General features: G+C 57.4%; 101 protein-coding genes (1 of these 101 only partly in view). 50 read left to right on the top strand and 51 right to left on the bottom strand.

The window, feature by feature from the left end:
- Positions 1–93: 93 nt before the first annotated feature.
- The 4 genes from pheA to mtnA form a co-directional block, all read right to left on the bottom strand.
- A complete protein-coding gene (gene pheA, locus CHB79_RS03610; RefSeq protein WP_010483282.1) occupies positions 94–1,200 on the bottom strand; it encodes a prephenate dehydratase in 1,107 nt (368 codons plus the stop codon).
- A complete protein-coding gene (serC, locus tag CHB79_RS03605; protein ID WP_010483281.1) occupies positions 1,200–2,285 on the bottom strand; it encodes a 3-phosphoserine/phosphohydroxythreonine transaminase in 1,086 nt (361 codons plus the stop codon). The genes pheA and serC overlap by 1 nt, the downstream gene beginning before the upstream one ends.
- Before the next feature lie 95 nt (positions 2,286–2,380).
- Positions 2,381–5,047, bottom strand: coding sequence for a DNA gyrase subunit A (gene gyrA / locus CHB79_RS03600; RefSeq protein WP_010483280.1), 2,667 nt, complete (start codon positions 5,045–5,047; stop codon positions 2,381–2,383).
- A gap of 426 nt (positions 5,048–5,473) precedes the next feature.
- Positions 5,474–6,550: an S-methyl-5-thioribose-1-phosphate isomerase gene (gene mtnA, locus CHB79_RS03595; protein ID WP_089358907.1), complete on the bottom strand. Its 1,077-nt coding sequence runs from the start codon at positions 6,548–6,550 to the stop codon at positions 5,474–5,476.
- A 224-nt stretch (positions 6,551–6,774) separates the two neighbouring features.
- Here mtnA and CHB79_RS03590 point away from each other — a divergent pair, with 224 nt between their 5' ends.
- From CHB79_RS03590 to CHB79_RS03570, 5 genes are all read left to right on the top strand, one after another.
- Positions 6,775–8,097 (top strand): TRZ/ATZ family hydrolase, encoded by a 1,323-nt coding sequence (locus CHB79_RS03590; protein WP_089358906.1) that lies wholly within the window; start codon positions 6,775–6,777, stop codon positions 8,095–8,097.
- Between the two features lie 180 nt (positions 8,098–8,277).
- Positions 8,278–8,976 (top strand): bifunctional 2-polyprenyl-6-hydroxyphenol methylase/3-demethylubiquinol 3-O-methyltransferase UbiG, encoded by a 699-nt coding sequence (ubiG, locus tag CHB79_RS03585; RefSeq protein WP_089358905.1) that lies wholly within the window; start codon positions 8,278–8,280, stop codon positions 8,974–8,976.
- Positions 8,976–9,647: an N-acetylmuramic acid 6-phosphate phosphatase MupP gene (mupP, locus tag CHB79_RS03580; RefSeq protein WP_010483272.1), complete on the top strand. Its 672-nt coding sequence runs from the start codon at positions 8,976–8,978 to the stop codon at positions 9,645–9,647. Before ubiG ends, mupP begins: the two co-directional genes overlap by 1 nt.
- A 97-nt stretch (positions 9,648–9,744) precedes the next feature.
- Positions 9,745–10,485 carry a YciK family oxidoreductase gene (locus CHB79_RS03575; protein WP_089358904.1) on the top strand — a complete coding sequence of 247 codons (741 nt, stop codon included), beginning with the start codon at positions 9,745–9,747 and terminating at the stop codon, positions 10,483–10,485.
- 215 nt (positions 10,486–10,700) lie between these two features.
- Positions 10,701–11,627, top strand: a complete 927-nt coding sequence (locus CHB79_RS03570) for a GGDEF domain-containing protein (protein WP_010483268.1) — start codon at positions 10,701–10,703, stop codon at positions 11,625–11,627.
- Between the two features lie 78 nt (positions 11,628–11,705).
- Here CHB79_RS03570 and rluB read toward each other — a convergent pair whose 3' ends face one another.
- The 6 genes from rluB to CHB79_RS03540 form a co-directional block, all read right to left on the bottom strand.
- A complete protein-coding gene (gene rluB, locus CHB79_RS03565) occupies positions 11,706–12,869 on the bottom strand; it encodes a 23S rRNA pseudouridine(2605) synthase RluB (RefSeq protein ID WP_089358903.1) in 1,164 nt (387 codons plus the stop codon).
- Positions 12,870–13,504: 635 nt separating this feature from the next.
- Positions 13,505–14,494 (bottom strand): SMC-Scp complex subunit ScpB, encoded by a 990-nt coding sequence (gene scpB / locus CHB79_RS03560; protein ID WP_089358902.1) that lies wholly within the window; start codon positions 14,492–14,494, stop codon positions 13,505–13,507.
- Positions 14,481–15,197 carry a segregation and condensation protein A gene (locus CHB79_RS03555; RefSeq protein ID WP_176443136.1) on the bottom strand — a complete coding sequence of 239 codons (717 nt, stop codon included), beginning with the start codon at positions 15,195–15,197 and terminating at the stop codon, positions 14,481–14,483. The genes scpB and CHB79_RS03555 overlap by 14 nt, the downstream gene beginning before the upstream one ends.
- A gap of 127 nt (positions 15,198–15,324) precedes the next feature.
- Positions 15,325–16,539, bottom strand: coding sequence for a tryptophan--tRNA ligase (locus tag CHB79_RS03550; protein WP_089358901.1), 1,215 nt, complete (start codon positions 16,537–16,539; stop codon positions 15,325–15,327).
- A gap of 110 nt (positions 16,540–16,649) precedes the next feature.
- The gene (locus tag CHB79_RS03545) at positions 16,650–17,276 is read right to left on the bottom strand and encodes an L-threonylcarbamoyladenylate synthase (RefSeq protein WP_089358900.1); all 627 of its coding nucleotides are present in this window, start codon (positions 17,274–17,276) and stop codon (positions 16,650–16,652) included.
- Position 17,277: 1 nt separating this feature from the next.
- Positions 17,278–18,153 carry a PHP domain-containing protein gene (locus tag CHB79_RS03540; protein ID WP_010483259.1) on the bottom strand — a complete coding sequence of 292 codons (876 nt, stop codon included), beginning with the start codon at positions 18,151–18,153 and terminating at the stop codon, positions 17,278–17,280.
- Between the two features lie 417 nt (positions 18,154–18,570).
- On the opposite strand from CHB79_RS03540, the gene CHB79_RS03535 reads away from it, so the two are divergent.
- The 5 genes from CHB79_RS03535 to CHB79_RS03515 all read left to right on the top strand — a co-directional run bounded on the left by CHB79_RS03535 (position 18,571) and on the right by CHB79_RS03515 (position 22,091).
- Positions 18,571–18,870 carry a YciI family protein gene (locus CHB79_RS03535; protein ID WP_010483258.1) on the top strand — a complete coding sequence of 100 codons (300 nt, stop codon included), beginning with the start codon at positions 18,571–18,573 and terminating at the stop codon, positions 18,868–18,870.
- A gap of 47 nt (positions 18,871–18,917) precedes the next feature.
- Complete coding sequence (locus CHB79_RS03530; protein ID WP_089358899.1) at positions 18,918–19,310, top strand: SH3 domain-containing protein; 393 nt, start codon at positions 18,918–18,920, stop codon at positions 19,308–19,310.
- Between the two features lie 5 nt (positions 19,311–19,315).
- Entirely contained in the window at positions 19,316–19,999 is a 684-nt protein-coding gene (locus CHB79_RS03525) for a response regulator transcription factor (RefSeq protein WP_089359193.1), read from the top strand.
- A 124-nt stretch (positions 20,000–20,123) separates the two neighbouring features.
- A complete protein-coding gene (locus CHB79_RS03520; RefSeq protein ID WP_089358898.1) occupies positions 20,124–20,513 on the top strand; it encodes a Spy/CpxP family protein refolding chaperone in 390 nt (129 codons plus the stop codon).
- 252 nt (positions 20,514–20,765) lie between these two features.
- Positions 20,766–22,091 (top strand): HAMP domain-containing sensor histidine kinase, encoded by a 1,326-nt coding sequence (locus CHB79_RS03515; protein WP_089358897.1) that lies wholly within the window; start codon positions 20,766–20,768, stop codon positions 22,089–22,091.
- A gap of 24 nt (positions 22,092–22,115) precedes the next feature.
- Here the strand turns inward: CHB79_RS03515 and CHB79_RS03510 are convergent, their stop codons facing one another.
- Together CHB79_RS03510 and CHB79_RS03505 are read right to left on the bottom strand one after the other, a co-directional pair.
- Positions 22,116–22,676: a nitroreductase family protein gene (locus CHB79_RS03510; RefSeq protein ID WP_089358896.1), complete on the bottom strand. Its 561-nt coding sequence runs from the start codon at positions 22,674–22,676 to the stop codon at positions 22,116–22,118.
- Positions 22,677–22,846: 170 nt separating this feature from the next.
- Positions 22,847–23,218 carry a YkgJ family cysteine cluster protein gene (locus CHB79_RS03505; RefSeq protein WP_010483250.1) on the bottom strand — a complete coding sequence of 124 codons (372 nt, stop codon included), beginning with the start codon at positions 23,216–23,218 and terminating at the stop codon, positions 22,847–22,849.
- Between the two features lie 307 nt (positions 23,219–23,525).
- Here CHB79_RS03505 and CHB79_RS03495 point away from each other — a divergent pair, with 307 nt between their 5' ends.
- Both CHB79_RS03495 and CHB79_RS03490 read left to right on the top strand, forming a co-directional pair.
- Positions 23,526–24,980 carry a TrkH family potassium uptake protein gene (locus tag CHB79_RS03495; protein ID WP_010483249.1) on the top strand — a complete coding sequence of 485 codons (1,455 nt, stop codon included), beginning with the start codon at positions 23,526–23,528 and terminating at the stop codon, positions 24,978–24,980.
- 86 nt (positions 24,981–25,066) lie between these two features.
- Entirely contained in the window at positions 25,067–26,527 is a 1,461-nt protein-coding gene (locus CHB79_RS03490) for a TrkH family potassium uptake protein (protein ID WP_010483246.1), read from the top strand.
- A 112-nt stretch (positions 26,528–26,639) separates the two neighbouring features.
- On the opposite strand, the gene CHB79_RS03485 is transcribed toward CHB79_RS03490, so the two are convergent.
- Entirely contained in the window at positions 26,640–27,641 is a 1,002-nt protein-coding gene (locus CHB79_RS03485) for an AraC family transcriptional regulator (RefSeq protein ID WP_089358894.1), read from the bottom strand.
- A gap of 310 nt (positions 27,642–27,951) precedes the next feature.
- On the opposite strand from CHB79_RS03485, the gene CHB79_RS03480 reads away from it, so the two are divergent.
- The 3 genes from CHB79_RS03480 (at position 27,952) to CHB79_RS03470 (ending at position 30,407) form a co-directional block, all read left to right on the top strand.
- The gene (locus tag CHB79_RS03480) at positions 27,952–28,269 is read left to right on the top strand and encodes an Mpo1-like protein (protein ID WP_010483242.1); all 318 of its coding nucleotides are present in this window, start codon (positions 27,952–27,954) and stop codon (positions 28,267–28,269) included.
- A gap of 13 nt (positions 28,270–28,282) precedes the next feature.
- The gene (locus CHB79_RS03475; RefSeq protein WP_010483241.1) at positions 28,283–28,855 is read left to right on the top strand and encodes an HD domain-containing protein; all 573 of its coding nucleotides are present in this window, start codon (positions 28,283–28,285) and stop codon (positions 28,853–28,855) included.
- Positions 28,856–29,066: 211 nt separating this feature from the next.
- Positions 29,067–30,407 (top strand): adenylate/guanylate cyclase domain-containing protein, encoded by a 1,341-nt coding sequence (locus CHB79_RS03470; protein ID WP_010483239.1) that lies wholly within the window; start codon positions 29,067–29,069, stop codon positions 30,405–30,407.
- Positions 30,408–30,466: 59 nt separating this feature from the next.
- On the opposite strand, the gene CHB79_RS03465 is transcribed toward CHB79_RS03470, so the two are convergent.
- Positions 30,467–31,486, bottom strand: a complete 1,020-nt coding sequence (locus CHB79_RS03465) for a glycosyltransferase family 4 protein (RefSeq protein ID WP_010483237.1) — start codon at positions 31,484–31,486, stop codon at positions 30,467–30,469.
- Positions 31,483–32,298 (bottom strand): UDP-2,3-diacylglucosamine diphosphatase, encoded by an 816-nt coding sequence (locus CHB79_RS03460; RefSeq protein WP_010483235.1) that lies wholly within the window; start codon positions 32,296–32,298, stop codon positions 31,483–31,485. The genes CHB79_RS03465 and CHB79_RS03460 overlap by 4 nt, the downstream gene beginning before the upstream one ends.
- A gap of 164 nt (positions 32,299–32,462) precedes the next feature.
- On the opposite strand from CHB79_RS03460, the gene CHB79_RS03455 reads away from it, so the two are divergent.
- The 3 genes from CHB79_RS03455 (at position 32,463) to CHB79_RS03445 (ending at position 34,483) form a co-directional block, all read left to right on the top strand.
- Complete coding sequence (locus CHB79_RS03455) at positions 32,463–33,218, top strand: AraC family transcriptional regulator (protein WP_089358893.1); 756 nt, start codon at positions 32,463–32,465, stop codon at positions 33,216–33,218.
- An 81-nt stretch (positions 33,219–33,299) separates the two neighbouring features.
- Positions 33,300–33,635, top strand: a complete 336-nt coding sequence (locus CHB79_RS03450; protein ID WP_089358892.1) for a tRNA-binding protein — start codon at positions 33,300–33,302, stop codon at positions 33,633–33,635.
- A complete protein-coding gene (locus tag CHB79_RS03445) occupies positions 33,632–34,483 on the top strand; it encodes a DMT family transporter (RefSeq protein ID WP_010483228.1) in 852 nt (283 codons plus the stop codon). Before CHB79_RS03450 ends, CHB79_RS03445 begins: the two co-directional genes overlap by 4 nt.
- Before the next feature lie 29 nt (positions 34,484–34,512).
- Here the strand turns inward: CHB79_RS03445 and CHB79_RS03440 are convergent, their stop codons facing one another.
- The 4 genes from CHB79_RS03440 to recQ all read right to left on the bottom strand — a co-directional run bounded on the left by CHB79_RS03440 (position 34,513) and on the right by recQ (position 39,991).
- Positions 34,513–34,806, bottom strand: a complete 294-nt coding sequence (locus CHB79_RS03440; RefSeq protein WP_010483227.1) for an Rdx family protein — start codon at positions 34,804–34,806, stop codon at positions 34,513–34,515.
- 66 nt (positions 34,807–34,872) lie between these two features.
- Positions 34,873–36,969: a motility hub landmark protein FimV gene (locus tag CHB79_RS03435; RefSeq protein WP_089358891.1), complete on the bottom strand. Its 2,097-nt coding sequence runs from the start codon at positions 36,967–36,969 to the stop codon at positions 34,873–34,875.
- Between the two features lie 309 nt (positions 36,970–37,278).
- Positions 37,279–37,713: a MarR family transcriptional regulator gene (locus tag CHB79_RS03425; RefSeq protein ID WP_010483221.1), complete on the bottom strand. Its 435-nt coding sequence runs from the start codon at positions 37,711–37,713 to the stop codon at positions 37,279–37,281.
- 142 nt (positions 37,714–37,855) lie between these two features.
- Positions 37,856–39,991, bottom strand: coding sequence for a DNA helicase RecQ (gene recQ / locus CHB79_RS03420; protein WP_010483219.1), 2,136 nt, complete (start codon positions 39,989–39,991; stop codon positions 37,856–37,858).
- A gap of 286 nt (positions 39,992–40,277) precedes the next feature.
- On the opposite strand from recQ, the gene CHB79_RS03415 reads away from it, so the two are divergent.
- The 4 genes from CHB79_RS03415 (at position 40,278) to lapD (ending at position 44,261) form a co-directional block, all read left to right on the top strand.
- The gene (locus tag CHB79_RS03415; protein ID WP_010483216.1) at positions 40,278–40,865 is read left to right on the top strand and encodes a UPF0149 family protein; all 588 of its coding nucleotides are present in this window, start codon (positions 40,278–40,280) and stop codon (positions 40,863–40,865) included.
- Positions 40,866–40,880: 15 nt separating this feature from the next.
- The gene (locus CHB79_RS03410) at positions 40,881–41,288 is read left to right on the top strand and encodes a YbaN family protein (RefSeq protein ID WP_089358890.1); all 408 of its coding nucleotides are present in this window, start codon (positions 40,881–40,883) and stop codon (positions 41,286–41,288) included.
- 321 nt (positions 41,289–41,609) lie between these two features.
- Positions 41,610–42,299, top strand: coding sequence for a cysteine protease LapG (lapG, locus tag CHB79_RS03405; protein ID WP_089358889.1), 690 nt, complete (start codon positions 41,610–41,612; stop codon positions 42,297–42,299).
- 9 nt (positions 42,300–42,308) lie between these two features.
- Positions 42,309–44,261 (top strand): cyclic di-GMP receptor LapD, encoded by a 1,953-nt coding sequence (gene lapD / locus CHB79_RS03400; protein ID WP_089358888.1) that lies wholly within the window; start codon positions 42,309–42,311, stop codon positions 44,259–44,261.
- A gap of 284 nt (positions 44,262–44,545) precedes the next feature.
- On the opposite strand, the gene CHB79_RS03395 is transcribed toward lapD, so the two are convergent.
- Together CHB79_RS03395 and CHB79_RS03390 are read right to left on the bottom strand one after the other, a co-directional pair.
- Positions 44,546–44,884, bottom strand: a complete 339-nt coding sequence (locus CHB79_RS03395; RefSeq protein WP_089358887.1) for a tryptophan synthase subunit beta — start codon at positions 44,882–44,884, stop codon at positions 44,546–44,548.
- A gap of 106 nt (positions 44,885–44,990) precedes the next feature.
- Positions 44,991–52,271, bottom strand: a complete 7,281-nt coding sequence (locus tag CHB79_RS03390; protein ID WP_089358886.1) for a retention module-containing protein — start codon at positions 52,269–52,271, stop codon at positions 44,991–44,993.
- A gap of 457 nt (positions 52,272–52,728) precedes the next feature.
- Between CHB79_RS03390 and CHB79_RS03385 the strand changes: the two genes are divergently transcribed.
- Genes CHB79_RS03385 through CHB79_RS03375 form a run of 3 tightly spaced genes read left to right on the top strand, consistent with a single transcriptional unit; the run spans position 52,729 to position 57,621 of the window.
- Positions 52,729–54,084 carry a TolC family outer membrane protein gene (locus CHB79_RS03385; protein ID WP_089358885.1) on the top strand — a complete coding sequence of 452 codons (1,356 nt, stop codon included), beginning with the start codon at positions 52,729–52,731 and terminating at the stop codon, positions 54,082–54,084.
- A gap of 30 nt (positions 54,085–54,114) precedes the next feature.
- A complete protein-coding gene (locus CHB79_RS03380; RefSeq protein ID WP_089358884.1) occupies positions 54,115–56,265 on the top strand; it encodes a type I secretion system permease/ATPase in 2,151 nt (716 codons plus the stop codon).
- 9 nt (positions 56,266–56,274) lie between these two features.
- The gene (locus CHB79_RS03375) at positions 56,275–57,621 is read left to right on the top strand and encodes an HlyD family type I secretion periplasmic adaptor subunit (RefSeq protein ID WP_089358883.1); all 1,347 of its coding nucleotides are present in this window, start codon (positions 56,275–56,277) and stop codon (positions 57,619–57,621) included.
- Between the two features lie 277 nt (positions 57,622–57,898).
- Here CHB79_RS03375 and CHB79_RS03370 read toward each other — a convergent pair whose 3' ends face one another.
- Positions 57,899–58,504, bottom strand: coding sequence for a tRNA-uridine aminocarboxypropyltransferase (locus CHB79_RS03370; protein WP_089358882.1), 606 nt, complete (start codon positions 58,502–58,504; stop codon positions 57,899–57,901).
- 12 nt (positions 58,505–58,516) lie between these two features.
- Positions 58,517–59,428, bottom strand: a complete 912-nt coding sequence (locus CHB79_RS03365) for a LysR family transcriptional regulator (RefSeq protein ID WP_010483199.1) — start codon at positions 59,426–59,428, stop codon at positions 58,517–58,519.
- A gap of 166 nt (positions 59,429–59,594) precedes the next feature.
- Between CHB79_RS03365 and speB the strand changes: the two genes are divergently transcribed.
- Complete coding sequence (gene speB, locus CHB79_RS03360) at positions 59,595–60,554, top strand: agmatinase (RefSeq protein WP_089358881.1); 960 nt, start codon at positions 59,595–59,597, stop codon at positions 60,552–60,554.
- A gap of 124 nt (positions 60,555–60,678) precedes the next feature.
- Positions 60,679–62,073, top strand: a complete 1,395-nt coding sequence (locus tag CHB79_RS03355; RefSeq protein ID WP_089358880.1) for a sodium:solute symporter family protein — start codon at positions 60,679–60,681, stop codon at positions 62,071–62,073.
- A gap of 238 nt (positions 62,074–62,311) precedes the next feature.
- Here the strand turns inward: CHB79_RS03355 and CHB79_RS22280 are convergent, their stop codons facing one another.
- From CHB79_RS22280 to CHB79_RS03340, 4 genes are all read right to left on the bottom strand, one after another.
- Positions 62,312–62,446, bottom strand: coding sequence for a PA1414 family protein (locus tag CHB79_RS22280; RefSeq protein WP_010483193.1), 135 nt, complete (start codon positions 62,444–62,446; stop codon positions 62,312–62,314).
- A 119-nt stretch (positions 62,447–62,565) separates the two neighbouring features.
- A complete protein-coding gene (locus CHB79_RS03350) occupies positions 62,566–64,602 on the bottom strand; it encodes a TonB-dependent receptor family protein (RefSeq protein WP_245851325.1) in 2,037 nt (678 codons plus the stop codon).
- Between the two features lie 49 nt (positions 64,603–64,651).
- Positions 64,652–66,382, bottom strand: a complete 1,731-nt coding sequence (gene aceK, locus CHB79_RS03345; RefSeq protein WP_089358878.1) for a bifunctional isocitrate dehydrogenase kinase/phosphatase — start codon at positions 66,380–66,382, stop codon at positions 64,652–64,654.
- Positions 66,383–66,490: 108 nt separating this feature from the next.
- Positions 66,491–67,369 carry a LysR family transcriptional regulator gene (locus CHB79_RS03340; RefSeq protein WP_089358877.1) on the bottom strand — a complete coding sequence of 293 codons (879 nt, stop codon included), beginning with the start codon at positions 67,367–67,369 and terminating at the stop codon, positions 66,491–66,493.
- Between the two features lie 105 nt (positions 67,370–67,474).
- Between CHB79_RS03340 and CHB79_RS03335 the strand changes: the two genes are divergently transcribed.
- The 6 genes from CHB79_RS03335 to CHB79_RS03310 all read left to right on the top strand — a co-directional run bounded on the left by CHB79_RS03335 (position 67,475) and on the right by CHB79_RS03310 (position 74,760).
- Positions 67,475–68,827 carry an acyclic terpene utilization AtuA family protein gene (locus CHB79_RS03335; RefSeq protein ID WP_089358876.1) on the top strand — a complete coding sequence of 451 codons (1,353 nt, stop codon included), beginning with the start codon at positions 67,475–67,477 and terminating at the stop codon, positions 68,825–68,827.
- Positions 68,827–69,150: an AtuA-related protein gene (locus tag CHB79_RS03330; protein ID WP_010483186.1), complete on the top strand. Its 324-nt coding sequence runs from the start codon at positions 68,827–68,829 to the stop codon at positions 69,148–69,150. Before CHB79_RS03335 ends, CHB79_RS03330 begins: the two co-directional genes overlap by 1 nt.
- Before the next feature lie 86 nt (positions 69,151–69,236).
- The gene (locus CHB79_RS03325) at positions 69,237–70,550 is read left to right on the top strand and encodes a CitMHS family transporter (protein WP_089358875.1); all 1,314 of its coding nucleotides are present in this window, start codon (positions 69,237–69,239) and stop codon (positions 70,548–70,550) included.
- Positions 70,551–70,717: 167 nt separating this feature from the next.
- The gene (locus CHB79_RS03320) at positions 70,718–71,638 is read left to right on the top strand and encodes a DMT family transporter (protein ID WP_089358874.1); all 921 of its coding nucleotides are present in this window, start codon (positions 70,718–70,720) and stop codon (positions 71,636–71,638) included.
- Positions 71,639–72,022: 384 nt separating this feature from the next.
- Positions 72,023–73,171 carry a M20 metallopeptidase family protein gene (locus CHB79_RS03315; RefSeq protein ID WP_089358873.1) on the top strand — a complete coding sequence of 383 codons (1,149 nt, stop codon included), beginning with the start codon at positions 72,023–72,025 and terminating at the stop codon, positions 73,169–73,171.
- Between the two features lie 32 nt (positions 73,172–73,203).
- Positions 73,204–74,760, top strand: a complete 1,557-nt coding sequence (locus CHB79_RS03310; RefSeq protein WP_176443121.1) for an AbgT family transporter — start codon at positions 73,204–73,206, stop codon at positions 74,758–74,760.
- A gap of 227 nt (positions 74,761–74,987) precedes the next feature.
- Here the strand turns inward: CHB79_RS03310 and cysK are convergent, their stop codons facing one another.
- Positions 74,988–75,962, bottom strand: coding sequence for a cysteine synthase A (gene cysK / locus CHB79_RS03305; protein WP_089358872.1), 975 nt, complete (start codon positions 75,960–75,962; stop codon positions 74,988–74,990).
- A 196-nt stretch (positions 75,963–76,158) separates the two neighbouring features.
- Here cysK and CHB79_RS03300 point away from each other — a divergent pair, with 196 nt between their 5' ends.
- The 3 genes from CHB79_RS03300 (at position 76,159) to CHB79_RS03290 (ending at position 79,538) form a co-directional block, all read left to right on the top strand.
- On the top strand, positions 76,159–77,223 hold the full coding sequence (locus CHB79_RS03300) for a DUF748 domain-containing protein (RefSeq protein WP_176443120.1): 1,065 nt from the start codon (positions 76,159–76,161) through the stop codon (positions 77,221–77,223).
- A 150-nt stretch (positions 77,224–77,373) separates the two neighbouring features.
- Positions 77,374–78,219, top strand: a complete 846-nt coding sequence (locus CHB79_RS03295; RefSeq protein ID WP_010483153.1) for an AAA family ATPase — start codon at positions 77,374–77,376, stop codon at positions 78,217–78,219.
- 140 nt (positions 78,220–78,359) lie between these two features.
- Entirely contained in the window at positions 78,360–79,538 is a 1,179-nt protein-coding gene (locus CHB79_RS03290; protein WP_010483151.1) for a vWA domain-containing protein, read from the top strand.
- A gap of 41 nt (positions 79,539–79,579) precedes the next feature.
- Here the strand turns inward: CHB79_RS03290 and CHB79_RS03285 are convergent, their stop codons facing one another.
- The 3 genes from CHB79_RS03285 to CHB79_RS03275 all read right to left on the bottom strand — a co-directional run bounded on the left by CHB79_RS03285 (position 79,580) and on the right by CHB79_RS03275 (position 81,627).
- On the bottom strand, positions 79,580–80,104 hold the full coding sequence (locus CHB79_RS03285; protein ID WP_089358871.1) for a DUF2937 family protein: 525 nt from the start codon (positions 80,102–80,104) through the stop codon (positions 79,580–79,582).
- A 24-nt stretch (positions 80,105–80,128) separates the two neighbouring features.
- On the bottom strand, positions 80,129–80,905 hold the full coding sequence (locus CHB79_RS03280; protein WP_089358870.1) for a class II glutamine amidotransferase: 777 nt from the start codon (positions 80,903–80,905) through the stop codon (positions 80,129–80,131).
- A gap of 248 nt (positions 80,906–81,153) precedes the next feature.
- On the bottom strand, positions 81,154–81,627 hold the full coding sequence (locus tag CHB79_RS03275; protein ID WP_010483148.1) for a hypothetical protein: 474 nt from the start codon (positions 81,625–81,627) through the stop codon (positions 81,154–81,156).
- A gap of 113 nt (positions 81,628–81,740) precedes the next feature.
- Here CHB79_RS03275 and CHB79_RS03270 point away from each other — a divergent pair, with 113 nt between their 5' ends.
- Both CHB79_RS03270 and CHB79_RS03265 read left to right on the top strand, forming a co-directional pair.
- Positions 81,741–83,771, top strand: a complete 2,031-nt coding sequence (locus CHB79_RS03270) for a S9 family peptidase (protein ID WP_089358869.1) — start codon at positions 81,741–81,743, stop codon at positions 83,769–83,771.
- Between the two features lie 104 nt (positions 83,772–83,875).
- Positions 83,876–84,349, top strand: a complete 474-nt coding sequence (locus tag CHB79_RS03265; RefSeq protein WP_010483146.1) for a cyclic nucleotide-binding domain-containing protein — start codon at positions 83,876–83,878, stop codon at positions 84,347–84,349.
- A gap of 99 nt (positions 84,350–84,448) precedes the next feature.
- Here CHB79_RS03265 and CHB79_RS03260 read toward each other — a convergent pair whose 3' ends face one another.
- On the bottom strand, positions 84,449–84,796 hold the full coding sequence (locus tag CHB79_RS03260; RefSeq protein WP_010483145.1) for a hypothetical protein: 348 nt from the start codon (positions 84,794–84,796) through the stop codon (positions 84,449–84,451).
- 133 nt (positions 84,797–84,929) lie between these two features.
- On the opposite strand from CHB79_RS03260, the gene CHB79_RS03255 reads away from it, so the two are divergent.
- The gene (locus tag CHB79_RS03255; protein ID WP_089358868.1) at positions 84,930–85,301 is read left to right on the top strand and encodes a YajD family HNH nuclease; all 372 of its coding nucleotides are present in this window, start codon (positions 84,930–84,932) and stop codon (positions 85,299–85,301) included.
- 56 nt (positions 85,302–85,357) lie between these two features.
- Positions 85,358–85,825, top strand: coding sequence for an RNA methyltransferase (locus CHB79_RS03250; RefSeq protein ID WP_010483143.1), 468 nt, complete (start codon positions 85,358–85,360; stop codon positions 85,823–85,825).
- Positions 85,826–85,916: 91 nt separating this feature from the next.
- Here the strand turns inward: CHB79_RS03250 and CHB79_RS03245 are convergent, their stop codons facing one another.
- From CHB79_RS03245 to CHB79_RS03230, 4 genes are all read right to left on the bottom strand, one after another.
- Complete coding sequence (locus CHB79_RS03245) at positions 85,917–86,654, bottom strand: S-methyl-5'-thioinosine phosphorylase (RefSeq protein ID WP_089358867.1); 738 nt, start codon at positions 86,652–86,654, stop codon at positions 85,917–85,919.
- 10 nt (positions 86,655–86,664) lie between these two features.
- A complete protein-coding gene (gene nagZ, locus CHB79_RS03240) occupies positions 86,665–87,663 on the bottom strand; it encodes a beta-N-acetylhexosaminidase (RefSeq protein WP_176443135.1) in 999 nt (332 codons plus the stop codon).
- Positions 87,664–87,684: 21 nt separating this feature from the next.
- Positions 87,685–88,209: a L,D-transpeptidase gene (locus CHB79_RS03235; RefSeq protein WP_089358865.1), complete on the bottom strand. Its 525-nt coding sequence runs from the start codon at positions 88,207–88,209 to the stop codon at positions 87,685–87,687.
- Positions 88,210–88,519: 310 nt separating this feature from the next.
- Positions 88,520–89,227 carry a TetR/AcrR family transcriptional regulator gene (locus CHB79_RS03230; protein WP_010483139.1) on the bottom strand — a complete coding sequence of 236 codons (708 nt, stop codon included), beginning with the start codon at positions 89,225–89,227 and terminating at the stop codon, positions 88,520–88,522.
- Between the two features lie 258 nt (positions 89,228–89,485).
- Between CHB79_RS03230 and lexA the strand changes: the two genes are divergently transcribed.
- Together lexA and sulA are read left to right on the top strand one after the other, a co-directional pair.
- Positions 89,486–90,094 carry a transcriptional repressor LexA gene (gene lexA / locus CHB79_RS03225; RefSeq protein WP_089358864.1) on the top strand — a complete coding sequence of 203 codons (609 nt, stop codon included), beginning with the start codon at positions 89,486–89,488 and terminating at the stop codon, positions 90,092–90,094.
- A 10-nt stretch (positions 90,095–90,104) separates the two neighbouring features.
- Positions 90,105–90,578 carry an SOS-induced cell division inhibitor SulA gene (gene sulA / locus CHB79_RS03220; protein WP_089358863.1) on the top strand — a complete coding sequence of 158 codons (474 nt, stop codon included), beginning with the start codon at positions 90,105–90,107 and terminating at the stop codon, positions 90,576–90,578.
- A 153-nt stretch (positions 90,579–90,731) separates the two neighbouring features.
- On the opposite strand, the gene CHB79_RS03215 is transcribed toward sulA, so the two are convergent.
- The 6 genes from CHB79_RS03215 to fadB form a co-directional block, all read right to left on the bottom strand.
- Complete coding sequence (locus CHB79_RS03215; protein ID WP_010483133.1) at positions 90,732–90,965, bottom strand: hypothetical protein; 234 nt, start codon at positions 90,963–90,965, stop codon at positions 90,732–90,734.
- Positions 90,966–91,041: 76 nt separating this feature from the next.
- On the bottom strand, positions 91,042–91,560 hold the full coding sequence (locus CHB79_RS03210; protein ID WP_089358862.1) for a DUF6586 family protein: 519 nt from the start codon (positions 91,558–91,560) through the stop codon (positions 91,042–91,044).
- A gap of 123 nt (positions 91,561–91,683) precedes the next feature.
- On the bottom strand, positions 91,684–94,296 hold the full coding sequence (topA, locus tag CHB79_RS03205; protein ID WP_089358861.1) for a type I DNA topoisomerase: 2,613 nt from the start codon (positions 94,294–94,296) through the stop codon (positions 91,684–91,686).
- Between the two features lie 103 nt (positions 94,297–94,399).
- A complete protein-coding gene (locus CHB79_RS03200; RefSeq protein ID WP_010483127.1) occupies positions 94,400–94,648 on the bottom strand; it encodes a DUF1653 domain-containing protein in 249 nt (82 codons plus the stop codon).
- A 127-nt stretch (positions 94,649–94,775) separates the two neighbouring features.
- A complete protein-coding gene (fadA, locus tag CHB79_RS03195) occupies positions 94,776–95,951 on the bottom strand; it encodes an acetyl-CoA C-acyltransferase FadA (RefSeq protein ID WP_089358860.1) in 1,176 nt (391 codons plus the stop codon).
- Positions 95,952–95,980: 29 nt separating this feature from the next.
- Positions 95,981–98,128, bottom strand: coding sequence for a fatty acid oxidation complex subunit alpha FadB (fadB, locus tag CHB79_RS03190; protein ID WP_089358859.1), 2,148 nt, complete (start codon positions 98,126–98,128; stop codon positions 95,981–95,983).
- A gap of 478 nt (positions 98,129–98,606) precedes the next feature.
- Here fadB and CHB79_RS03185 point away from each other — a divergent pair, with 478 nt between their 5' ends.
- Positions 98,607–99,428, top strand: coding sequence for a hypothetical protein (locus CHB79_RS03185; RefSeq protein WP_089358858.1), 822 nt, complete (start codon positions 98,607–98,609; stop codon positions 99,426–99,428).
- A gap of 110 nt (positions 99,429–99,538) precedes the next feature.
- On the opposite strand, the gene CHB79_RS03180 is transcribed toward CHB79_RS03185, so the two are convergent.
- On the bottom strand, positions 99,539–99,976 hold the full coding sequence (locus tag CHB79_RS03180) for a hypothetical protein (RefSeq protein WP_010483119.1): 438 nt from the start codon (positions 99,974–99,976) through the stop codon (positions 99,539–99,541).
- A gap of 88 nt (positions 99,977–100,064) precedes the next feature.
- Here CHB79_RS03180 and CHB79_RS03175 point away from each other — a divergent pair, with 88 nt between their 5' ends.
- The gene (locus tag CHB79_RS03175) at positions 100,065–100,505 is read left to right on the top strand and encodes a universal stress protein (RefSeq protein WP_010483117.1); all 441 of its coding nucleotides are present in this window, start codon (positions 100,065–100,067) and stop codon (positions 100,503–100,505) included.
- 51 nt (positions 100,506–100,556) lie between these two features.
- Here the strand turns inward: CHB79_RS03175 and CHB79_RS03170 are convergent, their stop codons facing one another.
- Entirely contained in the window at positions 100,557–101,243 is a 687-nt protein-coding gene (locus CHB79_RS03170; RefSeq protein WP_010483116.1) for a DUF6901 family protein, read from the bottom strand.
- A gap of 109 nt (positions 101,244–101,352) precedes the next feature.
- Positions 101,353–103,275 (bottom strand): ATP-binding cassette domain-containing protein, encoded by a 1,923-nt coding sequence (locus CHB79_RS03165; protein ID WP_089358857.1) that lies wholly within the window; start codon positions 103,273–103,275, stop codon positions 101,353–101,355.
- Between the two features lie 316 nt (positions 103,276–103,591).
- Here CHB79_RS03165 and CHB79_RS03160 point away from each other — a divergent pair, with 316 nt between their 5' ends.
- On the top strand, positions 103,592–105,520 hold the full coding sequence (locus CHB79_RS03160; RefSeq protein ID WP_089358856.1) for a transglycosylase SLT domain-containing protein: 1,929 nt from the start codon (positions 103,592–103,594) through the stop codon (positions 105,518–105,520).
- A gap of 63 nt (positions 105,521–105,583) precedes the next feature.
- Here the strand turns inward: CHB79_RS03160 and CHB79_RS03155 are convergent, their stop codons facing one another.
- Positions 105,584–106,390: an MOSC domain-containing protein gene (locus CHB79_RS03155; protein WP_089358855.1), complete on the bottom strand. Its 807-nt coding sequence runs from the start codon at positions 106,388–106,390 to the stop codon at positions 105,584–105,586.
- Positions 106,391–106,454: 64 nt separating this feature from the next.
- Between CHB79_RS03155 and CHB79_RS03150 the strand changes: the two genes are divergently transcribed.
- Positions 106,455–106,931, top strand: a complete 477-nt coding sequence (locus CHB79_RS03150; RefSeq protein WP_217898851.1) for a DUF1499 domain-containing protein — start codon at positions 106,455–106,457, stop codon at positions 106,929–106,931.
- Positions 106,932–106,955: 24 nt separating this feature from the next.
- On the opposite strand, the gene CHB79_RS03145 is transcribed toward CHB79_RS03150, so the two are convergent.
- Both CHB79_RS03145 and yegS read right to left on the bottom strand, forming a co-directional pair.
- A complete protein-coding gene (locus CHB79_RS03145; protein WP_010483107.1) occupies positions 106,956–107,882 on the bottom strand; it encodes a chemotaxis protein CheV in 927 nt (308 codons plus the stop codon).
- 142 nt (positions 107,883–108,024) lie between these two features.
- Positions 108,025–108,921 (bottom strand): lipid kinase YegS, encoded by an 897-nt coding sequence (gene yegS, locus CHB79_RS03140; RefSeq protein ID WP_089358854.1) that lies wholly within the window; start codon positions 108,919–108,921, stop codon positions 108,025–108,027.
- A gap of 294 nt (positions 108,922–109,215) precedes the next feature.
- Here yegS and CHB79_RS03135 point away from each other — a divergent pair, with 294 nt between their 5' ends.
- Entirely contained in the window at positions 109,216–109,914 is a 699-nt protein-coding gene (locus CHB79_RS03135; protein ID WP_010483103.1) for a pirin family protein, read from the top strand.
- Between the two features lie 126 nt (positions 109,915–110,040).
- Positions 110,041–111,066, top strand: coding sequence for an AraC family transcriptional regulator GliR (gene gliR, locus CHB79_RS03130; protein WP_089358853.1), 1,026 nt, complete (start codon positions 110,041–110,043; stop codon positions 111,064–111,066).
- On the opposite strand, the gene CHB79_RS03125 is transcribed toward gliR, so the two are convergent.
- Complete coding sequence (locus tag CHB79_RS03125; protein WP_089358852.1) at positions 111,063–112,277, bottom strand: molybdopterin molybdotransferase MoeA; 1,215 nt, start codon at positions 112,275–112,277, stop codon at positions 111,063–111,065. The two genes, gliR and CHB79_RS03125, sit on opposite strands and share 4 nt — an antisense overlap.
- Positions 112,274–112,813, bottom strand: a complete 540-nt coding sequence (moaB, locus tag CHB79_RS03120) for a molybdenum cofactor biosynthesis protein B (protein WP_089358851.1) — start codon at positions 112,811–112,813, stop codon at positions 112,274–112,276. The genes CHB79_RS03125 and moaB overlap by 4 nt, the downstream gene beginning before the upstream one ends.
- A 68-nt stretch (positions 112,814–112,881) precedes the next feature.
- On the opposite strand from moaB, the gene mobA reads away from it, so the two are divergent.
- Both mobA and CHB79_RS03110 read left to right on the top strand, forming a co-directional pair.
- Positions 112,882–113,484, top strand: coding sequence for a molybdenum cofactor guanylyltransferase MobA (gene mobA, locus CHB79_RS03115; protein WP_089358850.1), 603 nt, complete (start codon positions 112,882–112,884; stop codon positions 113,482–113,484).
- Positions 113,485–113,552: 68 nt separating this feature from the next.
- Positions 113,553–113,774, top strand: coding sequence for a YgdI/YgdR family lipoprotein (locus CHB79_RS03110; RefSeq protein ID WP_010483098.1), 222 nt, complete (start codon positions 113,553–113,555; stop codon positions 113,772–113,774).
- 51 nt (positions 113,775–113,825) lie between these two features.
- Here CHB79_RS03110 and CHB79_RS03105 read toward each other — a convergent pair whose 3' ends face one another.
- Positions 113,826–114,258, bottom strand: the final stretch of a protein-coding gene (locus CHB79_RS03105; RefSeq protein ID WP_176443119.1) for a chemotaxis protein CheV. It continues 473 nt past the right edge of the window; the window shows 433 of its 906 coding nt (coding positions 474–906); its start codon lies beyond the right edge, outside the window; its stop codon occupies positions 113,826–113,828.

Genomic DNA, 114,258 nt, shown 5'->3' with positions numbered 1-114,258 from the left:
GCGAACCGTAGGGTGCGACAACGCGAAGCTTGTCCACCCTAAAATCAAGCCACTCTTCGGTGGATGGAAAAGCGCCATCCACCCTACAGAACATCAGAGAACGGCTTTGGGGTATGAGCCCAGCACCTTGAGCGCCACGGCTTCCTGATTGATCTTCTCCAGCACATCCTTGATCAGCGGATCGCGGTGATGACCAACAAAATCGATAAAGAACACATAGGTCCATTTACCGCTGCGCGAAGGCCGCGTTTCGATGCGCGTCAGGTCGATGCCGTTCTGATGGAAAGGCACCAGCAACTCATGCAATGCACCCGGCTTGTTGCTCATGGAGATAATGACCGAGGTCTTGTCATCCCCTGTCGGCGGCACTTCCTGGCTGCCGATAATCAGGAAGCGCGTCGAGTTGTCCGGACGGTCTTCAATTTTCTCAGCCAGTTTGGTCAAGCCATAGAGGCTTGCCGCCATGTCGCCAGCGATTGCCGCCGAGTTCCACTCACTCTTGACCCGCTTGGCAGCGTCGGCATTGCTTGAAACGGCGATACGCTCGACATTCGGGAAATGGGCATCCAACCATTTGCGGCACTGGGCCAGGGATTGCGCATGGGAATAGATACGAGTGATCTTATCGGTCTTGGTCGATTCACCCACCAGCAGGTGATGGTGGATACGCAGCTCAACCTCGCCACAGATCACCATGTCGTGCTCGAGGAAACTGTCCAAGGTGTGGTTAATCGCGCCTTCAGTCGAGTTTTCGACCGGCACCACGCCAAAGTTCACCGCCCCGGCAGCCACTTCACGGAAAACTTCGTCGATAGCAGCCATCGGCACGCTGATCACCGCGTGGCCGAAATGCTTCATTGCCGCCGCTTGCGAGAAAGTCCCTTCCGGGCCGAGGTAGGCCACTTTCAGCGGGTTCTCGAGCGCCAGGCACGAGGACATGATCTCACGGAACAGGCGGGCCATTTCTTCATTGCCCAGCGGCCCGGCATTGCGGTCCATGATGCGCTTGAGGACTTGCGCCTCACGCTCAGGGCGATAAAAAACCGGCTTCTCGCCTTCCGGCAACGCGGCCATCTTGACCCGCGCAACTTCCTCGGCGCAGCGGGCACGATCACTGATCAGCTCAAGGATTTTCTCATCCAGACTGTCAATGCGCAGGCGCAGTGCCTTTAATTCTTGCTCGGAAATTTGATCCGACATTAACCGTGCTCCTTCTCGAACTCAGCCATGTAGGCAACCAATGCCTGCACCGCATCCAGACCAACTGCGTTATAGATGGAAGCACGCATGCCGCCAACCGAACGGTGACCCTTGAGATTCAACAAACCGCGCGCATCAGCGCCGGCCAAAAATGGCTTGTCCAGACGATCGTCAGCCAGGCGGAACGGCACGTTCATCCACGAACGCGAATTAGGCGTGATCGGGTTACTGTACAGCTCGCTGCTATCAATGGCGCTGTAGAGCAGGTCCTTCTTGGCGCGATTGCGTGCTTCCATCGCACTCACACCGCCCTGCTCCTTCAGCCACTCGAAAACCAACCCCGACAGATACCAGGAAAAGGTCGCCGGGGTGTTGTACATCGAGCCATTGTCGGCTGCGACCTTGTAATTGAGCATGGTTGGGCAGGCACTGCGTGCGCGCCCCAGCAGATCCTCACGCACAATCACCACCACCAGGCCGCTGGGGCCGATGTTTTTCTGCGCGCCAGCGTAGATCAGGCCGAACTTGGAGACATCCAGCTCACGGGAGAGAATATCCGAAGACATATCAGCCACCAGCGGCACGTCACCTACTTGTGGAATCCAGTCGAACTGCAAGCCACCAATGGTTTCGTTGCTGGCGTAATGCACATAGGCAGCATTTTTCGAAAGCTGCCACTCGTTCTGCCCCGGAATCGCAAAGTAGTCATAGGGCTTGGCACTGGCGGCGACATTGATGTTGCCGTAGCGCTTGGCTTCCTCGATGCTCTTCTTCGACCAGATGCCGGTATCGATATAGTCGGCCACACCGTCTTCGGGCAGCAGGTTCAGGGCGATCTCGGCAAACTGCTGGCTGGCACCGCCCTGCAAAAACAGGACTTTATAATTCGAGGGAATGGACAACAGGTCACGCAGGTCCTGCTCGGCCTTCTCGGCGATTGCAGTGTATTCATCGCTGCGATGGCTCATTTCCATCACTGACAGGCCCTTGCCTTGCCAGTCGAGGAGTTCAGCCTGGGCACGTTGCAGAACAGCTTCGGGAAGCGCGGCTGGGCCGGCGCAGAAGTTAAAGGCTCGCTTGCTCACATCCACTCTCTCAAAAAATGGACGCTGGCCCTAAGCCAGCGCCTGATCAAACGCCACAGACAACAAAGCCTGCCGAAGCAGGCTTGTTGAGTGGATTACTCTGTATCTACGGGATTTTCATCCGCAGCTGGAGCTTGAGGTTCAGCGCCCTCTTCAAGCGCTTGCTCCTGCTCAGCTTCAAGCTCTTCATGCACGATCAGCTCGCCATTTTCATCGTATTCTTCTTCAACGGAAGGTTCTTGAACACGTTGCAAGCCGACAAGCTTCTCGTCCTTGGCCAGGCGAATCAGGGTCACGCCCTGGGTATTACGACCCAGGCTTGAAACCTCACCGACGCGCGTACGCACCAGTGTGCCCTGATCGGAAATCAGCATGATCTCCTCACCATCGAGCACCTGAACCGCGCCAACCAATTTACCGTTACGCTCGTTGCTGACCATGGCAATCACGCCCTGGCCACCACGCTTGTACTCCGGGAACTCACCGATTTCGGTACGCTTGCCATAGCCGCGCTCCGAGGCGGTCAGGATCTGGCTACCCTCTTCCGGAATCAGCATCGAGATCAGCTTCTGGCCTTCAGCCAGACGCATACCGCGAACACCGCGAGCGGTACGGCCCATGGCGCGGACATCGCTTTCTTTAAAGCGTGTCACCTTGCCGCCATCGGAGAACAGCATTACTTCACGGCTGCCGTCGGTAATGGAGGCGGAGATCAGGGTATCGCCTTCATCCAGGTCAAGGGCAATCAAGCCCACGCTGCGCTGACGGCTGAACTGTTCCAGCGGGGTCTTCTTCACGGTACCGCCAGCGGTCGCCATGAAGATAAAGTGACCTTCGGTGTATTCGTTGACCGGCAACATGGTGGTGATGTACTCACCCTCATCCAGCGGCAACAGGTTGACCAGCGGACGACCGCGCGCAGCACGGGAGGCTTCCGGGATCTCGTAGGTTTTCAGCCAGTAGACCTTGCCACGGCTGGAGAACAGCAGCAGCGTGGTGTGGCTGTTGGCAACCAGCAGGTGAGAAATGTAGTCCTCATCCTTGACCCCGGTCGCCGACTTGCCTTTGCCGCCACGACGTTGTGCCTGATACGCAGCCAGCGGCTGGGACTTGGCATAACCGGTGTGGGAAATAGTCACCACGCGATCTTCTTCGGTGATCAGGTCAGCCAGGGTCAGGTCGAGACGGTTATCGAGGATCTCAGTGCGACGAGCATCGCCGAACTCAGCCTTGATGCCTTCAAGTTCCTCGGTGATCACTTCCATCAAGCGCTCGGCGCTGGTGAGGATGCGGATCAACTCGCCGATCTGAGCCAGGATTTCCTGGTATTCAGCCAGCAGTTTTTCGTGTTCGAGACCGGTCAGGCGGTGCAAACGCAGGTCAAGAATGGCCTGGGCCTGCTCAGGCGAGAGGTAATACTTGCCATCACGCAGCCCGTATTGCGGGTCCAGGTTGTCCGGACGGCACGAATCAGCGCCTGCGCGCTCGACCATGCTTTGTACGGCGCTGGATTCCCAGGCTTTTGCAATCAGCGCTTCCTTGGCTTCAGCCGAGGTTGGCGAGGCCTTGATCAGGGCGATAACCGGGTCGATGTTCGACAGGGCAACCGCCTGGCCTTCAAGAATGTGGCCACGCTCACGGGCCTTGCGCAGCTCGAACACAGTGCGACGGGTAACCACTTCGCGACGGTGCAGGATAAAGACTTCGAGCATGTCCTTGAGGTTAAGGACCTTAGGCTGGCCATCGATCAATGCAACAACGTTGATGCCGAACACGCCCTGCATCTGGGTTTGCGCGTAGAGGTTGTTGAGGATCACCTCCGGCACTTCACCACGGCGCAGCTCGATCACAATGCGCATGCCGTCCTTGTCGGACTCGTCACGCAGCTCGGTAATGCCTTCGAGTTTCTTCTCCTTGACCAACTCGGCGATCTTCTCGATCAAGCGAGCCTTGTTCAGTTGGTAAGGCAGTTCGGTAACGACGATCTGCTGGCGACCGCCAACCTTGTCGATATCCTCGATCTCGGCGCGGGCACGCATGTAAATGCGTCCACGACCGGTGCGGTAGGCTTCGATGATGCCGGCACGACCGTTGATGATGCCGGCGGTTGGGAAATCCGGGCCCGGGATGTGTTGCATCAGTTCATCGATGCTCAGCTCCGGGTTTTCGATCAGCGCCAAGCAGCCGTTGATAACCTCGGTCAGGTTATGCGGCGGGATGTTGGTCGCCATGCCCACGGCAATACCGCTGGAGCCGTTGATCAAAAGGTTTGGAACCTTGGTCGGCATGACCGCTGGGATAATTTCAGTGCCGTCGTAGTTAGGCACCCAATCCACGGTTTCCTTATGCAGGTCAGCCAGCAGCTCATGGGCCAGCTTGGTCATGCGCACTTCGGTGTATCGCATGGCTGCAGCGTTATCGCCGTCGACCGAACCGAAGTTGCCCTGGCCGTCTACCAACAGGTAGCGCAAAGAGAATGGCTGAGCCATACGGACGATGGTGTCGTAGACCGCTGTATCACCGTGCGGGTGATATTTACCGATCACGTCACCAACGACACGAGCCGACTTCTTGTACGCCTTGTTCCAGTCATTACCCAGCTCGCTCATCGCGTAGAGCACGCGACGGTGCACGGGCTTCAAGCCATCGCGCGCATCCGGCAGTGCACGACCGACAATTACGCTCATCGCGTAATCAAGGTAGGACTGCTTAAGTTCGTCTTCGATATTGACCGGGAGGATTTCTTTGGCCAGTTCGCCCATGAGTAGCCTGGTTCCTTTTTCTGGTGAAACTCCGCGCCATCCATGCTGAACGAGGCGAAGCCTGTCGCTGTAACATCAAGTCAGCATCGACTCACGACAAATCAATAAGTTATGCCATGTGTATATGCGATTCGGATAACCGCAAGCAGTTGCCCTGATAACTGCCGGAGGTTACCACAAACAGCGCTTTACACCTACCCTAAACCGACCAGCAAAAACGGCCAAATAGCCCTGTGACGCACTGAGAGGCCGCACAAGCCGATTTATTCCTTTGCAGCCTCCACCGCAGGCAATGCATAAATGCCATTAGAACGGCATCAAATCGCGCATGGTGATGTCCACGAATATGCTTGACCAAGGCCACGCATATGAAGAATGCAAAACGCGGCCTGCGCACAGAGGCTGGCAATATGTTCCTTGGGCGTATTAATGCAGGCGCTTGCGACACATCAACTGGGTCATCTTGGCCAAATCCGGGCGCTCGACCACACCTTTTTCGGTGACGATAAAGTCGATCAGGTCCGCGGGCGTCACATCGAACACCGGATTGACCGCATCAACGCCCGCCGCCACGCGCTTGCCAGCCACCTCAAGCAACTCGCTGCCGTCACGCTCCTCAATCGGGATGTCTTCGCCGCTTTCCAGATCCATATCGATAGTCGAACTGGGCGCGACGACCATAAAGCGCACGCCATGATGCATGGCATTGACGGCCAGCTGGTATGTGCCGATTTTATTGGCGACATCACCATTGGCGGTGATGCGATCCGCCCCCACGATAACCCAGGTGATGCCACGGGTTTTCATCAGGTGGGCCGCCGCCGAGTCCGCATTGAGGCTCACCGGGATGCCTTCGTTGGCAAGCTCCCAGGCAGTCAGCCGCGAGCCTTGCAGCCACGGACGCGTTTCGTCGGCATAGACCCGCTCGACCAGGCCGTCGAGGTACGCCGCGCGAATCACGCCCAAAGCAGTGCCAAAGCCGCCTGTTGCCAGCGCGCCGGTATTGCAATGGGTCAGCAGGTTTTGCAGATTGCCCTGGTGCTTGCGGATCAAGTCGACCCCGAGCTGGGCCATGGTCAGATTGGCTTCACGGTCGCTCTCATGGATGCCCAGCGCCTCGGTCTCCAACACCGCCAGCACATCATCCTGCGGCTTGAGACGCGCCAGCCGGTCACGCATGCGGTTCAAAGCCCAGAACAGGTTCACCGCAGTAGGTCGCGAATCGGCCAACACCTGGAAATCAGATTCAAGCGCCGCACGCCAGTCGCCGCCTTCCTGGATGCGCTGCCGAGCACTCAGCACCACGCCGTAGGCCGCACTGATGCCAATGGCGGGCGCACCACGCACCACCATCGACTTGATTGCCGAGGCAACCTCTGCGGCACTTTCATAAGCAAGCCATAGCTCTTCAAAAGGCAGTACGCGCTGATCTAGCAGATAAAGACGACCATCACGCCACTCGATAGCCTTGACCTTTTCTGCTGCTAACAACTGCTCGCGCATCAACTCACCCTCGTGAAGCAAAGCCGCCGATTATACGCCCATGCGTGGCCATAGTTGCAGCAAAACCCTTAAATCATTCATCAGGACCAGATTTACACGATTTACTGCGACGCTCCTGGCTGTGACGCCTTGCTATTTACATAAGCCTTTTGCCTTGTACGCACTGCCTTTTTCAGCCGTTCACTATAGAATTGCAGGCCAATTGCCCTGCGGACGCCTTATCAATGCCCGATTCCCCACTCGACCTCATCCTGCTCCCCACCTGGCTGGTGCCTGTTGAACCGGCTGGCGTCGTGCTGCGTGACCACGGGCTGGGCATCCGCGACGGCAAAATCGTAATCATCGCCCCACGCCAGACCATTCTTAAACATAGCGCCCTGCAGATTCGCGAGCTCCCGGAGCATGTCATTACTCCCGGCCTGGTCAACGCCCACGGCCACGCGGCAATGACCCTGTTTCGCGGGCTTGCAGATGACATGCCGCTGATGACCTGGCTGGAACAGCATATCTGGCCTGCCGAAGCCAAGTGGGTCAGCGAAGCCTTTATCCAGGACGGCACAGAGCTGGCGATTGCCGAACAGCTCAAAGGCGGCATTACCTGCTTCTCGGACATGTATTTCTTCCCGGAAATTGCCAGCCAGCAGGTACACAGCAGCGGCATTCGCGGACATATCACCATTCCGGTACTCGATTTTCCGATTCCCGGCGCCCGCGACGCAGCCGAAGCCCTGCACAAGGGCCTGGAGCTATTCAGCGACCTCAAGCATCACCCGCGGATCAAAATCGCTTTCGGCCCCCATGCGCCCTACACCGTCAGCGATGACAAGCTGAGCAACATCAATGTACTGGCCGAGGAACTCGAGGCAGGCATTCACATGCATGTCCACGAAACCGCCTTTGAAGTCCAGCAAAGCCTGGAGCTTTATGGTGAGCGCCCCCTGGCCCGCCTTGCACGCCTTGGCCTGCTGGGGCCGCGCTTCCAGGCCGTGCATATGACCCAGGTTAATGACGAAGACCTGGAATTGCTGGTTGCCAGCAACACCAGCGTCATCCATTGCCCGGAGTCGAACCTCAAGCTGGCGAGCGGTTTCTGCCCAGTCGAAAAACTCTGGAATGCCGGCGTCAACGTGGCCATTGGCACCGACGGCGCTGCAAGCAATAACGACCTTGATCTCCTGGGCGAAACGCGCACCGCCGCGCTACTGGCCAAAGCAGTCGCGGGCTCGGCCACAGCCCTGGATGCACACAGGGCACTGCGCATGGCAACCCTCAATGGAGCACGCGCCCTTGGCCTCGAAGCCGAGATCGGCTCGCTTGAGGTCGGCAAGGCAGCGGATATATGCGCCTTCAACCTCTCCGGGCTGGCCCAGCAGCCAGTGTACGACCCGGTATCGCAACTGATCTACGCCAGCAGCCGCAACTGCGTTGAGCATGTCTGGGTTGGCGGCAAGCAGTTGCTGGAGAACGCCAAGCTAACGCGCATGGATGAAGCGCACATTGTTGCCAAGACCCGGGCCTGGGGCGAAAAAATTGCTGCAAAAGCCTGACAAGCCCTTGAAAGCCAGCGCCAGGCACAACCCGCGCTGCATTGAAAAGCGGCTGCACCAATAAGCCCGTCGCTGCGACAAACTGACATACACTGGCCTGCTGACAAGCAACCACTAACAGGCCTGGAAGTGGCACCATAATGCAGGCCACCAAATTGCAGATTTAACCAGGAACAGCTAATGAGCAACGTCGACCCAGCTGAAATCGCCAAGTTTGAAGCCCTCGCCCACCGCTGGTGGGACCGTGAGAGCGAGTTCAAGCCCCTGCACGAGATCAATCCACTGCGCGTCAACTGGATTGACGAACGCGTCGGCCTGGCCGGCAAGAAAGTTCTGGACGTTGGCTGTGGCGGCGGCATCCTCAGCGAGTCCATGGCCCAGCGTGGCGCGACCGTTACCGGTATCGACATGGGCGAAGCGCCACTGGCCGTTGCCCAGTTGCACCAGCTCGAATCAGGCGTCTCGGTTGAATACCGGCAGATCACCGCTGAAGCCCTTGCCGAAGAAATGCCCGAGCAATTCGATGTCGTGACCTGCCTGGAAATGCTGGAGCACGTGCCTGATCCTGCGTCGATCATTCGCGCCTGCCATCGAATGGTAAAGCCGGGCGGCCAGGTATTTTTCTCGACCATCAACCGCAATCCCAAGGCCTACATGTTTGCCGTGATTGGCGCCGAATACCTGCTGCGCCTGTTGCCCCGTGGCACCCACGACTTCAAGAAATTCATCCGTCCGTCCGAGCTGGGCAGCTGGAGCCGCGCAGCGGGCCTGGAAGTCAAGGACATTATCGGCCTGACCTACAACCCACTGACCAAGCACTACAAGCTGGCGGCGGACGTAGATGTCAACTACATGATCCAGACGCTCAAGGAGCAATGATGCGACTGCGTGCAGTACTTTTCGACATGGATGGCACCCTGCTCGACAGTGCCCCGGACTTTATTGCGATCTGCCAGGCCATGCGCGTCGAGCGCGGCCTTGAGCCCATTGCCGAGAAACTGATCCGCGACCAGGTTTCCGGGGGTGCCCGCGCCATGGTTTCGGTCACCTTCGGCATGGACCCGCAAGATGAAGGGTTCGAGCCCCTGCGCCTGGAGTTCCTCGATCGCTACCAGCGCCACTGCGCCGTACTGACCCGACCTTTCGACGGCATCAATGAATTGCTCGACGACATTGAGCACGCCAAGCTGATCTGGGGCGTAGTGACCAACAAGCCGCTGCGCTTTGCCGAACCGATCATGCAGCAACTGGGCCTGGCCAAGCGCTCGGCCATTCTTATCTGCCCGGACCATGTCAAAAACAGCAAGCCCGACCCGGAACCGATGATCCTGGCCTGCAAAACCCTGGGCCTGGACCCAGCCTCTGTGCTGTTTGTCGGTGACGACCTGCGTGATATCGAGTCAGGCCGCGCCGCCGGGACCAAGACCGCCGCTGTCACCTACGGCTATATTCATCCCCAGGACAACCCGCGCAACTGGGGTGCCGACGTAGTGGTCGATCATCCATTGCAGCTGCGCTCGGTGCTGGACAACGCACTGTGCAGTTGCTGAATACCCGACTGACCTGCGCCTTGGCGCGCAGGTTTGCGTAACCATTGAATCCGGCGACGACGCAGCCGCGACGCCGCCAAGCAAGCGAGACCGAGTCATGTTCGATTACACCGCCCGCCCCGACCTTCTCAAAGACCGCGTTATCCTTGTCACCGGTGCAGGCCGGGGTATTGGCGCAGCAGCAGCCAAGACCTTTGCCGCACATGGCGCGACGGTATTACTGCTGGGCAAGACTGAAAGCAACCTGAGCAAGGTCTATGATGAAATCGAAGCAGCCGGCCACCCGCAAGCCGCGGTAATTCCATTCAACCTCGAAACCGCCCTGCCACATCAGTACGATGAGCTGGCAGCAATGATTGAAAACGAATTTGGCAAAATTGACGGCCTGCTGCACAACGCTTCGATCATCGGCCCGCGCACTCCGGTCGAGCAGCTGTCTGGCGAAAACTTCATGCGTGTAATGCAGGTCAACGTCAACGCCATGTTCATGCTGACCAGCACCTTGCTGCCCCTGCTCAAACTTTCAAGCGACGCCTCGGTGGTGTTCACCTCAAGCAGCGTTGGCCGCAAGGGCCGTGCCTACTGGGGCGCCTACGGCGTATCGAAATTTGCCACCGAAGGTTTTATGCAAACCCTGGCGGATGAACTGGAGAATGTTGCCCCGGTCCGTACCAACAGCATCAACCCCGGTGCAACCCGTACCGACATGCGTGCCCAGGCCTATCCAGGTGAAAACCCGGACAACAACCCAGTACCAGCCGACATCATGCCGGTCTACCTGTACCTGATGGGCCCGGACAGCACTGGCGTCAGCGGCCAGGCATTTGACGCGCAGTAACGCTCGATAGTGGCAAAACAATGCCAGTTTATTGGCAGCCGACCGGCAAAGGTTTGCCGGTCTTTTGTCATCAACATCAGGCGCTCCTTTGGCTTTAGCCACCCAACCGCCATAAGTGATTGAGTTCACAGTTTTTTTCATGAAAATGAAACGGCTGGCACGAAAATCGCTCTAACCGACCATTGCCGCATTTTAGCGCCAGAGGTTTAGCGTTCATGGCCCCCCCAAACTCCAGCAACACAATTGATTTCGATGCGGCCAAGCTGCAGCGTCTCGGCTATTCGAGCAAGCGAAAGCAATCACTGCAGCCCCTTACCCTTGCCCAACTGCGCCAGCACCTGAATTTGCAACTGCAAACCAGCCTTGATGCAGAACGCACACTGAACCTGTTTTTCAGCGAAGTTCAGCGCCTGGTTGCACTGGACGGCTTGTCTTACCAGCACAATATCAGCGATCTGAACCTGGAGTTCGGCCAGGCTGCAGGCAATGCAGCCAGCTACCGCCTGAGCCACGAAGGCGAATACCTCGGCGAGTTGATATTCCGGCGCAAACTGCGCTTTAGCGAAGAAGAACTTCATCAGTTGGAGGCTTTGCTTGGCAGCCTGCTCTATCCGCTGCGCAATGCCTTGCTGTATCGCACAGCCATCCAGAATGCATTACGCGACCCACTGACCAATACCGGAAACCGTATTGCGATGGAGCAAATGCTGCATCGTGAAGTGGATATGGCGCGACGCAATCTTCAGCCCTTGTCGCTGCTGATGCTCGACCTTGACCACTTCAAGCAGATCAACGACAACCATGGGCACGGTGTTGGCGATGAAGTCCTAAAGGCCGTGGCGACCACCATCAAGGCGCAACTGCGCAATGTTGATATGATTTTCCGCTACGGCGGCGAAGAGTTCCTGATATTGCTGTCAGGAACCGGGCGTGACGCATCGGCAATGGTCGGCGAGCGCCTGCGGCATTCGGTCGAGCAGTTGCAATACATCAACCAAGGCCAGCCACTTGCATTGTCGATCAGTCTTGGCGGTGCCAGCCTGTTGCCAGGCGAGTCCGATGAAAGCCTGCTGCGCCGTGCCGACAACGCGCTCTATATCTCCAAGCGCGATGGCCGCAACCGCTTGAGCATGGCCGGATAATCCCGCCCCTCGCAATTGAGAACCCATAGAAAGCAAAAAGGGTCGCACAAGGCGACCCTTTTCTATTTGCGCTTGAGCTTATGCCTTTGGCCCAGGCTTGCGACCGCGACCAAAGCCAGGACGCTGCCCGTCTGCTGCTGGTGCGCCACGACGCTTGGCCGGAGCACCCGCTGGCTTGCGCCCACCGCGCTCGCTCGACTCGGAACCCGCGCGCTCAGGGCGCGGCTTGCCGGAGGTCCGCTGCTTGTTCATGTCACTTGGACGCTCGGCAACCGCAGACGACTTGCCTGCACCGCCACGGGACTGGTCCCGCGAACCGCGACCTGAACGTCCATCGGCTTCAGCCGGGCCACCATGGGCAGGACGCAAGGTGCGCGCCGAGCGCTCACCGCGACCGACCGGCTTGGCCGACTTACGCTGCTGGCGATCCAGCTTGTCGCGCGCCTTCTCTTTCATGTCCGGCAAGGCAACAGGCTTGAGGCCGACTTCTTCGCTGAGAATATCGACTTCGCGCTGGCTCATTTCACGCCACCGGCCCATGGTCAGGTCGGAGGTCATGAACACCGGGCCGAAACGTACACGCTTCAAGCGGCTGACCACCAGGCCCTGGGATTCCCACAAGCGGCGCACTTCACGGTTGCGGCCTTCCATCACCACGCAGTGATACCAATGGTTGAAGCCTTCGCCGCCGGGGGCTTCCTTGATGTCGGTGAACTTGGCCGGGCCGTCTTCGAGCATCACACCTGCCTTGAGGCGCTCGATCATCTCTTCATCGACCTCGCCACGCACACGCACCGCGTATTCACGGTCCATCTGGTAGGAAGGATGCATCAGGCGGTTGGCCAGTTCACCGTCGGTGGTGAACATCAACAAGCCCGTGGTGTTGATGTCGAGACGACCGATATTGATCCAGCGACCTTCTTTAGGACGCGGCAGGCGGTCGAACACGGTCGGACGACCTTCAGGGTCGTCCCGGGTGCAAATCTCGCCATCGGGCTTGTTGTAGATGATTACGCGGCGCAGGTTTTCAGTCGCTTCTTCGCGCTTGATAACCTTGCCGTCGAGGGCAATCGCGTCATGCAGGTCGACACGTTGACCCAGGCTTGCGGCTACGCCGTTGACCTTGACGCGACCGGCATCGATCCAGGTTTCGATCTCGCGGCGCGAGGCCAGGCCCATGCGCGCCAGGACCTTCTGCAGTTTTTCGCCTGCAGGGCTGTTTTGTTCAATTTCTTCACTCATCTGGGCACCTCCCGGTGTTTCTCTGTGATGCGACGACATCTCGTCGAGGGCGCGCATCATACGCGCCCGCTGAAAGAGTAGCCAGTCGTAAAGACCTTATTGGAATTTCTGCCGACTGGAACTCCTGGCATTTGAACCATGGTGGACAAGCTTCGCGTTGTCACACCCTACGAAACCTCGAAGCGTAAGGTGGAAGACGCTTTACCCGTCCACCATTGTCAGCGCCCCCGGATGCGCGGTGGACAAGCTTCGCGTTGTCGCACCCTACGAAACCTCGAAGCGTAGGGTGGAAGACGCCTTACCCTTCCACCATTGTCAGCGCATACCCAGATGCACGGTGGACAAGCTTCGCGTTGTCGCACCCTACGAGGCCTCGAAGCGCAGGGGGGAAGACGCCTTACCCTTCCACCATTGTCAGCGCCCCCGGATGCGCGGTGGACAAGCTTCGCGTTGTCGCACCCTACGAGGCCTCGAAGCGTAGGGTGGAAGACGCTTCACCCTTCCACCATTGTCAGCGCCCCCCGGATGCGCGGTGGACAAGCTTCGCGTTGTCACCCCCTACGAAACCTCGAAGCGTAGGGGGGAAGACGCCTTACCCTTCCACCATTGTCAGCCGCATCCCAGGACTCCAGCGACTAATAGTTGCCGTTAAGCTCATCGGCGATAGCGGCCTGCAAGGCGCGCTCGGCTTCGGCCTCTTCATCCAGAGCAGTCTGGACCGGGTCATAAGGCGTCAGATCCGTTCGGGCGGGCTCAATGCTGCCAGCGCCGATTGCCGGGGCTGGCGCTTGTGAGTCCTGATTTTCAGCTTGCATGTCAGGCTGCTCGGAAGACTCTGGCGGCTCATCATCATGAAGCGACGGCTCTAGATCATCGAAATCTATTTTCAGCCCTTGCTCCATGTCATCCAACTCGGCCAGCAAGCTGCTGAAACTGGTTTCTTCCGGGACTTTCTCGGCCACAGGCGCCATATCGTCATCGCCCTCTTCCCCGGCCAATGCCAAGTCGGCCCGCGCCTGCAAGCTGGCTGGCACCGGCGCCTCGCCTTCTGCATAGCCGACAAACTCAGGTTCTGGCTCGGCGCTCGGCTCCAGTTCACGCAGGTCAGCCAGTGGCGGCAGTTGATCAAGGCTTTTCAGGTTGAAATGATCGAGGAACTGCTTGGTGGTCGCCAGCATCGCCGGTTTTCCAGGCACCTCGCGGTAACCGACCACGCGGATCCACTCACGCTCAAGCAGGGTTTTGACAATGTTGCTGTTGACTGCAACACCGCGAATATCTTCAATTTCACCACGCGTAATTGGTTGACGGTAGGCAACCAGCGCCAGGGTTTCGAGCATTGCCCGGGAATAGCGCTGAGGCCGTTCTTCCCACAAGCGACCAACCCAGGGAGCAAATTTTTCACGCACCTGCAGGCGATAGCCACTCGCTACCTCGACCAGCTCCACCGCTCGCCCGTCACAGGCCTTGCGCAACACTTCGATGGCTTTCTTGAACACCGCAGGTTCCGGCCGTTCGCCTTCCTCGAACAGTTCATACAAGCGCTCAAGCGTTTGCGGCTTGCCGGAAGCCAGCAAGAAGGCTTCAAGCAAGGTGGCCAGGTCTTTGGGTTCATTCAAATTCATTTATTTGCTCAGCTCGCGCCCGGACGTGAATTGGACCATAGGGCTCATTTTGCACTAACTCAGCCAGGGATTCCTTGATCAACTCAAGCACCGCCATAAAGGTTACCACCACCCCCAGGCGCCCTTCCTCGGCGACAAACAACCCGACAAAGGGAACGAATTCACCGCCCCTGAGCCGTTCGAGCACATCACTCATGCGCTCGCGGGTCGAGAGGGTTTCGCGGGTAATCTGGTGGCTCTCGAACATATCGGCACGGCGCAGTACTTCAGCCATGGACACCAGCAACTCCTCCAGGCTGACGTCTGGCAGCAACTTGCGCGCTTTGGCTTGGGGCGCATCCAGGCGTGGCACCGTGAGATCGCGGCCAACCCTGGGAATGCCGTCCAGGCCTTCGGCTGCCGCCTTGTAGCGCTCATACTCCTGGAGACGGCGGATCAATTCGGCACGCGGATCGTCTTCTTCCTCTTCGGCATTGGCCGAGCGCGGCAGCAGCATGCGCGACTTGATCTCGGCCAGCATGGCCGCCATCACCAGGTATTCGGCTGCCAGCTCCAGGCGCACGCTGTGCATCAGTTCGACATACCCCATGTACTGGCGGGTAATCTCGGCAACGGGGATATCCAGCACATCAATATTCTGCTTGCGGATCAGGTACAGAAGCAGGTCCAGCGGGCCTTCAAACGCCTCGAGAAAGACTTCCAGGGCGTCTGGCGGAATGTACAGGTCCAGGGGCATCTCCGTGAGCGCCTCGCCGTACACCTTGGCAAACTGCAGCTCTTGCTGGGCATTGGCCTGATCTGCCGCTGGCGTGGCTTGGCTCATGACAGGCTCACCGGTAATTCATGCCAAGTGCCTGGCGCACTTCGACCAAGGTATCGCGCGCTTCATCGCGAGCACGCTCGGCGCCGCTGGCGAGAATGCCGCGCACCACGTCGAGATTATCCTCATATTCAGCAGCGCGCAGCTGGATCGGCTGCAGGTCCTGCTGCACTGACTCGATCAGTGGCTGCTTGCACTCCACACAACCGATGCCCGCGCTGGTGCAACCCTGCTGCACCCAATCACAGGTGGTCTCGCTGGAATACAGCTTGTGCAGCGGCCACACCGGGCAGCGTGCGGGTTCACCCGGGTCATTGCGATGCACACGGGCCGGATCGGTCGGCATGCGCTTGATCTTCTCTTCGACCTGTTCCTGGGTGTCGCGCAGGTAGATCGCGTTGTTGTGCGACTTGGACATCTTGCCGCCGTCCAGCCCGGTCAGGCGTGGTGACTCACTGAACATGGCCTGGGGTTCAGGCAGCACCAGCTTGCCGCCGCCTTCGAGGTAACCCAGCAAGCGCTCCTTATCACCCAGGGTGATGTTTTGCAGTTCCTTGAGCAGCGCCCTGGCCGTGTCCAGCGCCTCGCTGTCGCCTTGTTCCTGGTAGGCCTGGCGCAAGCTGTTGTAGAGCTTCGAGTTTTTCTTGCCGAGTTTGCGGATTGCAGCCTCGGCCTTGACTTCGAAGCCAGGCTCGCGGCCATAAAGATGGTTGAAGCGCCGGGCCACATCGCGGACAAACTCGATATGCGCCAACTGGTCGGAACCGACCGGCACTATTCCAGCGCGATAAAGCAGGATGTCAGCGGCTTGCAACAAGGGATAGCCGAGAAATCCATAGGTCCCCAGGTCACGCCCCTGATGTTGTTCCTGCGACTCTTTATACGAAGGCACCCGCTCCAGCCAGCTCAGCGGACAAAGCATCGACAACAGCACATGCAGCTCCGCATGCTCAGGCACCTGCGACTGGATAAACAGGGTTGCCGAGCTTGGGCTCAAGCCGCAGGCCAGCCAGTCGATCGCCATGTCCTGCACATGCTTGGACAGCAGGCTGACATCTTCATAATCGGTGGTCAGCGCGTGCCAGTCGACGATGCAAAAAAAGCAGTCATAGCTATGCTGCAGCTTGACCCAGTTTTTTAATACGCCGTGATAATGGCCAATATGCATCTGGCCGCTTGGACGCATGCCTGAAAGTACGCGCCGCTCAGAGTCTACAAGGTTCAAACCGGGTTTCCCGCTAAAAGCAATTGCACAGACATTACCAAGTCACAGCGCATAACGACAGCCTGGCGAACCACGGGTTCTTCAGCCTGCATCACAGTCCAATCAATGCTTCAAGGATTCTCGAAGGGTTGCGGATCGCCACAGCCGACACGCACGATCTCGGGCTCTGCTTCAGACAGATTGATTACTGTAGAGGCTTCCAGGCCACCGAAGCCGCCATCGATGATCAACTCCACATGATGCTCAAGCAGCGAGCGCATTTCATAGGGATCGCTCATTGGCAGCGTCTCACCCGGCATGATCAGGCTCACACTCATGATCGGCTCGCCCAGCTCCTCAAGCAAGGCCTGGGCAATCGGGTGGCTCGGCACCCGCAGGCCAACAGTCCGGCGCTTGGCGTGCAGCATGATACGCGGCACCTCACGCGTGGCATTGAGGATAAAGGTATAGGGCCCCGGCGTATGGGTCTTGAGCAGACGAAAAGCCCCGGTGTCGACCTTGGCGAAGGTACTCAGTTGGGACAGGTCCCGGCAGACCAGGGTGAAATTGTGCTTGTCATCGAGCTGACGCAAGCGACGAATTCGCTCCAGGGCGTTCTTGTCCCCCAGGCGGCAACCAATGGCATAGGATGAGTCGGTCGGATAGACAGCCACGCCACCGCTTCGGATGATTTCCGCAGCCTGTTTTATCAGGCGCGACTGTGGGTTCTCCGGGTGGACCTGGAAGAATTGACTCACATTAGCTCCCTGCTCGTATGACTGCTGATTGTTGAACATGCTCAAAGCGCGTCCATAGTGGCAATAGGTCTTCTGGCACGGGGCGATACATTCCCAGTTCCGACCAGTTGCCCGGTGCATGAAAGTCACTGCCGGCACTGACCAGCAACTCAAACTCACGGGCCAATATGGCCAAGCCGCCAACTTGCTCAGGTGGCTGCATGCCATTACAGACCTCAAGTGCATGCCCACCTGCTTCTGAAAATGCGGCAACCAAACGGCGTCGCTTACTACGAGTAAAGTCGTACTGCCACGGGTGCGCCAGACTAATCAATGCATCGGCCTGTCGTAAGGTCGCGACGGCCTCGTCAAGCGTTGGCCAGTGCTGCTTCACATCGCCCAACTTGCCGGAGCCAAGCCATTTGCGAAAAGCTTCGGCGCGATCTTTCACAAAGCCTGCGCGGACCATGAATTCGGCGAAATGCGGCCGCGCGGGTGCATTGCCGCTATCGCCCAGCTCTTGCTGAATCGCACGTGCACCCTCAAGCGCGCCGGGCATGCCCTTGGCGGCGAGGCGCTGGTCAATTTCCGCAGCACGTAGCCAGCGACCCTGATGCAAATCGGCAATGGCCTTGTTCAATGCAGGCGCATCGCTGGCAAAGGCATAGCCCAACACATGAATGGTCGCACCACCCCACATGCAGGACAGCTCAATACCATTGACCAGTTGCATACCATGTTCATTGGCGGCGGCACGGGCCTCATCAAGCCCCTCAATCGTGTCGTGATCGGTCAATGCGAGCAGCTTGACCCCACGCTCATGTGCCCGCGCCACGACCACTGCCGGTGCCAGCGCGCCGTCGGATGCAGTGCTATGACAATGTAAATCGACATCCATATGGGCACTATCTCAATAATCTAGGGTTGATATTATGCAGACAGATGGAGATTCTTGCTGGATTAAGTCGCACTCAGGAAACCTATGAAAGACTAGTGCACCAGGTGTTACTGGGGTGCCATTGCTACGACCCCAAGGGGTGAGCAACGCGAATCAAGTGTTTATTCAGACCAACTAAAGTTGAGCGTGCCTCCAGTTGTTTTCGCACTTTTATTCGCTGGCGCTTGCCCTTAACCCAGTACTTGGCTGTTAATCCAGTTGGTCGTTACCTCCTGCACTGCCGTCGCTCGTTAGCTTTTTCAGAGGTTCCACAACTGTTTCATAGACGCAAAGGTTATGATTCCCACAGCATGCTTCCTGCAACTGTGTAACTTAAGCTTAGGCCACCGCGCCCACCATTATTGAATGAGGATCAAGATGCTCTACGCCATTATCGCCACTGATGTAGAAAACTCCCTGGAAAACCGTATGGCTTCGCGCCCGGAGCACCTTGCGCGTCTTGAACAGCTTAAAGCTGAAGGTCGTCTTGTTCTCGCTGGCCCGCACCCGGCCATCGATAGCAACGACCCAGGCACTGCTGGTTTTTCCGGTAGTTTAATCGTAGCTGAGTTTGACTCGCTGACAGCCGCGCAAGAATGGGCCAGCGCCGATCCATACAAGGCAGCTGGCGTGTACAGCTCGGTTGTAGTCAAGCCTTTCAAGCGAGTCCTGCCTTAAACACCACACCTGCTCGAGCCAATCAACAGTAGGACTAAGGAGCTCTAATGCGCCCTACTACGCTCACCTTGTCACTTGCTCTATGTTTGCTCGCGCCTGCCCTGCATGCCGAGCCAACCCCAGAAGAAACCGAAGCAACCCAAGCCCGGATTGATGCACTGGAACAACGCCTGGCCTTGAGCGAAGACCAACGCGTACAACTCAGTGAGCAACTACAAGAGCAGAGCGCCGAGCGCGAGAGCATTCAACTGCAACGCCTGCGCCAGGAAAACCAGCGGCTCAAGCTGCAACTCAAAACCGCCCAGGCCCAAACCCCGCCTCCGCTAATCAATGAGCGCCAGCAATGGTTTGCGGTGGGCGCTGGCGCAGGACTACTGGGCGTACTGATTGGCGCGTTGTTGCGCGGCAGTCGCCGTAAACGCCGTGAATGGACCAACTGATCAACATGAGCGCACTTTTACTCATTGACGATGACATCGAACTTTGTGAGCTGCTGAGCCACTGGCTGACCCAGGAAGGCTTCGAAGTGACAGCCTGCCATAATGGCCAGCAGGCTCGCGAAGCCCTGGGCCACTCGGCGCCCGATGCCGTGGTACTAGACGTGATGCTGCCCGACGGCAGCGGCCTGGAGCTGCTCAAGCAATTACGCAGCGAGCATGCCGAGTTGCCGGTACTGATGCTCTCCGCGCGAGGCGAGCCCCTTGACCGGATCCTCGGGCTTGAACTGGGCGCCGATGATTACCTGGCCAAGCCCTGTGATCCCCGTGAATTGACGGCCCGTTTGCGCGCCGTATTGCGCCGCAGCAGCACTCCAGCCTCGACCACACCGCAGCAACAGTCATTAGGCGACCTGCAACACAGCCCTGCCCGTGGCATCGTCAACATTGGTGAAACCGAGGTATTGCTCACCCTTTCCGAAAGCCGGGTGCTCGAGGCATTGCTCAATACGCCGGGCGAGCCGGTCGATAAACAGGAGCTGGCGCAACTGGCACTGGGCCGCAAGCTCACACTGTACGACCGCAGCCTTGACATGCACGTCAGCAACCTGCGCAAGAAGATCGGCCCCCACCCAGACGGCAGGCCACGCATCATGGCCCTGCGCAGCCGTGGCTACTACTACAGCCTGTAGAGCCCTTGCGGGTTGGTTTGCGATCTTTACCTTGGCTTTACCGTTCGCTGACCGCGCTTGACCAAGACCTGCATAAACTGAGCTCATCCGGTAACGAACCGGCCTTGAGATTAGGAGATACATCATGCGCAAGACTCTCACTGCAGTATTACTCGCCCTGACTCTGCCAACACTGGCCATGGCTGCAACAGATGGCGGTCACCATGACGGCAAAGGCCCAGGTCATCGCGGTGCCATGTTCAAGGACCTGGACCTGAGCAAGGAACAGCGCCAGGACATGCGCAAGCTGATGGGCGAACAGATGAAAACCCGCCACGAAATCACCAAGCGCTATCTGGAAAAACTGCCCGAAAAAGAGCAACAAGCCATGAAGGCTGAGCTTAAGGCATCTTTCGACAAGCAACAGGCCGCCATCCGCAGCTTGCTGACGCCCGAGCAGCAAAAGAAGTTTGATGAGCATGTAAAGAAGATGGAAGAGCGTCGTGCTGAAAAGCACAAAGCCAAAGCCGAATAAATAGCCAGACCACAGCCTCGCTTGCGAGGCTAACTAATCTACTGTCAAGCCCGGCAATTTCATGTTGCCGGGCTTGAGGGCTTCTGAAAAACATAGCGAGCGAAGATAGAACGAGGCAAAAACTGTGAAAAAGCGACCGGGATCGGGCTCGACTTTAGGTGCTGTAAATGAGCATTTTGAACAGTTCTTAACGCCCTGATATCAAGCGAAGTAGCTTTTCGAAGTGTCCTTAACTGCAACAAGGAGTTATTCGTGCGGTCATTGTTCTGGCGAATCTTTGCGAGTTTCTGGCTGGCCATCGCCCTGGTTGCAGGCTTGTCCATGCTCCTCGGCCGCGCCCTGAACCAGGACAGTTGGATACTCAATAACACCCCGGCCCTGCAGGGGATTGCCGAAACCTGGACCGAACGCTACGAAAGTGCCGGCAAAGGCCCCGCACAAGCCTTTCTCAGGCAACACAAGGATCAATATCAGGTAGACGTACAGGTACTGGGTGAAAACGGCCAACAGTTGGTCCCCGGTACATTCCCGGCACGCGCCGCAGCCTTTGAGTCGCGGCAAAAGAACAAGCGCCTGCCTTGGCGACGCTTGACCACCGAATACGTAAGCCCCAGCACCGACAAAACCTACCTGTTTATCTATCGCATTCCCTATCCGGTACTCAACGCCTGGCACCGCGACAGCCTGCTCTGGCCGATCAGCGCACTGGCCATTGCCCTGGTGGTATTAACGGCACTAAGCCTGCTCCTGACCCTGTCGATCACCCGGCCACTGAACCGGTTGCGTGGCGCGGTGCACGACCTCGGCCAAACCAGTTACCAGCAAAATAGCCTGGCGCACCTGGCCAAACGCCGCGATGAGCTGGGCGTACTGGCAAGCGACTTCAATCGCATGGGTGCCCGCCTGCAAGGCCTTATTGGCAGCCAGCGCCAGCTATTGCGCGACGTATCCCATGAACTGCGCTCCCCCCTGGCTCGCCTGCGCATTGCCTTGGCGCTGGCCGAACGTGCCAGCCCCGAAGAACGTGAAAAACTGTGGCCGAGACTGACCAAGGAATGTGATCGCCTGGAAGCATTGATCAGCGAGATTCTCGAACTGGCGCGCCTCGATGCCAATCCAGGCGCAGTTCAACCGATCAGGCTGGAGGGGATTGTGCAAAAACTGGTTGAATATGTGCATATCAGCGCCCCGGAACAACGGGTCGCAATCAACATAGCCCCAGGTCTTGAGCTACAAGGTTGGCCCAACATGCTAGAGCGCGCGCTGGACAACCTGCTGCGCAACGCCCTGCGCTTCAACCCTCCTGGCCAGCCGATCGAAGTCAGCGCACAGGCTAAAGATGGCGCGGTGCTGATCCGCGTACGCGACCACGGCCCTGGCGTCGATGACAAACACCTGGGTCAACTGGGCGAGCCATTTTTCCGTGCTCCCGGGCAGACAGCACCTGGCCACGGCCTGGGGCTAGCCATCGCACGCCGCGCAGCAGAGCGCCATGGTGGCAAGTTGATCCTGGAGAATCACGAGGACGGTTTTTGCGCCAGCCTGGTCATTGCAACCCAGCCGAACGCAAAATCCTGATATTTCCCGGCCAGCCTTGATGATCTAGCCTGGCCAGGCGCTGACAAAGTCATCGATATTGAGTGTCGGCGGCGTGCGCAACTCCCGCTCAGGCGTCCCCAGATACAGATAAGCCACGACCTGCTCGTTTTCCGACAACCCCAGGCCATTAGCCACATGGGCATTGGTCGCCATATCACCGGTACGCCAGACGGCACCGATACCCTGGGCATGTGCCGCCAGCAAAATGCTGTGTGCGGCGCAGGATGCGGCTATTACTTGCTCTTGTTCCGGTATTTTCGGCGATGCCTTGATGCTGGCAATCACCACCACCATCAATGGAGCCCGCAAAGGCATCGCATGGGCCTTGTTCAGTGCTTCAACGCTGGGCTGCGAGCCTGAAGCCGATAACGCCTGGGCAAACAACTCCCCAAGCTGCTTGCGCGCATCACCTTCGACCGTCAGGAATCGCCAAGGTCTCAGTTGCCCGTGATCCGGGGCTCGCAGTGCAGCACGAAACAACACCTCACGCTGCGCCGCATCAGGAGCGGGCTCGCTCAAGCGCGGTACAGAAACTCGGTTTATAAGTGCGTCTAGCGCGTCCATCGATCACCTCTCGCAGAACATGAAGCTAAATTCTAGAGCCTGCGAGATAGCCTGTGGGAAAAACCTGCTCGAAGCGTTCAGCCCTAGATGCATTCGCTTGGCCCTGCCCAATGAAAAATGCGCCCAGTGGCAAGCCACTGGGCGCATTTTATTTCGTGCCCTGGATTGCCTCAGGCGACCCGGTTCGGTGACACGCTCGGCTGCAAGGGTGGTGTCAGCGGCGGTAGGCCGTAGGCCTTGCGCGCATCGTCACAACGAGCATTGTGTTCACCGTTGGCCCAGGAGGCTTCAAACTCACGGCACGGGCTGGAACGTTGTTCATATAATGTACAACGCACCCCTTCTCCGACATTCCCCAGCAGTGCATTGCAGCGTGCTGGTTTATGTTCAGTACCACGCATTGCAACACGTTGCGGGGTAATCAATACAACTTGATCATCCGGCACCGTACCGCCAGCAGACTGGCACTCGCCCCAAAAGAAAGACACACGAAAATACGCGCAGCAGGCGCCACACGTTAAACACGGATTAGTTTCAGACATGATTATAGGACTCAGAAACCGGCAAGGGCCGGCACCTGGCGGCTATTCTATGCTTACGGAAGGCGTTGTAAAGCAAAGTTAAGGAAACTCTGAAAAACTACTGCGCTAGGTATTACTGCGTTGAAAAGCTGCTCAAAATGCTCATTTAGAACAACTAAACTGCGCCATTTCGCAGCTTTTCGCCTTGTACTCCCGTCGCTCGCTACCTTTTTCAGTGGTTCCCTGATTGTTGGTGTACAGCTTTCTTCTCGCGAGTAGAATGGCGCCCTTTGCGACTTTCCATCTGTCCTCCACTTGAGCCCCCTTTATGGCCTTGGCGACACTGCGAATTATTGGCTTCATCCTCGGTATCTTTTTATTGACACTGGCGCTCAGCATGATGATTCCGCTGCTGACGCTACTGGTATACGGACGTACCGAAGACCTCGACCCATTCCTCTGGTCAAGCCTGATCACCGCCGGTGCCGGTATGGCGCTGGTCATCCCGGGACGCCCGGAAAACGCCCAGCTGCGCCCACGCGACATGTACCTGCTGACCACTGCCAGTTGGTTGGTGGTGTGCATATTTGCGGCATTGCCAATGGTGCAAATCCACCATATCAGCTACACAGATGCATATTTTGAAACCATGTCGGGCATCACCACCACCGGCTCTACCGTGCTCAGTGGTCTCGACAGCGCCTCTCCGGGCCTGCTTATCTGGCGCTCGATGCTGCAGTGGCTTGGTGGCATTGGCTTTATCGGTATGGCGGTCGCGATTCTGCCGCTGCTGCGGGTCGGTGGCATGCGCCTGTTCCAGACCGAATCCTCGGACTGGGGCGAGAAAGTAATGCCGCGCTCGCACATGGCTGCCAAGTACATTCTGATTGTCTACCTGGGTTTGACCTTGCTTGGCTTTGTCAGCTATTGGCTGGCGGGCATGACGCCATTCGAGGCGATCAACCATGCCATGACCTCGATCTCCACTGGCGGCTATTCAACTTCGGACTCATCGCTCGCCCACTGGGATCAACCTGCGGTGCACTGGGTTGCGGTTGTCATGATGATTTCCGGCAGCCTGCCCTTCACCCTTTACGTTGCCAGTGCACGAGGCAATCGGCGCGCACTGGTTCGCGACCATCAGGTCCACGGTTTCCTGGGTTTCCTGGTCTTGACCTGGCTGGTCTTCGGTACCTGGTTGTGGATCAACTCGGACTACAGCTGGATGGACGCTGTGCGTATCGTGGCGGTCAACGTCACTTCAGTGGTTACCACCACAGGTTTCGCCCTGGGCGACTACACCCTTTGGGGCAGTTTCGCGGTAATGCTGTTCTTCTACCTGACCTTTATCGGCGGATGCTCGGGTTCAACCGCTGGCGGCCTGAAGATATTCCGGTTCCAGGTGGCCTATGTCCTGCTGCGCGCCAACCTGCAGCAACTGGTTCATCCCCGGGCAGTGATCAAGCAGCAGTACAACAACCACAACCTCGACGAAGACATTGTTCGCTCGCTGATTACCTTCTCGTTCTTCTTCACCATCACCATCGGCGTCATTGCCCTGGGCCTGGCGCTCTTGGGCCTCGACTGGATCACCGCCCTGACTGGTGCGGCAACGGCCGTATGTAACGTTGGCCCTGGCCTGGGGCCGATCATTGGCCCGGCGGGCAACTTCGCCAGCCTGCCTGATGCAGCCAAATGGTTGTTGACCCTGGGCATGCTGCTCGGCCGACTGGAAATCCTGACGGTGCTGGTCTTGGTCACTCGCTCGTTTTGGCGTCACTGATATCAGCAGACTAGAATGCCAGGAAAAGAACCACAGGGAAGTCGGTTCCATAATGGAAACCATATTGCGCGCGGGGGTTGAACTGGATGTCTAAATCGACACTGCGCATTCTCGCCTTCATCAACGGCGTGTTTCTCGTGACCCTGTCGGTGAGCATGCTGGTGCCGGTCATTACCCTGCTCGTGTTCGAGCGACCTCACGAAATCAACTCATTCCTTTGGTCGAGTCTGATCACCTTTGTCAGCGGCTTGATCCTGATTGCCCAGGGCCGTAGCCGCCAGCAGGCCTCGCAATTACGCCCTCGCGACATGTACATGCTGACGGTTTCGAGTTGGGTGCTGGTTTGCCTGTTCGCCACACTGCCATTTATTTTCAGCCAGCACATGGGCGTCACCGACGCCTTGTTTGAAAGCATGTCCGGTATTACTGCAACAGGCGCGACCGTGCTCAGCGGCCTGGACAACATGTCGCCGGGCATCCTGATCTGGCGCTCCCTGCTGCACTGGCTCGGCGGCGTCGGCTTTATCGCCATGGCCGTTGCCATTTTGCCGATGCTGCGTATCGGTGGCATGCGCCTGTTCCAGACCGAGTCGTCGGACCGCTCCGACAAGATCATGCCGCGCTCGCACATGGTCGCCAAATATATGGTGGCCGCCTATGTTGGCCTGAGCATTTTCGGCGTCGTGGCACTGTGGCTGGCGGGAATGGGCTGGTTTGATGCGATCAACCACACCATGTCTGCAATTGCCACGGGCGGCTTCTCAACCTCGGACAGCTCCATTGGCCATTGGCAGCAACCTGCGGTGCATTGGGTAACCGTGTTGCTGATGATTCTCGGCAGCCTGCCATTCGTGCTCTATGTCGCGACGCTGCGTGGCAACTTCCGGGCGCTGTATTACGACCAGCAGGTTCGTGGCTTCCTGGGGATCTTGCTCAGCACCTGGCTTATCCTCGGCACCTGGTATGCGCTGACCACTGACCTGCATTGGCTGGAAGCGGTGCGCCACGTTGCGGTCAACACCACCTCGATTATCTCCACGACCGGCTTCGCCTTGGGCGACTACACCCTTTGGGGCGGCTTTGCCGGCATGCTGTTTTTCTACCTGGGCTTTATTGGTGGCTGCTCAGGCTCAACCGCAGGCGGCTTGAAGATCTTCCGCTTCCAGGTGGCCTATATCCTGCTCAAGGCCAACCTCAAGCAACTGGTCCACCCCCGGGCGGTGATCAAGCAGCAATACAACCAACACCGCCTGGACGAGGACATCGTCCGCTCGATCCTGACCTTCTCGTTCTTCTTCACCACCACCATCGCGGTCATGGCCCTGGGCTTGAGCCTGTGCGGGCTGGACTGGATCACCTCGCTTAGCGGCGCTGCCAGTACTGTCTCCGGGGTTGGTCCGGGAATGGGGCCGATCATCGGGCCGGCGGGTAACTTTTCCAGCCTGCCGGATGCCGCCAAATGGATACTGACCTGCGGCATGCTGCTCGGCCGCCTGGAAATCCTCACGGTGATGGTGGTACTGATGCCTTTGTTCTGGCGACATTAAACGGCAGAACAACTGGAAGCACTCGGCATCTGCGCCGATTGAGGGCATAAAAGCGGCATTTATCACCGAAAACCCGACATGACCTCATGTTCTCAGGCGACCAATGGCCGGGCTAGATTCGTGCCCGATATTCACTGGGCGTTAGCTCGAACCAGCGACGGAACGCGCGGAAGAAATTACTCGGATCGGCAAAGCCCAGCAGATAGGACACCTCCAGCAGGGTCAGGTTTGGCTGCGCAAGATACTGTTGCGCCAGCTCGCAGCGGGTGTCGTCGAGCAACTGCTGGAAACTGGTGCCCTCTTCCTGCAAACGCCGCTGCAGGGTGCGCTGCGACATGTGCAATGTTTGCGCGACAACTTCACGCTTCGGCTCGCCCTGGGGCAGCAATCGACAAATCACCTGGCGCGCCTGGTGAGTGACCCGACTTTCCGAGAACCTCGCCAGAAATTCGCCGGCAAAACGATCATGTAATTGCGCCAGCGACGGATTGGCCGTGGGCAAGGGCATTTCCATGTCGGCACGCTCGAACAGTAATCCGTAATGACTGGCATTGAACTCCAGCGGCGCTTGAAACACCTGCTGGAAGGGTTCGATATCCGCCGGCGGCTCACCTTGCAGAAGAATTCTGCGCGGACGAATCAACTTGCCGGTCATCCACCGGCAAAAAGCCAATGCATAGGCCAGGGACGCCTCCGCGCTCTGACGTGCCGGCGGCAGGCGATCACCATGGATCGCCAGCACCAGTTCATAGCCATCGGGGGTTGGCCTGAAGCTCAGGTCCGCGCCCTCGGCAATAATCCGTTGATAACGCACCAGCCGCGCCAGGCCTTCCTTGAGCGAACTGCTCGACATCAGCGCATAGCCAACCACATGAAACGAGGCGGGACGCACCACCTTGGCCATGTTCAGGCCAATGGCGGGATTTCCCGAGAGCTCGACGGCACGGGTCCAGAGCCGAGTCATGCCGTCTTGCGGAAACCGCGCATCCGGATCCTCGAGCAATGCGTAGTCGAGGCCAAGCTCGGGAAAGATCGAGCGACAGTCTACACCGCCCATCTCTAACGCCTGAACGATGCCTAAAGCCCAATTGGAAGATGTTGTGCGCTCACTCATTGTGGATTCTTATTCTAAAAGTTCGACATATAACCGCTAAGGAACCTCTGAAAAACTACTGCGCTCGATATTACTGCGTTAAAAAACTGCTCAAAATGCTCGTTTAGGCCAACTAGACTCCGCTTTTTCGCACTTTTTTGCCTTGTACTCTCGTCGCTCGCTACCTTTTTCAGAGGTTCCCTAAGCGTAACCGACTGCAATGGCGGGCAAGGATACTAATGTGGCACTTAATGTCACTGGTTGATCGTTGTCCAGCGCCTAGACTGTAAGCATTAGTGAGCCTGACTAAAAGAACAACAGGAGGCACGCCATGACTGCCCAAACGACTGACCGCTTTCACTCCTTTGCCGATTTCTACCCTTACTACCTGCAAGAGCACAGCAACCCTACCTGCCGGCGCCTGCATTATGCTGGCAGCACCCTGGTGTTGCTGATACTGGCCTACAGCTTGCTCAGCCAGCAATGGCTTTGGTTGCTGGCAATCCCCCTTGCCGGCTACGGATTTGCCTGGGTGGGGCACTTTATCTTTGAAAAAAATCGCCCGGCGACCTTCAAGTATCCCCTGTACTCACTGATGGGGGACTGGGTGATGCTCAAGGATGCCTGCACGGGTCGCATTAAATTTTAGTAGGGGCTCAGTAATGAATATGCATGCACGCTTTACCCATATGGAAAACGGCACACAGGACGACTGGGCCATTATCGCCAAGGACTTTCGTGCCTTTGCCGATCAGCTACCTGATCGCATTCTCACCCACCTCAAGCTGTTGGACGGTGACTTTGGCGGCTTCCCGGTTGATCGCCTGACCCATTCACTGCAAACCGCAACCCGCGCGCACAAAGATGGTCGCGACGAGGAGTACGTGGTCTGCGCCCTGCTGCATGATATTGGCGACACCCTGGGCAGCTACAACCATGCCGACATTGCTGCGGCCATGCTCAAGCCTTTTGTCAGCGCAGAAAACCATTGGATGGTCGAAAAGCACGCGATCTTCCAGGGCTACTATTTCTTTCACCACCTGGGCATGGATCGCCACTTGCGCGAGCAGTTCAAAGACCACCCGCAGTACCAGGCGACTATCGACTTTTGCGCCAAGTATGACGCCTCGGCCTTTGATCCCGAGTATGAATCCCTGCCGCTGGAGTTTTTTGAACCTATGCTGAGGCGCGTCTTTGCCCAGCCCAAAAACTCAATCTACCGTGATGCAAAATAAAGCGCTTTGACAACCGGTAATCCGCCAAAATGATGCATTCGTCATTGCAGCTTGGCGGGTAAGCTGCGCTTGGTTATGATCCCTGTTTGGCCGGAGCCGGTTAGTTCCAGGCCAATTAACGCCCAACTAGAGGCGTTCCTTTATCAGGGATAATTGCCGTACCATGACTGTCCGCACCGCTACCCTACCCAGCGTACTACCGGGGCCGGTGATGCGTGAATACTATTCGCGCGTCCTAGCCTACATCTCTATTGCAGCCAGTATTGCTGCGGGTACCTACGTCCAGTATTTTTCCTACAGTATTCTCTGGATTGTTCCATACGCCCTGCTTTATCCGCATTTGGCGCATCAGATTGGCCAATACTACAAGCGCCAGTACCCTGAAAAAGCCACCCAAGGCTTGATGATTGTCGACGCGATTCACTGTGGTTGCCTGGCCGCCCTGCTGAACTTCTCCCCGGTCCTGAGCCTGATGAGCCTGCTGACCCTGCTGTTCAGCTCCCTGGTTGTCGGCGGCCTGGCCAATATGACCCTGGTGCTTGTGACCACGCTGATCAGCACCTTGGCCTGCTCGGCCCTGATCGGCCCGAAATTCATAGGCCAAACCCCGACAGCAGTGTCACTGGTGTGCATTTTGTTCACCACCTTCCACATCACTATTACCGCGTACTTTGTCCACCAGCAAGGCTTGCATCTGGCCCAGGTGCGAAGCGATATCAGGCGCGAACAGGAAAAAGCCGCGCGCCTGGCCCGCAACCTTGCCAAATACCTGTCTCCGCAAGTCTGGGAATCCATATTCAGCGGCAAAAAGTCGGTGCGCCTGGAAACCCAGCGCAAGAAACTCACGGTATTTTTCTCCGATATCAAAGGTTTCACCGAGCTATCGGAGGAACTTGAGGCAGAGGCACTGACCGACCTGCTCAACACCTACCTCAATGAAATGTCGAAGATCTGCCTCAAGTATGGCGGCACCATTGACAAGTTCATTGGCGATAGCGTCATGGTGTTCTTTGGTGACCCCGCCAGCAAAGGCGCAAAAAAGGATGCCGTGGCAGCCGTTTCAATGGCCATTGCCATGCGCAAGCACATGAAGGTGCTGCGCCAACAATGGCGGGCCCAGGGCATCACCAAACCCCTTGAGATTCGTATGGGTCTCAATACCGGCTACTGCACCGTGGGTAACTTCGGGGCCGATACGCGCATGGACTACACCATAATTGGCCGCGACGTAAACCTGGCCAGCCGCCTGGAAAGTGCTGCCGAATCAGGCGAAATCCTGATCTCGCACGAAACCTACTCCTTGGTCAAAGACGTCATCATGTGCCGTGACAAAGGCCAGATCACCGTCAAGGGCTTCACCCGCCCGGTGCAGATTTACCAGGTTGTGGATTTCCGTCGCGACCTCGGCGCAACCTCGAGCTATGTCGAGCATGAACTGCCTGGCTTCTCAATGTACCTGGATACCAATGGCATTCAGAACTTCGACAAGGAGCGGGTGATCCAGGCGTTGCAACAGGCCGCCAAAGAGCTACGCGACAAGGTCATCATGTAGCCCCGCCAACAAAGCCGCCCATTGGCGGCTTTGTTATTGGCGGTACGTATCGCCAGCAGTCAGGCCAACTGCTGCTGCAACTCGGCATCAAGCCACGGTTGTTCTGCCAGGAACTCTTGTGCGCAGACCTGCCATGATTGACTGGCCGACTCAGCGGCACAGCATGCTCGGCTTAACTTGAGCGCCTGCAAGCACGCATGGCCGAGGTCTTCATGCATAAAGCCGGTGATGCCCTGTTGCAGCACATCAAGCGGCCCGCGCACGGCAAATGCGGCAACGGGCGTGCCGCAGGCCAGCGCTTCAAGCATGACCAGGCCATAGGTGTCGGTCAGCGATGGGAATACCAGCACGCTTGCCTGTTGGTATTCCCTGGCCAACTCTTCAGCATGCCGATAACCCGTAAATTCAACCTGCGGATACTGGTGCTGCAATGCCTGGCGCTGGGGCCCATCCCCCACCACTCGCTTGATACCGGGTAAATCCAGGCTTAAAAAAGCCTCAAGGTTCTTTTCCGGGGCGAGTCGTCCAACATAGAGAAAAACCGGATCGGCACCGACCTCCCGGGGTTCAAGCGGCTTGAACAGCCTGGGATCGACCCCTTTGCGCCAGAGTTTAAGGCGCTGTATCCCCCAGTTGGAAAACTCGCTGCGCAGGTGCTCGGTTGTCACCAGAACCGCCTGGCTGGAGCGATGAAAGCGACGCAGGTAGGCATAGCCCCAGCTCAGGGGAATCCAGGGGCAGCGTGTGCTCAGGTATTCCGGGTAACGGGTATGGATGGCACTTGAGAAAGCCAGGTTACGCTTGTCCAGCCAACGCCGCGCCGCCCAGCCCAGAGGCCCTTCCGTGGCCAGGTGTATGCAATCGGGCTGAAAAGCCCTGATTGCAGGTCCCACTCGCCAAAGATCCCAAGCCAACGAGATTTCCGGATAGGTCGGGCAAGGTATGGAGCGAAAGTCAGTCGGTGACAGCAGTTTTACCTCATGCCCCATGCCCCGCAACTCGCTCATCAAGGCCTGCAGGCTGGTGACCACGCCATTGACCTGCGGCGTCCAGGCATCACTGACGATAAGCACCCTCACGCGACAGGCTCTGCAGCCGCAGCGAGTTGTTGCGCCTGCCGCGCTTGATCATCAGCCAGGCGGTAGAGCTCGATATGCCCGTCAATGTGCTCGATCAGCGCGGTACAGGACTCGACCCAATCACCGCAGTTCATGTATTCCACATCACCCATGGGGCGGATTTCAGCGTGGTGGATATGCCCGCAAACCACACCGTCGAAGCCACGCTTGGCGCATTCATGGGTGATGGCCTGCTCGAAATCACTGATGAAGTTAACCGCGCTTTTGACCTTGTGCTTGAGATAGGCAGACAGCGACCAGTAGCCGTAACCGTAACGGCGACGCCAGTGATTCAGCCAACGGTTCAGGGTCAGGGTGAACTCATAGGCTGAGTCCCCCAGAAATGCCAGCCAGCGGTGATAACGCGTGATAACGTCAAACTGGTCACCGTGAATCACCAGCAATCGGCGACCGTCGGCGGTGAGGTGCTCGGCCTCGTCGACCAGGTGGATATTGCCCAGGATCAGCTTGGAGTAGCGGCGTAGAAACTCGTCATGGTTGCCGGTGACATAGACCACTTCGGTACCGCGCTTGCTCATGGTCAACAAGCGCCGGATAACGTTGCTATGGGCCTGCGGCCAGTAGACGCCGCTGCGCAGCTTCCAGCCGTCGATGATATCGCCAACCAGATACACCTTATCGGCCTGGTAGCGCTTGAGAAAGGCAGACAAGTGCTCCGCCTGGCAATCACGGGTTCCCAGATGGACATCCGAGATCCATAGCGTCCTGACACGTTGCTTGCGGCTTGGCTTGATCAACTGTGCACTCGTCATCCGGGCATCCTCAGGCAGAGTTTTACTGAGCTTGCGTGAGACCGGTGAACGCAATATGACGCCATGACTTCAATTCAATGACAGCTGCACGCTTGTGCACTGACTCGCCTGCCGGAGTACGCCGGGTACTGATAGAATCCCCAGACCTTAGGGGGAACACTGGTATGCATCCACTACTGTCACTGCGTCATTACAGTCACGACCTGCTGAGCCACAGCCACGATCACGCACAACTGGTGTTCGGCCTTAACGGCCTGCTCGAATTCCAGGCCGCAGGCGTCGGCAGCCGGGTGGTTCGTCAATCCGTGGCGATAGTTCCGGCGGCAACCGAGCATGCCTGTGGCAGCCCGGCTGGCAGTGACTGCCTGGTCCTGGATGTTCCCTCAGAGCACTGGCTAAAAACCCATCTGGGCGCCCATGCCGATGCCGGCCTGCGCCTGACCGACACCACCAGCTCCTTAACGTTGAATGATGCGCAGGGCCAACTGGTCAGCTGGTTGGCTGCCAGCCCGATCAACGACCCGGTGATCGCCGAGCAAGGCGCTGCATTGTTGCTGGCGAGCCTGCTGAGTGAACAATCCTGCGCCGCTTCAAGCGAAATTCGCCTGCCGCTGCAGGCAATAGATAAGTATATCCATGAGCACGCAGCGCACCCCTTGCAGGTGGCGGATCTTGCACGCCTGGCCGGGCTGTCGACCGCACGCTTTCACAGCCGCTTCCTGGCCGAAACAGGGCGCACGCCCATGGAGTATGTGCGCAATCAACGGCTCGAACTGGCGCGCCAGATGCTGCGAACCAGCCATCTTGGTATCGGTGAAATTGCTGCGCGGGTTGGCTACTCGTCACAAAGCGCTTTTGGCGCGGCCTTGTCACGCTACTTTGGCTGCAGTGCGCGCTCCATTCGCGCAGCGCAACAGTAGCGCGACAAAAATCGATACTCCTGCGACAGACGTCTGTCCTGCACCCCTCTAGAATGGCGCGAAATAAACCCCGGAGGCGTTATGCAGCAGATTGAATGGCAAGATTTTGCCCGTGTTGAACTGCGTGTTGGCACCATTATCTCGGCCGAACCCAACAGCAAGGCAATCAAGCCTGCGTACGTGCTTGAGGTTGATCTGGGCGAGCATGGAATCAAGACCTCAAGCGCGCAAATCACCGCTCACTATCAGGTCGATGAGCTGATTGGCCGCCAGGTGTTGTGCGTCTGCAATTTTGCGGCAAAGCGCATTGCCGGGGTCCGCTCGGAAGTATTGGTCACGGGTGTTTACGACGAAGAGAACAAGGTGGTGCTGGCAAGCTTTGACAAGCCAGTCGCCAATGGTGCTCGCCTGGCATGACTGAACGTCAGGCGTTATTCGCCATTCACCTGGGCGCCCTGATGTTCGGGCTTTCAGGCATTTTCGGCAAACTAGCCACGACCTCGCCCCTGAACATATCGGCCGGCAGGGCCGTGTTTGCAGTGCTTGCGCTGGCCCTGTTTGCACAGCTGTCGAAGCAGTCCCGTGGCATGCGTCCAAGCGCGCGGCAACTGGGTCTACTGGCACTTGGCGGACTGCTGCTCGGTAGCCACTGGATCACCTTCTTTGAATCGGTAAAGGTTTCCGGCGTCGCCATCGCAACGCTCGGCTTCGCCAGTTTTCCTGCTTTCACCGTACTCCTCGAAGGCTTGTTGTTTCGCGAACGCACCCGTGGTCGAGAGTTCTTGATGGTTGGCGTGGTCTGCCTCGGCCTGATTCTGGTGACACCCGAGTTCAACCTCGGCAGCGAGGCCAACATCGGCCTGTTGTGGGCGGTGTTATCAGGCTTCTTGTTTGCACTGTTATCACTGCTCAACCGCGCCAGCACCCAGGGCCTGGACCCGGTAAAGGCTGCGTTGTGCCAGAACCTCACCGTGATGCTGTTGTTTATGCCGCTGGCTTGGCAGCAGCTTCCAGAAGTTACACTGGTCAACTGGTTCTGGCTGGCGTTGTTGGGCGTGTTCTGCACCGGGCTCGCACACAGCTTGTTCGTTGCCAGCCTGCGGGTGATAAAGGCTCGCACCGCGGCAGTGATCTTCGCCCTGGAGCCGGTCTACGGCATTGCCTTCGCATGGTGGTTGTTCAGCGAGCAGCCGAGCTTGCGCATGCTCGCAGGCGGCACCTTGATCATCCTGGCGATAGTTGTATCTGCACGAATGGCCAAATAGCCCACCGCTGCCGACGCCAAGGCGACTCTTCAGTGGATCTTGCGATCATCGTTATGACCAAGATCGCGCTGGGGATCGAACTGATCACGCACCCGTTGCTTGAGCACCTTGGCCTCGGGAAAGCCCCCATCGGCTTTGCGCTCCCAGATCTGCACGCCGTTGCAGACAATCTTGAACACACCGCCGGTTGCGGGCTCAAGCGTCACTTTTGCCAGGTCATCGGCGAAGGTCGAGAGCAGTTCCTGAGCCAACCAGGCGGAGCGTAGCAACCACTGGCACTGGGTGCAGTAGGTGATGGTGATTTCAGGTTTGGCGCTAGGCATAGTGGTTCTCAACTGTCACGGACAGCCCATGATAGCGCGTGCTCGCCTGCTTGATCTGGAAATGAGTCAAGCAATTTTGGCCAACAGCTTGCGGGCCTCCTGCTTTTGCTTGTCATCACCGTCATTAAGCACTTCGTTGAGTATATCGCAGGCACTTTCGATACTGCCTTGCTCGATATAGGCCAACGCCTGATTGAGCTTGAGCATGTTGCTGGCATTTGTGTCGAAATCAGACAAATTGTTGAGATTGGCAGGCGAACGGGGATCATCTTCAAACCAGGCCCCAAGCGCAGCGTCGTTTTCTGCCGTCAGCGCGGCGAACTCATCGTCATCATGGGGCAACTCTTCAAGGCTGGGTAGATCACGCAAGTTTGTATCTATATCCACCTGCTCGGGTGTGGCCGGCTTTGCCTTGGTTTTGGGCGAGAACGGGCTCACCAGATCCCAGTCTGCATCCAGGGACAGGTCGTCAAGGTTGAGCTGATAATCATCCGCCGGACTCGGCGCTGGCGCCAAATCGGCGGGCTCATCAAGCTCCAAAGCATCGAAATCGAGCTCTTCACCATGTAACTGCGGATAACGCGCATTGAGTTGGTCAATGCGCTCAGGCGCAAAGCTGCTCTGGCGCAACAGCGCTTCTTCTGCCTGGTAATGCTGTGCATCGCCTTGCAAGGCCAGGACCTCAAGCAAGCGAAAGCGAATATCGTGACGCTCAGGATGAGCCTGCAAGGCCTTGCGCAAAGCACTGACCGCTTCGGGGTAGCGACCGTAGGTTATGTAGATATTGGCAGCCTCAATGGCGTCCACCGGCAACTTCTGACGACTGGCCGCAGGTGCAGGTGCAGGTGCAGGTGCAGGCTCAGTAACCGGGGCTTGAGCATTGAGTGCAACCGGTTGGAAAAGCGGTTCTTGCGGCTTCTCCACACTGGCCACGGCGATTGCAGGCGCTTCAGGCGCTGGTGTTCGCTCGCGTTTGGAGCGCCACAACAGCGCCAGCAAGCCAGCAAGCAACAAGGCGAGCAAGCCATAGAGGTAAGGCATCCAGTCAGTGGGCTGCTCAACCGGCTCCACCGGGGCTGGCGCTGTCACCTGAGGCTGACCACTGGTTTGCGGCGCAGGTCCGGCGTCAAGCTGAGATTGCAGCTCGGCGAGCCTCTGGTCCTTGGCCTCGACCTGGGTTTGCAGCGCCTGCACCTGCGCCTGCAACTGGGAAATGCTCTGCTGCAGCTGCAAGCTCAGGTTCGACTGATTGGCCAGCTCGAGATCCAGGCGCTGCTGGATCTCGGCCAAGGCCTGAGCATCCGCCCTGTCTCCAACCACTGCAGGGGCGACCTCCGCACTGCCAGCGCTGGATGGCTGGCCACTGGCAGCATCGTCTTGGCTTGCACTAATCGCGCGTTGATTCGAGTTGCTGTTGGGTGATGATCCTGCCTGGCTGGTATTTACAGCGCTGTCGGGCAAGCGCAAATCAACGCCTGCCTTGAGTCGATTGATATCACCATTGGCAAACGCCTGGGGGTTGAGGGCATAGATATCATTCATCAGGGACTGCTGCGAAGCATTGCTGCCTTGATCACGCAGTTGTGATGCAATCTGCCACAGGGTATCGCCACTGCGCACCTGGTGGGCCTGGCCGAGTGTGGCGGCGGGCATGACCTTTGGCGGCGTCGGACGTACAGGCTGTGCAGGCGCAGCGGCAACGGTCGAAGTCGAGCGAGTGCTGTACTGGCTGCTTGGCGCAGGTGAAGCCGAGCCATAGATCGAGGTAATGGGTGGATCAAGCAGTACGGTGTACTCACGCAACAACTGGCCGTTGGGCCGTGAGACTTCGACAATAAAATTCAGGTAGGGCTCGCGCACCGCCTGGCGCGAAGTGACCCGCACAATACTGCGCCCGTTGCTCAATACCGGGGTAAAGCTCAAATCATTGAGAAAAACAAAACGCTCGACGCCTGAACGACTGAACGCCTCCGCCGATGCAAGCTTGACCTTGATTTCGTTGGCGCTCAGATCACCCACCTGGAGCAGCTGGATATCAGCCTCGAGAGGCTGGTTCAAAGCCGAATGCAGGGTTATTTCACCAAGTCCAAGTGCCGGGGCAAAACTCGAATACAGTGCTGAGCTAGAGGCTAGGCCGATTAATACATGGCGAACTCGAGACATGGATACTCCTAACGCTTAACAACCCAGTATCCGCCACAAGCCCAGTGCGTAAGCACCATTCACAGCGGATCTGCCTGTAGTTGTAGAACTTCGTTCGGGAGTAACGTTCCATGTGCAACCCGGCTGCAGCGAAGTATAGCCATTATTCAAATAGCCAGCCTACAGGGGCCGGGGCCTTTTTTAAGGCAAATAGCCATCACCCATTCGAAGCAATGGCCACAAACCCTGCAGGGTTAATTAAGTTGATCGAGATCACATTCCTGCAAACGAGCGCAGTTTTTATCAGCGATGCGGCTGATGCAGGCTGATTTAGCGCCGCTCCAGGTTGCTCAATATCTTGGCATGGACCTGCTGGCAGCGGTCCAGGTCCTGCTCATCGATTCCGGCAAAGAGCTCTTGGCGCAACTCGGTGGAAATTGCTTCGATTTTCTTGATCAAAGGTTCAGCTTGCGGGCTGAGGGCAATTTTCTTGGCGCGACGATCTTCGGGCACGGCCTGGCGACTGACCAGGCCCTGGGCTTCCAGGCTGTCCAGCAGGCGCGCCAGTGTCGGCCCTTCGACGCCAACGCTCTGGGCCAGTTCGCGCTGGGTTGGCAACTCATCGAAGCGAGCCAGATGCAGTAGCACCAGCCAGCGCGCCTGGGAAAGGCCAAGGCCGACAAGGCGCCGGTCGAGCTCGGCACGCCAGGCACGGGACATTTGCGCAATTTGCATAGCAAAACGATGTTGGTCTGATGACGACATGATGGAACGGCTCTTATAACTATAAAAAACTAATTATTAGCGAGCTAATCATAACCTTGGCGCCAGAGCAAGGTTCATATCGGCCAATGACTTACAAGATATTCCAAAGCGTGCACCAAGGTCCAAAAATGTCGCCTTTGGGCTACTCAAGCCCACCTTCGAATTCGGCATGCAATGCCGCACGCACGCAGTGCAGGACACCCTCTTCGACCCGTCCGGAGAGCAAGGCGCTAACTTCAGCAGCAGTCGGCAACTCGCCATCGCCGCTCAAAAAGGCATCTTGCACCTCGCCCAACAGGGCTTCTGGAATATCCAGGGCTTGCTCAAGGGATAACTGCTGGCGACCTATGGCTTCGGCGAGCATGCCATAGACACTTTTAGTGCCGCATTGCAGTTGGTTGGCAATCTGTTCCGGGGTCATGCCCGCCCGTGCCAGGCTAACCAGCTCATGACGCATGTCGGTTACCACTCGCGGCGCTTCAGCCTTGCCGCCGAGCACGTCCAGGAAAGCCGCACCGTAACGTTCAAGCTTGCGTGCACCAACACCACTGACCTGGGCCATTTCACTCAGGCTGCCAGGTTTGCTGCGAAGCATTTCAAGCAAGGTTGCATCAGGGAAAATAACGTAAGGCGGTACGGCGTGTTCCTCGGCAAGTTTGCGCCTAAGCGTACGCAGCGCTTCCCACATTTCACGCTCTTCGCCCCGCACAAGCTGGCTGGCGGCGCTGCTCGAAGCCTTGGCGCTTTGCTGGGGCTTGAGGTCGCGACGCAGCTCAAGTTGCACTTCGCCACGCAAGAGCGGCCGGCAACTCTCGGACAGACGCAGGCCGCCAAAGCCTTCAAGATCGACATCCGCCAGCCCACGCGCCACCAACTGGCGGAACAGTGAACGCCAATCCCCTTCAGCCCGGTCCTTGCCAACGCCAAATATGGACAGGTGCTGATGACCCAGACTACGCACCTTATCGTTATCACGCCCCAGCAACAGGTCGACCAAGTGGCCCACACCATAACGCTGCCCGCTGCGGTAAATAGCCGACAATGCCTGGCGCGCCGGCTCGGTAGCATCCCAGGTTTGCACACCATCGATGCAGTTGTCGCAGTGCCCGCAAGGCTTTTCCAGGACTTCATCGAAGTAACCCAACAGCACCTGGCGGCGACAGCGCGTTTCTTCACAAAGGGCCAGCATGGCATCGAGCTTGTGCTGCTCGATTCGCTTGTGGCGCTCGTCACCATCGGAGTTGTTGAGCATTTGCTTGAGCAGCAATACGTCTTGCAGGCCGTAGGCCATCCACGCATCGGCGGGCAAGCCATCACGCCCTGCCCGCCCTGTTTCCTGGTAATAGGCCTCAAGGGATTTTGGCAAATCCAGGTGCGCAACAAAGCGCACGTTGGGTTTGTCGATGCCCATGCCGAAGGCAATGGTCGCGACCATGATCAGGCCTTCCTCATTGAGGAAGCGCTTTTGATGGTAGGCGCGAAGCTCGCTGGGCAAACCGGCGTGATAAGGCAATGCCGGGAACCCTTGGGCACTGAGAAAGGCTGCAACCTCATCGACTTTCTTGCGCGACAGGCAATAGACAATACCGGCATCGCCCTTGCGCGCCGCCAGAAACCCCAGCAATTGCTTGCGTGGCTGCTCCTTGGGCACGATGCGGTAAAAGATATTGGGCCGGTCAAAACTCGACAGGAACCGCTCTGCATCCTGCAGGTGCAGGCGATTGATGATTTCTTCGCGGGTGCGCATGTCTGCCGTCGCCGTCAGGGCGATACGCGGCACCTGCGGGAAATACTCGGCCAGTTGCCCCAGCTGCAAGTATTCCGGACGGAAATCATGCCCCCATTGCGATACGCAATGCGCCTCGTCAATGGCAAACAGGGCAATTTCCAGGCGCTGGAGAAAAGCCAGCATGCGCGGCTGCACCAGGCGTTCAGGCGCCAGATAAAGCATCTTGACCTCGCCCCGGCGAATCCGGTCGGCAATATCGCGCTGCGCATCGCTGCTCAAGGTCGAGTTCAAGGCGACGGCTGCAACCCCGAGTTCATCAAGGGTTGCAACCTGGTCATCCATCAAGGCAATAAGAGGTGAAACCACTACTGCCAAGCCGTCACGCATCAATGCAGGCACCTGGAAGCACAACGACTTGCCGCCGCCGGTCGGCATCAGCACCAGGGCATCACCGCCGCTGGCCACACGTTGAATAATCGCCTCCTGACGGCCACGAAAGCTGTCATAGCCAAAGATGTCTTTGAGGATGCGTTGTGCCGCGTCTTGCATGAAAGGCCTCCAAATCGAGGTCGGCATTATACGCACGTGCTCGACTCAGAAAATTTCGCATCTGTAATTTGTCGAAGGTTAAGCCATGGATAGAGGTCAAAAGCGCATGCCAGAGGTGCTTTTCGGGCTTAAATACGCGTTATATCAATGATCCGGATCAAATAAACCAGCGAATAGCGCCCACCACCCCGCAAGCGTTTATGCATGGGTTAGACTAGAGCTATGGCCGCTGCGCGCTGTCTAGACTAGAATCCAGCCTCGTTTACTTCTTCAAGGTAGCCCTACGATGTCCTTTGCCGAGCAACTGTCCCGCCTGCAAGCCTTCCTCGATGCCGATGAGTTGCACGAAGAAGCCCTGGACTACGTCGCCGCCCATGGCTACCTCACTGCCCTGTCGATTTGTACGGAACAGGTGCCGGAGCGTGAGTGGATCGACGCCCTGTTTTCTGAAGCACCTCACTATCGCAGCGATGCCGAGCGCGAAGAAATCGAAGCCACGCTGGTGCTGCTCAAGGCTCATATTGCCCGCCAGTTGGCGAGTGACGACGAGCCGGAAATGCCTTGCGAGCTCGATCTGGGTGAAGACCCGGATGACTCGGACCTGCGCGGCTGGTGCATCGGTTTCATGGAAGGCGTGTTCCTGCGTGAATCTGTCTGGTTCGAAGACTCGGAAGACGAAGTCAGCGAGTTGCTGTTGCCGATCATGGTCGGCTCCGGCTTGTTTGACGAGCAACCCGAATTTGATGAAATCGCCCGTGACCGCGACTTGGTAGACAGCATGGTCGAGCAGATTCCTGAACTGCTGACCGCACTGTTTCTTCTGTGCAACGCCCCCGAAGAAAAACCGGCGCTGCTCAAGCCGCGTCACCACTAATCCTCTGCCGTCCGCATGACGGGTAAGATCAAGCACAACCCTGCAGTTCGCTACGCCCTACTGGCCATAGGCTGGTTGAGCGTAGCGCTCGGGGTGATTGGCATATTCCTGCCCGTCCTGCCCACAACCCCCTTTCTCCTGCTGGCTGCCGCCTGCTTCATGCGCAGCTCCGAACGCTTTTACCATTGGCTGGTCGATCACCCAAGGCTGGGGCCCTGGATTCGCGACTACCTGGAAGGTGAAGGCATTCCGCGCAAAGCCAAGATCTACTCGATAAGCCTGATGTGGCTGAGCATTGGCCTGTCCTGCTACCTGGTCCCGATGTTCTGGGCCCGACTGTTTATGCTGACCAGTGCGGTCTGCGTGACTGTCTATATCCTGCGCCAGAAAACCCTGCCAACACCGCCTTGCCCCAAACGCTAAATAGTCAATCCGTGTGAAACCTTCGGCAGGCAAGCTTCGCGTTGCCACACCCGCATGCCCGTAGGGTGGAAGGCGCTTCACCCTTCCACCAAGCATTCAACGCCGATATTTCGCCGTGCCCTTTGGCGGGCAGCTGAGCGTTGTCACACCCACATGCCGTAGGCTGGAAGGCGCTTCACCCTTCCACCAGCATTCAACACCGATATTTCGCCGTGCCCTTCGGCGGACAAGCTTCGCGTTGTCACCGCCAGGGGTGTTTTTCTGAGGCACAAAGCCATTACTGCACCTAGACTTTGAACGACCTCCAGCGAGTCGTTGCAGATGCAGCCATGCCCGTCCAGCACCTTTGCCCTGCGTTTCAGCCACCTATGGCTGGGCACGCTGGTCTTTGCCCTGGGTTTAGCCACCGCTGCGGCCAATTGGGATTTCGCCCTGATCATCCACAATGCGCAGGCGCGCTATGGCTCCCTGGGCCCCGCCGAACAGCGCCTGCAGCAGTGGCAGCAACTGATCGAAAGCAATCTGCAAAGCCCCGAGAACCAGCAATTAAAAACGGTCAATGCATTTTTCAACCGGCAACTGCGCTTTGCCGATGACCGTCGCACCTGGCGCCAAACCGACTACTGGGCAACGCCCGTGGAGTCACTGGTCAAAGGCGCTGGCGACTGTGAAGACTACTCCATCGCCAAGTACTTCACCTTGCGCCGTCTTGGTATTGCCAGTGAAAAATTACGTATTACCTACGTCAAGGCGCTCAAGCAAAACCAGGCGCACATGGTGCTCACCTACTACTCAAGCCCCAGCAGCGAACCGCTGGTACTCGACAACCTGATTGGCGAGATCCAACCGGCATCACAGCGCAAGGATCTGCTGCCGGTTTACTCATTCAACGCTGAAGGTGTCTACCTGCCAGGCTCGAACAGCAAGAAGAGCGACACCAAGAAACTATCGCGCTGGCAGGAACTGCTCAAGAAAATGCGTACGGAAGGCTTTGCCATAGGCGAAGGCTAGGAGACCCCGATGTCATTACTAAAACAACTGTTCATCGCCATTTGCCTGTTCCTGGTGGTGGCATTCACCGGCAGTTTCATCAGCGGCATGGAAAGCTCGCGCGAACAGTTATTGAGCCAGTTGCGCTCGCATGCACAGGATGCCGCAACCGCACTCGGACTGTCGTTGACACCTCATATCGATGACCCGGCGATGATCGAGCTGATGGTCAGTTCGATATTCGACAGCGGCTACTACGCGACAATCCGGGTGGTCAACATTGCCGACAACAGCGTGATTGTCGAGCGGCGTACCACCACGGCGCCAGAGAATGTACCGGCCTGGTTTGTCGACCTGGTCGACCTGACTCCGGAAGGCGGCGATGCCTTGATCATGCGCGGCTGGGAACAAGCTGCACGGGTTGAGGTGCTCAGCCACCCGCAATTCGCCCTGACCAGACTCTGGGACAGCGCCATCGGCAGCCTTGGCTGGCTACTGGCCTGCGGACTGGTTAGCGCCGTACTCGGCGGATGGTTGCTGCGCACCCAGTTGCGACCGCTGGACGATATGGTCAAGCAAGCCCAGGCCATCACTCGGCGCGAGTTCCTGAGCATGCCCAAGGTGCCACGCACGCCTGAACTGAAACGTGTGGTGCTGGCCATGAACCTGATGGTCGAGAAACTCAAGAACCTGTTCGCCGAGGAGGCTGCGCGCAGTGAAAAGTTGCGGGAAGAGGCCTACCAAGACAGCCTCACCGGCTTGGCCAACCGGCGCTTGTTCGACCTCAAGCTGGCTCAGCAGCTAGAGGTCTCCGAGCAGAATACAGACGGTTACCTGATGCTCTTGCGCGTCAATGACCTTGGCGGTCTCAACCAGCGTCTTGGCGGACAGGAAACCGACAACCTGATCCAGGCTATTGGTCTGCAACTGACCCAACTCATGCAGCAGCACCAGGCCAGCGGTTGGCTTGCATCCCGTAATCGCGGCGGCGAATTCACCCTGCTCGCCCCCAGTCTCAGCGCCGAAGACGCCGACAAGCTAGCCCTGCAACTTAGCGAACAACTGCAAAGCCTGCACCAGACCGGCGCCAGTGACTGCAACCCGGTGGCGCACATGGGTATTGCCGCCTATCGCCCGGGAGAAAGCCCGGGCACGGTTATCGGCCGTGCCGACCAAGCGCTCGCACAGGCGCAAAGTAAAAAGCCGGAACAACCCTGGGAGCGCCTCGATGACTTCAACCTGGCAACGGGCCAGGGTATTCACGAATGGCGCCTATGGCTCGACGAAGCCTTGACTGGCGAGAAGATCCAGCTCTACTTCCAGCCGGTGAGCCGGTGCGACGACACCCGCCAGTTGATACACCAAAAAGTTCTTGCGCGATTGCTCGACCAGCAAGGCCAAGCCATTACCGCAGGACGCTTTATCCCCTGGATCGAACGGCTCGGCTGGGCGGCAAGATTCGACCTGGCCATGCTTGAGCACAGCCTCAACCATTTGCGCCTGCACCCCGAGCCACTGGCCCTGAGTTTATCCGCTGCCACCCTGCGCGAGCCTGAAAGCTGGGCCAGGCTGCTGGATGTGCTTAAACAGCATCCTGAACAGGCAGCCTTGATGACTCTGGAACTGGATGAACGTCACTTGCCCTCGGCACCGGAGCTCGAAACCCTTGGCCAGCAGATACGCGCGACGGGCTACCAGCTTGGCCTGCAACACTTTGGCGGACGCTTCAGCTTGATCGGCAACCTGACCAATCTTGGCCTGGCCTACCTTAAGGTTGATGGCAGCTATATTCGCGCAATAGACCGGGAAAGCGATAAGCGCTTGTTTATCGAAGCCATCTTCCGCACGACCAACAGTATTGACCTGCCGCTGATTGCCGAGATGGTGGAAACCGAGGCTGAACTCAAGGTGCTCAACGAACTGGGTATCGAGGGTGCCATGGGTCGCCTGATTGGCGCGCCAAGCCCCTGGCAGGGTTCATAATGCGGAACTCCGGCGGGTGACATTTTTCACCCAGGCTTGGTTATCGCGCCCAGGGCTTGGTGGACAAGCTTCGCCTTGTCGCACCCTACGCAAGGGGTTCATCCTGTAGGGCGGACAGCGCTTTTCTGTCCGCCATTTGCAATAAAAAACTTGCTGGCATAACCATTTCTGGCGGGCAAGCTTCGCATTGTCGCACCCTACGCATCGCCTGTAGGGTGGAAGACGCTTCAGCCTTCCACCAGCTTCCGCCGTGGCCCTTGATGAGCGAACTGAGCATTCGCAGCCTAGGGAATGCGCTCGTCCGCATCACCGAGCAAGCCACTCAAGCCATCCAGGGTGGCCCGTGCCTCTGCGCGAACATGCAGCTTGCGTCGCGCCGCCTCGGGCAGGTCGGTGTAGCGGATAACACCGCGGTCGACCAGTACCGTGACCAGGTCTTCGAGTACGCGCACCATTTCCAGGTCTGAGCGCTGTAAGTCAATCAGTCGATTATTCAAGGCATGGCTGGCCAACCAGGCCTGTACATCAGGATTATCTTGCGGCAAGGTTTTCGTCATGCTCGTAAACGGCTCTTGTTCAACACGCAGGATTCGTTGTTTCTCATCAAGCTGAACATAAACCATGGCATTGCCTCGTGCAGCCCCGAAAAAGCCCGCCAGCCTTGCAGCTGACGGGCCTTATTAAGGTTAGACGCTGTTTACAAAACAGCACCCTGCCAGGCAGGTGGTTTCAGGATACCAGCGTGTGGTTATCCAGCATGTTTTGAATAATGCTCGCGCTATCCCCTCCGGAGAGCGTGACATTGGCCAAGGTTACCGTCTGATCGATGCTCCCTGGATCTGCTACCTGCCCGGTGCTGGAGATGTTGATATGCGTGTCGCTGCCGCTCGGCGCAAAACTCAAATACGCACTGAGTTCAGCCGCACTGCTGTGATCAACCACGCCAACCAACAGGGATGACAGGTCCAAGGCATCCCCATCAGCCATGTTGAAGTCACGCACCACATCATGGGAGCCGCTGTCTCGGTCAGCACTGTTCCAGACAAAGGTATCCGCCCCGGTTCCGCCAAATAGCTGGTCATCGCCGATACCGCCAATGAGCAGGTCATCACCACCCTGGGCAAACAGCCAATCATTGCCACTGCCGCCTTCGAGCAGGTCATTGCCGCCAGAGTTGGGTACTGAAGCCCCAAGGGCCAGGGCATTGTTTTCGATAAAGCTGATCAGTTGCGCCTGACTCGGCGCCGTACCGCCGTTGACATCGGTCAGGTGGCTGACCAACACCTGGAAGCTCGGCGCTGTGGTTTCATAGCCTGCAATCCAGGTGGTGTTAAGTGCATCACCAAAGATCAGGTCATCGCCTGCACCGCCGACTAGATGATCATTACCCAATGGCGACAAGGCTCCCGGCGTTACATGCCCAGGGTCGAGTGTTGCCAAGAGCTGGTCAGCTGTAAGTACGATCTCGGGCTGGCCAACCTGCGCGTGAACAGTACCGCCCACAACATTGGTGCTGACATTGCCGGTGAGCTGGTCGGTATTGTCGAAGTAACGCAGCACGTCGCTGTTGATACCCGAGCCGATGCCAATTGCATGCAGCTCGGCACGGCCCATCAGGACGCTTGCGTCATCCAGCGCACGGGTTACGTCATTGATATTGACGGTACTGCCGGTATCGCTGTTGTCACCGTTGTAGGTTGTCGGGTCCCCATCGGTCAGGAAGTAGGCCAGGTTTTCATAGTGATTGCCCTCGATACTGGCAAACCATGCATTGGTGGTTTTGAATGCCGCCTCATAGTTGGTGCCGCCATCTGCGGTGACCCTGGCCAAGGCATCATTATTGCCACTTAGCGCCGCTTGCACATCGTCCAGCGTTCCGCTGAGCAGTATCGATGAGGTCGAGGAAAACACCACCAGGGCGATATTGATATTGCCCGGGTGCGCATCGAGCTTATCCAGGAAGGAACGCACTGCATCCTTGAGCAGGCTCAAGCGGCTGCTGTAGCCTCCGCTTCCATCCGGATCGTCGGCCATGCTGCCTGAACGGTCGAGGATCAATGCGATGTTGTAGTTTTTCGCAGGGTCGACGGTTGGCGCACCTGCCCCGCCGATATCGCCCACCAGGGTGTCATTGCCACCCACACCCGCAATCAAGCCCTTGCCGTCACTGTCAAACGGGCTGGCGATAAAGTGCGGCGTGGTCGAACTGCTGGCCCCAGTGCCAAAGTCGCTGGCATTGTTGCCGACCACCAGCACCGATTGGTCGCTGCGGATACAGATATCCAGGTTGGCGCTGCTTGGATCGCCATCACCATCGACCACTGTGTAGGTGAATTGCTGGGTAACCTGGCCGGTTTCTCCAAACACCAGGTCGGCATTGGCCACAAAGCTGAAATCCCCCGCCGCGTGGCCAGCGGAGCTGTCAAGATAGATAGTCAGCTTGCCTGTGGCAGTGGTCAGGGTCAGTTTATCGGTAGCTGCATCGTAGCTGTATGTGACCAGGCCAGCCCCGCTGCTGATGATGCCATTGCCAGCTGCATTGAGGCTGAAGGTTTGCGTGCCAACGGTGATCGACTGGATATGGTCGATGCCATCGGCGCCCGGTTGATCGTTAGCCAGCACATTGCCCGAGACATCACCGCCCACGCCAGCGAGATCGGCCAGCGTCGCCGACAGGTTCTCCGGCGAGGTGTTGATCACCATATTGCTGCTGGAGATTTGTTGCAGGTAGGAACCGCTGAAACTGATGCCAACCGAATAGGCCTGGAAGTTGTTGGTCGCCGGGTTGCCATCACCATCGATATCGCCAATGAAGTTGCTCCAGTTGTGGTTGATCCAGTTGGTCAGTGCTTGGCCGGTTTTGCCCGCGGTGGGTTCGCCATCGGAGATGAAATACAGCTTGTTTTGCTGTGCGGGGTCGGCACCAAATGCCGCCAGATCATTGCCGATTTCTGTTTTAGCAACGCCCAGTGCGGCCTCATAGTTGGTGTTGCCGCTCGCACTCAAGCCCTGCACCTTGGCCAGCAAGTCGATATAGCCTTGGTCAGTGGTCGATGAAAAGCTGTAGTCGCCAATCTCGGATGCCGATCCGGCAAAGGCAATCAAGTTTATATGAACCGCAGTACCCAGTTCGGCATAGGCAAGTGCAAGGTTGGCCACGGCGGCCTTCAATGCAGTCAGCTTGGCGCCTTGCATGCTGCCGGAGACATCCAGCACCAGGGTCAGGTTCACCTCTGGCAGCGCTGATTGAACAATGCAGGCTGGCTTATCATCAACGGCGGTCGGCACATCGTCGATCACCGTCACATCCAGCGTTGCGCTATCAGTATCACCATCGAGGTCGGTAACCTTGATGGCAAACTGCTCGACAATGGTGTTTTCGCCATTGGCCGATGGATGCATCGACGGGTCTTGCAAGGTATAGGAATAACTCACAGTACCGCCGGCAATAGTGCCGGTGAAGCCCGTGATATGCAGAACGCCGGCCGGGCTGTCGATAGTCAAAGGAGCACCCGGCGTAGCGCCTTGCAGTTGCGCAAAAGTAAAGCTGTTGCTGCCAATCTCAATGCTGGATATTCCATCGCCCGCAGTGATGGTGAAGGTGCCGCCATCACTGAGCAGCGCTGCATTGGGTGAGCTGCCGTTGGCCAGGTTTTCTTCGTTGAAGCTCAGCTCGCCGCCTTCTACATTCAAGCCTTCTACCGTCACTCCCGTGTCGCTGCCGACAATCTTGATAGTCAGGGTTGCGGTTGAAATATCACCATCGAAGTCACGCATGGTGTATTCGAGACTCTGGCTGATCTTTTGCCCGTCGGCCAGCGCGATAGTATCTGGATCGCTGTTGTCGAGGGTAAAGCTGTACTCACCGGTGACAGGATTCAGCACCAGGGTGCCGTACTTGCCCAGCTCGGCCATGGCAGCGCTATTGAGCGTGTTATTCCAACCGACGAAGGCTTTGCCGCCGTCATTGCCTGCCTGGTCGTTGGTCAACACAGAACCGGAGGCGACATTGCTGGCATTGCCCTCGACCAGGGTTTGCGCACAATCGTCGATCGCCGTTGGCGCGTCGTCCCTGAAGCTGATCAGCTTGCCCAGGTCCAGGGTGCTGTCTACCGAGTCGCCATCATTGTCGGTTGCGGTTGCGGTCAGGTGGATCAGGTCGCTGCCCAGCACCTTGACTTCATCAGGGTCGCTGCTTGGGTGAACGATGGCCCGCACCTGATCAAGGGTCACGACACCCGCCGCGCTTACGCTGACAGTGAACACCAGGTCACCAGAACTGGTACGCCCCTCGACCTCGCCAGCGGGATTCACCGAGAGCAGCACCGCTTGGTTACTCAGCGAGTCGACCAAACCAGAATCAACAATGCCGGATACAGGGTCGGCAATGCCCAGCGAATATTCCAGGCTGCGCAAGCCATCGGCACCGGCTTGAACGTTGAAGATGCCGCTGAAGTCACGACTGACATCAATATCAAGACGTGTTTCGTCGACCTGTAGTCGCCCACCCCAAGTGACCGAGGTGCTGACGTCGTTGTAGTCGAAATCGGAGCTCAGTGTCTGGTCTTCCCAGTTCTGGTTGCCAGGGTCCGCGGTATCCTGCAGGTGTGCCCCGCCCGGATTGAGGGTCGCATCACTGAACAGCACATTGGCGCCATCGGCCCCGGTCAGCGCCGTACCACCGAGTTGGGCCTGCCATTTACCGTCAACCAGGGCGAATGTCAGCTCGGCGCCGTCGGCCAGGCTCGCATTTGCGCCACCGTTTGGAATGATAAAGAAGCCAACATCTTCAGGGTTCAAGCCATTCAAGCTGGCGGTTTGCCCCGGATCCACATCCTGAACGTTTGCCCAGATCACCTTGCCTTGCGCCGGTGTTCCATCCGGATTCTTGACGTAGTAGCCATAGCTGTTGGCATACCCGGCATCACTGCCGTTGAAGGTCACGAACGAGGTATCGGCAATCGCGCTTTGTTCGATCGTTGGGGTGTCATCGTCGATGGTGACTTGCAGGGTCTTGGTCACTGCATCCGAGTCGCCATCGGTGACGGTGAAGTCGATGTTGAGCAGCGCATCATTTTCTGCACCGCCCTCTGCATGCAGCACCGGCTGCAACAAGGTCAGGGTATAGGCGCCAGTCGCAGGGTTGAGCACCATCGTAACCAGATCACCCCGTGAGGAAGATAGGGTCAGCGTGTTGCTGCTGGCATCCCACTTCGAGACAACATCTTCATTGCCCAGCTTGTCCGGGCCGCTAAGCACCACTGACTTCAAGCCATCGGCGCCTGCGGCATAACTGAGCGTGCCACTGACGCTGGTGGCGGCGTCCGGGGTGTCGCCAACGCCTCCGTTGATCCCGCCGTACAAGCCTTCATCATCAAGGATCAATGGCGCAGTCGAATTTTGCGCAACTGGCACATCATCCTCGATATTGATGGTGAAGGTATTGGCCGCGAATCCGCCGGCCAGCGGGTCGCCATCGCCATCGGTAGCGCTGAGAATGCCCGAGAAGTCGATGCCCAGCCCCGGCAGGGTTTCGGCATCATTGCCATCGGCTTGCGGATGATCAATAGGGCCTTTGAGCACGAATTCGTAGCCGCCGCCAGCACTGACACTCAGGGTGAAAATCGTATGGCCATTGGCGCTGGCGGTCAGTGTATTACCGGAGAAGGAATAGCTCAGTGCCGTGCCTTCACTGGTCAGGTTTTGCGCCAGCAGCGATGCGGTCTTGCCGTTCAACGAGAACTCGCCCGGACCATCGGCACCGAAACTGACCAATGCCTTGAGCACGCCATCCGCGCCCTGTGCTGTGACTGTCTGGCCGCCTTCGGCATTGCCTTGGTAAGGCGCGCCATTGGCGCTGAGCAACGCATCTTCCTGCACGCTACCACCGACCACCGGGCCGTTTTCGCTGCCGATCAGGATCGGCACGTCATCTTCGATATTGATGGTGAAGGTATTGGCCGGGAAACCGCCAGCCAGCGGGTCGCCATCGCCATCCGTCACCCCGAGCGATGCAGAGAAATCGATGCTCAGAACCGATTGATCCTCGCTGTCATCGCCATCGATGAGCGGATGGTCAATCGGGCCCTGGAGCACAAAGTCATAGCCGCCGGCAGCAGTCACCGTAAGGGTAAAGATCGGATGGCCATTGGCGCTGGCAACAAGGCTATTGCCGACCAGAGCATAGCTCAGAGGCGTGCCTTCGCTGGTCAGGCCCTGGGCATTGAGTTGGCTGACATCGGCCTTGAGGAAAAACTCGCCCGGACCATCGGCTCCAAACTTAACCAGGCTGCCAAGCAGGCCTGCATCACCATGGGCGGTGACCGTTTGCCCACCCTCGGGATTGCCTTGATACGGCGCACCAGCCGATGTTTCCAGCGCATCTTCCTGGACGTTGCCATGCACCCCAAACGGCTGAGCGGCAGCAAGTGACATGCGTCCTGCATCCTGGTCGCCTTGAGGCCCGGCAAATACCGGCACATCGTCTTCAATGTTGACGGTAAAGCTACCGGCCGGGAAAGCCGTTGCCAGGGAGTCACCGTCGCCATCGGTTGCTGTGATCAGCGCAGAAAGATCGAGCGGGAAGCTCAGCAGCTCATCGTCGTTGCCATCAGTAACCGGGTGGTCGACAGGGCCGCTGAGGGTGAAGTTATAGCTGCCGTCTGCGCCCACCACAAAGGTGAAAATGGTTTCGCCGTTGGCCACTGCGGTCAAGGTATTGCCCACCACGCTGTAACTCAGGGCTGCTCCGCCCGAAGTCAGGCCCTGGGCAGTAAGCGAGCTGATTGCCGCGCCGCTGTTCGACAGGCCAAATGAGCCAGCACCGTCGGCACCGAAGTTGACCAGCGTATTGAGCGTACCGGGCGCGCCCGAGGTGACATTGGTGGTGCTATCGCCATCGGTATTGCCCTGGGCGGTTTCATCTTCATCGACAAACAGGTGAATCTGCGCCGCCTCGCCCACCGCAGCAACAGGCCCGTCGTCATTGACCAGCACGTCCAGGGTTGCGATTGGGGAAACATCGCCATCCAGATCAGTGACCCGTACGCTGAAACTCTCGCCGACCTGATCATCAGCACCTGTTGCGTTCGGATTGGTGTGATCCAGGGTATTGGCGCTCAGCACGTAGTTCCAGTTGCCGTTGGCGTCAATCGTGAGCACGCCGTATTGGCCTTGTACTGTGCCGCCTTGGGTAACATTGACCCAATTGCCATTGACATCCATTACTTCAAGCGCCGAGACGCCATCACGGGACTCGACCACCAGCTTGCCACTGGCTTGCTCGCCATTACTCGCCGGGTTGGTGCCCTGGACCAGGGCGGATTCCTCGACTATGGCCGGGCCGGCAATTACGCTGCCGACAAAGTCCTGGTAGTCCACGGTGACCACAGGCGTGAAATCAGTCGGTTCCGGCTCTGTAGGCGGCACCACGACCGGAGGTTCGACCGGTGGCTGGACCACGGGTGGCTCAGGTGTTTCAGCAATCGGCAACCGTGGGTCGACCTCAATGTCGGGATCGACAAATTCAGGGCCGTCGTTAAAGCCTGCAGTAGGAAAACCCAGCTCAGGATCGACAGAGCCACCGACCGCATCCAGCAACACAAAGCTGTGCCCGCCACCAACACCTCCCGCGCCACCAGAGCTGCCGGGGCCAGCTGCGGTTGCTTCAGCCTCCTGAGTGGGGTCGACACCAGCCTCGATCGCTGCCTGCAGTTTTTCAACCTCGGTCAAGTCATTGGCAGTCGGCGCCGGGGTGTCCTGCTGCGGCGCGTTAGAACCCTCCCCGGCCTGGGCGAGCATCTGCTCGGACAGCGCCAGGCTGCTGTCACGGCCCAGGGTCAGCAGCTCGCCATTGCTCAGCTTGACCGCCAAGGCGCCGGTAGCACCGGTATTGATTTGCTCCCCTGCGAACAGGCGATCGCCTTCAACCAAGGGGCGCCGTGAACCGTTGCTGGCTACAGCGAATACTTCGCCAACTACCTGGGTTACTACACCAATCAACGTCGCCATGGTCTCGTCCTCATCTACGGCAGCCAGTGTTCAACCGGCCTGTTTCGTTGACGACGAACACACAGATTTCGGGTATCGAGCGTTGCAAAAAAACAGATTCAAATGGCGCGGCAGGCAATCATGAAAACGACATGCCAAAAAAATGTCGCATAAAGATTTGCCTGCCACGTCCATCTGAATCAACCCCGCCCTAATACTTGTTTCTTGGTATTCGTCTTAGCACTCAAGTTCCAGAAAATGCGCCAAACCCATTATTTGCTGGCTCACTTACCAGTAACAATGTGCCGATTTTCTCAGAGTACCTAAGATTTTTTAGGAATAACCCTTGTGAGAAATTTTTATGAGGCTGGGCCAAAGATGTTCTTAGCTTTGTTGTTACAAACCTGAAACGGTTTAACACTAAAAAACGTCAACTAATTGGCGACAAGACTAGGGCACGGAACAAGGAGTTCTTCAAATGCGCGCATTAAACTTACTCTACAGCAGCATTCTCATCGCACTTTCGTGCTCTCAGGCCCAGGCAATGTCCTTGTCTGAAGCCATCCAAAGCACGCTCGACAATCACCCTGAACTGCATGCGGGCATGAACAGCCGGCTATCGGCCGACGAAGAGGTCAAGATCGCCAAGGGTGGCTATCAACCCAGCATCGACCTGCTGGCCGGTTATGGCCGGGAAAATACTGACAGTCCAAGCACCCGGGCATTGGGCAATCACAATGACGAAACCCTGAACTACGCGACATCGGAACTGCGCTTGCGGCAGATGCTCTTCGATGGTTTCAACACCCCCAACGAAGTCGCGCGCACCGAGGCCGTGGTCAACTCCCGCGCCTACTACGTGCGCGGCACTGCCGAGAGCCTGGCGCTGCGTACCGTGGAGGTATACCTCGATGTGCTCAAGCGTCGCGAAATGGTCAACCTGGCCAAAAACAACCTGCAAGCACACCAGCGCATCAACGACCAGATCGACCTGCGCAGCAAACAAGGCGTCGGCAGCACGGCAGACTTTGATCAGTCCAGCGCGCGCCTGGCCCTGGCGGAAAACAACCTGTACACCGAGCAGGTCAACCTTGCTGATGCCGAAGCCAATTTCTTCAGCGCAGTCGGTCGTTCTGCCGATGAACTGGAGAGCCCCGCCACCATCCGGGGCAGCATGCCGCAAGACTTGCTCACGGCCAGGCAAACCATGATGGAGTCCAACCCCTACCTCAAGTCCGCGCAAGCGGATGTCAATGCCGCCGAGAAACAATACGAGGTTGCCAAGTCGCCGTTCTACCCTCGTTTCGATGGTGAACTGGCCACCACGGCTGACAACAATATCCAGGGCGATGAAGGCCACTACAACACATGGCGAGCCGCGGTGGTGATGAACTACAACCTGTACAACGGCATGCGCGACAAGGCGCGGATGCAATCCTCTGCGCACCAGGTCAACCAGTCGATGGACATTCGCAACAATGCATTGCGCATGCTCAACGAAAACCTCTCCCTGGCCTGGAACGCCTTGCAAAACGCCCGGCTGCAAACGCCCAAGGCGCGTGACTACGCCAACTACACCGCCAGCGTGCGCGAGGCTTACCAGCAACAGTTCAGCCTGGGGCAACGGACCCTGCTCGACTTGCTCGACAGCGAAAACGAACTGTTCACCGCCAACCGGCGCTACACCGACGTGCGCTACACCGAAGAATTTTCGATGTACCGCGTCATCGCGACCATGGGTGATTTGCTCCAGCAACAGCAAGTGATTGTTCCGGCCGAGGCCATAGCCTTGAGCGAAGTGAAAAGTGAAGCACGACTGCCAGAAATGAAATAGCCAGCGCGAGGAGCACTGACCTTGACCACCATGGAGCTGCCAGCAAGTCACGGCGACCCGCGCTTGAGCCACGACGATCCATTACTGGATGGTCTGTTGATTCTATGCAGGCTACACGGCTGCACTGTCAGCCGGGGGAGCTTGAGCGCGGGCCTGCCCATGCCCAAACAGTGCCTGACCCCGGAACTACTGGCCCGCTGCGCGGCCAGGGCTGGCCTGCAAGGTCGCTTGTTACGCCGTGACTTGAACGCAATATCCGCACTGAACCTGCCGGTGCTGTTGCTGCTGAACGACGGTCGCAGCGCGGTTTTGCATAAATGGCTTGATGCCGACCAGGCCCAGATACTGCCCTGCGAAGCTGACGGCGGCGAACAAACGGTCAGCCGTGACGAGCTTGCCGCGGTCTACACCGGACATGCGTTTTTTGCCCGCCCACGGCATGAACTCGAAGAAGCCCGGCAACCACTTGTGCCACGAATCGAAGCCTGGTTCCGCGACACCCTGAAACTCTCGCGCTGGCTGTATGCCGATGCGGTCCTGGCCAGCCTACTCATCAACCTTCTGGGCTTGCTGGTGCCCTTGTTCGTCATGCAGACCTACGATCGCGTAGTGCCCAACCAGGCAACCGCGACCTTGTGGGTATTGGCCATCGGATTGTTTGTCGGCACCAGCTTTGAACTGTTGCTGCGCATACTTCGCGCGCACCTGCTCGACACAGCGGGAAAAAAGACTGACGTGGTGCTCTCGGCGACCCTGTTCGAACGCATCACCGGGATGTCGATGAGCTCACGCCCCAGCAGTATTGGCGGCTTTGCGCAGAGCATCCATGACTTCCAGGGGCTACGAGAATTCCTGACCGCTGTCACCTTGACCAGCCTGATTGACCTGCCATTTTCCCTGCTCATGATTACCGTGATCGGCCTGCTGGGCGGCTGGCTGGTGGTGATCCCGCTGCTGGCTTTCCCGATTACCGCGGTGTTTGCCTTGATCATTCAGGTGCAACTGCGCGACACCGTGGAAAAAAGCCTGGCACTGGCCTCGCGCCGCCAGGCGCTGTTGATCGAGACCCTCGGAGGGCTGGAAACCCTCAAGGCCTGTGGCGCCGAAAGCGAGCGCCAGCATGATTGGGAAAAAACCCACGGCGCCCTCACCCGCCTCGACACCCATGCGCGCTTTCTCGCCTCACTGGCAACCAACGGCACCCTGTTCCTGCAGCAGTTCGCCGGCATGGCGACCATAGTCGCCGGGGTCTACAGCATCATCGCCGGATCACTGAGCGTCGGCGCACTGGTTGCCTGCTACATGCTCGGCAGCCGGGTATTGGCACCACTTGGGCAAATCGCGGGTTTGATCACGCGCTACCAACAAGCACGCCTGACCATGACCAGCACCGACGCACTCATGGCCATGCCCCAGGAGCGCCAGGCCAAGCAGCGGCCACTTGAGCGCACGCACCTGTCTGGCGCCATACAGGTTCGCCAGGTCAGCTTCAGCTATCCCAACCAGTCCAGCCCGGCATTGAACGATGTCAGCGTGCAGCTGGCGGCGGGCGAAAGGGTCGGCATCATCGGTCGCAGTGGCTCTGGCAAAAGCACGCTGGCCAAGTTGATCATGGCGTTCTACATGCCGACAGAAGGCCAGGTGCTGCTCGATAACCTGGACCTGCGCCAACTCGATGTTGCCGACCTGCGTCACCAGATAGGCTTCGTCTCCCATGACTTGCCGCTGCTCAGCGGCAGCTTGCGCGACAACATCACCCTGGGCGCACGTTACGTCAGTGATACGCGCATGCTCGAAGTGGCCGAACTGACCGGAGTCAGCGAGCTGGCCAAGCAACACCCGCAGGGTTTTGATCGCCCGGTTGGCGAACGCGGCCAGTTACTCTCTGGCGGCCAACGCCAGGCCGTGTTGATGGCCCGCGCCATGCTGCTCGATCCACCCATAATGCTGCTGGATGAACCAACCAGCGCCATGGACAACACCAGCGAAGAAATCCTGCGCAACCGCCTGCAAACCTGGACGCAAGGCAAAACCCTGCTGCTCATCACCCACCGCGCATCAATGCTCAGCCTGGTCGACAGGCTGATCGTCCTGGATAACGGGCGCATTGTCGCCGATGGCCCGAAAGAATCGGTTATCGAAGCCTTGCGCAAAGGCCGCGTCGGCCCGGCAGCGGTCTAGGAAAACATCATGAGCCAGCAGATCCTGAGTAACTACTTCGCCCACGGCAAAGGCGACACCGAGTTCATGCCCGAGGTCGACGGCGCAGTGCTTGAAGACACGCCATGGTTTGCCCGCATTACCATCTGGGTCGTCACAGCCTGCATCCTCAGTGCTGTGGCCTGGGCCAATTTCGCAGTGCTAGATGAGGTCACCACCGGCCAGGGCAAGGCCATTCCCTCGAGCAAGATCCAGGTCATCCAGAACCTTGAGGGCGGAATTGTCAGTGAGATTTTTGTTCGTGAAGGCCAGGTGGTTAACAAGAACGATGTCTTGCTGCGCCTCGATGACACACGTTTTTTGTCCAACAAGGGTGAAAGCGATGCCGACCGCTTGGCGCTGATTGCCCGCGTGGAGCGCCTGAGTGCAGAGGCGGAAGGCAGGCCGCTGGCAATGCCCGAGGAAATAACCCGCAGTGCCCCACAACTGGCCGAGGACGAAGCAGGCTTGTACAGCTCACGACAACAACGGCTGCAAAGCGAGCAGCGGACACTTGGCGAGCAGCTTCGGCAAAAGAACCAGGAGCTGGCAGAGTTTCGCTCCAAGGCGCAACAGTATCGGTCCAGCCTGGGCTTGATTCAGCAAGAACTGAACATGTCGACCCCCCTGGTCAAGGCCGGCGCCATTTCACCGGTCGAGATTCTCAGGCTGCGGCGCAGCGCGGTTGAAGTCCGCGGCTCGCTCGATGCAACCAACCTGGCAATTCCAAGGGCGGAATCGGCAATCAGCGAGATCAAAAGCAAGATCGAGGAATCCGAATTGGGCTTCCGTGCCGATGCCTTCAAGGAGCTCAATGATGCCCGCACTGAACTGAAGAAGATCAACGCCAGTGGCTCGGCGATTGACGACCGCGTCAGCAGAACCACGGTAATTTCACCCGTCAACGGCATCATCAAGCAACTCAAGGTCAACACCATTGGCGGCGTCGTCCAGCCCGGCAGCGATATGCTTGAGATAGTGCCACTGGAAGACAACTTGCTGATCGAAGCCAAGGTGCGTCCGCAGGATGTGGCATTTCTTCATCCGGGCCAGAAAGCCATGGTCAAGTTCAGCGCCTATGACTACACCATTTATGGCGGCCTCAAGGCCAACCTGGAACTTATCAGCGCGGACACCATTACCGATGATGAAGGCAACAGCTTCTATCTGATCCAATTACGCACCGATAAGAGCCATTTAGGCAGTGATAAACAACCGCTGATGATCATCCCCGGCATGGTTGCCACTGTCGATATCATTACCGGCCAGAAGAGCGTGCTTGACTACCTGCTCAAGCCGGTACTCAAAGCCCGCACCGAGGCGCTGCGTGAACGCTAAGGAACCTCTGAAAAACTGCTGCGCTCGATAATACGGCGTTGAAAAGCTGCTCACAGCCTTTAGGCTGAGCGAACTTCAGTTCGGCCCCGAAGTGGTGAGCAACGCGAATCAAATGCTCATCTAGGCCACTAGAGTCGAGCGCGCCCCCGGTCGCTTTTTCGCACCTTTGACTCGCTGGCGCTCGCCCTCCGGGCCAGCCTTTGGCTGTTACTCCCGTTGGTCGTTGCGCCTTGTACTCCCGTCGCTCGCGACCTTGTTCAGAGGTTCACTGAGGCCCCTATGTCTTGTTTGAATGATTACGCGCAAAGGTGTGAGCGCCCATGGCCCTGATCTGCCCCTCGATCAAGGCATCGAAAGGCTGCAACAGCGCGGCAAATGATTGCTCCGGCTCAAGCAACTGCAAGGCAGCGGTGACCGCCTCGATAGTCGATAACGAGCCCTCCATCGGCGCCTTTCGCAGGCGATAGCGCGACTGCTGGCCAGGCGGCAAGGTTACGCGCGGCAGGTTTGCCAACAGCGGATTAAGGTACAGCAACTTGCGCGCCTTGCGCCAAGTGCCATCGGGAACCACCAGGCGCACGGGCATCTGATCGGCCTCTTGCCGAACAGCAGTCAAGGGCTGCGCAGCCTCCCCCGGAAACAGCAGGTAACTGCGGTAACCGGGTTGCGCCAGGTACGCGGCCAGTTGCTCGAACTGCTCGCCAACCCACAACTCTGCATTCTGCAGTCCAAGCGCCAGCAAACTTGCGGTATTGAGCGCGTGCCTGACCTCGCTTGGGTGCTGCAGGATCAATACCTGGGTGCGGCTATGCAGGCTTGGGATCAATGCGCAAAGGCAATGCTCAAGTGGTCGAGCACATCGCTCGCAGCGGGGGCGAGGCATAAAAATAACTCCTTAGCCAGCGACGTTCTTATCAGCCGCATTCAACTGCGTCTTGAGCAGATCGCGAAAGGTTTGAATCAAGGGCTCGCGCGAACGGCCTCGACGCAGGATCAACGAAAACGGTGCTTGATAACCAAATGTCGCTGGCAGCAATACGCGCAACTGCTGCAACTCGACCCAATGCTGTGCGTAGTGCTCGGGCAAATAGCCGATGTAGGCGCCTGACAACACCAAGATCAACTGGGCCTCCATCGACTCGACAGTCCCCGCGCTGTGCTTGAAGCCATGGCGCGCCAGTTCTGCCTGGCTCCAATAGCCACGCCCCACCATGCGTTGCTGGGTAATGACCTCGGCGGGAATGCGCCGCTGCTTGAACAGCGAGTGACGCTCGCTGCAGTACAGCCAATGCTGTTCGCGATACAAAGGCTGATACAGCAAGCCATTCATGCGGGTCGAGAACGCACCGATGGCAATATCCAGGCGATTGTCCAGTACCGCAAGCTGTAATTCATAAGGGCTCAATACAGACAAATGCAGGTGCACCGCCGGGTGTTCATGGCTGTAGGCACCAATTACTTCAGCCAAAGGTAAAGCCATATCGCTTACCGTTGAGTCGAGCACCCCGAGATTCAGGGTTCCGCGCAGCTCGCCCTTGAGCGCTGCCGAGTAGCGTTCAAAACCCTCCAGCTCACTCAGTAGGCGCAAGGTTTCCTGATGAAACAACTCGCCCTTGCTGGTCAGACTGAAACCGCCACGCCCTCGGTGGCACAGGCTAAGCCCCAGCGAACTCTCGAGTTGGCTCATGTAGGTGCTGATTGCAGAAGTCGATAGCTTCAACTCCTGCTGAGCCGCAGCAAAGCCCTGGTGGCGCACCACGCTGGCAAAAATCCTGAGCAACTTCAGGTCGGGTAACGCCTGACTCATAACCACTCCGCAACACCAGAAATCAACTAATCGACGATTCTAAGCCCTGCGCCATTAGTTTAGAAATTTATGAACTAATTTTTTGCTCTCAGCGATTTGTCACAGCGCAGCGATGGCCAAGAATCGGCGCACTTTATTAAAACCATAACAACCGTGAGGCCATCCCATGGACAAGATTTTGCACCAACCCCTGGGCGGTAACGAAATGCCGCGTTTCGGCGGCATCGCCACCATGATGCGCCTGCCGCACATCCAAACCCCTGAAGAACGCAAGCAACTCGATGTGGGCTTTGTCGGAGTCCCGCTGGATATTGGCACCTCGCTGCGTTCCGGCACCCGCTTTGGCCCGCGTGAGATTCGCGCCCAGTCGGTGATGATTCGCCCCTACAACATGGCAACCGGTGCCGCGCCCTTTGATTCGCTGAACATTGCCGATATTGGCGATGTGCCCATCAACACCTTCAACATGGCTGAAGCGGTGCGTATTATCGAGGATGCCTACGACCAGATTCTCGAAGACGGCATCCTGCCCCTGACACTTGGCGGCGACCACACCATCACCTTGCCGATCCTGCGGGCGATCAAGAAGAAGTTCGGCAAGGTCGGGCTGGTTCACATTGATGCTCATGCTGACGTCAACGACCATATGTTCGGTGAAAAAATCGCCCACGGCACAACCTTCCGCCGCGCCGTCGAAGAAGACCTGCTCGATTGCGATCGCGTGGTGCAGATCGGCCTGCGCGCCCAGGGCTACACCGCCGAGGATTTCAACTGGAGCCGCAAGCAGGGCTTTCGCGTGGTCCAGGCCGAAGAATGCTGGCACAAGTCACTTGAACCATTGATGGCTGAAGTGCGCGAGAAAGTCGGTGGCGGCCCGGTTTACCTGTCATTTGATATCGATGGTATCGACCCCGCCTGGGCACCTGGCACCGGCACCCCGGAAATTGGCGGCCTGACTACCATCCAGGCAATTGAAATCATCCGCGGCTGCCAGGGCCTGGATCTGATCGGCGGCGACCTGGTTGAAGTCTCCCCGCCCTATGACACCACGGGCAACACCTCGCTGCTCGGCGCCAACTTGCTTTACGAAATGCTCTGCGTGTTGCCTGGCGTGAAAAATCGCTAGCACAAGCCTGTTGGTCGAAGCCGTCCTTGCACCAAGACCGCTTCGACCAAGACGCCAACACCTGAATTAAAGATTTGCACTCAGACAAGTGCGAACATAAAAACAATTAAAAGAGACACTGCAAATGACTCTGGATCTTCTAGTAATTCTTATCTACGTAGCTGCGATGCTTGGCCTGGGTTTCTATGGCATGCGCCGCAGTAAAAACCGTGAAGACTATCTGGTTGCCGGGCGCAACCTTGGCCCCATGTTCTACCTCGGGACGATGGCGGCAACCGTACTCGGCGGTGCTTCAACCATTGGTACCGTGCGCCTTGGCTATGTCTACGGTATCTCCGGCTTCTGGCTCTGTGCATCACTGGGCCTGGGCATCATCGGCATCAGCCTGCTGCTGGCCAAGCCGCTGCTGAAACTCAAGATCTACACCGTCACCCAGGTCCTGGAGCGCCGCTATAGCCCGACGGCGCGGCATGCAAGCGCAGCCATCATGCTGATCTATGCACTGATGATCGGCGCCATTTCAACCATTGCCATCGGCACTGTCATGGAAGTGCTGTTTGGCCTGCCGTTCTGGGTGAGCATCCTGATTGGTGGCGGTATTGTCGTCGCCTACTCGACCATTGGCGGCATGTGGTCACTGAGCCTGACCGACATAGTGCAGTTCCTGATCATGACCATTGGCCTGGTGTTTATCCTGATGCCGATGTCAATCAGCGATGCGGGCGGTTGGAATGCCCTGGTTGCAAAACTGCCTGCCAGCTACTTTTCGTTCGCCGCGATTGGCTGGGACACCATCATCACCTACTTCCTGATCTACTTCTTCGGCATCTTTATCGGCCAAGACATCTGGCAGCGGGTGTTCACTGCGCGCAGTGAGAAGATTGCCAGGTTCTCCGGTACAGCCGCTGGCATCTACTGCATTCTCTACGGCTTGGCGGCCGCACTTATCGGCATGGCGGCCAAAGTGGTATTGCCCGACCTGGATAACGTCAACAATGCCTTCGCCAGCATCGTCCAAACCAGCCTGCCAGATGGTATTCGCGGCTTGGTGATCGCTGCTGCACTGGCTGCATTGATGTCAACCGCCAGCGCCGGGCTGTTGGCTGCCTCGACCACTGCCGCGCAAGACCTTTGGCCAATGTTCAGCAAGCGCAAGAACACAAGCGAAAGCGCAATGACCAACCGGATCTTCACTTTATTGCTAGGTTGCCTGGTGCTTGCGATTGCCTTGGTTGTCAGCGACGTTATCAGCGCCCTGACCCTGGCCTATAACCTGTTGGTTGGCGGCATGTTGATTCCACTGCTGGGTGCAATCTACTGGAAGCGTGCGACCACCGCAGGCGCCATTGCCAGCATGGTGCTGGGTAGCCTGACGGCGGCATTCTTCATGTTCAGCGATGGCCTGGAAGCCAATACGCCGATTTATTACAGCCTTGCAGTTGGCGCAATCAGCTTTATTGCGGTCAGCCTGTTTACTCCCCGACTGGCCACACAGCCAGGCTTGGCCACCAACGATTAATCGACAGCAATTAATGCCTCGACTGACAATAATCGCCGCACTCATGCGGCGATTATTGTTTCTGCGGCGCGCAAGCCATTGCGCGCCGCAGGTTCGGTAGAGATAAGAAATGCTGCAAGTGAAGGCTGCCAGCGCAATCAACAACGGCTGGCGAGAGGAATATTCAGTTGCCCGAACGATTGAACAGCGACACTAAAGCCACTGCTCAATACGGGCGGCGTGAACCACTGAGCAACACTCAGCGCTGGCGGCGCGGCTCTCGTGGCCGACGAGGGTCGTCATTGCGCACGGGAATGGGTTGCAGCTTGGGCCGGTCAAGCAGCCCCAGCGCGACCAGAAGATCGTGAAAAGCATTCTGCATCTTGGCGATCATTTAACGTCCTCCTGCCAAGGCTTACGGATAAGACGCATAGCACGTCTTGCATAAGCATAGATTACCTCGAATCACCCTGCCTCGATTGATACTCGTCAGTTATCCGTCAGCAACTTTGCTCAAAATGTTACACGCAGCCCTGTATAGACCGTACGCCCGGGTCCCGGTTCATAATAACGACTGTTGGCATCGTTGATTCGCACGTTGTCGTAATACTCACGGTCAAACAGGTTGTCGACGCCCAGGTACGGCTCCCAGGTCTGCCCGCCCGCCTTTATCAGCTTGCCGATACGCAAGTTGGTCAGTGCATAGCCGCTGACTTCCACATCATTGGCATCGTTGGCATACATGGCGTCATAGGCACTCATATTCAAGCGCGCATAGTTGCCCTCGTGCTCGTAGGCCACTTCGGTGAATAAGGTTTGCCGAGGAATACCGGCCAGTGAGTTGCCATGGTAATCATTGTCGTCAACCTGATAGTCATCGAACTTGAAGCGGCTGTAGGCATAGGCACCGGTCAGGCGCCAGGCATCCGCCATTTGCCAGCTGAGACTCATCTCCAGTCCGTCGCGGCGCGACTTGCCAGCATTACGATAGTAATTGCGCCCCGATTCGCCCGGCAAACTGTAGCCAACCAGCTCGTCATCGAGCTTCATGCTAAACAGTGCCACGTCATAACGCAGCGTCGACCACTCACCTTTCAGGCCAATTTCGCGATTGAGCGTGTGGACGGGTTCAAGCGATGAGTTAAAGCCACCACCATTTGGATTGGCCAGCTCACTGATGGTCGGCGTCTCGAATGAAGTACCCACCTTGGCGTATAGCGACTGATGAGGATCAAGCCTGTAGCTCAGGCCCGCGCTGTAGTTCCAGTCTTCCAGGTTGCGTGAGCCGGAATTGTCGCCATCGCTGAGGAAACGGTCGTCAACCGACAGGCGTACCCGGTCGTAACGCACGCCCAGGGTCGCTTGCCAGGCATCTGTCAGGTCAATCTGGTCTTCGATAAAGACGCCGCTGCTGTCGGCATTTTCATCTTGCTTAAGGGTCTCGTCACCGCGCTCGCCGAGCAAATTGTCGTAGCGCCTGCGGTCATCACGCTGCACTTCAAGATCGAAACCGCCGGTGAATTTATGCGACATGCCCAACAGCTCTTCGCGGTGGCTGTATTGCCCGCCCATACCGGCAAACAGGCGATCAAAGGTAGTTTGGCCGCCATTGGTGAACGACAAGCTGTTACCAAACTGGCGCTGGCCCACATAGCTGCGCAGCTGATATTCATCGTCACCGGCACCGTAGCCATCCCAGACAGCACTCAGACGTTGCTGGCGAATCCATTCATCGGCGTCGTAGCGCAGGTTATTCGGCGCGGCCTGCCCGCGATCATCGGCGACTTCACTAGCCCTGAGCCCGCCTGGATCTTCAGCGCGATTGTCGATGGCATTGAAGTTGATGCCCAGCCGACCGTAGTCGCTGAACCAGCTCAGCTTGCCGGTCAGGCTATTGGTTTCAGCTTTTGCATGGTCGCGATAGCCCTCTGACTGGGTGCTGTTGAACGCCAGCAAAGCACCGATATCCCCTGCAGTGCCGCCGGTTTCCACCCGTGCGCGCTGATAACCCAGTTCGCCGACGCTCAGGTCAAAAAAGCTGTAAGGCGTGGCAGGCGGCTGGCGCGTTTCAATATTGAGCACACCGCCCGCCGCGTTTCCGTAAAGCACCGAAGAAGGGCCGCGCAAGACTTCCATGCGTTCGACCAGGCCCAGATCCAGGCCATCCAGCTCGGTTTGACCGTCAGGCATGGTCAGCGGCACGCCATCGACCAACACGCGCACGCCACGGACGCCAAAGTTACCACGCGAGCCATAGCCCCGAATCGAGGGGCGCAAGCCTTGCGCAAGGTTATATTGGTTCTGGCTGAACACCCCGGGAACAGAGGCCAGCAGTCCTTGTAGAGCGAGGTTCTTCTCCGCGCCGGACTGATTGGCTTCAACCACGCTTACCGCCGCTGGCGTGCTCAGCCAACGCGTGCTTGTGCGGGGTGAAACAATCACCAGGGGTGCCATTTCAAGGGTCTCATCCGTGCGCGGCTGAGCCGCGTTCAGTGCGCCTGCATTCGCGCCAAGCAGCACGCCAGCCGCCGTTACCATGGTTAATCTCAAAACAACCTCATGACTACTTGAGAATCCCTAGCTGAACACATCAACCGGGCTATTCGGATTTGCGCCGATACGGAAACACATCGATGACCTTGCCTTCAACAATTGCCGCCTGCAGGCTCTTCCAGTAATCGGCATCGTAAAGCTCACCGTGCAGCTGGCTAAAGAGCCGCCGCTGTTTGATATCGGCAAATAGGAACGGAGGAAACTCCTCCGGAAACACGTCGTTGGGTGCAACTGAATACCAGGGCTCGGACGCCATTTCATCTTCTGGATAACGTGGCGGCGGAATGCGCCTGAAGTTGACCTCGGTCAGAAAACAGATTTCGTCGTAATCATAGAACACCACCCGGCCATGGCGAGTCACACCAAAGTTTTTCAGCAACATGTCTCCGGGGAAAATATTCGCCGCTGCCAACTGTTTGATTGCCAGGCCATAGTCCTCCAGCGCTTCACGCACCTGCGCCTCGCTGGCACTTTCAACATAGAGGTTAAGCGGCGTCATGCGTCGTTCAGTCCAACAGTGGCGAACCAGCACTGTATCGCCTTCGATCTCGACGGTGGATGGCGCGACCTCAAGCAACTCAGCCAAACACTCGGGACTGAACTTGGCCTTTGGGAAACGAAAATCCGCAAACTCCTGGGTATCGGCCATGCGCCCTACCCGGTCGACACTTTTAACCAGGCGATACTTCTCGATGACAGTGTCACGCACCACCGTCTTGGTGTGCGAGAAGCGATCCTTGATGATCTTGAATACCGTATTGAAGCCCGGCAAGGTGAACACGCTCATCACCATGCCACGCACACCTGGCGCCATGATGAACTGGTCATCGGTCGTCGCCAGGTGGTTGATCAGCGCCCGGTAGAACTCGGACTTTCCATGCTTGTAAAAACCAATGGAACTGTAAAGCTCGGCAATATGCTTGCCCGGTAGAATGCGCTTGAGAAAGCCGACAAATTCAGCGGGAATCTCCACATCGACCATGAAGTACGAACGGGTGAAGGAGAAAATAATCGACACCTCCGCCTCGTCGGTAATCAGCGCATCCACCTGGATACCCAAGCCTTCGCGGTGCAACAGTGGGAACACCAGCGGCCATTGTTCGTCCCGGTTGAACACGCGCCCGACCAGATACGCCCCCTTGTTGCGATAGAGCACCGAATAGAACAGTTCGATGGTCAGCTCCGGGTCTTTGCACACCCAGTCCGGCAGGCTCTCGCGCATTTGCGCCTCAAGCCGAGCCAGGTCACGCGGCAAGTCTTCAAAGGGCGCGCTGAAACTGTAGTCATTGAAGATTGACTCAAGCATCCGGGCCAGCCCCCGGGCGTTCCCATGATCCGGGCCGAGGCTGTAGAGACGCGTCTGCGCTGCGCGCTGGCGGCTGTGTATGGATGGCCGCGTGGTATGAATGAACATGCAGTCATCGCTGATTTGATCATGACTGAACAAACTGCAAAAAATCGAGTTGAACCAGGTTTCGGAGAGTTCATCGTCGAAACGGCTGTCGATCAGCTGGATATAGTCCGACTTGACCTGCGTCCAGTGGCTGATGTCCAGCAACTCGGCGCCAATCCCGTCGCGCAGGCGCAGGTTGAACTCCCTGACCTTCTCTTCGTAGAGGTTGATACGCGCCGCAGAAGCCTGTTGACCGGCCTGCCATTGCGCTTGCTCGAAGCGTGTTCGGGCACCGTCGGTGATGCGGCGAAAATGCTCGCGATAATCATCAAAGCCATCAAGAATCAGGCGAGCGATATCCGCCGTTAGCGCTTGCTGAGTCATGGGCAAACCTCTGCTGGACCTGTTGCGTTGCAACCGAGCTTAGCCAGATGCCAGCGCCAGCGAAAGCACAACCGAGCCGCCAAGTGAATCGAAGCGGCTCCGGCACGTCTAGGCAAATGCCTGGCTCAGGCGACTATCGAGGTACTGCATAAAGATTTGCAGCGCTGGGGTTTGCCTGACCGGTTTGCGTTGCAGCAGCCCCAGAGAGCGCTGCACCAGTTGTGCCACGGGCAGTACCAGCAAGGCTTCGCCCAACTGCAAAAAGGATGAGCAGCTTGCCGGCAGTAGCGTAAAGCCCAGGCCCTCGCGAACCATGGCGGCTGCGGTGCTCATGTGCGCGACTTGCCAGGTCGGCTGGGCATTTACGCCCAAGCTGAGCAGTGTCATGTCCGCCAGCGGGCGAATACTGGTGTCTGCCGCCAGAGCGATATAGGGCTTGGTCTTCCAGCTTTCGAGATCGCCGCCTTCATCGCGCACCAGCAATACCAGGTTATCGTTGACCAAATGCTTGAACTCAAGCCCGAGCATGTCTTGCGGCAAGGAGGTAATACCCACATCGACCTCGCCCGCCAAGACCCAATCCCTGACCTCCCCGGCGCGGCCATCGAGCAAGGACACCTGAACCCCCGGATGTTCACGGCTATAGGCTGCAATCACCCCAGGCAGGAATGATGCAGCCGCGGTGGGCAAGGCCGCCAAGCGCAATGTGCCGCTGTCCAGGTTCAACAGTTCCTGCGCATCGCTGACCGCATCGCCCATCACCCGGAGCAATTGCTGGGCCTGCGGTAAAAAATGCTCACCGGCTGGAGTTAACTCAACACTGCGTGTGTTGCGCGCGAGTAGCTTTAGCCCTAACGCCTCCTCCAGCCGGCGGATGCTGTAGCTCAGTGCCGGTGGCGACAAATGCAGGAGTTCCGATGTCCGGGTGAAACTCAGGGTTTGCGCGACCAGGGTAAATGCCCGCAACTGGCGAAAGCTGATATCCACGACGACTCTATTCAATTTTATGGAATAGTTATTCTTATAATTAAAATTCACAGAAATATCAATTGACGCCACTATGGCCGGGCCACAGATACCGAGCCTTGAGCCATGACAAATATAATCCACATCGGTTGCGGAGCCGGGTTTGCCAGTGATCGTCCAGACGCAACATTGCGCCTGGCCCGAAGCCTGGCGACGCGCTCCGGAAAACGCTATTTGATGCTCGAGCTGCTTGCCGAGCGAACCCTGGCTGAAGCACAACTGCGCAAACAGCTGGACCCCAACAGCGGCTATGCCAGCCGCCTGTTCGATTTCCTCGACCCTATTCTCGATATCTGCCTCGAAGCCTCCATCCCGATCATTACCAATGGTGGCGCAGCCAATCCCCAGGCGGCGGCGCTGAGCCTGCGCAACAAGCTGGCCGGGCGCCATGCAGACCTGAAAATTGCCTGTGTGCTGGGTGACGACCTGCTTGCACTCGGTCAAGCGCATTTCCAGCAATGGCTTGCGACCTCTGACCTACCCGGCGAACTGGTGTCGGTCAACGTATATACCGGCGCCGACGGCATTACCCAGGCGTTGGAGCAAGGTGCCAATATCGTCCTCTGCGGCAGAGTGTCCGACCCATCACTGGCGGTCGGTCCAATTCGCCATGGGCTGGGCTGGGCCTTTGATGACTGGCAAAAAATGGCGATCGCCACAACCGCTGGGCACCTGCTGGAATGCTGCACACAGGTGACCGGCGGCTACTTTGCTCACCCCGGAATCAAGGATGTGCCCAACCCGGCTAACCTGGACTGCCCGATCATAGAAGTCAGTGCCGATGGCGACCTGGTCGTGACCAAGGCCGAAGGCAGTGGCGGCTGCGTCAATGAGCGCACGGTCAAGGAACAATTGCTTTACGAGATCCATGATCCACGCCGCTACCTAACCCCCGACGTGGTACTCGACCTGGGCCAGGCGCAGGTCGAGCTTGTTGCTGAAGATCGCGTGCGGGTCAGCGGCATTCAAGGCCACCCGCGGCCGGAAAAACTCAAGGGATTGGCGGGCGTACGCGGACTCTGGTTTGGCGAAGCCTCCATCAGCTATGCCGGGCCTGGGGCTGTTGAACGCGCCAGCCTGGCCCGCGAGATCCTGCAACAACGCTTCGCACAACTAGGCCCGTCGCTAACCCCCTGGATTGACCTTGTTGGCGTTGCCAGCTTGTTCAATGACCAGCACGGCGACTACCTGGACAAGCGCCTGGCCTGCCCCCCGGTGGTGGAAGATGTACAGGTCCGTGTCGGCATCGTTGATGAGAATCGCCAGCTGATAGAGCAACTCCAGGCCGAGGTGGAATCGCTCTACACCAACGGCCCAGCTGGCGGCGGCGGTGTGCGTAGGCACCTCAGCGAATCCATTACCACTCGCGATTTCCTGATCCCGCGCAGCGCCGTTCAAACCCGACTGGAGTGGTACTGATGAATACGAGCATTACCCTGGCCGACTATGCCCATGCCCGTGCCGGCGACAAAGGCAACATTCTGTGCGTCGCCGTGTTCCCTCTGAACCCCGATCACTATCAGTGGCTCAAGCGCGAATTAACGCCAGAGCGAGTGGCGGCGCAATTTTCGGGGCGACGCCCGGCGTCCATCAAACGCTATGAAATCGATTCACTGCAGGCCTTGAACTTCGTCCTGGAAGGCGCACTGGAAGGCGGCGTGACCCGCAGTCCGGGGCTTGATCGCCACGGCAAAAGCTTGAGTTACCTGCTCCTGGCCATGCAATTGCCGCCGCCAGCTTGAACGCGCCCGAACCAGACAGATAAAGGTCGCCGCACTGAACAACGCGGCATGTTGAACAATAAAAACAATGATTGAGGTTGAACACAATGATCACAACCCTGGGTTTTGTGATGATGCTTGGCATCATCTCGTTGATTCTGCTGCGCAAGATGAGTCCGGTAGTGGCATTCACCACCATCCCTGTCGCGATCTGCCTGCTGGCCGGTTTTACGCCTGGCGAAACCGGCGGCTTTATCAAGAGCGGTCTGATAACAGTAGCTCCGACTGCCGCACTCTTTTTGTTCGCCATTTTGTATTTCGGCATCATGCGCGACCGGGGACTGTTCGATCCGCTGGTCAACTTCCTGATTCGGCGCACGGGCGGCAAGCCGTTGGCTGTGGCACTGGCCACGGTATTGATCACGGCATCGGTGCACCTCGATGGCGTTGGCGCCGCGACGTTCCTGCTGGTCATTCCAGCGTTGCTGCCCATCTACAAACGCTTGAACATGAGCCCCAACCTGCTGTTGATGCTGGTGGGCACGACAGCCGGGGTCATCAACATGGTGCCCTGGGGTGGCACCACCGCCCGAGCAGCGGCCACCACCGGGCTGGACGCCACCGAACTGTGGCTCGGCCTGATCCCGGTGCAACTGCTTGGCCTGGGGATGATGCTACTGATTGCCGCCTGGCTCGGCCTGCGCGCCCAACGCAGGGTCCCCAAGTCCCTCGGTGCCGCAGCGACCTTCGACACCAGCCTGGGGCAGCCCGAGTCGCGGGAGTTCGGCTTGTCGCCGCGTTCGGTGCGCTACTGGTGCAACGTCGCGCTCACCGCTGCAATCCTGGCCTGTCTGTTTACCGGTACATTCCCACTCTATGCATGCTTCATGGTCGGGCTTGGCATAGCCTTGCCGCTGAATTTCCCGGATCTCAACCTGCAGACCGAGCGCATCAAGGCCCATGCCGCCGACGCCCTGCAAATGTCGCTGGTGATGATGGCAGCCGCAGTGCTCCTGGGTGTGTTGTCCGGGGCCAAGATGTCTGATGCCATGGCCCTGTCGATCATCGACATCCTGCCCCATGGATCAGCTCAATACCTGCATGTGCTGGTTGGCTTCTTCGGTGTCCCGCTGGGCATGATCTTCTCGCCCGATGCCTATTACTTTGCCTTGCTGCCGGTTATTCGTGATGTCGCAGTGGCGGCTGGCGTGCCCTTGGAATCGGTCGCGCGGGCCATGCTGATTGGTGAAAACACCGGTTTTGCAATCAGCCCGGTTGTGCCGAGCGTCTATCTCGCCCTGGCTCTGGCGGGCGTAGAGTTGCGCAAGCACATTACCTATACCTTCTTCTGGGCCTGGAGCGTAAGCCTGTTGATGCTGACTTTCGCCCTGCTGACTGGAGCGGTGCAATTGGGCTCCTGATCAGGCGAGCACGAGTGAAAACCGCCGAGACGCCAATGGCGCTCGGCGGTTTTATGCCTTGACCGGGGCTACAGCAAGCAAATAAAAGGATTCAAGAGCAATTTTCGGATTGCTATCGCGCCTGTAGATGGAAACACTATGCGCCTTGCCTGCCCTGGAGTTTCACCGTGCGCCTGACTGATCTATGCCGACTGCTGTTGCTTGCCGCCATCTGGGGCGCCAGCTTCATGTTCATGCGTATCGTCGCGCCCGTGCTTGGCAGCATGCCGACCGCATTCTTTCGCGCCACGCTCGGCGCCCTGGGCTTGCTGGTTATTCTGCTGGTGATGCGGGTCGACTGGGATTTTCGCGGCAAACTCAAGCAGTGCCTGGCACTTGGCGTGATCAACGCGGGCCTGCCTTCGGCAATGTATTGTCTGGCCGCACTGGTGCTTCCAGCGGGTTACTCATCGATCTTCAATGCGATGACCCCGCTTATGGGCGTGCTCATCGGCATGCTGTTCTTCAGCGAAGCCCTGACCACCAGCAAGGCAGTCGGTGTTGCCTTGGGTTTATTTGGCGTCTGGCTCTTCACTCAGACCGGCCCCATCAGCGTCGACCTGCACATGCTGCTCGGCGCGGCAGCCTGCCTGGTAGCAACCACCTGCTATGGCTTCGCCGGGTTTCTGACCCGCAAGTGGATTGGCCAGCAAGGCGGCCTCGACAATCGTCTCACCGCCTTTAGCAGTCTGGTGGGCGCCAGCTTGTTCCTGACCCCCTTGTTTATCGGCTCCCTGGTGGTGCAGCCGCCTGTCTCCTGGGGTGGCGCCAGTGAATGGCTGTCATTGGCGGGCCTTGGCTTGATCTGCACGGCGTTCGCCTACGTGCTGTATTTCCGCTTGATCAGCGACATAGGTCCGGTTCAGGCATCAACCACGACCTTCTTGATCCCCGTGTTCGGCGTGCTTTGGGGCTGGCTGTTGCTGGACGAGCCGTTATCCTGGGCCTATGTCTATGGCGGCGCGGCTATTGCGCTGGCCTTGTGGCTGGTGGTGCGCCCAAGCCGGCCCGCTCCTGTGCCCTCGACCACACAAAGTACTGCCCGTTAAAGCCATGGGCGGAGCAGTAGTGCCCTGCCCCGCTTGATGCCAACCCTGCCGCATCAGCCGAGTCGCCTGGACGCGACACTCCTGCCCGACAGGCAAATACCATCATCAATATCAGGGGCTGGTGACTGTGCCAGCACTGATAGCCCGCGTTCAGTCAGCTTGATTGATGGACATGCCCACCTGCCTATGGCGGCACTGCAACTGCGCGCTCGCCCAGCACAATCCCCGTCCATGAATGTGTCGCTTGCCGAAAGATGCGCAATAGCTGGCGTTAACAGCCCGCACTCGTCATCCAGCTAGCCAAAAGGCTGGCGCGTTAATGCTTGGGTATTTCTTATATGTGACTGGCTAGTCAGTTCGTTCACTTAGAGAGCAATAACAACAATGATTGACACTAACAAGTACGTGGAACTCCGGCATGAAATCCACAAACACCCCGAACTCAAATATGAAGAAACCAAGACCGCGCAGTTGGTGGCCAGGACCCTGAAAGATCTGGGTTATGAAGTCTGCGAAGGGCTGGGCAAGACAGGGGTAGTTGGCATGCTGGATACCGGTAGACCAGGCCCCTGCATTGCGTTTCGCAGCGACATGGATGCGCTGCCCATCCATGAGCAAAACTGCATTCCCTACAAGTCGACCATCGATGGAAAGATGCATGCCTGTGGCCATGACGGGCATACCGCAGCCTTGTTATGCGCCGCTGAGGCACTGCTGCAGAGAAAGGACCGGTACGCCGGGAAAATCAAGCTCATATTCCAACCTGCTGAAGAAGGTGGCGCTGGCGCCAAGGCCATGATTGACGACGGCGTTCTGCAAACCCCACAGGTGGACATGATCTTCGGCTTCCATAACCGTCCGGGCTTCGAGCAGGGCTATATCTTTGCCAAACCCGGCTCTGCAATGGGTGGCGACACCTCCATTGAAATCACCATTACCGGCAAGGGCGGACACGCCGCCATGCCTCATCTGGCCCATGACCCCATCGTTGTGGCGGCGCAGTTCATCAATCATGTCCAGGCGGCGGTTGCCAGGCAGTTATCGCCTTTGCGTTCAGGCGTGATAACGGTGTCGAGCATCCAGGCCGGTAGCAGAAAGGGCATCAATGTCATCCCGAACAACTGCAATCTGACCATCAGCTTGCGCTCCGACTCGCTGGAAACCCGTGACATGCTGGTCGCGGCAACTGAAAACGCACTGAAATCGGCATGCCTTGCAGGTGCCTGTGACTATGGCTTCAACATACTGCTGGACATCCCCGCGCTGATCAATGATGCCAAGGCAACCGACACGGCAATCAATGCCTTCCGCAAGCACATGCCTGATCGCAGGGTCGAGAAAATTGACTACATGCCCACCATGGGCGCCGAAGACTTTAGCTTTTACCTTCAAGAAGTTCCCGGGTGCTACTTCTTTATCGGCAACGGCATGGATTCAGCCTACCTGCACAACCCGCACTATGACTTCAATGATGCACTTATCGCGGTTGCAACGGATTGCTATCTGAGCCTTGCCGACGCGTTGCTGTCTTAATCTTAAAATAAAATACAAGAAGGAAAAGGCACATGAGTAAACCGGCCGAAATGGCACTACCTGAAATGGAACATTCATCTGGCGTGCTAGGGGCAATTGAACGGGTTGGTAATAAGCTTCCACACCCGTTCTTTTTATTCTTTTACTTATCACTTATCACCCTGGTGCTTTCAGCAGTATTAAATTATTTCGGGGTTCACAGCATCAACCCTAAAACCGGTGAAGCGGTACTGGTTAAAAGCCTGGCCAGTGGCGAAGGTATTGTTCATATCTTTACCAGCCTGGTCAGCAACTTTGTCAACTTCCCGGTACTGGGCACCATTATCATTGTGATGTTCGGTATCGGTGTAGCCGATCACGTCGGGCTCATTTCAATCGTGATGAAGCAGACCGTGACCAAGGCGCCAAGGCACCTGCTGACCTTTCTGGTGTTTATCACCGGGGTTTCGTCATCCATTGCTTCAGATGCCAGCGTTTTGATTTTCACCCCCTTGGTCGCAATGATCTTCCTCTCTGTCGGCCGCCACCCTATCGCCGGGGCCGCGGCAGCATATGCAGCGGTAAGTGCTGGTTATGACGCCAGCCTCTTTGTTACCGCCGGTGATGCAATCTTCTCCGGACTTGCAACGGAAGCGGCAAGGATCATTGACCCAAATGCCTATGTGTCGCCAGTCGACAATTATTATTTTGCCGCCTGCTCGGTTGTCATTCTCGCCATTGTCGGCACCGTCATCGTCGACAAGATCGTTGAACCTCGGCTCAATCGAATCCTGCCAATGTCGGTATTGACCATCAACACAAAGGCTCAGACTTCACTGGAAGCTGCAATCACCCCTGAGGAGAAACGCGGATTAAAGCATGCGGGCCTGTTCACCCTGGTGTTCGTAGGCTTGATACTTCTGATATTGCTACCTGCGGACTCGGCATTTCGAAATGCCGAGGGCGGTCTGATTCCCTCGCCGTTCATGAAGTCATTTGTGCCCTTCCTGTTCATTTACTTCCTGGGCGTGGGCTATGTGTATGGCAAGGCGACGGGGGTAATCAAGAAGGCTGAAGATATTCCAGAAATCATGACCGGGTGCATAAAGAACCTCGCCTCGATCTTGGTGTTGTTCTTTATGATTTCACAGTTTATCGCGCTGTTTAAATGGAGCGGGATCGGCAGTTTGATTGCCTTTGAGGGCGCAACTTTTCTGACTTCGCTGGGATTGACCGGTTATAGCTTGATCGTCGGCTTCATTTTGCTCACCGCGCTCATGAATATCTTCATGACATCAGGTTCTGCGCAGTTTGCCTTATTCGCACCGATTTTCATCCCCATGCTGATGCAGTTGAATATCGAGCCTGCATTCACCATGGCCATGTTCCGCGTGGGAGACAGTACGACCAATATCATTTCCCCGCTGTCGCCATATTTCGCCGTGGTATTGGCCTTTATGCAGCAATACTATCCGAAGTTGAGACTGGGGACTCTGATGGCGACCATGTTGCCGCTGTCGCTGGGTTTCCTGGTGTGCTGGACAGCGTTCATGCTGCTGTGGACGATGCTTGGCTTGCCGGTGGGGCCGAATATCTATATGCACATGTAGCCGCTACAACCCGGGGTGGTCGAGGCATGGAACTCGACCGCCCTGGTCCAGGTTAATGCGTTGTAGTGCGTGCCTGTGAGCATAGATGCGGCGATGCGGCACCCAGCCACAAAGGCAAGCACATTGGGAGCGCGCTAGCCTTGAGGAAAATCATGCCGGTGCATTGCTCGGGCGCGCGGCTTTCATGCAGAGCAGCCGCATCCTTAGCGGCTGCGGCCTTCAGGCTACTACTGGACCATTTCCTGATCGCTAAACATATCGCTGAACAACATGCTCGACAGGTAACGCTCGCCAGAATCCGGCAGGATCACCACGATTGTCTTGCCTTGCATGTTCGGCTCATTGGCGATTCTCATTGCCACGGCCATGGCCGCGCCACAGGAAATACCGCAGAGAATGCCCTCCTCACGCATCAGGCGCAGCGCAACGGCTTTTGAGTCTTCGTCACTGACCTGCTCAACCCGGTCAACCATGTCCAGATCAAGGTTTTTCGGTACGAACCCCGCGCCTATGCCCTGGATCTTGTGCGGACTCGGCTTGACCTCGTCACCCGCGATGGTCTGGCTGATAACCGGGGAACTGGTGGGCTCGACAGCGACCGAAAGAATCGGCTTGCCCTGGGTCTTCTTGATGTAGCGCGAAACCCCGGTAATGGTACCGCCAGTACCTACGCCGGAGACCAGCACATCAATTGCACCTTCGGTGTCATTCCAGATTTCCGGGCCCGTGGTCTTCTCGTGAATCTCCGGATTTGCCGGGTTCTCGAACTGCTGTGGCATAAAGTATTTGCCACTGTCCGACTGGGCAATTTCAGTGGCTTTTTCGATAGCGCCCTTCATGCCTTTGGCTGGCTCGGTCAGCACCAACTCGGCACCAAGCGCTTTAAGCACCTTGCGTCGTTCAAGGCTCATCGACGCTGGCATGGTCAGCAACAGTTTGTAGCCACGCGCAGCGGCCACAAACGCCAGGCCAATACCGGTGTTACCGGAGGTTGGCTCGACAATGGTCATGCCAGGCTTGAGAACGCCGCGTGCTTCCGCATCCCAGACCATGTTGGCGCCAATCCGGCATTTGACTGAGTAGGCAGGGTTGCGACCTTCGATCTTGGCAAGAATGGTCACCCCTTTGGGGCCCAGGCGATTAATCATCACCAGCGGTGTATTGCCGATGGCTTGTGCGTTGTCTGCAAAGATGCGGCTCATGATGGGATCCTTGTACGGAGTTAGCTGATTAGCCTATGACGCAAGCTTGCGCGCGTCCAGTAGCCAGGCAACTTCTGCAACATTAGGCCGCGAATAATCACAACCGTACAGGCCAGCACGGCGCTCCAAGCGCGCACATCCAGCCCAATGGCTTGATTACTGGAAACCAATTACGCGTTAGCGAGTCAGTTTAATTATGAGAAAACGTTTCGCTATACCTCTGTGGACTCTAATCAGCATCGCCTGCCTGTTGGTGGTGCTGCACATTATGCTGCCATCATTGGTGCGTGATTACCTTAATGAACAGCTCGCCGACATGGGTGATTATCGCGGGCATATCACCGATGTCGACCTTGCGCTGTGGCGCGGCGCCTATCGCATTAACCAGTTGAACATCAGCAAGGTCAACGGCAAGGTCCCGGTACCGCTGCTAGAGGCACCATCAATTGACCTTTCGGTGAGCTGGAGCGCTCTGTGGAACGATCATGCCGTGGTTGCGAGTGTGGTGTTCGAGCAGCCCAAGCTGACCTTTGTCGATGGCGGCAATGCCGCAGCCTCGCAAACCGGTGAAGGGGTCGACTGGCGCCAGCAACTCAAAGCCTTGTTGCCCATCACTCTCAATGAAGTCAGGGTCAACCAGGGCACCCTGGCCTTTCGCAACTTCAACTCGAAACCGCCGGTGGATATAAAAGCCACCCAACTGAATGCCACGCTGTTGAATCTAAGCAATACCAACGCCAGCAAAGCGCTGTTGCCGGCGAGTTTCAAGGCCACCGCTAAAATCTTCGGTAACGCGCCACTGCAAACCAGCGCCAAACTCAATCCGCTGGGCAAGCTGGATGATTTTGACCTAAAGCTGCGCGTTACCGATATCGAACTCAAGCAACTCAATAGCTTCACCCGCACCTACGCCGACTTTGACTTTGTCAAAGGCAATGGCGACTTCGTCATGGAGCTAGAGGCGCGTAAAGGCAAGATCGATGGCTATGCCAAGCCATTGCTGCGTGACATGGAGATTTTCGACTGGCAACAAGATGTCGAGGCCGAGGATAAAAACTTTTTCAGCGGTATCTGGGAAGCCCTGGTTGGCAGCGGCGGCTGGCTGCTGAAAAACCACAGCAAGGACCAATTCGCCACCCGCATCGAGATTGCCGGCGACCTCAACGCCTACGACGTCAGTAACTGGCAGGCCTTCAAATCGATTCTGCGCAATGCCTTCGTCAAGGCATTCAGTAATCGTTTCGACTCAACCCGGCAATGACCGGTCCCAAGGAACGTTTGCAAGGTGACTCGCCATTCAGTGACTGAATACCCCGTCTTCGTTCACAGCGGCCCAACCGGCACGGTATAGTTGGGCTTTAACCCATTGACCCGTGGCGATTACCCGGGCGTACCGGTGTGAGGATTTAGCATGAAGTTCGAAGGCACTCAGTCATACGTCGCAACCGACGATCTCAAGCTTGCGGTTAACGCTGCCATTACCCTGGAACGCCCGTTGCTGGTCAAGGGTGAGCCTGGCACCGGCAAGACCATGCTGGCCGAGCAACTGGCCGAGTCCTTTGGCGCGCGCCTGATCACCTGGCACATCAAATCAACCACCAAGGCCCACCAGGGCCTGTATGAATATGACGCGGTCAGCCGCCTGCGCGACTCGCAACTCGACTCCGACAAGGTCCACGATGTACGCAACTACATCAAGAAGGGCAAACTCTGGGAAGCCTTTGAATCCCAAGAACGAGTCATCCTGCTGATCGATGAAATCGACAAGGCCGACATCGAATTCCCCAACGACCTGCTGCAAGAACTCGACAAGATGGAGTTCTACGTTTACGAGACCGATGAAACCATCAAGGCGGTCCAGCGCCCGATTATCATCATCACCTCAAACAACGAGAAGGAACTGCCGGATGCCTTCTTGCGCCGCTGCTTCTTCCACTACATCGCCTTCCCCGATCGCGACACCTTGCAGCGCATCGTTGACGTGCACTACCCGACCATCAAGAAAGACCTGGTCAGCGAGGCCCTCGACGTGTTCTTCGATGTGCGCAAGGTGCCGGGCCTGAAGAAGAAGCCTTCGACCTCCGAACTGGTTGATTGGCTGAAACTGCTGATGGCCGACAACATCGGCGAAGCGGTATTGCGTGAGCGCGACCCAACCAAGGCGATTCCGCCGCTGGCCGGGGCCTTGGTCAAGAACGAGCAGGATGTTCAACTGCTCGAACGCCTGGCCTTTATGAGCCGCCGCGCCGGTCGCTAATTGTCCGATCGTGGCGACTCCGCTCGGCCGGTCGCTCTCGGGCGAGAGCCCGTGTAGAGAGTCCTCGCTGTCCAGCCAAGCCTGCCTGCGAGGGCCGAAGCGCAGCAGCCCGATCCGAACCTACACATGAGGGTGCAGCCATGCTGCTTAACCTATTCAACGAAATGCGTGCAGCCAAGGTGCCGGTCTCGGTGCGTGAGTTGCTCGACCTGATCAACGCGTTGAAACACAACGTGGTGTTCGCTGACATGGACGAGTTCTATTACCTCGCCCGCACTATTCTGGTTAAGGACGAGCGCCACTTCGACAAGTTCGACCGCGCCTTCGGCGCCTATTTCAATGGCCTGGAAAACCTCAACCAGCATATTGAAGCGCTGATCCCGGATGAATGGCTGCGCAAGGAATTCGAGCGTTCGCTCAGCGAAGAAGAACGCGCCAAGATCGAATCCCTCGGCGGCCTGGACAAACTCATCGAAGAGTTTAAAAAGCGCCTCGAAGAACAGAAAGAGCGCCACGCTGGCGGTAACAAGTGGATTGGCACGGGCGGCACAAGCCCCTTCGGTTCAGGCGGATTCAACCCGGAAGGGATTCGTGTTGGAGATGCAGGCAAGCGCCAGGGTAAAGCCGTGAAAGTGTGGGACCAGCGCGACTATAAGAACCTAGACGACCAGGTTGAACTGGGCACGCGCAACATCAAGGTTGCACTACGCCGCCTGCGCAAGTTTGCCCGCCAGGGCGCCGAAGATGAGCTGGATCTCGATGGCACCATCGACCATACCGCCAAGGATGCAGGCCTGCTCAACATCCGCATGCGACCGGAGCGACGCAACACGGTCAAACTGCTGATCCTGTTCGACATCGGCGGCTCGATGGACGCCCACGTCAAGGTTTGTGAAGAGCTATTTTCCGCGTGCAAGACCGAGTTCAAGCACATGGAGTACTTCTACTTTCACAACTGCATTTATGAGTCGGTGTGGAAGAACAACCTGCGCCGCACCTCCGAGCGTTTCTCCACCCAGGACCTGCTGCACAAGTATGGCGCTGATTACAAAGTCGTATTTGTCGGGGATGCGGCCATGGCGCCCTATGAAATCACCCAGGCCGGTGGCAGCGTCGAGCACTGGAACGAAGAACCAGGTTATCTGTGGATCAAGCGCTTCATGGAGAAATACAAGAAACTCATCTGGATCAACCCCTACCCCAAAGACACCTGGGGCTACACCGCCTCGACCAACATCATTCGTGAACTGGTCGAGGACAAGATGTATCCCTTGACCTTGCAAGGCCTAGAAGACGGCATGAAGTTGCTGTCCAAATAAGCAAATGCCGCAGGCTCACCTGCGGCAGCGCTTGAGCATGCTTATCGCCAATGACGGTCACGCACGCGACGATCCTGGCCACCGCCAAGCAGTTGTACAATGGTCACCAGCAACAGTTCGACCAGCAACGCCAGCAACAAGGCGCAGACAATTCCCCAGGCAATCGCCTCGGGCACCAGTAACACCTGGAAGCTATAGGCCGCGTAGGTTTCCCTGAGCAACTCGGAATCGGCAGCGGTAGCCAGATGCCAAACCTGCTGATACCAGGGGCCATGCATGGCTTTGGATTCAGCCTTAAGCCAGTCCGAACGCATCACCAGGGTATTGACGCTCTTTGCATCGCTTTGCATCACCGGATCATCACTGGCCTGATAATGCGCCACCAAGGCAAGCATATCGCCCTTGAAAAAGCGTTTTGCAGTGTCACGGAAGCCTTGCAGGCTTTGCTCGGACTCCTGCAGGTGCGCATCGACACGCTTGCTGTAATCGTCGATATAGCCAGGCACCTGCACACCGACCAGCAAGCCCAAAGCAAACAGCGCCAAGCGTAGATAGCTTTTAAACATCCGCCCCCTCCCCTTTATTCCTGGTTAATCCGCCAGGCCTTGTGCGATACATTCCCCCGCGCGCCACAAACGCCACTCTCCTGGCTGGTACAAATTCCAGCTCTCGTTATTGGTCAATGGCGCCGTTGCCAGCACTGTGACTATGTCATTGGGCGTGGTTTCTGACTGAAAATCGACCTGCACATCAACATCCGTCAACTGTGCCGGCCCGAAAGGTGCGCGACGGGTGATATGGGCTAGCTTGCTTGAACAAAAGCTAAATAGCCAATCGCCATTACTGAGCAGGCAATTGAAAACGCCCTTTCGCCGGTAGGCGGCACAGGCCTGAACCAAGGTCGGCAACATTTGCTCGACCTCAACCGCACAGGAAAACTCAGCCCGTAGCCGGTTGAGCAAATCGCAAAAGGCCGCTTCACTGTCCGTATCGCCAATGGGCTGGTAGAAGCCCAGTTCGGGAGCAAAGTCCGCCAACTGGCCATTGTGGGCAAAACACCAGCTACGCCCCCACATTTCGCGTACGAAGGGATGAGTATTGGCCAGGCAGACCCGGCCAACATTGGCTTGGCGAATATGCCCGATCACCACTTCGCTCTTGATCGGGTAGCGCTGCACCAACTTTGCCACTTCCGACTCATAACTGGCGCTGGGGTCTTGGAACAAGCGCAGACCGCGCCCTTCATAAAAACCTATCCCCCAGCCATCGCGGTGCGGGCCGGTACTGCCACCGCGCTGCATCAGCCCGGTAAAGCTAAAAACAATATCAGTCGGCACGTTGGCACTCATGCCCAACAGTTCACACATCCTGTTTTCTCCAACCGCTGTAGTAACCTGGACGCACTATGGTTTTCAGGGATTTCTCAGCGCCTTGCCATTGCGCAAAGTGCGTTTGCACAAGATTAGCCCAGGCGCTACCCGGCAGTCGCCCGCCATATGCAGGTTGCGATAGTTTTTGTTCGGCGGGGTAAGCTTTGCCAGTCGCACTCAGTTGCCAGCAAAAGCAAGAAAATCAAGCCACTTGCCGGTGCTGCGGGCAAGCGGCTTGATCAAGGCTAGAGCCTTGGCTCTACACGCATGCCGTGGCGGTCATGCTGGGCATAGGTGGGCTCGGCATCGCCATCATCCATGATTTCACGCAGGGTGCGTGGGTCTTGCTCCTCTTCAGGCTCCAGCCTGGCCTGGCGACGTTCTTTCCACCAACGCTCGATTGGCCAGCGAATGGCCACGAAAACCAGGTAGGCGGCAAAGGCAATCATGCCGTAAAGGGCCAGATCAGCCACTGCACGCCAGAGGTTATTACCCACCTTGAATAAAATATCCAGGGCACTAACCGCGATAGCCGGGGCAAACAGCTCCTTACCCGGGTCGACAATGGTCGGGCTGAATAACAAGACCGCGACCAGAACCCGCAAAGGTTCGCGCACGTAACGCCACATCCAGCGGGTTAAACGGAACCAAACCAGTAGGCAGCCCAACGCGGCAACGGCGTAGACGGCCCATGCGAGTAGGTTTTCGTTCTCAAACATAAGGTGGCAAATCCCTGGCAAGATGGCGGGCATGTATGGTGGCCCTTATGATAACGACTTTTACGCCCAACGGCGCCCCTGCCGTCGGTACTCAATGATTCCGGAGTAATCCCATGGCCAACGCCCCTATCGCCCGCAGTGAGGCTGGCAGCGATCCCTATCGCTGGCTGGAAAATCGCGACAGTGAAGATGTTCTCCAGTATCTACGGGCCGAGAATGACTACCTCGAAGCGCAACTGAGCGATCAGGCCGACCTGCGTGAGCACCTTTTCCAGGAGATTAAAGGCCGCATCCGCGAGACCGACCTGTCGCTGCCCTCGCCCTGGGGGCCTTATTTGTACTACCAGCGCACCACCGCCGGTGATGAATACCCGCGCCACTACCGCTGCAAACGCCCGGCAGATGGCTCCCACACTGTCGATGAAAGCAGCGAGCAATTGCTGCTCGACCCAAACGAACTGGCCGACGGCGGATTCTTTTCCCTCGGCGCCTTTAGCATCAGTCCTGATCATCAGCGCCTGGCTTACAGCACCGATACCAGCGGCGAAGAAATTTACCAGCTGCATGTCAAGCAACTCAGCGATAACAGCGTCCAGACCCTGGCTTTTGAAGATTGCGATGGCAGCATGGTCTGGGCCAACGACAGCCAAACGCTGTTCTTTGTCGAACTCGATGAAACCCATCGCCCGCATAAGCTTTACCGCACCAGCCTGGGCAGCGACAAGGCCGAGTTGGTGTTTCATGAGCCCGATGGGCGTTTCTTTATGCACTGCTACCGCGCCTCATCGGAACGCAAGCTGATCCTGATGCTGGGCAGCAAGACCACCAGCGAAGCCTGGGTTCTGGATGCCGAGACGCCCGGGCAAGCCTTCAGCTGCGTGGCCCCACGCCAGGAGGATCACGAATACGACGTTGATCACGGCCTGCACAATGGCGAATGGCAATGGTTTATTCGCAGTAACCAGAGCGGTATCAACTTTGCGCTGTACCGCGCGCCCGAGCATGCCTTCACCCGTGATCACTGGATTGAACTGCGCGCCCATGACGACCAGGTGATGATCGACGGCATGACGCTCAATGCCAATGCATTGCTGCTAAGCCTGCGTGAGGGCGGCTTGCCGATCATTGAAGTAACACCCACCGGCTTGCCGAGCTATCGCGTCAGCCTGCCGGATGCGGCCTACAGCCTCTATGTGCAGGATGCGCTGGAGTTCGAGAGCGACAACATGCGCCTGCGCTACGAGGCGCTCAATCGCCCCGCCCAGGTTCGCCAGCTGAACCTGGCCACGGGTGCGCAGCAGGTGCTCAAGGAAACGCCGGTCGAAGGCCCGTTTGATGCCGATGCCTATGTCAGCCAAAGGGTCTGGGCAACGGCAGCAGATGGCCAGCAAATCCCGATTAGCCTGGTCGCACGCAAAGACTTGATCGGCACGCCCTGCCCGCTTTACCTCTATGGTTATGGCGCCTATGGCGAATGCCTCGACCCATGGTTCTCCCACGCACGCCTGAGCTTGCTTGATCGCGGTGTGGTATTTGCCATCGCCCATGTACGCGGCGGTGGTGAGTTGGGCGAAGCCTGGTACCGCGCAGGTAAACTGGAGCACAAGCACAACAGCTTCGATGACTTTATCGCCTGCGCCGAACACCTGTGCGCAACCGGTTACACCCGCCGCGAACAACTGGTCATCAGCGGCGGCAGTGCCGGGGGCTTGTTGATGGGCGCGGTGCTTAACCAGCGCCCGGATCTGTTCGCCGCTGCCATTGCTGAAGTGCCTTTCGTCGATGTGCTCAACACCATGCTCAACCCGGACCTGCCGCTCACTGTCACCGAATACGATGAATGGGGCGACCCGAACCAACCCGAGGTGCATGCCACCATCAAGGCCTACGCGCCTTATGAGAACGTCAGCGCCCAAGCCTATCCGGCCATGTTGGTGGTGGCCGGCTACAACGACAGTCGAGTTCAATATTGGGAAGCAGCTAAATGGGTGGCCAAGCTGCGGGCCAGCAAAACCGACCAGAACCTATTGTTGCTCAAGACCGAGCTGGATGCGGGCCATGGCGGCATGAGTGGTCGCTACCAGGCGCTCAAGGACGTTGCCCTGGAATACGCCTTTATCTTCAAGGTTCTGCAGCTTGGCTAGCGGCCTCAAGATATCTTGTGAGCACCCGCCTGTGCGGGCGTTCACAACTTTGACCACGCCAGGACTGGCATGCTTGAGCCACCTGGAAACGGCCTTGAAAGACGATGACTGAGCGCTCATACCTGATCAACGAAATACGCGACATGCTGCTCGACAGCGGCCTGTTCAATAGCTTGCACCCTGCCGATGTCCTGGCGGCGGCGGGCTATTTCAGCATCAGCAAGTATGAGCCTGAACAATTGATATGCAGCGAAGGTGAGGCTGGCACCTTTATGTGCGTCATTCATTTCGGCGCCGTATCGGTCTGCAAGACCAATTCAAACGGCGACACTGTTGAAATCGCCAAGCTGCGCAAGGGGCGCGCCTTCGGTGAAATGGCAGTGCTCGACGGCGAGCGCCGCTCAGCCAGTTGCGTGGCGGTGAGTGACTGCACCTTAGTGGTTCTATCACGGGACTCGCTGGAAAAAATGATCAACGAATCGCCAAAGGCCGCCGCCAAACTCGTCCGAGCGATTGCCGTGGCCATGTCCAAGCGCTTGCGCATGGTGGACGGTCAACTTGTGGAACAGCAGCTTTGAGAGCGTTGCAACCACTCCGTAGGGTGCGACAACGCGAAGCTGGGCAAGCACGTACTTAAACGCGCTGGCCAGCGGTGACTGAAAAAAGCGTAAGCCACCCTACTGTTCGGGCTTTTGCTCTTGCTTGAACCCCTCGCGGTTGCGCTGCAGTTGCTCTTCAAGCTCGGGGATAGGTTCGTCCGCCGGGCTCAAGGTGGTGGTTGGCCTTTGCTGGCGGATCGGTTGGTTAACCGAATTGTTAAGCAGGCGTGGGCTACTGGCTGGCGCACCACCTGGCGTTGAACGCAGTCGCGGTTGATCATAGGGCTGTGGGGTTGGGCTGCCCGGTGCACCTGCAGACGAACCACTGCCGGAACCGAGAGTGCCGTAATTCTGTGCCAGCGCCGGCGCCGCCGTGGCGCATAGACTCAGCGCCACAGCGCCGATAATGGGTTTCATGCCTTGCATAGCAACCTCCAATAATCCCCGACCTCAGTTTAGCGCCTCTGCCTGACATTGGACGGCAGGTTATCAAGACAGTTCTCGCTGAGCGACACTGGCGCTAAACTGACAGCCAAGGTCACTTACTCGGACAACCTCCATGAATTCGCAAAAGCCACCAGCCACCGCCAAGCTAGACCGTATCCTTGCTGACGCCCAGCGCAGCCGCGAAGAAGGCTATCGCGACAAGGCACTCAAGATGTATCCGCACGTCTGTGGTCGCTGCGCACGTGAGTTCTCCGGCAAGCGCCTGAGCGAGCTGACCGTTCATCACCGCGATCACAACCATGACAACAACCCGCAGGACGGTTCCAACTGGGAACTGCTTTGCCTGTTTTGCCACGACAACGAACACTCGCGCTACACCGACCAGCAATACTTCTCTGAGTCATCGACCGGCTCGCCGAAAAAAGCCCAGGTCACCCACAACCCATTTGCCGACCTGGCGGCGCTGCTTAAAAGCAAAGAGTAATCACCGGCGCGCAACTGCACGTATAATCAGCGCCTTTTGCGCAAAGGGCACAGGCCGTGGCGAACAAACGATACAGTTGCATTGGCTTGGTCAACCCGAAGTCACCCGACAACGTAGGCTCTATCATGCGGGCTGCAGGTTGCTACAGTGTCAGCAGCGTGTTTTATACCGGCACCCGCTATGACCGCGCCAAGGACTTTGTCACCGACACCAAGCGCGTGCATCTTGATATTCCATTGATCAATATCGACGACCTGCAGAAGATCATTCCGCTGGGGTGCACGCCCGTGGCCGTGGAGTTGGTTGATGGCGCCCACGCCTTGCCGGAATACACCCATCCTGACCGCGCGATCTATATCTTTGGCCCGGAAGACGGCTCGCTCAGCAAGGAAATTCGCGCCTGGTGCGAAGATGTGGTGTACATCCCTACTCAAGGCTGCATGAATCTCGCGGCGACGGTGAATGTAGTGCTCTACGACCGCATGGCCAAGGGCAATAACACCAAATCCGGGCCAAAGTTCTAGGTCGGATAATACCGCAGGGCTTGATTAGCACTAACCAGGCAGGCAACTCGACAGGGTGTGCAACGCCAAGCGCGCCCACCCTTTACCCGAATCAGGCGCTCAGCACCCGCGCCAGGACGGCCTTGACCTTGTCCATCCCCTCGACCAGCGCCTGCTCGATCTGGGCCATGGTAATCAGCTCATTGCTCTTGCCGGCAGCCGGGTTAACCACCAGCGACAGACAGGCATAAGGCAGCGTCAACTCACGCGCCAATACTGCTTCCGGCATGCCGGTCATGCCAACAATATCGCAGCCATCGCGCTCCATGCGGGCGATCTCGGCCACGGTTTCAAGACGCGGACCTTGGGTCGCACCATAAACCCCATGACTACTGAATTCACAGCGCTCGGCAGCCAATGCCTGGCAAAGCTTGCTGCGCAGCGCCTCATCATAAGGATGACTGAAGTCGATATGGGTCACGTGCTCCAGCTCGCCGGCGAAGTAGGTGTGCTCGCGCCCGCTTGTGTAGTCAATGATCTGATGCGGCACGCAGAAGTGCCCGGTCCCCATGGCCATATGGATACCACCGACGGCGTTGACCGCAACAATGGCCTGGGCTCCCGCCTCTTTCAACGCCCACAAATTGGCGCGGTAATTGACCTGGTGCGGTGGAATTCGATGCGGATGACCATGGCGCGCCAAAAACAACACTTCGCGTCCTGCGTATTCACCTCGCAGCACCGGTGCGGACGGTGCACCAAAGGGCGTATCGATATTCAGCGCAGCGGTAATGGTCAAGCCTTGCAACTGCGTCAGGCCAGTGCCACCAATGATCGCGTAGACAGTCATCTCGTTATCCTTATTCAACCAACTGTGCAGCGCGCAATGCGCCAATAGCCTCAAGCCAGCGCGGACTCTGACGGTATTCTATGCCCGGGAATGCCTGGCGACGCATCCGCCCCAAACCGTCAGGCGCGACTACATTGAGGCGCTGCGCGGCACTCAAGGCCAACTCGGCTGCTGCTCGATCATTGCAGACCAGGCCCATGTCGCAACCGGCATTGAACGCCGCTTCGATTCGGCACGCTGCATCGCCAACAACATGGGCGCCCGCCATCGACAGGTCATCACTGAAGATCACACCCTCGAAGCCAAGTTCGCCACGCAGGATGTCTTGCAACCAACGGCGTGAGAAACCGGCAGGCTGATCATCGACTTTCGGATAGATAACGTGCGCAGGCATCACCGCGGCCAGCTGATTTCCCAACTGGGCAAATGGCTGCATGTCCTGGCTGCGGATCTGCTCAAGGCTGCGCTCATCCACGGGAATTGCTACGTGCGAATCAGCCTCTGCCCATCCGTGCCCGGGGAAATGCTTGCCTGTTGCAGCCATGCCTGCCTGGCCCATGCCACGAATAAACGCACTGGCCAGTTGCGTCGCGCGCTGCGCATCGCCCTCGAAGGCGCGGCTACCGACCACGGCACTGCGCTGATGATCGAGATCCAGCACCGGTGCAAAGCTCAAATCCAGGCCTGCGGCCAACACTTCGACAGCCATGATCCAGCCACAATACTCGGCAAGCTGCTCGGCATTGGCATTATCGGCAATAGCACGCATTGCAGGTAATCGCACAAAACCCTGGCGCAATCGCTGCACCCGACCGCCTTCCTGATCGACAGCAATTAATAAATCCGGGCGAATTTGCCGAATAGCCGCACTCAATTCACGCACCTGGCGCGGATCTTCAATATTGCGTGCGAATAAAATCATGCCGCCAACTTGCGGTTGACGCAGAATCTGGCGGTCTTCGGCAGTCAGCCAGGTGCCGTCAATGTCGAGCATCAACGAGCCTTGCAAAGGTGAGCTCACAAGAAATCCTTAATCAAGAGGTATAGCGGCCCAGTCAGGGCACGGTGCTTCATCTATCACCAGCGCGCAGTTGACCGGCACTTGCGGGAACAGTTGCTCAATGTCGACGTTGCGCAAACGAATGCAGCCATGGGAAAGCGGCTTTCCCATCGGCTCGGTATCCGGCGTGCCATGCAGGTAAATATAGCGGCGGAAGGTATCGACATTGCCCATGCGATTGCGTCCGGGCTCACAGCCACTGAGCCAGAGAATCCGGGTCAGTATCCAGTCTCGCCCAGGAAACGCTTCGGCCAGCGCTGCCGACCAAATCTCCCCGGTCCAGCGGCGGCCGCGCAATACAGCAGCCAACGGCAGGCCAGCGCCGATTTTAGCGCGCACCTGATGTCGCCCACGGGGCGTACAGCCGGAACCGTTTTGCTCGCCAACACCATTAAGTGCGGTTGATACCGGCAGGCGCAGCAACAGTCGTCCATCAGCAAAACCATAGAGGCGCTGATCGGCAATAGAGATATGTATGAAATCAAGAGTAGCCATGGGCAGCTAGCTTAGCGGATCAGCCCCGCCAAGCCCACCCGGGAACCTCTGAAAAACTACTGAGCCAGAGATCAGGGCGCTAAATAATCCGCACTGACTTCAGGCTGGACGAACTTCAGCTGGGCAACCCTTGCTGCCCCCCGAAGGACTGGCAGGGCGAATCAAGTGCTCATTTAGTTCGCTATGACGAAGTGCAACATCGGTCGCTTTTTCACATTCTTCGACTCGCTGCGCTGACCCTTCAACGGCTATTTCCGCGTGTCGCTTGCACCATAGTCGCTCGTGACCGGTTTCAAGGGATGCCAAGACATCAAACCTTGGCTGCGACGGGCGGATTTTTTACCCGTGGACGCAACTGTGCAGCCGCCAAAGCCGGATCACTCAAGCCTGATTCCGAACGCATACCGGCGGCGAGAAACGGCACCATCAGGCGCATCACCTGTTCGATCGAAGTATTGACCCCGAAATCGGTTTCCGACATTGCCCGCAGTGCCTTGATCCCGGACATACTGAATGCCGCGGCGCCCAGCATAAAGTGCACGCGCCAGAATAGTTCGAGCGGCGGGATACGTGGCGCGGCCTCGTGAACCAGCATCATGTAGCGGCGGAACACCTTGCCATAGACTTCTTCGAGGTATTTGCGCAAGTGGCCCTGGCTCTGACTGAATGCCAGGCCGAGCAGACGCATGAAGATAGAGAGATCGTTGCCACTACGCGGCTTGACCGCAAGCGCATGCTCGACCAGCAGTTCAAGGAGCTCTTCGAGCGTTGCCTGGGTGTCTTGCTTGGCCTGGCGACGGTCCAGCTCACGCTCGAGACTGGCACAAAAAGGCCCGAGAAAGCGCGAGAACACCGCTTGAATCAGGGCTTTTTTCGAACCGAAATGATAGTTCACCGCAGCGAGATTGACCCCAGCCTTGCTGGTAATCAAACGCAACGAGGTTTCCGCAAAACCTTTTTCGGCAAACAGTTGCTCTGCAGCATCCAGAATGCGTTCAACAGTTTCCGACTGGGCCATTATCTATCACCTAACAAACACTTGTTTGAAACATACGTTTCAGTTCTATGCATTGTCAAGCATTGCAATGCTGTCTTTTGCATCGACCCTCAGGGTTGAGGAATCACGTCTATGCAAGACGTCCAGCAAAGCCATCAAGTAACAGGTCCGCACAGAGAAAATAGCACGATTAAATTAACCAATTGCAAAAGTATGATTGCCAAGCCGCTTTCACTGTATATAATCCCAGTCACTGTATATAAAAACAGAGCCAACCCAATGATAAAGCTGACGCCCCGCCAAGCTGAGATTCTCGCCTTCATCAAGCAATGCCTTGAAGACAACGGCTTCCCACCTACCCGTGCGGAAATTGCCCAGAAGCTCGGTTTCAAATCTCCAAACGCCGCCGAAGAGCACCTCAAGGCGCTGGCCCGCAAAGGCGCAATAGAGATGACCCCCGGCGCCTCGCGTGGCATTCGTATTCCTGGCTTCGAACCTAATGCAGAAGAAGACGGCCTGCCCGTGATCGGACGAGTGGCCGCTGGCGAGCCGATTCTGGCGCAGCAACATATCGAGGACTCATGTCGCATCAACCCCGAGTTCTTCCACCCCAAGGCTGACTACCTGCTGCGCGTTCGCGGCATGAGCATGAAGGACATCGGCATATTCGATGGCGACCTGCTGGCCGTGCACACCACCCGCGAAGCGCGCAATGGCCAGGTTGTCGTAGCACGCATTGACGACGAAGTCACGGTAAAACGCTTCAAGCGCGAGGGCAGCAAAGTCTGGCTGATCGCCGAAAACCCGGAATTTGCGCCAATTGAAGTCAATCTCGAAGAGCAGGAACTGGTTATTGAAGGGCTAAGTGTCGGCGTCATCCGCCGCTAATGGAGTATTTATGCAGCTGTCTCAACCGCTAAACCAGACACAACTTCCACTGTTCGAGGCTTTTATGGCTGCCAGTGCCCCCGCACTGCCGCAGGAAGCACTCAAGGATGCCTGGCAGGAACAACCCCAGGCATTTAGCGAATTGTCGCTCAGAGGCGCTACGAGACACTGCCTGACTCTGCTCGCCCCGATCCTGCGTGAACTCAGCGAAAATGACAGCGAACGCTGGCTGACCCTGATTGCACCGCCCAGCAACCTGACCCAAAACTGGCTGCGCGAGGCCGGCCTGAACCGTGAACGCATCCTGCTACTGCACCCGCGCGGCGAGCAAAGCGCACTGCAACTGGCAGAAGAAGCGCTCAAGCTGGGCCGTAGCCACACCGTTGTCAGCTGGTTTCACCCACTTGAGCGTGCAGCGCGCCAGACACTTGAAAATGCCGCCCGTGAAGGCGCTGCGCAAAGCCTGAACATCAGCCTGGGCTGAATGAGCAGAAAGGTGGACGGCCTTTTCTTGCCCCACCCTGCCCCTGCGCAACTATGCTGGGCTGCGAGCCAGACAGTCGCCTCGGGCGAACAGGTAGAGGATGACTTGATTGAGCACTAACGGGCCTTTTACAGGGCGGTAGATGCGACTGACTCAGTGAAGAACCCGCGCTTCGCCTTCATGCTGAAAATCATTCTCGGCCAGGCGACCTGCCATTTGCACACCCACATTAAGCATGGCCTTGGCTACTTCTACGTGCTGACCTTGCAGGAATGACTTCGCGTCTGATGAGAAATCCAGCACTACAAGCGCCTCCTCATCGTCTGCACGGCGCAAGGCGATACGGCCATCTGGTAGTTCTACGATTTCTAAAAACGAAGTAGGCATAGGTTTGAGTCTCCACGTTAGCGGTGCATTGTAGCAGCCGACGGGAGCCTCACCCTAGCCCGCTGATCAATAAGACCTACCACTCGCTGAGCGTTTCGCGGAAACGTCGTGCCAAGGCAGTGATATCTTTGCGCCAGGCCTCGAGTGTTTCACGCTCAAGCAACTCCGGCTCATGATCAATACTGACCGCCACTATCAAAGGCGTAGCCGGATCGACCTTGGCCTTGTGTGGCATCTGTGGCGGCTTGTGCAGGTTTTTGTAGGCTTCGAGCAATTGCGCCAGCCAGGTTTCAGGGTTGGCTGCCAATTCAATCAACTCGGAAAACTCGGGGCTTGGCGCAGCCTCCAGCATCGAAGCATCTAGCAAAACCTCAATCCGAGTCGACTGGCTGTTGGCCAAGCGATAATAACCGGCGATCTCGTGACACAGGCCCAATACAGCACCGAACAGATGGAACAACGCAGCTTCGCGCTCAGCCTGAACCAGGCCCTGGGCATTGATCGCGCGCGACTCTTCAGCCTTGCGCCAGGATTCCAGCGCCAGGCCCGCGTAAAAGATTTTTTGGTTGGTGCGGGTATACAACTCGTTAGCCATGACTCACCACTCCTCGACAGATCAGCGATCAACGCCCTACCAGGCTGAACGGCCCGGCAAGGTCAACTCTGGGCCAGCTACAGGCCCAGCCGTGCCGGCCCAAGGCTTGCACGGCTGCTCTGATCAACGCTTCTTGTCTTCGACCTTCCACTTACCGCCGTCAAAGAATGCTTTCCAGCCTGTAGGCTTGCCATCGACCTCAGTCTGTACATATTGCTCTTTGGTTTTGCGGCTGTAACGAATAACTGCCGGACGGCCTTCCGGATCTTTCTGTGGCGCACTGAACAGGAATTCGTACTTCGGGTCGATCTCGTCTTTGTGCGGCAGGATCTCGATTACCAGTGGAGCACGAGTCTCGCGATTCTTTGGAAACTGGCTGGCGGCCAGGAACAGACCCGAGGCACCGTCGCGCAGCACGTAGGTGTCATCCACCTTCTCGCACTTGAGTTCCGGCATCTTCACCGCGTCCATCTTCGGCGGCGCGGGCTCGCCGCTACGCAGCAATTTACGAGTGTTTTTGCAGGCGCTGTTGGTGCAACCAAAGAACTTGCCGAAACGGCCAGTCTTCAGTTGCATCTCGCTGCCGCATTTATCGCACTCAAGGCTCGGGCCCTCGTAACCCTTGATCCGGTATTGGCCTGTCTCGATCTCGTAGCCCGCACAATCCGGGTTGTTACCGCAGATATGCAGTTTGCGCGTTTCGTCCAGTAGATAGGCATCCATGGCGGTGTCGCAAATTTTGCATCGATGCTTGCCGAGCAGCACCAGGGATTCCGACTCACCCTCATCGTCCGCGGCAATTTCATCGCCAGGCACCAGGTTGATGGTCGACTTGCAACGCTCTTTGGGCGGCAAGCTGTAGCCAGAGCAACCAAGGAACACCCCGGTCGAGGCGGTACGAATCATCATCGGACGACCGCACTCGCGACAGGCAATGTCGGTCAAGGTCGGCGTATTGGCACGCATGCCAGTGTCACCGTCGGCCGCCACTTCAAGCTTTTTCTTGAAATCGCCGTAGAACTCGTCAAGCACGTTCTTCCACTCGCGCTCGCCCTGGGCAACGTCATCGAGATTCTCTTCCATGCCGGCGGTGAAGCCGTAATCCATGAGATTGGAGAAGCTCTCAGAGAGTCGCTCGGTAACGATGTCGCCCATCTTTTCCGAATAGAAACGACGGTTATGCAGGGCAACGTAGCCACGATCCTGAATAGTCGAAATGATCGCCGCGTAGGTCGATGGGCGACCAATGCCACGCTTTTCCATTTCCTTGACCAGACTGGCTTCGGAGTAACGTGCAGGGGGCTTGGTGAAGTGCTGGCTAGGATCGAGCTTGATCAGCTTGAGCGCCTCGCCCTGCTTCATCTCAGGCAACACAGCGTCATCGCCGGCCTTGCTCAGCTGTGGCAATACGCGGGTGTAACCATCGAACTTGAGAATCCGGCCCTTGGCGCGCAACTCGAAATTCCCAGCCTCGACGGTAACGGTCGTCGAAAGGTACTGCGCTGGCGGCATCTGGCATGCGACGAATTGGCGCCAGATCAGCTCATAAAGCCGCTCGGCATCGCGCTCCATGCCACTCAACTGAGTTGGCTTGGTATTGACGTCGGAGGGACGAATCGCTTCGTGGGCCTCTTGCGCGCCTTCCTTGCTGCTGTACATGTTTGGTTTTTCCGGCAGGTACTTCTTGCCGAATTCATCCTCGATGAAGCCACGCACCATGCTCACCGCATCAGCCGACAGGTTGGTCGAGTCGGTACGCATGTAGGTGATGTAGCCAGCCTCATACAAGCGCTGAGCCATCATCATGGTCTTCTTTACGCCAAAGCCCAGGCGATTGCTCGCCGCCTGCTGCAGGGTCGAGGTGATAAAGGGCGCAGAAGGCTTGCTGCTGGTCGGTTTGTCTTCACGCTTGGCGACACTGTAGCTGGAAGACTTGAGCGTCTCCAGCGCAGCTGTAGCCTGTGCTTCGTTGAGCGGCTTGAAGGCTGCGCCGTTTTCACGGGCGACTTCAAAACGTACGGTGTCTTTTTTGTCGGTGGCCAGGTCAGCGTGCACTTCCCAGTATTCTTCCGGGACAAAGGCACGGATCTCTTTCTCACGCTCAACCACCAGCTTGACCGCCACCGACTGCACACGACCGGCCGATAGACCGCGCGCGATCTTCGCCCACAGCAGCGGTGAAACCATGTAGCCCACGACGCGATCAAGAAAGCGTCGGGCTTGCTGGGCATTGACTCGATTGATATCGAGCTCGCCCGGCTTGGAGAATGCCTCTTGAATGGCTTTCTTGGTGATCTCGTTGAACACCACGCGCTTGTAGCGGCTGTCGTCACCACCAATGGACTCGCGCAGGTGCCAGGCAATGGCTTCCCCCTCGCGATCCAAGTCGGTTGCGAGATAGATGGTGTCGGCATCTTTGGCTAAGCGGCGCAGTTCATCAACGACTTTCTCTTTGCCGGGGAGGATTTCGTACTTGGCTTTCCAGCCATGTTCGGGGTCGACTCCCATGCGCGCAACCAGTTGGCGCTTGGCTTTTTCCTTCGGTGACAGAGCCGGAGCCTCGCCCGCAGCGGCTTTTCCGCGCTTGGCCGGTTCTTTGGCCGCACTTGCCGAACCACTAGTAGGCAGGTCACGGATGTGGCCGATGCTCGACTTCACCACGTACTCGTTGCCCAAGTACTTGTTGATTGTCTTGGCCTTGGCCGGGGATTCCACGATGACCAGCGATTTACCCATGGATCAGAAAATTCCTGAATGTGAAGAAAAGAAAAGGCAGCAGACGCCTTGTCTGGCACCGCTATATATAGTGGCGCTTAAGGCAAGGTCAAGCTTAGGTGTTCTACTGAGTGCTTTGAGGTTGGTCAAAAAGTGGCGCTTCGGCTTCAATCAGGGCAAAGCGCGGAACGCTTTCTCCGTCGACATCAACACGCTCACAAAACATATCAAGCGGCCGGACCCAAAGCCCATAATCACCGTACAACGCCTGATAGACAACGACCTGCTGCTCAGTTTCGGAATGTTGGGCGACACCAAAAACGCGGTACTCGGGGCCTTTGTAGTGGCGGTAAAGTCCGGGTTTTATCTGCATCGCTGTGTATCCTTAAAATAAAATTTATCGCGGCGCGCCCCCTGAAAAGATAGCGCAGTATTGCTTCGATGATTTGCGAACAAACAAAAACCGGGGCACATGGCCCCGGTTTCACATCTCTAGACGATTAAACGCGCTCGAAGATGGTGCTGATGCCCTGACCGAGGCCCACGCACATGGTTGCAACACCCAAGGTGCCGTTGTTTTGCTTCATCACGTTGAGCAGGGTACCGGAGATACGTGCACCGGAACAACCGAACGGATGCCCCAAGGCAATCGCGCCACCGTGCAAGTTAACCATCTGATCCATCTTATCAAGCACTTTGAGATCCTTGAGCACAGGCAATGCCTGGGCTGCGAAGGCTTCGTTGAGCTCCATAAAATCGATATCAGCCATGGTCAGGCCAGCACGCTTCAGCGCTTTCTGGGTCGAAGGCACTGGACCGTAACCCATGATTGCCGGATCAACACCTGCAACGGCCATTGCACGCACTACGGCCATCGGCTGGATACCCAGGTCCTGGGCACGCTGCGCCGACATCACGATCATGCATGAAGCGCCGTCAGTGATCTGCGAGGAAGTCCCCGCGGTAACGGTGCCGCCTTTCGGATTGAACGCTGGACGCAGGGTTGCCAGGCTCTCAAGGGTTGTTTCCGGACGAATGGTCTCGTCGTAGTCGAAAACCTTGAGGAAACCATTCTCGTCGTAGCCTTCCATCGGGATGATTTCATCCTTGAAGTTGCCTGCGACTGTGGCCTTGTGCGCCAAGCGGTGCGAACGCTCGCCAAACGCATCTTGCTGCTCACGGGTAATGCCGTGCATTTTACCGAGCATTTCAGCAGTCAGGCCCATCATGCCCGACGCTTTGGCGGCATACAGTGACAAATGCGGGTTCGGATCGACGCCGTGCATCATGCCTACGTGGCCCATGTGCTCGACACCGCCAACCACGAACACATCGCCGTTACCGGTTTGAATAGCCTGCACGGCAGTGTGCAGGGCGCTCATTGAAGAACCGCACAGGCGGCTAACCGTCTGGCCTGCACTGGTGTGCGGGATCTGAGTCATCAGCGACGCCATGCGTGCGATGTTCCAGCCCTGCTCCAGCGTCTGGTTTACACAGCCCCAGATCACGTCTTCGACTTCAGCCGGATCGATCTTCGAGTTGCGATCCAGCACGCCGCGAATCAGGTTTGCCGACATGGTCTCGGCACGGGTGTTACGGTGCATGCCGCCTTTGGAGCGCCCCATCGGGGTGCGACCGAAGTCGACAATCACTGCATCTCTTGGGTTCAAGCTCATAATTTTACCCTCGCTAAATCGTTGCGCGATTAACCGAAAAACGTCTGGCCGTTCTTGGCCATTTCACGCAGCTTTTCAGTTGGCTGGTACAACGCGCCCAGATCGGCGTACTTATCGGCCAGGGCTACAAATTCCGCTACACCGATGCTATCGATGTAACGCAGTGCACCACCACGGAACGGCGGGAAGCCGATACCGTAGATCAGGCCCATATCGGCCTCGGCAGCGGTTTCGACGATGCCGTCTTCGAGGCAACGAACGGTTTCCATGCACAGCGGAATCATCATGAAGTTGATGATGTCTTCATCAGTCAATTCACGCTCTTCACGCACGATTTCCTTGAGCAGCTCGTAGGCTTTAGGGTCAACGACCTTTTTCGGCTTGCCGCGCTTGTCGGTCTCGTAGGCATAGAAGCCCTTGCCATTCTTCTGGCCCAGGCGATCTGCCTCGTACATCACATCAACCGCAGTACGGCCTTCAACGGCCATGCGATCCGGGAAGCCTTCAGCCATCACGTCACGGCCGTGGTGGCCAGTGTCGATGCCGACAACGTCAGACAGGTACGCCGGGCCCATTGGCCAGCCGAACTTTTCCATGACCTTGTCGATACGGGTGAAATCAACACCGAACTCAAGCAGCTTGGAGAAACCACCGAAGTAAGGGAACAACACACGGTTGACCAGGAAGCCCGGGCAATCGTTGACCACAACCGGGGTCTTGCCCATCTTCTTGGCATAGGCAACGGTAGTAGCGATGGCGGTTTCGCCAGACTTCTCACCGCGGATAACTTCAACCAGCGGCATCATGTGCACAGGGTTGAAGAAGTGCATGCCACAGAAGTTTTCCGGGCGCTTGAGCGCCTTGGCCAGCAGGCTGATGGAAATGGTCGAAGTGTTGGAAGTCAGGATCGCATCCTCACGAACCACGGCTTCAACCTCAGCCAGCACAGCTTGCTTGACCTTCGGGTTTTCAACTACAGCTTCAACCACGATATCAACGTGACCAAAGTCACCGTAAGACATGGTTGGGCGAATGGCGTTAAGCGCCTCAGCCATTTTGGCCGGGGTCAGGCGACCTTTTTCGACGCGCTTGCCGAGCAGCTTGGAAGCCTCGCTCAAGCCCATCTGGATACCCTCTTCGCGGATATCCTTCATCATGATCGGCGTACCTTTGACCGCCGACTGGTAGGCGATACCGCCACCCATGATGCCAGCGCCGAGCACGGCAGCCAGTTTCACGTCTTTTGCGATTTCGTCGTAGCGCTTGGCTTTTTTCTTCAGTTCCTGATCATTCAGGAACAGGCCGATAAGGCTTGCTGCAACCGGTGTCTTGGCCAGTTTCACAAACCCTTTAGCTTCAACTTCCAGCGCTTTGTCGCGACCGAAATTTGCAGCTTTCTGGATGCTCTTGATCGCTTCAACCGGCGCCGGGTAGTTCGGGCCAGCCTGACCCGCAACGAAACCTTTGGCGGTTTCAAAGCACATCATCTGCTCGATTGCGTTGAGCTTGAGCTTTTCCAGCTTAGGCTGACGCTTGGCCTTGTAATCGAGCTCACCGCTGATGGCACGCTTGATCAGGTCCAACGCAGCGGCTTGCAGCTTGTCAGCCTCGACAACGACGTCGACAGCGCCAGCTTTGAGTGCATCTTCAGCACGGTTTTCCTTACCGGCGGCAATCCACTCGACAGCATTGTCGGTGCCGATTACACGCGGCAAACGCACGGTGCCGCCGAAGCCCGGGTAGATACCCAGCTTGACTTCAGGCAAACCGACTTTAGCGCTGGTGGCCATGATGCGGTAATCCGCGGCCAGGCACATTTCGAAACCACCGCCCAATGCGATACCGTTGATAACGGCTACGGTCGGAACGCCAAGGTCTTCAAAATCGCTGAAGATCTTGTTGGCTTCAAGGTTGCCCGCGACCAACTCTTCGTCAGGCAGCTTGAAATTCTCAACGAATTCGGTGATATCGGCACCGACGATAAATACGTCTTTGCCGCTGGTAACAATCACGCCCTTGATCGAACCATCGGCCTTGATTGCATCTACGGACTGACGCAATTCATTCAGGGTAAGACGGTTGAACTTGTTGACGGATTCACCCTTGAGGTCGAAATTCAATTCGACGATGCCACTTTCAAGAGCTTTAACCGTGATGGCTTTACCTTCGTAAATCATCAACTGATCTCCACGATATGGAAGCTAAACAGTACACATCAGAGCCAACCAGCAAGCTGCTCCGCGGCTGAGCCGTCTAGAGTAGCGTGAAAATGCCTGGCACACCCACTGACGCGATATTCGAGCAGTAAAGGCGTTGTTTATGACAAACAAACGCTCAATTCATACGCCCGTTTGATTTGGGTCGGCACACATTCAGGGAAAAGACTGAACTTGTCAATTGTCGATCTGCGGTCGCAATTTGGCAAAAGCCCTCTAAAACAGGCAAAGACCCAGTTACGGCGGGGCTTGCAAAGGATAATCAGCTAATCTTTTAGCGCATAATTCAGCACCAACAGCCAGGCAAGCCAAGGCGAGATCAGGCTGGCAAATCACTCTGCGGCCCGGTACATTTGACCGCAGATGCCAGGCAAGGACTCACCTTGACTTGGCACCCAAAACAACAACGAACCCTAGCAAAGGGTCTATGGAGCACCGCATGACAAGCCAAATGCTTGCCATTTCCCTACGCACCTTGTTTGTATCCGCCCTGCTTCTGGTCAGCACACTCACCCAGGCAGCAACCGCTCCGGCAGACAGCCTGCTAACGCTCCATCAAATGCGCCTGGACAGTCAAAAAAGCCTCAGTAGCTTCTACATGTACAACAACATGGAGGGCGACCAGCGCTATGCGCAGATGATCAATGAATCGCTCAGCAACGCCAGCCAGGCCCTGGCCACCTTGCAAGACCTGAGCGGTGACAGTTCCAAAGCCCTGAGCGGCCAGTTGGTTGGACTCTGGAATGACTACCAGAACAACCTCAAGAATCTGGTCGGGACACTCAAGACGCAAGGCTATACAGACCTGCAACCAGTAGCAGACCTGGCTGAGCAGAATCAAAAAATCATGGCGCTGAGCGAGGAGCTGTACAACAAAATCCAGCAGGAAACTGGCTACAGCGTGCCACCCTTGATTCAGCAAAGCCGCAAGCAAAGCTTGCTGATGCAGGCTATTGCAGTCGATTACTCATCGCGCAGTGCATCCGTGGGGGCAACCTTCATGGGCGGCGGCGACAGTCGTAGCATGGAGGAGCTGGTCAACGAGTTTGCAACCACCCTCAAGGCGCTCAGCCAGGCCCCCGAAAACACCGCCCAGACCACTAAAACACTGAACAATGTGGGCACCAAGTGGCATTACATTGAAAAATCATTGAAGAACTACAATGAAAACAGTGTACCCTTCTTGGTTAGCAAGTACTCCGACAGCATTATTGATGAGCTGGAACAGCTATCCTCGCAGTACGCGGCAGCATCGACTTAAGAGCTCAAGCAACAATGTCTATGAGTCACGTCGATATGCACACACAGAATTTACCGGCCTGCCTGGCCAACCTTCCAGCCCGGTGCTTGCATCGGGCTTTTCTTTGCCCGCTAGAAATAGCTTTTGAGAAAGTCCCTGATTGCCTCCAGCCCCTGCCCTTTGGCTTGCTCGCCCCAGCACACGGCGACCATTTGCGGGCTAAGTTCAGCCTTGTAGACATCTGCCGGCAAGCTCGCCAGGCGTTGCGCCAGTTCGCTGTCCGCGCAGGGCTCGCGCCACTGGTTGCACCATTTTCCTGGCTCAACCTGCCAATAACACCAGCTGTCTTGATGCCCCCGGCGACGCGCAAGATGATACTGCGGGCACGTCGCAGCCTGCCCGCGCTGCATCCAGTGCGGCCATTGCTGTTGCGAAAGGTTCATGGCCAGGCCGAACTGCCTGGCCTGCATGCGCACATCCATGCGGCCACGCAAACGCCTGGAGGGCATCAGCATCGCCAAGGGACTGAGCACACAAAAAAGCAATGCCAGTACTATCCATGTTGTCATAAGTTATATCTCTGCCGTAAAAGCCTGCCGCAAGCACCCATTAAGGTTCATACTTATATTCATCGACTGTCCATTTAAGGAGTCTCTCATGTCCTACACACACATTTTGGTCGCCGTTGACCTAACCGAAGAATGCGACCCGGTCATGACCCGCGCGCAAGTCCTGGCACGCAACAACCAAGCGAAGCTGTCGGTGGTGCATGTCGTCGAGCCAATGGCCATGGCGTTTGGTGGTGACGTGCCAATGGACTTGTCGATGCTGCAACAACAGCAATTTGATCAGGCCCGTGAGCGCCTTGATGCATTTGCCGTGAAATACAACGAACTGGCTGCCGACCAGCGCCACCTGACCTATGGCCAGCCGCGCCAGGAAATCCATCGCCTGGCCGAAGAACAGGGTTGTGACCTGATCATCGTCGGCAGCCATGGTCGCCATGGCCTCGCCCTGCTGCTGGGTTCCACCGCCAATGACGTCCTTCACGGTGCCCCCTGCGACGTACTTGCAGTGCGGCTGAAAAAGCCCGAGTAATACGCGAAGCACCGCCTGGGCCTGCCGCTTGGCTGGCAGGCCCGGGTAGTTTTATTCTGGACTCTCACCCGCACTCATCACCATTGGCCGGATTTTCTGCAATTGCGTCTCCAGCGAATAGGTCATGCTCGAAGACATCGAAAAGAAGGTCAGGAACGCCTTCAAGTTGGAGTCTCCCTTGCAGGTGTCGTGAATACGCTGCCAAAAGGCCTGGTTGACCAGTTGCAATTGCTGGAACATGCGCACCAACCCCTTCAGCTCCCAATCAGCATGGCGCCCTTCTCGCGAATTGAAGTACTGGCGAGACAAGTAGAGCGAAAATGCCCGCAGGATAAACTCCTGGTTACTGGCAAAGGGCAAGTGATTCTGCGCCATTGGCTTCAGCTTACCCAGTACCGGGCAGGCACTGGTTGCCATTATCACCCCGAGCAACGCCCGAAGGCCTTCTTCAAGCCCGGCGTGCTTGGTGTATTCACGCTCAGGTGTGCGCACCCAGACCATGGCCTTGGTGAAGGCCGGTAACCCTTGAAAATCTTCAACCACGCGGTGCAGATCGACCGCTGCCGGGCAGTGACTGAAACTATCTTTGCTCAAAGGGCAGTTGCTGCATTGCTGGTTGCCAAGGCGAGTCCATGCCGGGGCGCTGCTTGCTTCAACTGGATCGTATTGGCGTTCCAGCTCGATGCGATAACTAAACTGATGACTGTCGTCGAGAGTAATGCGGTACTCGATAGACATTAAATTCTCCAGCAGGCGTAGGCATTGCAGTCAACGACTGCATACATGCCCAGCCCTCTAGGGCGAGGACTGGGACCTTATATTCAAGACAGCCCAGACTATCGGAGAATTAGCCTTCCAGCTCTGCCCAACGTTCCAGTAAGTGATCCAGTTCTTCTTGCAGCGCCGGCAATTTCGCCAAGACCTCGGCTGTTGTCTCTGCAGGCTGCTGATAGAAGGCTGGGTCAGAGATTTGCGCCTGGATCGCAGCCATCTTTTGCTCGACAGCATCAATCTGTGCCGGCAACGCTTCAAGCTCGCGCTGAAGTTTGTAGCTGAGTTTTTTCTTGGCTGGAGCGCTCTGCTCCGGTACAGGCGAAGCTACTGGCTCAGGCGCCGCGACCACTGCCGAAGCCAGTTCGGGCTTACCCGCTTTACTTTCGCCAACACCCAGCAAGCGCGCCGAGCCGCCTTGGCGAATCCAGTCCTGGTAGCCACCGACATACTCACGCACGCGACCCTCGCCTTCAAATACCAGGGTGCTGGTCACTACGTTGTCGAGGAATGCCCGGTCGTGGCTGACCATCAGCACGGTTCCCGGGAATGTCAGCAAAACCTCTTCGAGCAATTCAAGGGTTTCAACGTCGAGGTCGTTGGTCGGTTCGTCCAGCACCAGCAGGTTGGCTGGCTTGCTGAACAACTTGGCCAGCAACAGGCGCGCACGCTCACCACCGGACAATGCCTTGACCGGCGTACGCGCACGTTGTGGGCTGAACAGGAAGTCACCCAGATAGCTGAGGACGTGACGGTTCTGGCCATCGATCTCGATAAAGTCGCGACCTTCGGCGACGTTGTCGATAACGGTTTTTTCCAGATCCAGCTGGTGACGCAACTGGTCAAAGTAAGCCACGTCAATACGCGTGCCTTCCACGACCGAACCACTGGTTGGCTGCAAACCGCCGAGCATCAGCTTGAGCAAGGTGGTTTTACCCGTGCCGTTGGCTCCCAGCAAACCAATGCGGTCGCCACGCTGCAGCACCATGGAGAAATCCCTGACCAGCATCGGGCCGTCCGGATGGGCGAAGCTGACATTTTCGAGAACCATTACCTGCTTGCCGGATTTCTCGGCAGTTTCCAGCTGGATATTGGCCTTGCCGGTACGCTCACGGCGCTCACTGCGCTCGACACGCAGCGCCTTGAGCGCTCGCACGCGACCTTCGTTACGGGTGCGGCGCGCCTTGATCCCTTGCCGGATCCACACTTCCTCTTGCGCCAGACGTTTGTCGAACAGGGCATTGGCCGTTTCTTCAGCCGCCAGCACAGCCTCTTTATGCACCAGGAAGCTTGCATAGTCGCCGTTCCAGTCGATCAGGCCGCCACGGTCCAGTTCGAGAATGCGTGTGGCCAGGTTCTGCAGGAATGAACGGTCGTGGGTAATAAACAGCACCGCTCCCTGAAAACCAACCAGCGCCTCTTCCAACCAGGCAATCGCACCGATATCCAGGTGGTTGGTTGGCTCATCGAGCAGCAACAGGTCGGGCTCGGAAACCAATGCCTGGGCCAACAGCACACGGCGACGCCAGCCACCGGAAAGCTCGGCCAGGGTCTTGTCCGCCGGCAACTGCAAGCGACTCAGGGTGCTGTCGACCAATTGCTGCAAGCGCCAGCCATCACGTGCTTCAAGGTCTTGCTGCACATGCATCAACTTATCCAAGTCAGCATCACTGTGGATGTTCTGGCTCAGGTGGTGATACTCGGCGAGCAAGGCGCCGACGCCATCCAGACCTTCGGCCACCACATCAAATACGGTACGACCGTCGGCACGGGGCAACTCTTGCGGCAACTCGCCAATTTTAAGTCCGGGTGCGCGCCACACAGCACCGTCATCGGGCTTTTGGTCGCCCTTGACCAGCTTGAGCATGCTTGATTTGCCCGTGCCATTACGGCCGATGATGCAAACCCGCTCGCCTCTGGCAATCTGCCAAGACACCTTGTCCAGCAGCGGCATGGCGCCGTACGCCAGGGAAACATCGGTGAACTTAAGCAGGGTCATGGTACGCCTCAACATTTATGCAACGAATGCGCTAGCACTGTTATTCGCAGAAAAGCCGCAAGTCAGGTGGCAACTGCAGGCAACGCCTTTGAATACAGTGTTCGCATCGCGAAATTTGATTAACGGAGCCTCAAAGCTCCGATAAAAAACTGGGCGCGCATTCTAACCGAGTTGAGCCTGCTTATTGCGGGCATTTTTCATTATTAGCGCTGCAAGGGGCCAACCGACTTTCGCCCACCCCTGGCAAACAGCTAAGCTAGAGCAATCAAGCACCAAGCTGTACGGTGCTCAATTGACCCCCACACCCGGAAGTGTCATGTCCCGCCGATTTCTAAAACTATTTTCTTGCTTGATTATCTCGGCCACAGCGCTGTCCACTGCGCAGGCCGCAAGCCTGAGCCAGCAACGCCAATACTACGATGAAGCCAAGCGCGCCCTTGATAAGGGCGACAGCGGCCCGTACCGGCGCTATGCCAGCGCCTTGAGCGATTACCCCCTTGAGCCTTACCTGGCCTACACCGAACTGACTGCACGGCTGAAATCCGCCAGCAATGCAGAAATCGAACGTTTCCTGGCTGATCACGGTGACCTGCCCCAGGCCAACTGGATGAAACTACGCTGGTTGCGCTGGTTGGCGGAGCGTGGCGACTGGTCGACCTTTGCAAAATATTACGACCCCGGGCTGAATTTCACCGAACTCGACTGCCTCAATGGCCGCTACCTGATGAGCCATGGCAAGGTTGCTGAAGGTTACGCCGCGGCGGAAAAACTCTGGCTGGTGGGCAAGTCCCAGCCAGAGGCTTGTGATCGCCTGTTCGACGAATGGGCAGCGGCAGGCCAGTTGACCGAGAGCAAGCGCTGGCAACGTGCCAAGCTGGCGGCCGAGGTGCGCAACTATGGCCTGGCCAGCTACCTGACGAAAAACTCACCGACGCTCAGCGAAGAAGGCAAGTTGCTGATTGAAGTTGCGCAAAAGCCACAACTGCTAAGCAACCCTGCACGCTTTACCCCGGTCGATGAGCCAATGTCCGACATTGTCGGCCTGGGTTTGCGCCGCCTGGCACGCCAGGACCCGGAAAAAACCCTGAGCCTGCTCGATAGCTATGCCGAACGCATGCATTTCTCTGATGCCGAGAAGCTCTCAATCGCCCGTGAAGTGGGTTTATCCCTGGCCAAGAACTTTGACCCCCGCGCACTTGCCGTCATGGCCAAGTACGACCCCAAGCTGCAAAACGACACCGTCAGCGAATGGCGCGCTCGGTTGTTGATGCGCCTGGGCCGCTGGGAAGAAACCTACAAACTGACCCAGCAAATGCCAACCGAACTGGCCCATACCAGCCGCTGGCGCTACTGGGCTGCGCGTAGCTTGCAGCTGGCCAAGCCCGACAGCGCGCAACCGGCAAAGCTTTATCGCAGCCTGGCCAGTGAGCGCGACTTCTACGGTTTCATGGCCGCCGATCAGGTCAAGGTGCCCTACAAGTTTAATAACAAGCCACTGGCCCTGGACCCTAAGGTGGTCAAGAAAGTGCGCAATACACCAGGCATACAACGTGCCCTGGAATTCCACGACCGCGGCCAGATTGTCGATGGCCGTCGTGAGTGGTATCACGTGAGTCGCCAGTTCAACCGCGACGAGCTGGTGGCTCAAGCACGCCTGGGTTATGAGCTGAAATGGTACTTCCCGGCGATTCGCACCATCAGCCTGGCCAAATACTGGGATGATCTTGATGTACGCTTTCCCATCACCCATCGCTCATCGCTGAACAACGAGGCCAAGAAACGCGGCCTTCACTCCAGCTGGGTGTTTGCGATCACCCGCCAGGAAAGCGCCTTTATGGCCGATGCAAAATCCCCTGCCGGGGCCATGGGCCTGATGCAGCTGATGCCCGCCACGGCCAAGGAAACCGCACGCCGTTACGATATTCCGCTGAGCAACCCCAACAACGTGCTGATTCCCTCGGTCAACATTCAACTTGGCGCGGCTTACCTGAGCCAGATCTACGCACAATTCAACGGCAATAGGGTGCTGGCGACTGCGGCCTATAACGCGGGGCCGGGTCGTGTCCGTCAGTGGCTGCGCGGCGCCGACCACCTGCCTTACGATGTCTGGGTTGAAAACATCCCCTACGACGAAACCCGTCAATACGTGCAGAACGTGCTGTCGTATGCCGTCATCTATGGCGAAAAGCTTAACGCTCCACAGCCGCTGATCGCCTGGCATGAGCGTTACTTTGATGATCAGTAAGCATTGAGCCAATAACAAAAGGGGCCTTGTGGCCCCTTTTGTTATTGCAGCCTGCGCCAGTGGTTATTCGAGCACTTCAACCGGCATTCCAAGCTCCAACTGCCCCGAGGACAAGGCAATCAGGTTTTGCCCAAAGAACACATCCCCTTCTATCTGCCGATAGGTTTTCAAGGTGGTCAGTGGCTCGCGGTCAGCACTGCGCTCGCCCGTAACCGGATCAAGGGTGGTCATGATGCAACGCGAGCAGCCCTTGGCAACCTTGAACTCGATACCGCCAATGGCAATGCGCTTCCAACTGTCTTCCCCATAGGGCTCACTGCCCTGAACCACCAGATTGGGACGAAAGCGCAGCATTTCCAGGTCACGCCCCACCCGCCGGGACAAATCCTCAAGCGAGGCCTGGCCAATCAGCAGCAAAGGAAAACCGTCGGGGAATGCCACTTTCTGGCCGATCTCGGCGTACACCGGATCGATCTGCCTGGCCCGCTCTGGCGCGACGTACACCAGCCGGCAATCGCGTTGCAAAAACTGGCTCAACCACTGGGCGGCGGCATCGCCAGCATCCGGCACCCGCAAACTGTCACGCCAGATGTGCACACCGCGCAAATCACCATCGCCCTGCGGTACCGCAACTGGTAGATCGGGCATACCTGGCGCGCTCAAAAGCAATTGCTCGGCATTTTGCCAGCGTGCTGTGATCCTATTCATTGTGCTCAGAAGGCGCTGGGTAATGAAGCGTCCGCTCTGCGCATCGACTACCATCCAACGACGATCACCTTGCACACCCAGCGAATCCAACTGAGTGCCTTGCAGCGGTTCGGCAGCGCCAGACTTAAGCGGATAACGATAAAGACCAGAGAGATGCAACATGAGCCAGCACTCCAAAACTCAAAACCTTGTTATACGAGCATGCGCCAATGCTCACAAGCCTCCAATGGACCTATGGCGTGCCGCAAACAATAATTGCCTGGTCAGGCGCGGGATTCTGCCCCTGATGATGGGCCTGGCACTCAGCGCTTGCAGCGCCAGCCCGCCGGCCAGCCTCGGCGTCCATGCCGGACGCTTCGAGCCCTGCCCAAGCTCGCCAAACTGCGTAAACAGTCAGGCAACCGACAGCGAACATGGGATTGCGCCCTTGGCGCTCAATGGCGACCCCGCTGAAACACAGGCCCTGCTATTGCAAGTTATTGCCGAGCAGCCCCGGGCGACCCTGATCAAAGCCGAAGGCAATTACCTGCGGTTCGAGTTCACCAGTGCAGTGCTGCGCTTTGTCGATGATGTCGAATTCCTGGTTGGCATGCATCAAGTCGAGGTGCGCTCAGCCTCACGCCTGGGTTACTCCGACATGGGGGTAAATCGCCAGCGGATTGAAACTATCCGCAAGGCACTTGCAACAGCCAAGCGGCCTTGAATAGCCGCGAGGTTGTTCAAGGCTTCAGGCGTCCTGCTCGAGACGTTGGCGCACCACATCAACCAATTTGTCGGGCTGGAATTTCGACAAGAAATTATCGCAGCCCACCTTCTTGACCATGGCATCGTTAAAGCTGCCCGACAGCGAAGTGTGCAAGACGATATACAAACCGGCCAAGCGCGGGTCCTGACGGATTTCGGTGGTGAGCCGATAACCGTCCATTTCCGGCATTTCCGCATCGGTAAAGACCATCAGCAGCTTGTCCGTAAGCACCTCGCCCGCGTCGGCCCATGCCTTGAGCATGTTCAGGGCCTTCAACCCATCACTGGCGACATGCATCTTCACCCCCAACTGCCCGAGGGTTTCACGCAACTGAGACAGCGCAACACTGGAATCATCGACCAGCAGCACCTCGCGCCCACGCGCCTTGTGCAGCAGCGGATCATTCAGGCGATCACTTGAGATTTTGGCGCTGTAGGGCACGATTTCGGCCAAGACCATCTCGACATCGATGATTTCTACCAGCTGTTCCTCGACCTTGGTAATGGCCGTCAAGTAATGCTGGCGTCCTGCTCCGCCGGGCGGCGGCAGTACAGCTTCCCAATTGAGGTTAATGATGCGCTCGACCCCTCCTACCAGAAACGCCTGGATTGAGCGGTTGTACTCGGTCACTATGATGGTGCTTTGTTCGGTTGGCACAATCGGGCGCATGCCGATCGCTTGCGACAGATCAATCACTGGCAAGGTTTTGCCACGCAAGTTGACCACCCCGCAGACACAGCGGTGACGGTTGGGCATCAAGGTTAACTTGGGCATGTGCAGGACTTCCTGCACCTTGAAAACGTTGATCGCAAACAGCTGACGCCCGTTCAATCGGAACATCAGAATTTCCAGACGATTTTCACCCACCAACTGCGTACGCTGATCCACCGAATCGAGAATTCCGGCCACTGCAAGCTCCTGTTATGTAGGCATCAACACCGACTACAAAAGCTGTATCGGCAGCCCTTTGCATAACTGGAGCACGCCCTGAAAAATTCATCAGGCGGTCAGCCGCCCCGCACTGCAACATTTACAGATGCAGGGCATGTTTTTAATGCGTCAATAACGGTGAATAGGCTGGCAAATGCACACGCAACGCCTTGGCGCGGGCCTTGAAACTCAGTTTGGTGGCGCTCATCGGCTCGCCATCAAGATTCAGGTCAAGCCCCTCGGGCGCTTCTACCTCAAGCCAGGCAACACGCGTCATCTGGGACACGCTTTCGACCCCATTCATCGAGCCTGACAACATAGTCCCCAAGGTACCCACCACATCTGGCGCGGCAGGCACTATGCACACATCGAGCAAACCGTCATCGATCCGCGCCTTCGGACACAACACATGGCCTCCACCCGCTTGGGAGCCATTGCCAATGCCCAGCGCTAGAAACTCGCCTTCCCAACTGAAGTCCGGCCCCTTGAAGCGACCAAACGCCGAGTGGACTTCCGCAAAGCGGCTCAAACCGGTGAGGAAATAGGCCGCACCGCCGAGCAACTTCTTCAAGTCTTCCGGGGTGTTTGTAGTCACGCTGGTGCCAAAGCCGCCGGTAGCCATGTTCAGGAACAACTGCCCGTTCACTTCACCCAGGTCGATGGCAGTAGGCTCGATGTCGAGCAAATCAAGCGCCTCGCTCAGATCAACCGGCACACTGGCGGCCGTGGCAAAGTCGTTGGCGGTGCCCAGGCCCAGTAAAAGCAGGCTGGCATCACTGTCAGAAAGTGCAATCACCTCTGCAACCGCGCGCAGGGTGCCATCGCCACCACCGGCGATCAGCGTCGGGTAGCCTTCGGCAAGTGCTTCGCGGGCCAAGCGTTGCGCATCACCTGCTTCCCAGGTCACCCTCACCGCAATCTCCCAGCCCTGCTCGCGCTTGGCGTAGACAGCAGTGCGCAACACCTCGTTCATTGCCTGCTTGCCATGCAAAATCAACAGCGCTTTGCGTTCACTCATTGACCGCTCCTTGTAGAACCTAAAGCTCGGTAGATAGAGGGGAAACCTAGTTAACAGACCACAACAGCAGGCATTTGTCCCTGGCGGCCAAATATTCTTCAACCCGAGGACTATAGCCTGCACCAACAGCACAGTGCTGACTTAAATCATGACTCAAAAAATATCGATTAATTAGATAAATTAAATCCACAAATAGCGCTATTAGCAACAATTAAACTGATAGAAAATCACCTCATGACCACTTGATAGCGCCTACCGCTTACCGGTTGCGTATCACTCACTGAGGATCTCGAAATGATTGAAGTTCGCGCTTTTGCAGAACTCGGCGGCGCCGAGCACGGCTGGTTGAATGCTCGCCACCATTTTTCTTTCGCTGAGTACTATGACCCGCAGCGCATGGCATGGGGCGATCTGCGCGTATGGAATGATGATGAAATCGCACCGCACTCGGGCTTTCCACCGCACCCGCACCGCGACATGGAAATCATCACCTATGTGCGCCAGGGCGCGATTACCCATAAGGACAACCTGGGCAACCATGGCCGCACCGAGGCGGGTGATGTACAGGTCATGAGCGCAGGAACCGGTATTGCCCACAGTGAATACAACCTGGAAGACGACACAACCAAAATCTTCCAGATCTGGATCACGCCGAACCAGTTTGATTCACCACCGTCATGGGGCGCCAAACCTTTTCCAAAAGGCGACCGTGCTGGCAGTTTCGTAACCTTGGCAAGCGGTGACAGCGACGACCAGGATGCGCTGCCTATCCGCGCCAACGCACGCGTTGCAGCGGCGACCCTGAAGGCCGGGCAAACCACCGAGTATGTACTTGGTGCCAAGCGCAAAGCCTATCTGGTGGCCTCAACCGGTGCGTTCGAAGTCAACGGTGTTGCCGCCCAAACCCGCGATGGCGTTGCCGTTCGCGACATTGAGGTGCTGCATGTAACAGCGACCGAAGACACTGAAATCGTCTTGGTGGATGTTGCCTGATTAACACTTCATTGCCTGTAAAAGCCTCCAGCCAGCTTTATGGCTGGAGGCACTATTCGGCTATTTGAATCTATTTGCTTATACTGGCCGCAGCCAACACTCGGATTGGCTATTGAGCCTAATAACATGAACAGTCTTGGTTTCACCGCCGCGCCTGCCCTGCTTAAATACCTGCGACATGCCGAATCCCTGGGCCTGGATACCGACCTGGCCTTGCAGGCTGCACAGCTGTCCCGCGAAGACCTCAGCGACAACGCCAAACGCATCCCCGGCGACAGCCATGAACGCTTGCTCAAGTATCTGCTGAACCAATGCGACGACTCGTTGTTCGGCCTGCACAGTGCCCGCTATGTACAACCAGGATCATGGAGCGTGCTGGGTTATATCACCCTGAACTGCGCCACGCTCGGTGAAGCCATCAGTAGAATAGTGCCCTACGAAAAGCTGGTTGGCGACATGGGCGTCAGCCGTGTGGAAAGCGATGCTGAGCACACCCGGTTGATCTGGAGCTGCCGCCATGACGAACCACTCATCCGCCGGCACATGGTTGAAAATGTACTGGCGTCCTGGCTGCTGTATGCCCGCTGGATAGCCGACAAGGACTACTCACCGACAGCGGTATGGTTCGAGCATGCCCAGCCCAATGGCGTGCACAAGGAAGCCTATCAATCTGCATTTGGCTGCGAGGTATTATTCGAACAACCCTGCAATGCGCTGATAGTTCCTGATCAGTTACTCGCCATAGAGCTGCGCCAGGCAGATCCGAACCTGCTGCGCACACTGGAGGAGCATGCCCTGGCGCTGATGGCAAAACTTGATGATGAGCAGCCATTGACGGCACGGGTCAAGGGTACGTTGCGCCTGCTGCTCAAAGATGGCCTGCCGCGTAAAGAGCGGGTTGCCGAGCGATTCGGTATGACCGTGCGCACCCTGCAAAGACATCTGCAACAAGCGGGCACAAGCTACCAGTCAATCCTTGATGAGCTGCGCCAGGAACTGGCCGAGCATTATTTATTGCGCAGTGACTTGCCGGTTCAAGAGATCGCCAGTTACCTGGGCTTCAGTGAATCGCGCTCGTTTCATCGCAGCTTCAAAACCTGGACGGGGCAAACACCTGGCGAGTACCGGCAAGCGCAGCGCCCCGTCCGTTAACCGAGAATCTCACTCATTGGGATAAACCGCAGGCTATCGCCCTCTGCCAGGGTCTTGCCTTCAAGGATCTCAGCCAGCCCTTCGGCCCATGACGCACTGCGCAGCACTCCGGAGCTCTGGTTTGGATGCATCACCACCCGGCCATTTTCAATCCGCGCGCGCACGTACTCGCGACGATGACCAGCATGACTCCAAACGAACCCAGCAGGCATCGGAAAACCCAATGGCTCGACCTTGGAAGCCCCCATCCGTCGCAACAGATACGGGCGCGCCAGCAAACCAAATGTCACCAATGTAGAAGCTGGGTTGCCGGGCAAGCCCAATACTGGCACGCCTCGAAAAGCGCCAAAGGTCAAGGGCTTGCCAGGTTTGATTGCGAGTTTCCAGAGCGCCAGCTCGCCCTCTTCGCGCAGTGCAGCGCCAAGAAAATCAGCCTCGCCCACGGAAACGCCGCCGGTTGAAAGAATCAGGTCCACATCATCGAGTGCAGCCAGTGCATCGCGCGTCAGCTGCAGGTCATCGGCCAGAATCCCGGCATCAATCACCTCACAACCCAAGCGCTGCAACCATGCACAAAGAAGACGCCGATTGCTGTTGTAGATCTGCCCTGGCCCCAGAACCTGGCCTGGCTCGATCAACTCATCCCCAGTCGAGAGCACAGCAACCCTGGCCCGCCGATAGACCACCAGGCGATCCGCGCCCAGCGACGCAGCCAGACCCAGCTCGATAGGCCCCAGGCGTGTGCCGACCGGCAACACGCAATCGCCGACCTTGGTCTCCTGGCCTTGTGCCCGAACGTTCTGACCAAAGCGCATGCCCTGGCTGAAGCTGACGCGTTGATCGTCGCCCAACTGCACATTTTCCTGCATTTCCACGACGTCCGCGCCCGCTGGCAAAGGCGCGCCGGTAAATATCCGGGCGCAGGTGCCGGGCTCAAGGGCTGACGGCAAGGTGCCTGCAAGAATACGCTGGCTGACAGGCAGTGGCTCGCCTTGCCAGTCAGCCAGGCGCAGCGCATAACCGTCCATTGCGCTGTTTGCCCAAGGCGGCAGATCCAGTGATGAGATCAGCCCTTCGGCGAGCACTCGACCATCGGCCTGCTCCAGCGTGACTGATTCCGTCTGGTTGATCGGCGCAGCATCCGCCATCGCCAACAAACGCTCCAGGGCCGCTTCTACCGGCAGTAATCCCGGCTGATCACAACCGCTCATCCACGGCTCTCGCAAGCGGCGGCTTGTTTAAGGTGAGGAACAAAATTACAAGGACGATGGCTGGCGTCCAATTGCTCGGCAAGAATCCCATCCCAGGCGGTACGACATGCATTTGTCGAGCCCGGCAAGCAACACACCAGGGTGCCATTGGCCAACCCCGCCAAGGCTCTGGACTGAATAGTCGAGGTGCCAATATCAGGCACCGAGACTTGCCGGAACAACTCACCGAAACCATCAACCTGCTTGTCCAGCAAGCAACTCACCGCTTCTGGCGTACTATCGCGCGCGGTGAACCCCGTGCCGCCGGTAATCAGCACCACTTGAACCTGATCTTCGGCAATCCAGGTGGCCACCTGGGCACGAATCTTGTAGAGGTCGTCCTTGAGCAACACGCGGCACGCCAGGGTGTGGCCTGCTGCCTCAAGGCGATCTATCAAGGTCTGGCCCGAGGTATCGGTGTCCAGGTTGCGGGTGTCGCTGACGGTCAATACTGCGATATTCAACGGGACAAATGCGGTGTCGAGTTTATGGCCCATAACAGACTTCCGGTTGTTCAAATAATAGGTCAATGTTATATCACAGGCCCACTTTGAGAGACTGCGCTATGTCAACTCCATCCCCGATCAATGCCTGCTCGATATTGCTGCTGGCAGGTGGCCGCGGTCAACGCATGGGGGGGCGTGATAAAGGGCTGGTGCTCTGGCATGAGCGTCCACTGATTGCTTGGCTGCATGACTTGGTGCGTCCACTTAGCGATGACCTGATCATTTCCTGTAATCGCAATCAGGCCCAGTACGCCGCCTATGCCGATCAAGTCGTTGCCGATGATGACACCGGCTTCCAGGGACCGCTTGCAGGTATCCGCGCCGGGCTGAAAGTGGCCCGCCACCCCTATATGCTGGTACTGCCCTGTGATGCTCCGATGCTTGACCGAGCGCTGTTAACGGACCTGATGATGCTTGCCGGGGACGCCCCTGCCGTGGTGCGTCAAGGGCAATACCTGGAGCCATTATTCAGCGTGATCCCATGCTGGCTTCGCAGCCAATTGGAAAATGCATGGCTCGCCGGCGAGCGCAGCCCGCAGCGTTGGCTGCGCAGCCTCGATCCACGCCCCCTTGTCTGCCCTGACCAGGATGCGCGGCTGGCCAACATGAACACGCCCGAACTCCTCGACACCTCCAAAATCAAGCAATATCACGGAAATTGACGGAACTTTGGCGCCAGCACCCTATCTTAAGTTTGGTACTCAATTTCAAACCCATGAGGAGATACACCATGAGCCAACGGACAATCGCAGCACTATTTCTGAGCTTGGGCCTTGCAACTCTGGCAGGCTGCGCTTCACCGACGGTAATCACCCTCAACGACGGTCGTGAAATTCAGACTGTTGACGAGCCTGATTTTGATGATGACACAGGCTTCTACGAATTCGAGCAACTTGATGGCAAGCGCGCACGCGTCAACAAAGACGAAGTTCGCACCGTTAAAGAGCTGTAAGTTTCACCCCAATCGCCTGTTGCCAAGCCAGCAGGCGGTTGGGTTTCCCGCCTAACTGAGCGCCTGGAATGCCCTGACCAGAGCATTGCTCAAATCCACCGTTGAGAATTTGGTCAGCATATCGTTGGCCCCCACTGAACGCGCTTTTTCAGTATTCATCGTACTGTCGAGTGAAGTGTGCAACAGCACGTAGGTGTGGCCTATGTCCGTGGTCTTGCGAATCTCACGCACCAGGCTGTAGCCATCCATTTCTGGCATTTCAATATCTGAAACCAGCACTTCAATCGGCGTACCCGCCCGGTGTTGCTCCTGCAGTACTGCAAACGCACTACCAGCGCTGCGCACAGATTGGCAATCAAGACCCAGTTTGCGCAAGGTATTGACCGTCTGATGCAACGCCACGTGCGAATCATCCACCACAAGCACCCGCCGTCCTTCCAGCATTTGCAGGTCGGCACTGGAGATCAGCGATTCATCAATTTCT

Origin of the sequence: Pseudomonas segetis (assembly GCF_900188155.1) — a bacterium.
In the GTDB taxonomy this organism is placed as follows: Bacteria; Pseudomonadota; Gammaproteobacteria; order Pseudomonadales; family Pseudomonadaceae; genus Aquipseudomonas; species Aquipseudomonas segetis.
This window is presented reverse-complemented; position numbering and strand designations above follow the sequence as displayed.

Excerpts from the sequence above, each read along its gene's own strand:
- pheA (WP_010483282.1), bottom strand. The coding sequence starts at position 1,200 with ATGTCGGATCAAATTTCCGAGCAAGAATTAAAGGCACTGCGCCTGCGC.
- gyrA (WP_010483280.1), bottom strand. The coding sequence starts at position 5,047 with ATGGGCGAACTGGCCAAAGAAATCCTCCCGGTCAATATCGAAGACGAA.
- mtnA (WP_089358907.1), bottom strand. The coding sequence starts at position 6,550 with ATGCGCGAGCAGTTGTTAGCAGCAGAAAAGGTCAAGGCTATCGAGTGG.
- CHB79_RS03590 (WP_089358906.1), top strand. The coding sequence starts at position 6,775 with ATGCCCGATTCCCCACTCGACCTCATCCTGCTCCCCACCTGGCTGGTG.
- ubiG (WP_089358905.1), top strand. The coding sequence starts at position 8,278 with ATGAGCAACGTCGACCCAGCTGAAATCGCCAAGTTTGAAGCCCTCGCC.
- mupP (WP_010483272.1), top strand. The coding sequence starts at position 8,976 with ATGCGACTGCGTGCAGTACTTTTCGACATGGATGGCACCCTGCTCGAC.
- CHB79_RS03575 (WP_089358904.1), top strand. The coding sequence starts at position 9,745 with ATGTTCGATTACACCGCCCGCCCCGACCTTCTCAAAGACCGCGTTATC.
- CHB79_RS03570 (WP_010483268.1), top strand. The coding sequence starts at position 10,701 with ATGGCCCCCCCAAACTCCAGCAACACAATTGATTTCGATGCGGCCAAG.
- rluB (WP_089358903.1), bottom strand. The coding sequence starts at position 12,869 with ATGAGTGAAGAAATTGAACAAAACAGCCCTGCAGGCGAAAAACTGCAG.
- scpB (WP_089358902.1), bottom strand. The coding sequence starts at position 14,494 with ATGAATTTGAATGAACCCAAAGACCTGGCCACCTTGCTTGAAGCCTTC.
- CHB79_RS03540 (WP_010483259.1), bottom strand. The coding sequence starts at position 18,153 with ATGGATGTCGATTTACATTGTCATAGCACTGCATCCGACGGCGCGCTG.
- CHB79_RS03535 (WP_010483258.1), top strand. The coding sequence starts at position 18,571 with ATGCTCTACGCCATTATCGCCACTGATGTAGAAAACTCCCTGGAAAAC.
- CHB79_RS03530 (WP_089358899.1), top strand. The coding sequence starts at position 18,918 with ATGCGCCCTACTACGCTCACCTTGTCACTTGCTCTATGTTTGCTCGCG.
- CHB79_RS03525 (WP_089359193.1), top strand. The coding sequence starts at position 19,316 with ATGAGCGCACTTTTACTCATTGACGATGACATCGAACTTTGTGAGCTG.
- CHB79_RS03520 (WP_089358898.1), top strand. The coding sequence starts at position 20,124 with ATGCGCAAGACTCTCACTGCAGTATTACTCGCCCTGACTCTGCCAACA.
- CHB79_RS03510 (WP_089358896.1), bottom strand. The coding sequence starts at position 22,676 with ATGGACGCGCTAGACGCACTTATAAACCGAGTTTCTGTACCGCGCTTG.
- CHB79_RS03505 (WP_010483250.1), bottom strand. The coding sequence starts at position 23,218 with ATGTCTGAAACTAATCCGTGTTTAACGTGTGGCGCCTGCTGCGCGTAT.
- CHB79_RS03495 (WP_010483249.1), top strand. The coding sequence starts at position 23,526 with ATGGCCTTGGCGACACTGCGAATTATTGGCTTCATCCTCGGTATCTTT.
- CHB79_RS03490 (WP_010483246.1), top strand. The coding sequence starts at position 25,067 with ATGTCTAAATCGACACTGCGCATTCTCGCCTTCATCAACGGCGTGTTT.
- CHB79_RS03485 (WP_089358894.1), bottom strand. The coding sequence starts at position 27,641 with ATGAGTGAGCGCACAACATCTTCCAATTGGGCTTTAGGCATCGTTCAG.
- CHB79_RS03480 (WP_010483242.1), top strand. The coding sequence starts at position 27,952 with ATGACTGCCCAAACGACTGACCGCTTTCACTCCTTTGCCGATTTCTAC.
- CHB79_RS03475 (WP_010483241.1), top strand. The coding sequence starts at position 28,283 with ATGAATATGCATGCACGCTTTACCCATATGGAAAACGGCACACAGGAC.
- CHB79_RS03470 (WP_010483239.1), top strand. The coding sequence starts at position 29,067 with ATGCGTGAATACTATTCGCGCGTCCTAGCCTACATCTCTATTGCAGCC.
- CHB79_RS03460 (WP_010483235.1), bottom strand. The coding sequence starts at position 32,298 with ATGACGAGTGCACAGTTGATCAAGCCAAGCCGCAAGCAACGTGTCAGG.
- CHB79_RS03455 (WP_089358893.1), top strand. The coding sequence starts at position 32,463 with ATGCATCCACTACTGTCACTGCGTCATTACAGTCACGACCTGCTGAGC.
- CHB79_RS03450 (WP_089358892.1), top strand. The coding sequence starts at position 33,300 with ATGCAGCAGATTGAATGGCAAGATTTTGCCCGTGTTGAACTGCGTGTT.
- CHB79_RS03445 (WP_010483228.1), top strand. The coding sequence starts at position 33,632 with ATGACTGAACGTCAGGCGTTATTCGCCATTCACCTGGGCGCCCTGATG.
- CHB79_RS03440 (WP_010483227.1), bottom strand. The coding sequence starts at position 34,806 with ATGCCTAGCGCCAAACCTGAAATCACCATCACCTACTGCACCCAGTGC.
- CHB79_RS03435 (WP_089358891.1), bottom strand. The coding sequence starts at position 36,969 with ATGTCTCGAGTTCGCCATGTATTAATCGGCCTAGCCTCTAGCTCAGCA.
- CHB79_RS03425 (WP_010483221.1), bottom strand. The coding sequence starts at position 37,713 with ATGTCGTCATCAGACCAACATCGTTTTGCTATGCAAATTGCGCAAATG.
- recQ (WP_010483219.1), bottom strand. The coding sequence starts at position 39,991 with ATGCAAGACGCGGCACAACGCATCCTCAAAGACATCTTTGGCTATGAC.
- CHB79_RS03415 (WP_010483216.1), top strand. The coding sequence starts at position 40,278 with ATGTCCTTTGCCGAGCAACTGTCCCGCCTGCAAGCCTTCCTCGATGCC.
- CHB79_RS03410 (WP_089358890.1), top strand. The coding sequence starts at position 40,881 with ATGACGGGTAAGATCAAGCACAACCCTGCAGTTCGCTACGCCCTACTG.
- lapG (WP_089358889.1), top strand. The coding sequence starts at position 41,610 with ATGCAGCCATGCCCGTCCAGCACCTTTGCCCTGCGTTTCAGCCACCTA.
- lapD (WP_089358888.1), top strand. The coding sequence starts at position 42,309 with ATGTCATTACTAAAACAACTGTTCATCGCCATTTGCCTGTTCCTGGTG.
- CHB79_RS03395 (WP_089358887.1), bottom strand. The coding sequence starts at position 44,884 with ATGGTTTATGTTCAGCTTGATGAGAAACAACGAATCCTGCGTGTTGAA.
- CHB79_RS03390 (WP_089358886.1), bottom strand. The coding sequence starts at position 52,271 with ATGGCGACGTTGATTGGTGTAGTAACCCAGGTAGTTGGCGAAGTATTC.
- CHB79_RS03385 (WP_089358885.1), top strand. The coding sequence starts at position 52,729 with ATGCGCGCATTAAACTTACTCTACAGCAGCATTCTCATCGCACTTTCG.
- CHB79_RS03380 (WP_089358884.1), top strand. The coding sequence starts at position 54,115 with ATGGAGCTGCCAGCAAGTCACGGCGACCCGCGCTTGAGCCACGACGAT.
- CHB79_RS03375 (WP_089358883.1), top strand. The coding sequence starts at position 56,275 with ATGAGCCAGCAGATCCTGAGTAACTACTTCGCCCACGGCAAAGGCGAC.
- CHB79_RS03370 (WP_089358882.1), bottom strand. The coding sequence starts at position 58,504 with ATGCCTCGCCCCCGCTGCGAGCGATGTGCTCGACCACTTGAGCATTGC.
- CHB79_RS03365 (WP_010483199.1), bottom strand. The coding sequence starts at position 59,428 with ATGAGTCAGGCGTTACCCGACCTGAAGTTGCTCAGGATTTTTGCCAGC.
- speB (WP_089358881.1), top strand. The coding sequence starts at position 59,595 with ATGGACAAGATTTTGCACCAACCCCTGGGCGGTAACGAAATGCCGCGT.
- CHB79_RS03355 (WP_089358880.1), top strand. The coding sequence starts at position 60,679 with ATGACTCTGGATCTTCTAGTAATTCTTATCTACGTAGCTGCGATGCTT.
- CHB79_RS22280 (WP_010483193.1), bottom strand. The coding sequence starts at position 62,446 with ATGATCGCCAAGATGCAGAATGCTTTTCACGATCTTCTGGTCGCGCTG.
- aceK (WP_089358878.1), bottom strand. The coding sequence starts at position 66,382 with ATGACTCAGCAAGCGCTAACGGCGGATATCGCTCGCCTGATTCTTGAT.
- CHB79_RS03335 (WP_089358876.1), top strand. The coding sequence starts at position 67,475 with ATGACAAATATAATCCACATCGGTTGCGGAGCCGGGTTTGCCAGTGAT.
- CHB79_RS03330 (WP_010483186.1), top strand. The coding sequence starts at position 68,827 with ATGAATACGAGCATTACCCTGGCCGACTATGCCCATGCCCGTGCCGGC.
- CHB79_RS03325 (WP_089358875.1), top strand. The coding sequence starts at position 69,237 with ATGATCACAACCCTGGGTTTTGTGATGATGCTTGGCATCATCTCGTTG.
- CHB79_RS03315 (WP_089358873.1), top strand. The coding sequence starts at position 72,023 with ATGATTGACACTAACAAGTACGTGGAACTCCGGCATGAAATCCACAAA.
- CHB79_RS03310 (WP_176443121.1), top strand. The coding sequence starts at position 73,204 with ATGAGTAAACCGGCCGAAATGGCACTACCTGAAATGGAACATTCATCT.
- cysK (WP_089358872.1), bottom strand. The coding sequence starts at position 75,962 with ATGAGCCGCATCTTTGCAGACAACGCACAAGCCATCGGCAATACACCG.
- CHB79_RS03300 (WP_176443120.1), top strand. The coding sequence starts at position 76,159 with ATGAGAAAACGTTTCGCTATACCTCTGTGGACTCTAATCAGCATCGCC.
- CHB79_RS03295 (WP_010483153.1), top strand. The coding sequence starts at position 77,374 with ATGAAGTTCGAAGGCACTCAGTCATACGTCGCAACCGACGATCTCAAG.
- CHB79_RS03290 (WP_010483151.1), top strand. The coding sequence starts at position 78,360 with ATGCTGCTTAACCTATTCAACGAAATGCGTGCAGCCAAGGTGCCGGTC.
- CHB79_RS03285 (WP_089358871.1), bottom strand. The coding sequence starts at position 80,104 with ATGTTTAAAAGCTATCTACGCTTGGCGCTGTTTGCTTTGGGCTTGCTG.
- CHB79_RS03280 (WP_089358870.1), bottom strand. The coding sequence starts at position 80,905 with ATGTGTGAACTGTTGGGCATGAGTGCCAACGTGCCGACTGATATTGTT.
- CHB79_RS03275 (WP_010483148.1), bottom strand. The coding sequence starts at position 81,627 with ATGTTTGAGAACGAAAACCTACTCGCATGGGCCGTCTACGCCGTTGCC.
- CHB79_RS03270 (WP_089358869.1), top strand. The coding sequence starts at position 81,741 with ATGGCCAACGCCCCTATCGCCCGCAGTGAGGCTGGCAGCGATCCCTAT.
- CHB79_RS03265 (WP_010483146.1), top strand. The coding sequence starts at position 83,876 with ATGACTGAGCGCTCATACCTGATCAACGAAATACGCGACATGCTGCTC.
- CHB79_RS03260 (WP_010483145.1), bottom strand. The coding sequence starts at position 84,796 with ATGCAAGGCATGAAACCCATTATCGGCGCTGTGGCGCTGAGTCTATGC.
- CHB79_RS03255 (WP_089358868.1), top strand. The coding sequence starts at position 84,930 with ATGAATTCGCAAAAGCCACCAGCCACCGCCAAGCTAGACCGTATCCTT.
- CHB79_RS03245 (WP_089358867.1), bottom strand. The coding sequence starts at position 86,654 with ATGACTGTCTACGCGATCATTGGTGGCACTGGCCTGACGCAGTTGCAA.
- CHB79_RS03235 (WP_089358865.1), bottom strand. The coding sequence starts at position 88,209 with ATGGCTACTCTTGATTTCATACATATCTCTATTGCCGATCAGCGCCTC.
- CHB79_RS03230 (WP_010483139.1), bottom strand. The coding sequence starts at position 89,227 with ATGGCCCAGTCGGAAACTGTTGAACGCATTCTGGATGCTGCAGAGCAA.
- lexA (WP_089358864.1), top strand. The coding sequence starts at position 89,486 with ATGATAAAGCTGACGCCCCGCCAAGCTGAGATTCTCGCCTTCATCAAG.
- sulA (WP_089358863.1), top strand. The coding sequence starts at position 90,105 with ATGCAGCTGTCTCAACCGCTAAACCAGACACAACTTCCACTGTTCGAG.
- CHB79_RS03215 (WP_010483133.1), bottom strand. The coding sequence starts at position 90,965 with ATGCCTACTTCGTTTTTAGAAATCGTAGAACTACCAGATGGCCGTATC.
- CHB79_RS03210 (WP_089358862.1), bottom strand. The coding sequence starts at position 91,560 with ATGGCTAACGAGTTGTATACCCGCACCAACCAAAAAATCTTTTACGCG.
- topA (WP_089358861.1), bottom strand. The coding sequence starts at position 94,296 with ATGGGTAAATCGCTGGTCATCGTGGAATCCCCGGCCAAGGCCAAGACA.
- CHB79_RS03200 (WP_010483127.1), bottom strand. The coding sequence starts at position 94,648 with ATGCAGATAAAACCCGGACTTTACCGCCACTACAAAGGCCCCGAGTAC.
- fadA (WP_089358860.1), bottom strand. The coding sequence starts at position 95,951 with ATGAGCTTGAACCCAAGAGATGCAGTGATTGTCGACTTCGGTCGCACC.
- fadB (WP_089358859.1), bottom strand. The coding sequence starts at position 98,128 with ATGATTTACGAAGGTAAAGCCATCACGGTTAAAGCTCTTGAAAGTGGC.
- CHB79_RS03185 (WP_089358858.1), top strand. The coding sequence starts at position 98,607 with ATGACAAGCCAAATGCTTGCCATTTCCCTACGCACCTTGTTTGTATCC.
- CHB79_RS03180 (WP_010483119.1), bottom strand. The coding sequence starts at position 99,976 with ATGACAACATGGATAGTACTGGCATTGCTTTTTTGTGTGCTCAGTCCC.
- CHB79_RS03175 (WP_010483117.1), top strand. The coding sequence starts at position 100,065 with ATGTCCTACACACACATTTTGGTCGCCGTTGACCTAACCGAAGAATGC.
- CHB79_RS03170 (WP_010483116.1), bottom strand. The coding sequence starts at position 101,243 with ATGTCTATCGAGTACCGCATTACTCTCGACGACAGTCATCAGTTTAGT.
- CHB79_RS03165 (WP_089358857.1), bottom strand. The coding sequence starts at position 103,275 with ATGACCCTGCTTAAGTTCACCGATGTTTCCCTGGCGTACGGCGCCATG.
- CHB79_RS03160 (WP_089358856.1), top strand. The coding sequence starts at position 103,592 with ATGTCCCGCCGATTTCTAAAACTATTTTCTTGCTTGATTATCTCGGCC.
- CHB79_RS03155 (WP_089358855.1), bottom strand. The coding sequence starts at position 106,390 with ATGTTGCATCTCTCTGGTCTTTATCGTTATCCGCTTAAGTCTGGCGCT.
- CHB79_RS03150 (WP_217898851.1), top strand. The coding sequence starts at position 106,455 with ATGGACCTATGGCGTGCCGCAAACAATAATTGCCTGGTCAGGCGCGGG.
- yegS (WP_089358854.1), bottom strand. The coding sequence starts at position 108,921 with ATGAGTGAACGCAAAGCGCTGTTGATTTTGCATGGCAAGCAGGCAATG.
- CHB79_RS03135 (WP_010483103.1), top strand. The coding sequence starts at position 109,216 with ATGATTGAAGTTCGCGCTTTTGCAGAACTCGGCGGCGCCGAGCACGGC.
- gliR (WP_089358853.1), top strand. The coding sequence starts at position 110,041 with ATGAACAGTCTTGGTTTCACCGCCGCGCCTGCCCTGCTTAAATACCTG.
- CHB79_RS03125 (WP_089358852.1), bottom strand. The coding sequence starts at position 112,277 with ATGAGCGGTTGTGATCAGCCGGGATTACTGCCGGTAGAAGCGGCCCTG.
- moaB (WP_089358851.1), bottom strand. The coding sequence starts at position 112,813 with ATGGGCCATAAACTCGACACCGCATTTGTCCCGTTGAATATCGCAGTA.
- mobA (WP_089358850.1), top strand. The coding sequence starts at position 112,882 with ATGTCAACTCCATCCCCGATCAATGCCTGCTCGATATTGCTGCTGGCA.
- CHB79_RS03110 (WP_010483098.1), top strand. The coding sequence starts at position 113,553 with ATGAGCCAACGGACAATCGCAGCACTATTTCTGAGCTTGGGCCTTGCA.